We start from the raw sequence: 115343 nt of genomic DNA, 5'->3' as shown, positions 1-115343 counted from the left end.
GCGGTGAATCGGGTGCTGGACAACTTCGACTCACCTTGAAATCTACGGAGATGATCGTTCCCACGCTCCTGCGTGGGAATGCCTCAATGGACGCTCTGCGTCCGCTTCGGCAGGGACGCGGAGCGTCCCGGGCTGCATTCCCACGCTTTTGGCATTCACTGACACGCCCCCGATACCCAAGAGCAGACCGTGACCTGAAATCACTGGGGCCGTTTGACCACCCATTTTTTTATAGTCGGGTCTATTGGCTGCTCGGACTCAATCTCTGCTTGGGTTTGACTAAACTCCATGCCATTTCCGCAAAACGCAGTGAACTGCCCGCCGTTGAGACTGTAGAAGTCGACACTCGTAACTGTTTCACAGGTATTACTTGCCACAATTTTTCGAGCGAGTTTCGCTCGAGATGACTGATAAGTGTCGTACCAGTCTTTGTAATGTTCCTTGGATTTAGCCGCTGATGCGCCTGGTCTCAGGACATCGCTGACAACTCGGGTATCAAGCGAACTCGTTATGAAATGCGTATAGGGTTGGATGTCTTCGGAATTAACAGAAAATAGATAGGCTTCCCCGTTTCGCATATTGAATTTAATCACCTTCAACTGCGTTTCTTCTGGATAAACCTTGTAGACGACACTCAAATGCCCGAGGAACATGCTAGGGCTTTTTTCACTCGTGTAAATAAACTTCTCGTCCTTATTAAGTTTGAAGCGTTGGACTACCGAATCGATTCGGTCGAGCCGCTTTCGCTTCTCCAAGTCGCTCTCCGCAACCTCGATGGGCTTCAGGGGTTGCAACTGCTCGGGTATCGGCATTACCAGGACTTGAACATCCGCCTGCGCACCACAAACGGCTGCAGCCAAGATCAAGGGAATGATGGATTTCAACATGCTTACTGCTCCTTGTAGGGAAATCTTCCGGTTTTGCTGTGTTCTGCGTCGAATGGCCTGCAGGGAAGCGTGAGCTATCTGAATAGCCGGTGAGCTGAGATAAAGGGTCGTTGTGGCGAAGGCATTTGTTCCCGCTTGAACGCGCAACGCTCAAAGCATTGGCCGTGAGAGCCCGGGGTCGTGACCGTAGCGCGAAGCTAAGATTCTGGCTGTGGGACGTTTCCGAAATTGGGTACTCTGCTTTACTGTGTTTCAGTTTTGCCCAATGAATCAGCCTTCTTTGAACCCCGGCAATCCCTGAGCAGCACGCCATTCCTTGATAGTTCTAGTTATCCCTTGTGCAGAATCGTCAGCATCTTCTTCCGGATAGAAGATCAAGTCGGAACCAGTAGGGTGTTCGCATATGGTGTTAAAGTGATGCACAAGCTTGTTTTCTTCTTCTTCGCTTTCATTGCTCTCTATGATACGCGTCAGCAACCTGACGAATTCTTCTTCTGTGTAATCTGAAATGCAGCTTTTCAGGGTCATTGTCTATCATCTCTATGGATTTCTACGTGCCGTTTTGGTGTAACTATTGATAGGTTGTCCACATCATAAACCGCACCGCCATTACGGATGGGAATAACGTGATGTATTTCGTAGCGAGCGTTTTCCCCGTTGTGTTCCGCTCGCTGAGCAAAAGGGGCTCTACCGTTCAAGAGTTTAATTTTGTTGGTCGACTTGAACTCATTAAGTAGCTCATGATCATTTCCCACAGCAGTCCAAAATGCAGCTCTGAAAGCTTTGAAGTCTCTAAAAGTTTGCCCTCTTAGCTGGTCAGCTATCCGCGTTGGAATAGGAGCCCCTAACCCAGTACTCGCCCCAGCAAGCCAAACCCCAGAACCATCCTCCCCAACACCTGTAACGACGCCGGATTCATGCCGGGCACTGAGCGCGATATAAATCGGCGCAAGCCCCGGATTCTCCGGAAACCAGATAATCGCGTCCTGATATTCAGGCGGATGCTCTGGGTTTTTCAGTATTTTGTTGGCTTGCTCAGTGGGCGGATACACCCACACGGTCGGCAACGAAGGAGCACCTTTCAGGGCGGGAATGCCCAAGACCTCATCAGGATTCGCCGCAGGTGTCCAGGTCAGGCCAATTCCATTGCCAATGTCGGCAACACACTTTTCGCCTTTCTTTTTGGCTGCGATGACCCGGACAAACTCCCACTCTTTTTTCCCGCCGGTGTAGAAGCCGTAAGCGCTGACTGAACCATCAGGCAGTGTTTTCGTATTGATGCGGACTCGGGTTCGCCCCGCTTTCAACTCGGCGTATTGCTCGTTTTTGTAGAAGGCGCTGTCCGGCGAAAGGCTGGTGTTCGGCATCAGTAGTGCAACGGTTCCGACCGCTGCGCCCGCTGCCACGGCGGCTGAGCCTTCCAGCAAAGAGAGCGCAAGAGAACCGCCGAGGCGTTGGGCGATTGCGCTGCCCGTTGCAGAGCCTGCGACCCATTTGAGCGGCAGACCTTCTGCGGTAATCGCCCCGTCGGTGCCCAGTACAGCCCACGATCCGTAGTTGGCGAGCTTTTCGAGCGGGACGAAACCGGCGGGATTGTTGTGGTTGATGACGCCGTCAGGGAGATTGCAGCTTTTGGCGAACACGCAGCCGTTGATAGCGGTTTTTTTGCGTTTTTCGGATTGCCGGAAAAAGCGGTCTTCATACGCCTGTTGTCTGGCGAGCATTGCCTCGTAGGATTTTTGTCTGGCGTCACGTTCGGCCAGTTCGGTCGAGGTCATGTCTCGCAGGTAGCGAATTCCGATTCCGCTGCCACCGCCACCCGTTCCACTTTCCCAGACTTGGGGGATGTCCTTGTCGCGCGCCATTGATGCTTTTCTGTATGAATCTGAGGAGACTCGAACCTACTCGGCAGGATCAGATGTTGGCGTTAGGACGTTTCCCAAATGAGGCGCTGAAATTTCCTATTTCATATTGTTGCCGGAGGGGGCGCAGGGCAGGGGACGCAGAGCGTCCCGGCTGCATTCCCACGCGGAGCGTGGGAACGATCAATTGTGGCGAGGGAGCTTGCTCCCGCTTGAGTGCGTAGCACTCACAAAATCTTCAGTGAATGTCAGAGTTTGGGGCCGCTGCGCAGCCCAGCGCGAGCAAGCTCTCTCGCCACAGGATTGCCTCAATGGGCAGCAAGGTCCTTACTGAACCTTCGCCAAATCTCCTTTCAACGCAACACCCGCCATGATCGCCCCGGCGTGGCACTCATAGTTCTTGGCATCCTTGCGCTCGTTGCTTTTGTAGAAGCTGACAATGTTGGTCACCGCATTCGCCCCGGCGCTCTTGGCGGCCTGGAACAAGCTGATGATGGCCGATTGCGCGACCCATTCGCAGGCGACTTCGTCGGACTTGTTGAAGGCGTTGGTTTTTTTGTTGGTCACGGCACCGGCGCTGAGGACGGTGATGTTGCCGGCCGGGTTGTTGCCCGCCAGGTAGAACTTCACGCTGCCATCGATTTTGCCGGTGCGGGTGGCTTCGGCGACGGCTTTGTCGAAGGGCAGGTACACCGGGGTGTCTCGGGCCTGGCTGACGGCCGGGAGGGCGCAGATCAGCAGGGTGGCGGCGGCAGCGATTTTCTTGATGTGCATGGAGGTCTCCTTGACCCTGATTAATGCGGTTACGACCAGCGGCGGAAGATCAGCGAGGTGTTGACGCCGCCGAAGGCGAAGTTGTTGTTCATGACGTATTGGTTGCTCATCTGCCGGAATTCGCCGCGCAGGTAGTCGAGTTTGCCGCAGTGCGGGTCGATCTCGTCGAGGTTGAACGTGTGCGCGTACAGGTCGCGGTTCATCATTTCGATGCTGAACCAGGACTCCAGTGCACCGCAGGCACCTAACGTGTGACCGAGGAAGCTTTTCTGCGAGCTGATCGGCATGTGCTCGCCGAACAATGCACTGGTCGCCAGGGTTTCGGCGATATCGCCCTGTTCTGTCGCCGTGCCGTGACCGTTGACGTAGCCGATGTCCGACGGTTGCAGCCCGGCGTCTTCCAGGGCCAGTTCCATCGCCCGGCGCATGGTGGCCTGCTCGGGGCGGGTGGTGTGCTGGCCGTCGGCATTGCTGCCGAAGCCGACGAGTTCGGCGTGGATGTGTGCACCGCGCGCCAAGGCGTGTTCGAGTTCTTCGAGCACCAGCATGCCGCCACCCTCACCGATCACCAGACCGTCGCGGCCCTTGTCGTACGGGCGGGGGCTGGTTTGCGGGGCGTCGTTTTTCAGGCTGGTGGCGTAGAGCGCGTCGAAGACCATGGCTTCGGTCGGGCACAACTCTTCGGCGCCGCCGGCGAGCATCAGCGGCAAGCGGCCGAACTTGATCGATTCGTAGGCGTAGCCGATGCCCTGACTGCCGCTGGTGCAGGCACTGGACGTCGGAATCAGCCGGCCGGTGAGGCCGAAGAAGATGCTGATGTTCGCGGCGGTGGTGTGCGGCATCATTCGTACGTAGGAGTTGGCGTTCAGGCCTTCTGCCACCGAGTTGAGCAGCATGTTGCCGAACGCTTTGATCTCATCGGTGCTGCCGGTGGACGAACCGCAGGCGACGCCCATGCGTCCGTCCTTGATCGATTCGTCACCCAGCAGCCCGGCGTCGGCCAGCGCTTGCTCAGCAGCACCAACAGCCAGGCGCGAGACGCGGCCCATGCTGCGCAGTTGCTTGCGGGTCCAGTGGCTCGGGACTTTGAAGTCATCGATGGGGCCGGCCAGACGGGTGTTGAGCTCGGTGAACCGATCCCACTCGTCCATGCGGCGGATGCCGCTGCGGTTGGCCGCGAAGTTGGCGGCGATGGTGTCCCAATCGCTGCCCAGTGAAGTGATGCCGGCCATGCCGGTGACGACGACGCGCTTCATCAGCACAGGCCTCCATTGACGGCCAGAACCTGCCGGGTGATGTACGAGGCTTCCGCCGACATCAGGAAATTCACCGCGCCGGCCACCTCTTCAGGGGTGCCCATGCGTTGTGCGGGGATCATTTTCATCAGTTCTTCCACCGGCACGTTTTCGTCGAGCATGGCGGTGTCGATCAGGCCGGGCGCGACACAGTTGACGGTAATCTTGCGCTTGCCCAGTTCGATCGCCAATGCTTTTGCCGCGCCGATCAACCCGGCCTTGGAGGCGCTGTAGTTGACCTGCCCGCGATTGCCGATCAACCCGGACACCGAGGTAATGCACACAATCCGCCCGGCGGCGCGACGACGAATCATCGGCATCATCACCGGGTGCAGCACGTTGTAGAAACCGTCGAGGTTGGTGCGCATCACCACATCCCAATCATCCTCGCTCAGCGCCGGAAAAGCACCGTCGCGGGTCAGCCCGGCATTGAGCACAACGCCGTAATAGGCGCCATGGGCTTCGACGTCGGCTTCGAGAATGGCTTTGCAACTCGCGCGGTCGGAGACGTCGAATTGCAGCACGCGGGCATTGCGGCCCAGTGCTTCAACTTCGGCCTTCACGGCTTCAGCCTCGGCCACACCACTGCGGCAATGCAGCACGATGTCATGCCCGGCCTGGGTTAGGCGCAACGCGATGGCGCGGCCGATACCACGGCTGGAACCGGTGACCAGTACGGATTCAGTCATCACTCGACTCCTTGGATTTCTTGAAGGTATTGCGCGGCCTGGGGCGGACGGTACACGTTCAGGCGCGCGGTGGCGTGGATGCCGGGGGCGTTGATGTGGCATTCGAACACGCCCATGCCGCTGTCGTCTTCCAGGGAGCGCAACCCGTGGATGGTCAGCTCGGTGCCGGCGGGGAAGTGTTCGACGTTGCATTCGAATTTACGGGTGCCGAGCAGGAAACCCAGCTCCACCGCATCACCACGGGCGCGGGCGTGACAACCGGCGTAGGCGGCGACGCTTTGCGCCATCAGCTCGATGCCGACCCAGGCCGGCAGGCTGCCGTCGGGCCGGTTGAACAGGCCACCGGGCTTGACGGTGAGGCGGGTGTGAATCTGCTCGTCATCGAACGACAGGATCTGCTCGATGAGGATCATGTCGCCAGCGTGAGGCAGCAGTTCGGCGAGCGGCCAGTCAATCATGGGGCGTCTCCGATAATCAGGCTGACGTTATTGCCACCGAAGGCAAACGAATTGCTCATCAGGTAGCGGGGTGCAATGGACGCCAGGCGATGGGCCGGGGTCACCCAATGCAATGGCGGCAGGTCGGGGTCAGGCTGGCCGTCCCAGATGTGCGGCGGCAACGCGTGTTCGGGGTTGTCCGCGCTCAGGCTCAACCAGCAGAACGCCGCTTCCAGGGCACCGGCGGCGCCGAGGGTGTGGCCGGTCATCGGCTTGGTCGACGAGCAGGGCACGCCGTCCGGGAACAGTGCCGAGACGGCCAGGCTCTCCATGGCGTCGTTGTGTTGGGTGGCGGTGCCGTGCAGGTTCAGGTAACCGATTTGCGCCGGTTGCAGATGGGCGCGGCTCAAGGCTTTGTGCATTGCTTGCTGGGCGCCACGACCGGTCGGTTCCGGCGCGGAAATATGGTGCGCGTCGGAACTGGCGCCGCTGCCGAGCAGGGAAATCGATGGACCGTCGCCGGCACTTTTGCTCATCAGAAACAGCACCGCCGCTTCACCGATGTTGATGCCGTTGCGATTGGCCGAGAACGGATTGCAGCGCTGTTGCGATACCGCTTCCAGGGCCGAGAAACCGTTGAGCGTCAGCTTGCACAAACTGTCGACGCCGCCGCACAACACCGCGTCGCACATCCCCAGGTCCAACAAGCGTTGGGCGCTCATCAAGGCCCGGGCGCTGGAGGTGCACGCCGTGGAAATCACATAGGCCGGGCCGCTCAATTGCAGCCAGTCGGCGAGGAAATTCGCCGGGGCGCCGAGTTCCTGTTGCTGATAGTCGTAGTCCTCAGGGAATGCATGCTCGCGCACGTAATGGGCCAGGCCGCGACTGGCTTCGTCGATGCCCGAAGTGCTAGTGCCCAGCACGACGCCGACGCGGCCAGGGCCGAAAGTCTGGATCGCGCGATCAATGTCCGGGCGAATTTGCAGTGCCGCTTCCAGCAACAGTTGATTGTTGCGGCTGCGTTGTTCGGTCATCTGCGGTGGGATTGACGCCAGCTCACCGCGCACGGCGGCCACCGGCAGCGAGCGCTCAACCACCCAACCTGCCTCGCTGCGCATGCCGGAGCAATCGCCGGAAAACAGATTGCGGGCGACTTCCTGCTTGTCGCGTCCCAGGGCGCAGATCAGCCCCAAGGCGTTCAAATAGGCGGTCATGGCGTGTCCCCGCTCAGCGGCGTGACTTGGTATTTCGGGCCTTTGGGCAGGTTCAATTCAAAGCTCAACGGTCGTGAATAACGGACGTCCCAACGCTCTGGCAAGGAGCGTTGCCCGCCATGCTGCCACGCGGTGGGATAGTTGCTCTGCAACTCGCCTTCCGGGGTCAGGGCAAACAACAGCGCGGCGAACAATTCCCGCGCTTCCGGATTCGGTGGCAGCAGACCGTCGGCTTGCCAGTCGCTACCGATCAACTTCTGCCTGGCCTGGGGAATGCCGAGCAAATCCATCATCGACCAACGCAGGGCCGGGCCTTCCTGTTGGATCACCAAAACCCAGTCCTGGCGCTCGTTGGCCATCAGGCGCTGGATGTGCAGTTGCAGTGGCAGTGCGAGGCTTGGAGTGTGTTCGGGCAACGGTGCGCGGCTGGCGCAAGCGCTCAACAGCAAAGCAAAAGCCACCAACACAAATCGCAACACCACCTCAAACCCTGTGGGAGCGGGCTTGCTCGCGAAGGCGTCGGCACACCCGACACTGTTGTCGACTGACCCACCGCTTTCGCGAGCAAGCCCGCTCCCACAGGGGATTCCACAGGTTTGTTGAATTGCGCTAGACATCAAACAACACCTTCAAGCGGCTTGCGCGCCACCACATTGACCAGCGTCTCTTCCCGCTGCCCAAACGGCTTGGCCTTACGCAAACCAAAGCGTTCCAGCAAACCGAAATCCGTGGCACGGCTCCACCACAAGTACGGGTAAGACACGTTCTGCGGCCCAAACTCAAAACCCTGCTGGCGAATCATCTCCAGATACCCGGCCGCACTCTTTTGCACATGCATCGGATGGCGGAACAACCAGCGAATCACCCACGTATCAATGTAAGCCTCGGTGGACTCGGCGAACAGCAGATAGCCGCCGGGTTTGAGCACGCGATAGAACTCGGCGAGGGCCTGATCCTGTTCCACCAGATGATGGAACGTCTGATGACAGAACAGCAGATCAACACTGGCATCCGGCACATTGAGCGTCGCGCAATCACTGCCGATCAACTCAACCGGCATGCCCTGACGCGCCGCTTCTTCGCCGCTGAGATTCAGGCTGTGCGGATCCGCATCGACACCGATCAAACGCTGGGGCGCAAAGGTCTGGCGCAGATACTGGAACGACTTGCCCTGGCCGCAACCGGCATCCAGCAACACCGGGTTATTCGGCGGCGACTCACTGAACAAGCCGCGCAGATCATTGATTGCCACCCGCAACACATGGTGCTGCCAGGTGTGGCTGCGCAGGAACCAGAAACCGAATCGGGTTTCTTCGACGTAGTTGTCGCTCAAGTAACTCATGTGGCATCCCTTGCACAAAATTCCGAAATCACCTTCAACCGGCGCTTCGCTTCGCTGACAAACGGGTTGCGTTCATCCCAGGCGTAACCGGCGAGGATCGAGGCGATCATGCGGCGGATTTCCCGTGAGCTGCCGTCATGGAAAATCACGTCCTGGAAGGTCCCGGTGTACCAGCCTTCGACGTAGCAACGGAAGGTATCGACGCCGCGCTTGAGCGGGTCGGCGAACTCGGTTTGCCAGTCGACGCTTTCACCCTGCAATTGGCGGTGCAGTACGCCGGCGGCCATGCTCGCCGAGCGCATGGCGATGGTCACGCCGGAGGAGAACACCGGGTCGAGGAATTCCGCCGCGTTGCCCAGCAGCGCAAAGCCTGGGCCATGCAACGCTTTGACGTTGGCCGAGTAGCCGCCGATGGTGCGCGCCGGGGTGTCCCACACCGCGTTGTTCAGCACGCCGGCGAGGCTTGGGGTTTCGGCGATGAAGCCGCGCAGGCATTCGTCCAGATTGTCGGTGCGGCCAGCGAAATGTTCAGCGGCGGCCACCACGCCCACCGAGCAACGTCCGTTGCTGAACGGGATGGTCCAGAACCAGATGTCGCGGTGAGTCGGGTGGGTGGTGACAAGGATCTTGGTGCGGTCGAACGCCGGGTTTTCGATGTGGTCTTCGACGTGGGTGAACACCGCTTGGCGCACCGGGAAATTCGACGGTGCCTCCAGGTCGAGCAAGCGCGGCAGAACTCGACCATAGCCGCTGGCGTCAAGCACGAAATCGGCTTCGACGCGGTACTCGCTGCCATCCTCGCGCGATACGTTCAGTTGCGGTTTCGCCAGGCTGAAATCGGCGCTGACGATGGCTTCGCCGTAGCGCAATTCCACGCCTTGCAGCGCCGCTTGATCGGCCAGCAGTTTGTCGAAATCGGCGCGCTGCACCTGAAAGGTCGTCGGCTTGCCGTTGCTGAAGGTGTCACCGAAATCGAAGGCGCTGTATTCATCGCCCCAGGCGAACGCGGCGCCGGTTTTAACCTGGAACCCGGCGGCGTTCACCGCGTCCAGCATGCCGGCCTCTTCGACGAAATCCAGGCAATGGGATAACAGGCTTTCGCCGATGGAGAACCGTGGGAAGTGTTGGCGCTCGATCACCAAGACATCGTGACCCTTGCGCTTGAGCAGCGCGGCGGCGATGGCGCCCGAAGGACCGGCTCCGATGACGACGACCTGACGATGTTCCATTTCAACGGTTGGCACGGGGGCTCCTTGCCGGGGCGGCGATATTCAGCGGAATTCGGTGCATGCCGGCCAGTGCCGGCAGCAGTGTGGCGATCAGTCCCATCAGCATCAGCGCGAAATACAGCGGCGGGCTGATGAGCTGTTGTTGCAGCAGCAGATTGAGAAAGACGATCTCGCTCAAGCCACGAATATTCAGTAATACGCTTTCGCGCCAGCGGCTGGCGCCATCAGACGAAACACCGGCCCAGCCTAGGCCCAGCCAGTTGCCCAGCAGTTTGCTGAGGATCGGGAACAACAGCAGCGCCGCCAGTTGCACCCAGCCGAGGCTGGCCATGGCGCTGTGCACATTGATCTGCACGATGCCGAACGTGAGGATCAGCGGGATCGCAATCCAGGTCTGCAAGCGATGCATCCAGATCGCCGGCAACGGCAACACCAACGGTATTTTCAGCGCGGCCATGCACAGCAAATAACCGATGCCGAAAATCAGTGCATTGAGTTTGAAGTGTTCGGCCACCACCAGCAGCGCAAAGAAGCCGCCGCTGTATAACAACGGCTGGCGCAAACCGAGCAACCGCAGCAGCACCGGTAAACACGCACCAGCCAATGGCAACAAAAGACTGCTCAGGTGCAGGCTGCCCTGGGCGAAGCCGAACAGCGTCCAGCACGTGAGGTCAATGAGGATCGCGGTTTGCACCAGGCGCCGGGTGGCGTCAGGCGGATAGTTGATGTGCCGCAGGTACAGGTACAACACCGGAATCGCAGTAATGGCGAACACCAGACCGACCGCCAACGAGCTGAGCCACGATTGCACCGGCAACAGCCAGACCGCCGTGGCCAAACCGCAGGCGAAGGGCAGGCAGAAACTCGGCAGGGCGATTTTCAGGCTCTGGCGATCCAGTTGCAGATCAATCACGTCGCTGAGGATGTGCCCCAGCAGCAAAGCGAAGCTCAGGCTGTATAGGTTTTTCAGCCACACCGGCGAGATCAGGTCCGCACCGCTGAGCTGCCAGCCCGGCTCGATCCAGAAGTACATCAGCAACGGCAGGCCGAAGGTCGCAAGCAGCAATTGGCTGACAATCGGGATCAGGCCGAAATGCCGGCCGACGCGGGTCGCGACGGCGAACATTCCCAGGGCCATCGCCCAAAACAGCGCGATCATCATGCTGTCTGCTCCGCGACCGGGAGGGCGTGGACTTGGCGTCCGGCCCACGGCGCCAGGATGAAACTGAACGCCAAACCAAGGCTCACCGACAAACCGAAGTTGCTCACCGCCGGCGTACTGGACACCGCCAGCAACCCGAACGACAGCCAAGTGGTCAGCGCCGCCAGCAAGGTGCCCAGCAGGCTGACAGCGGCGCCGCCGACCTGTTCGCGCATGAGGATCGCGTAATCGACGCTGATGGCCGTCACCAGCAGCAGGCCGAACAGGCTGAACAGCGTCAGCGGCTGGCCGAGCCAACCGAGGCAGGCCAGGCTGCACAGTGCGGCGAGCAGCGGCAGGGCGACGATCCGCAGCGCACCGCCGAGGCCGAACGGCAGAATCAGAACCAGCACGATCAGCACGCAAGAAGCGAGTTTCAATTCAGCGGCGCTGATCTGGGTTTCGGCGAACACCTTGTTCAGCTCGCCGAGACGATCCACCAATTCAACGCCCGGCAAGTCCAGTGCCTGGACCCGCAGCAGCAACGGGTTGTTCAAGCCTTGCAGGCTGACCATGGCCGCCACGCCTCCGTCGTCGGTCGGCCCCAGCCACAGCGTGCGATACGGTTCGGCCAACGGCCCGACCAGCGCCGCGTCGATGTCTTCGGTGGGCAGCGCCTGCAACTTCGTCAACTCGGCTTGCAGCGCCTCGACCGGCACGCCGACATCGAGCAGCGGTTGCCAGAACTGCGGCAGTTTGTTCAGCGCGTCGCGTACTTGCTTCTGTTCGCTCGGCTGGCTGACCAGTTGGTTGAGGGACAGAAAGCCTTGGAGTTTGTCGAGGTTGACCAGTTGCTCCAGCCGATCATTCAGGGCGCTCTGGCGCTCAAGCAATTCTTGCTGGTTAGCGGCTCTGATCAAAAAGAACTGACTGGTCGGTTGGAAGCCCGTGATGCGCGCGATGGTCTGCGCTTCATCGGTCAAATGCTGTGGCATGCCGACCCACTGGCGAATGTCGTTCTTGGTGCTGAGCTGCAACAAACCACCGACACAGAAGGCGATCAGCAGCGCCAGCAACACCGGCGTGCGGGCGCGCTGGAGCAGCGCTTCACGCAGGTTCACCAAACACTCGGCAACCCGCAGCGGCCATTGCGCCGGACGCAGGTCCGCACCCTTGAGCAGTGCCGGCAACAGGCACACCGCCGACAGGTAAGCACCGAGCAGCCCAGCGGCGGAGAACACGGCGATTTGTGTCAGCGCCAGGAACGGGGTCCAGGCCAGGGCGAGGTAGCCGATGCAACTGGTGATCAGGCTCAGCGTCAGCCCCGGCAGGGTCAGGCGCAGGGCCGGCCAACTGTTCCAGGGTTTCAGGCTCCAGCTCTTCGACAGGTAATGCAGTGGATAATCCACGGCAACGCCTATCAGGCTGGAACCGAGCACCAACGTCATCACATGCATATGGCCGAACAGCGCCACGCACGCCACGCCGCCAAACAGCATGCCCACCAGCACCGGGACAAACGCGAGCAACACGCGCAAACGCCGGAACGCCAGCAACAGCAATAACAGGATGCCCAACGTCGCGCCGCCGCCAACCCAGGTCATTTCCCGGGTGGCTTGTTGCTGACCGTTGGCGGCATAGAGCAAGCCACTGGCGGCGAGCAGTTGCACGTCGCCCTGGGCCGCTTCTTCGCGACTGTGTTTGAGCAAGTCGGCGACTTGCAGCGGCAGGTTCATGTCGAACGCATTGCCGGTGGTGCGCGCCCGCAGCAGCACCCAACTCTTGCCGTCGGCATCGGCGATCAACGCGCCGCTGCCGATGTCCAGTTGCACCGCGCCGTGTTGCGGCTGGCTGTTCTGGATGCGCCCGGTCAGGCCCAGCCAGTCGTCCTGACTCGGCACCAGGCTGAAACCGGTGAAGGGGTCGAACAGCGCTTGTACCCGCTGCTGGATAAACGCGTCGGGATGCTCGATCAGTTGTTGCCGATCCGCGTCCGAGAGCATCGCCAATCGACCTTGCAGCAATTGAGTACGCAGCGCGGGCAAGTCGGCTTGCAGAGTCCACTGGACCTTTTCGAACAAGCCGCTGGCCTGCCATTGCTCGCCAAGTTTCTGCGCCATGGCCACCGCTTGCTGGCGATCGGTGTGACCGACCAGCACCAGCATTTCGCGGTTCAGCGGTTCTTGCATGCGTTGTTCGGCGCGCAGTTCCAGCGCATCCGGCGCCGTGCCGGGCACCAGTTCCATCAGGTTCGCCGACAGCGGTGCGCCGTCACGCCATTGCCAAGCGGCGAGCGCGAGCACCGCCAGCAGCAGGATCAGGAACAGCCGTGGGAGCATCCGTTCACTCGGCAAAGTCATGTTGCTCCGCATCGGTCAACGGTTGGGCGCTGGTGCTGTCCTGCATGCGCATGAGGGTGCTGTCGCCTTGGGTTTCCAGCAGTTCGATGCTGTTTACCAACTGGCCGCCATCGATGTTGATCTGGTTGAACACTTGCTTGAGCAGCATCGAGCGCGGGGTCAGGGTCAGTTTCCATTTCTGTGCATCACCACTCAGCGCCAGCTCGAAATCCCGCTGCAAGCCGCTACTGTCGCCTTGCAACACGGCAAGGAACAAGCGGTTCTGCTCGGCACCGGCGCTCTTGCCCGGCAGCAGTTGCCAGCCATTGGCATCACGCCGGGCGATGCCCTTGGCATTGATGCGGTAATCCTGTTGCAGCGGAGTTTTCAGCAGCCAAAGTAGGCCGTGATTTTTCGCCAGGACGAAGGTGCCTTTGCTGACCAGCGGCTGGGGCAGGGCGCGCAGGTGTTTTTCCTGGATGAAATTGCCATGGATCACATCAGGCTTGGCCAGTTGATCGCTGAGTTGTTGCAAATCAAACGCCTGTGCAAGCGAAGTAAAACCCACCATCAACAGGCCCAACACGATCCCGTAGCAGCTGCCGAGCTTGCGAGGCTGCGTTCGGCGGCGAAGCCGTCGTAAAACCTGTGTCTGCGGTGTGTCAGGAAAAACGCGGGGCGACTGCTTCGCAGCCGAACGCAGGCTTCGCCAGCTGCTACAGAGTTGTCGCAAGTCGATTGCATGGGCGAGCGAAGTAAAACCCACCATCAACAGGCCCAACACGATCCCGTAGCAGCTGCCGAGCTTGCGAGGCTGCGTTCGGCGGCGAAGCCGTCGTAAAACCTGTGTCTGCGGTGTGTCAGGAAAAACGCGGGGCGACTGCTTCGCCGCCGAACGCAGGCTTCGCCAGCTGCTACAGAGTTGTCGCAAGTCGATTGCATGGGCAAGCGAAGTAAAACCCACCATCAACAGGCCCAGCACGATCCCGTAGCAGCTGCCGAGCTTGCGAGGCTGCGTTCGGCGGCGAAGCCGTCGTAAAATCTGTGTCTGCGGTGTGTCAGGAAAAACGCGGGGCGACTGCTTCGCAGCCGAACGCAGGCTTCGCCAGCTGCTACAGAGGTTTCGCAAGGTCATGGCAGCATCCTTTCAACAGCATCGGTGAACACTTTCGGCGAGGCCAATTGCATCTCGCGGCTGGTCATGTCGACCGCGACCTGCACCGAGCTGGCGCGGGTCAGGCGTTCCCCGGTGTGCAGGTCGCTGATCAGGTAGTTGATCTTCAACCGGTTCTCCCACTCCACCAGACTCGCGCGGACATTGAGTTTCTGACCGAACACCGCGCCGCGCACGTAGCGCAATTGCAGGTCGATCACCGGCCAGGCAAAACCCGACTCGACCATGGCCGTGTAGTTGTGGCCGAGCTTGTCCAATAGCGCACAGCGGGCGACTTCCAGGTATTTGACGTAATGGCCGTGCCACACCACGTTCATGGTGTCGACGTCAAAGAACGGCACGAGGATTTCCGTATCGGCGTGAAGCACTCCCTTGCTACGCATGCAGCCTCCAGTGTTGCTCGGCGATGCGTTTCAGGCACAGGCGCAATTCGCCTTCCAGGGCACGGTCTTCGATGACCGGGGGGAAGTCTTTGGCCAGCTCTTCGTGCATCGCGGCGAGTGATGGCGGCAACGGGCGGGCATCCTCGGCCTGACTACGCAGCCAGACACCTTGGTTGGCGGCCAGCAGGGTGGCGGCAGCGACTTGTTCGGTCAACTCCAGCACGCGGACCGCATCACGGGCGGCGATGGTGCCCATGCTGACTTTGTCCTGGTTATGGCATTCGGTGGAACGTGAGAATACGCTGGCCGGCATCGTATTTTTCAGCGCTTCGGCGGTCCAGGCGCTGGTGCCGATCTGCACGGCTTTGAAGCCGTGATTGAGCATCGCCCGATCAGCGCTGGCGCCGGACAGGTTGCTCGGCAAGCCGTGGTTGTAACGCTCGTCCACCAGCAGCGCGAGTTGCCGATCGAGCAAGTCGGCGACGTTGGCGACGAGGGTTTTCAGGCTGTCCATGGCGAACGCGATGTGGCCACCGTAGAAGTGCCCGCCGTGCAGCACGCGTTCGGCTTCGGCGTCGATGATCGGGTTGTCGTTGGCGCTGTTGAGCTCGATCTCGATAAACGAACGCAGCCAGTTCAGGCTGTCGGCCAACACGCCGAGCACATGCGGTGCGCAACGCAGGGAATAGCGGTCTTGCAAGCGATGCAGCGGCGCGGTGGGCGCGTCGATCGCCAGATCCTTGCGCAGCCACGCGGCGACTTGCATCTGCCCCGGATGCGGCTTGGTGGCGAACAGACGCTCGTCGAAATGCTCCGGGTTGCCTTGCAGCGCGACTACGTTCAGCGCGGTGATGCGGGTGGCCAGTTGCAGCAGGTAATCGGCGCGGGCGAAGGCTAGGCAGGCGATGCCGGTCATTACGGCGGTGCCGTTCATCAGCGCCAGGGCTTCCTTGGGGCGCAGCACCAGCGGCGTCCAGCCGAGTTCGCGATGCACATCGGCGGCCTCGCGGCGCTCGCCACGGAACATCACTTCGCGCTCGCCGGACAAGGTCGCGGCGACGTAGGACAGCGGGGTCAAATCACCGCTGGCGCCGACAGAACCCTCTTCCGGGATCAGCGGCAGGATGTCGTGTTCGAGAAAGGCTTGCAGGCGTTCCAGCAGTTCCACGCGCACCCCGGACACGCCGTGGCACAGCGACTGCAAACGTGCCGCCAACACCGCCCGCGTTGCCTGGGCGTCGAGCAATTTGCCCAGGCCGCAGCCGTGAAAAGTGTACAAATGACGCGGCAACGCTTCGACGTGATGCAGCGGCACCGCGACCACGCAGGAATCGCCGTAACCGGTGGTCACGCCGTAGATCACGCCTTCCTTGTCCAGCAGGGAATCGAGGAAGCGCGCACCCTTGGCGATGCGCTCGCGGTATTCAGGGTCGTCCTGCAACCGGGTCGGCGCCTGACGGTTGGCCAGGGCCAGCACGTCTTCGATGCGCAAAGGGAGTTCGCCGAAGGTTACCGGCTCAAGCGTTGGCGTCGTCATCGGTCTTCCAGAAAGGGTAAAAGTTGAACCATTGTTGAGGCGCTTCAAGGCAATAGTGACCCAAGCGTTCGGCGTAGCGGGAAGCCCACTGATGAATGACCTGTTCGCGGTCGCTGCGCTTCCACACCACGGCTTCGGTGAACGGTTCGAGGGTCAGTCGATACTCACCGGTGGGTTTCTTCAGGCACAGCAGCAGATTGACTTTGCACTTGAGCAAACCGGCCAGCAGCCACGGCCCCTGGGGGAACGCCGCCGAATGCCCGAGGAAGTCCACGGTCACGCTGCGCCCGCCATGCAGCGGTACGCGGTCGCCGGCAATCGCCAGCCACTCGCCGCGCTCCAGGCGTTCGTGCAGTTGCAGCATGATTACCGGGTCCAGTTCGCTGACCTGGACCAGGCGCAGATTGGTCGCCCCGGCCTCACCCAGCAAACGGTTGAACTGCTCGGCGTGTTTGGTGTGCACCAGCACGTTCATGGTGACCTTCTCACCGATCTCTGCCAGTGCGCGACAGACTTCCAAATTGCCCAGGTGTGCGCCCACCAGCATCTGGCCACGGGCACCGCGCAGTTGGGTGCGCAACAGCGCCGGGTCGATGATTTCGATCTGCTCCAGGCGCAGTTTGCCGTTCCACACATCGAGCTTGTCGAGCATCGAGTCGGCGAAGGCCATGAACTGGCCGAAGACGCGCCAATGGGTTGGACGCAATTCGCTGTTGTCGCTCCAGTCGGCAAGGCGTTGCTGATATTGCCAGGCGCTTTTGCGTGCGCTGCGGCCGAACAGGAAAAAGTACAAAACGATGCCGTACAGCAACGGGCTCAACAACCGCCGACCCAGCACTTTGGCGCAGAGTGCGGTGAATTTCATCAGCCAGAAACTGCCACGCTCTTCGCGGTCGGCCCAATGTTTTTTGTCTGTCTCAATGCTCATGCGCGCCACCGCCGCCAGAGGATCACCGGAGCGCGCAGCAACATGCCGAAGAACAGCCGGGTGTGCATGCTCGAAATTAAAACGTTGTCGTGGAACAGGCGAAAGTGCGAAACGCCGTCCAGCGGGTAATGCACCTTGGTTTGCAGCCACTGCATCGGCAGATTGCGCCAGGCCAGCCGCACCAGGATGTCCGAGTCGAAATCCATACGTTTGCCGATCTTCGCCGAACTGATCAGCGCCAGGGTCGGGGGCAATGGATACACGCGAAAACCGCACATCGAATCGCGGATCTGCAACGACAAAGTGTTGATCCACACCATCACGTGGGTCAGGTAACGCGCATATAAACGACCCTTGGGCACGCTGGCGTCGTAGAGCGGATAGCCGCAGATCACCGCTTCGGGATGGACGCGGGATTGTTCGATGAAGGTCGCGACGTCGGCGAGGTCATGCTGGCCGTCGGCATCCACCTGCAACGCATGGCTGAAACCCAGGCGCGCGGCTTCGCGCAGACCGGTCATCACTGCGCCGCCCTTGCCTTGATTGACGGTGAGGCGGATCAGGTAGGTGTTGTCCCGATGCGCCAGTTGATCGAGCACTTTGGCGCAGGCCGGGGCGCTGGCGTCGTCCACCAGAATGCAGGGCAAACCTTGGGCGAGCAGGGCCTCGACCACTGTGGTGATGGCGGTTTCGTGGTTGTAGACCGGGATGATGGCGCAGGGGTTATGCATGTGAGTACCCACCCCGTCCTTGTAGCAGCTGGCGAAGCCTGCGTCCGGCCGCGAAGCGGTCGCAAACCAGATCAACGAGATCCTTCAGAATCACCACGGCGGTCTGATTGCGAGCGCTTCGCACTCGGACGCAGCCTGCGGCAGCTGCTACAGGGGGACGCAAATTATCCACAAACCGCCTCCAACACAATCCGCCCACTGGAGCAGGTCGCCGTGTCGTTGCGAAAGGTGAAATACAACTTGCTGCGCACCGGGTCGAACCGCAGGTGCAGCTGGATTTCGTCCCCCGGACGCACCAATTGCTGGAATTTCAGCACTTCCATGCCGGCGAACGTAGTTGGCAGATCCATCAGTTGCTGGCCAAGACTCAACGCCCAGTCCACCTGCACCACACCGGGCAATACCGGCGCTTGGGGGAAGTGTCCGCTGAAGTAGGCCAAATCTGGCGGGATGGCCAGTTGCAGGCTCCACTCGCCATCGGTTTCGACCTGTTCCAGCACGTCCGGCGCTTTGGGGCGCGGGGCCAGCAGCAGGGCTTCGACGTCGGCCTGGGGCAGTTTGCCCTGGGCGTTCAGCGGCAGTTGGCGCAGCAAACGCCAGCGCCGTGGCAAGGCCAGGGCTTCGCAATGCTGGCTCAGGTGCTGACGCAGTTCTTGGGTGAGGGTGCGTCGACCTTGATTGCGCAAGGCATGCAGGCCTTGTTGGCTGAGCACCAGCAGCGCGCCCAGCGAGGCGCGGTTTTCCTGAACCACCCCGAGGCGCGCTTCGGCGACCCAGTCGTGGGCCATCAGTGCCTGTTCCAGCATCGGTAGCGAGATACGTTTTTCTTCCAGTTTGACGATGCGGTCCAGCCGTCCCAGCAGTTCGAAACGGCCGTCAGGGGCGATTCGCGCAGCGTCGGCGGTGTGTTCGATGTGGCCGGCCGGCAAGTATGGCGAGGCGATGAGCAGGGCGCCGTCGCTGTCTTGGCTCAGCATGACGTCGGCGAACGGCTGCCAGAGGTCTTGCCCTTGGCGCCAGGCGATGCCGCCGGTTTCCGAGCTGCCGAGGATTTCCGTCGGCCATTGCTGCAAGCGTTCGAACAGGCTTCGGGCCGCCTCGGCGGGCAGGGCGCCGCCGGAGGAAAACACCCGGCGCACCGCGCTCAAGGCCGGCCAGTCGAGGTTGTCGCCCATGCGCTTGAGCAGCGCCGGGCTGGCGACCCAGGCAAACGCCGGGTGTTCGCGGCTGGCGCGCTGCAAGTCTTCCGGGAACGCCAGTTGCTTGCGCACGAACGTCCGCCCGGCGCACAACGGCCAGAGCACGCGGAACAGCAAACCGTAAATGTGTTGGGTGCCGACGCTGCCGATGATGCAAGCCTGGCCCAAGTCGGCGCCCCACAGCTGTTCGAGGGCTTCGACTTCATTGGCCAGTTGCCGCAGGGTTTTGTCGATGCGCTTGGGTTCGCCGCTGGAGCCGGAGGTGCACAGGCTCAACTGACAGCGATCCAGGTCCAGCGCGGCGGCAGACAGGGGCGAGTGCTGATAATCGGCCAGGTGCGCGTCGTCAGCCTGATCGGTCAACCACAGATCGACTTCCGTCGACCAGCGCTGGCGCGTCTGGGGCTGCAAATCGGCGGGCAGCAACACGCTGACCCCGGCGCGCCAGGCGCCCAGCAGCGCAATCGCCAGCTCGGCGGCGTCTTCCAGGTGCACGGCAATGCGCCGCACGCCCTGGGCTTGCAGGCCGGCGGCGAGGCTCAGGGCCTGTTCGCACAATTGCGCGTGATTCAACGCCGGTTCGGCCGTCAGGGCACGCTCCGGCTGAGCCTTGAGCAGCAATTGCTCAAGTGTTATCCAAGTCATGGGTGGCCTCGTACCCGTTGTCGTATCAGCCATTCAATGGCAAACATCAGGCCGATCAACCCGTAGGAGATCAGGCCGGTGTACAACATCCACCAACTCAGCGGCGCCCAAAGGGTCAGCGCGGCGGCGCACAATCCGTTGCAGAAAAAAAACACACTCCAGGCCACCGTGACCTGGCGCGTATAAACAATCGCCTTGGCCGGCAGTTGCGGTTCACGCAGACGGGCCAAACGTTCGGCCATCGGCGGGCCGTATTTCAGGCTCAGGCCGAACAGCGCCAGCATGAAACTGCTGATCAGCACCGGATACCAACGCAACAGCGCCGGGCTATCGAACACGGCCAGCAGCAGGCAAAACACGATGGCGACGATGGCCATCCACAAGCTCCCCGGCCGCCGCACGCCGGTCAGCACCCGCGCCAGCCACAGGCTGCCCAGCAGCAAGCCGAACTGCCACGGCGCGAAGTGCTCCATGCCGAAATACACCGCAAAGGGGTACAGCAGGCCCGCCAGCAGCAGGCCGAGGCCGATCACTCGGCTCATGCGGCCGGTTGAACCAGACGGTAGACCGCCTCGACCACGTCGCTGACGGTACGCACCGATTTGAATTCTTCGGCGGCGATTTTCTTGCCGGTCTGGCGCTTGATGTGATCGATCAGGTCGACGGCGTCGATGCTGTCGATTTCCAGGTCCTGATACAGGTTGGATTCCAGGCTCACGCGCTCGGGGTCCAGCTCGAAGAGTTCGACCAGGGCATCGCGCAGGGTGTTGAAGATATCGTCACGAGTTTGCATGGTCCGGTCTCAAGCTGCCTGTTTTGCAGTGACGAACGCCGCAAGGCTCGCCACGTTGCTGAAGTGATTACGGGTGTCCTTGGCGTCAGCATCGATTTTGATGCCGTACTTTTTCTGGATGGCCAGGCCGAGTTCCAGGGCGTCGACCGAGTCCAGGCCCAGGCCTTCGCCGAACAAGGTCTGGTCGTCGCCGATGTCGTCGACGCTGATGTCTTCGAGGCCCAGGGCGTCGATGATCAGCAGTTTGATATCACGGTGTAGATCGCTCATCTTCGGCGAGCTCCTTAATAAAGTAGTGATGCAGGTAATCGTTGAGCTTGCGCGAAGCCTGAGGCGCTGGGCCCAGCGCAGCGAAGGCCTGTGGGTCTATATCGGCCCCCACACGGAAACTGAAGTGCACGCGGCGTCTCGGGATCCGATACCAGGGCTCGGCCTTGGTCAAAGTGGTCGGGTTGACCTTGATAATCACCGGGGTGAGGATTTTCGCACCGCGCAGGGCAATGGCCGCGCCACCCCGATGAAAGGCCGGCGATTGACCCGGCTGGGTGCGGGTGCCTTCGGGAAAAATGATCAAGGTCTGGCCGCTTTTCAGTGCATCGGCCGCGGCGTCGAGCATGTCCATGCTGCCGTCGTTGCTGATGTAGTCGGTGCGGCGTAACGGGCCACGGGTGAAAGGATTGTCCCAGAGGCTTTTTTTGACCACGCAGTTGCTATGGCGCACCAGGCCGATCAGAAACACCACGTCGATCAGCGACGGGTGATTGGCAATGATCATCTGCCCCGGACGTCCGAGTTTTTCCGCGCCCTGAATGTCGTAGGTCAGCACGCCGGTGCGGGCCATGAACCGGACAAAGAACCAGAAACAGCGACTGACGATTTTCCGCGCCCGCAGTCGATGGGCCTGGGCATCGCCGGGCAGGCAGCCGAGCAGCGGGAAAACCAGCAGCCGCAGGCACAGCCCGCCCAGCCCGAACAGGGTAAAGCTCGCAGCGGTGGCCAGCAGGCGCCAGTAGTAGGCGTCGCGGTTTTTATCGATTACGGGTTGCGTTGCCAGGTCCATACACGATTTTTCCAGGCATGTTGGCAGGTTGACTGCTGGCCGAGCAGGGTACGCAATAGATTCAGGGCATGGGGCCAGTGAGCGTTGGACAGCTCATCCGGATGGCTGTTCAGGGACAGCTGCCAGTCGTTGCCGGGGGTCAGCAGCAGACCGACCGCGTAAGGGAACGGCACATCGTCGATCCAGGCCGAGTAGGCCTCGGGCGGTTGTTCTTCGGTGACCACTACCAGCACGGCGGGCGCGCCTTCGCCAAGCAGCGCCGCAGCCTCAAGCATGCCGTGTTCAAGGCCGTCGCCAGCGGCGGCGAGGGCCGTCATTTCGCTGGTTTCGCCGCGCATGATCGACCACAGGCCGATGATCGCGTTGTGCACCGACAGGCTGAACTGGGTCGGCGACAGCGGCTGATCGGCAGCCAGATCGCTGAGAATATCGAAGGTGCGCGGGGTTTCGCCGTGGCGGGAAATAAAGACCAACGGTAGGTCCTGCCGACCATCGGCTAATGGCCAGCCGACACTGAAGGCCATCCGCGCCAGACGGCTGAGTCGTCGACGCTGCATCGCCGGCAGAAACGACACGTCGGGGGCGGCATCGCTGGATGGGAGCGCGACCGGTTGTCGGCTCCAGGCCCGCCAATCGTCCACGCTTTCGAGCCCAGGGGCCCATGCGCGCCATTGGGCGATGTTGAAGTTGATCACAAAGATTCATCCCGCCCCTGCGGGCTTTCCTTGACGCAGCCAGTCGCACAATCGGCGGCCAACCTAACGGGCGCTTAGCGCCGAGTGGCGCGCATTATCCCGGTGCGGCGGGCCTGTAGCAAATGCTGGTTACATTTTGCGCAATCAAATGTACCGGTTGGTTCGTGAAAAAACTGTCGTATGGCCATTATTCAGATTACGCAGGCGCAGGTCTGTCGGCTCTGTCTGCGATCAACGGACGAGTTCGCGGTATTTTCATCAAGAGATTGCGCCTGACTGTGTAGTCCTTATGCCCGCGAGGTAGCTAAGCGACGCTGTGGACTACTACACTCGGTCATTCTTTGATACACGGAGGTTTTGACATGCGGCGCGTGGTGTTCAATCAGAAAGGTGGTGTGGGTAAATCCAGCATCGCCTGCAATCTGGCGGCGGTCAGTGCCAGCGAGGGTTATCGCACCCTGTTGGTGGATCTTGATGCCCAGGCCAACTCCACTCAGTACCTGACCGGTCTCACCGGCAATGACATCCCCATGGGCATCGCCGATTTCTTCAAGCAGACCCTGTCTTCCGGGCCGTTCTCGAAGAAAAACCAGGTCGATATCTACGAAACCCCGTTTGAAAACCTCCACGTCATCACCGCGACCGCCGAGCTGGCCGACTTGCAGCCCAAGCTTGAGGCCAAACACAAGATCAACAAGCTGCGCAAACTGCTCGATGAGTTGAGTGAAGACTACGACCGGATCTACCTCGATACCCCGCCTGCGCTGAATTTCTACGCGGTGTCAGCGCTGATTGCCGCTGATCGGGTACTGATCCCGTTCGACTGCGACAGCTTCTCGCGTCAGGCGCTGTATGGCCTGCTGGCGGAAATCGAAGAGTTGAAGGAAGACCACAACGAAGGCCTGGAAGTCGAAGGCATCGTGGTCAATCAGTTCCAGGCCCGGGCAAGTTTGCCCCAGCAAATTCTCGACGAGTTGATTGCTGAAGGTTTGCCGGTGTTGCCGGTGTACCTGGGCAGTTCGGTGCGTATGCGTGAGTCGCACCAGGCGAATACGCCGCTGATTCACCTCGATCCAAGGCACAAACTGACGCAGCAGTTTGTTGAGTTGCATAACTTGCTCGAAAACGCCTGATTCCCACTGATGACATAGAACCCAAGTGGGAGCGGGCTTGCTCGCGAAGGCGTTGGATCAGTCAAAGTTAATGTCGACTGACACGACGCCTTCGCGAGCAAGCCCGCTCCCACAGTTGTTTTGTGGTGGCTTTAGATCCCCTGGCTTCGCAACCAACTCATCAATTGCGGTAACGGGAACGCCCCGCTCTGGCGCGCCACTTCCCGGCCGTTCTTGAACAGAATCAAACTCGGAATCGAGCGAATCCCCAACTGCGCGGACAACTGCTGATTCGCCTCGCTGTCCAGTTTTGCCAACCGACATTTGCCCGCCAACTGCCCCGCCGCCTGTTCGAACACTGGCGCAAACGACTTGCATGGCCCACACCACTGCGCCCACACGTCCACCAGCAACGGCAAATCGCCCTTGATCTGACTGGCGTAATCGCCTTGTTTCAATTCAAAGGGTTTGCTCAGCAGGACCTCGGCCTTGCAGCGACCGCATTTCGGGTGGTCAGCGAGGCGCTCGGCGGGGATGCGGTTGAGGCCGTTGCAGTGGGGGCAGGGGATGAGCAGTGGGTCAGTCATGGCAGGCTCCAAAAGAGTGGGCAATCAATACAACTGATTTGGAGTTGCGGTTCGTCTTTATCAAGACTGTAGGGCCGAGGCTAGAAGGCGACATGTCGCAAATGCTCACATTTTCCTGACTGTTGGCGGGCAATCCATGGCTACGCTGGAAGCAACTCCAACCTTCATCGGTCTTGATTTGAGGAATTCGCGTTGCTTTCATCTGCGTGCTACTTTTGTTGCACTTGTCGTGTCATCGACATCCCACACCTTTCGGATTGGAGTGATCTCATGTCCGTGACGTCCAAAATACGCCGCCAGGGCGGCGCCGCCGTGATTACGCTCCCCCCTACCTTGCTGAAATTGCTGCATCTCGAGGTCGGCGCTCAGTTGGAGCTCAATGTGGTGGATGGCGAGTTGATTGCTCGCCCGGTTGTACAAGCATCCCGCAAGCGTTTCAGTCTTGATGAGTTGCTTCAGGGGTCAGAAGAGTTGGCTGAGTTGAACGAGCAGACAGCCTGGGCTCGTGAAGGCGATCCTGTTGGTCGGGAGTTGGGTTAATGGTTCGTCGGCAGGCCCCGCAACGGGGCGATGTCTTTTGGATTGACCCGAATCCGGTGGCAGGGCGAGAAATGACGAATCGCCATCGATTTGTTGTGATTACACCGAGGGAAATCAATGCGCTGGGCGTGAGCATGACCGTGCCCGTGACCAGTGGGGGGAGTTTCAGTCGAAACTCCGGTTTGGCGGTGGTCGTTACGGGTCACGAAACAAACGGTGTCGCGGTGTGCAACCAAGTGCGCAGTTTCGACATTGAGCAGCGTGTTCGAGAGGGGTCAGCCAAGTTTATTGAACGCCTTGATGACGTGACGATGGCAGACATCATTGCCCGCGTGGTCAGTGCCATTGATCCTCTGGATTGATGGGCTTTACGACGAACAACTGATCTCGAGATGCTTACCCCACTCCGGCGGCCGCTCGGCGTAGCTCTCCATTCCCGGCTGCTCTTCGAACGGATTGCTCAACACTGCATGCAAACGGCGAACCTCCGCATAGTCGCCGCTCTCCGCCGCATCGATAGACTTCTGCGCCAGATAGTTACGCAGGATGTACAGCGGATTCACCGCATGCATCCGCACGCGACGCTGTTCCTGATCAACCGCACCTTCACGATCAACCCGGGCGACATAAAGCTCGCCCCAGGCATCAAAGCCCTTGATGTCGACAAAGTCGTCGCGCAACCGGGCGACGGCCAGTTCCGGTGATTCATCCCCGAGGCGGCGGAAGAACAACGTGTAATCCACACCACTGTTCTGCATCAGTTGCAGCAGGCGTTCCAGCAGTTTCTGGTCTTCGTCTTCGGCGGTGGTCAGGCCGAGGCGGCGGCGCATCAGGTCCAGGTAATGGGCCTGATACAGCGGCAGGTACAGGCCGAGGGTTTCGCGCAGGGCCTCGACGCTGATGAATGGCGTCAGGGCTTGGGCGAGGGCGCTGAGGTTCCACTGGCCGATCGGCACCTGGTTGCTGAACGAGTAGCGACCCTGGTCATCGGAATGGTTGCAGATGAAGTTGGCGTCGAAGTCGTCGAGGAAGGCAAACGGGCCGAAGTCGAAGGTGATGCCCAGGATCGACATGTTGTCGGTGTTCATCACGCCGTGGCAGAAACCATAGGCCTGCCACTTGGCGATCAGTTCGGCGTTGCGCTCGACGATTTCGCGGAACATCGCCAGGTACGGTTCCGGCTGCTCCAGGCATTCAGGGAAGTGCATGGCCAGCACGTGTTCGCCGAGTTCTTTTTGCAGCTCGGGGCGCTTGGTGTAGTAGAAATATTCGAAATGCCCGAAGCGTACATGGCTTGGCGACAGGCGCAGGACCATGGCCGCGCGTTCCTGTTTCTCACGCCACACCGGCGTGTCGGAGCCGATCACGCACAGGGCGCGGGTGGTGGGGATGTTCAGGGCGTTCAGTGCCTCGGAGGCGAGAAACTCGCGGATCGAGGAGCGCAGTACCGCGCGTCCGTCGCCCATCCGTGAGTACGGCGTCTGGCCGGCGCCCTTGAGGTGCAAGTCCCAATGCTCGCCGGCTTCGTTGTAGACCTCGCCGAGCAACAAGCCGCGACCGTCGCCCAGTTGCGGGTTGTAGGAACCGAATTGATGCCCGGAATAGACCATCGCCCGTGGCTCGGCTTCGGCCCAGAGCTTGTGGCCGCCGAACAGTTCGGCGAACACCGGCGTCTCGGCCACGGCCGGGTCCAGGTCCAGCAGCGCCATGGCCGCAGGGCTGGCGACCACCAGTCGCGGATTCGCAATGGGTTCGGGCAGCACGTGGGTTGAGAACGTGTCGCCGAGGCGGGCGAAGCGATTATCGAAGGTCAGTTCGTCGAGGGCTTTCAACGGCCATCTCCAGCAGAATGTCCGAGCATTCTGCTAGGGATAAGGCAGTTAGTCGAGTTTGGTCGGAGGCGGCTCCTGCTCCGGGACGTCAGCAGAGACATCGGCCGGGGCTTCCCGGGAGATGATGGTTTTCTTCTCTTCCTCGACCGGCACCAACTTGTATTCCTGGCCGTGCAGGTTCTTCAGGTACACCTCCATCTGCCGGAACGAGATGTTGATGTGCTGCTTCTTGAACTCGTGGTTGATGAAGCGGTTGACCTCATCGAGCACCGGGTTACGGTCGCCGAGGTCGCGCACATGCATGCGCAACTCGTGGTCGAGGGTGCTTTCGCCGAAGTTCAGGAAGTACACGTGGGGCTCGGGTTCCTTGAGCACTCGCGGGTTATCCCGTGCGGCTTGCAGCAGCAGGGATTTGACCAGGTCCAGGTCCGAGCCGTAGTCGACGCCGAGCTTGAGGGTCACCCGGGTGATGGTGTCGGTCAGGGACCAGTTGATCAATTGCCCGGTGATGAACGTCTTGTTCGGGACGATGATGTCCTTGCGGTCGAAGTCGGTAATGGTCGTGGCGCGGATGCGGATCTTGCTCACCGTGCCCGACAGGTTGCCGATGGTGATGGTGTCGCCGATCCGTACCGGGCGTTCGAACAGGATCATGATGCCGGAGATGAAGTTGGCGAAGATTTCCTGCATCCCGAAGCCCAACCCCACCGATAGCGCCGCCACCAGCCATTGCAACTTGTCCCAGCTCACACCGAGGGTGGACAGGGTCGAGACGAAACCGATACCGGCGATCACGTAGGACAGCAGCGTCGTCGTGGCGTAGGCGCTGCCCTGGGCCAGATTCAGCTTCGACAGCACCAACACTTCCAGCAGGCCCGGCAAGTTGCGCGCGAGGGCGAAGGTGATGCCGATGATGATCAATGCGCCGAGCATGTCGCCGATGCTGATCGGCACCATGCTCATGTTGGCGCCGGTGCCGCTGGTGTATTCGTAGAGGGTGACGTTGTCCAGGTACGAGAACACCGAAATCAGGTCCGACCAGACCCAGTACAGCGCCGCGATGAAACCGCCGAGCAGTGCCAGGCGGATCAGGCGCAGGGACTGTTCGTTGACCTTCTCGATGTCCAGCGTCGGCTCTTCGATCACCGCTTCGCCATCGCCGGCCTCTTTCGCCGCTTGGCGTTTGGCCAGGGCCCGTTGATAGGCCAGGCGCCGTGCCGCAACGCTGAGACCGCGCACGAACGTGGCTTCGATCACCAGCCAGAACATCAGCAGGTACAACGTGTTGATCAACCGGTCACTGAGTTTCAGTGCGGTGTAGTAGTAGCCGAAGCACACCGCCACGAACAGCGCGACGGGCAGGACCGTGAACATGATCCCCACGGCTTTGCGGAACAGCGAAGCGCTCTCGTGGGTCGGGCTGCTGATCAGCAAGCGACTGAGCAGCCAGGCCATCAAGGCATAGCAGGTCAGCACCACCGGCATGCCCAGCACATCATCGGCCAGTGCCGCCGGTTGCAATTCAGCCACGGCCACCACGGCCACCAATGCCATCACGACCAATCCGAGACGACGGACCCAGCCTTGCAGGAACTCGACCTGAGGCTTTTCCCAACGGAAATGCAGTTCGGCCACGCCGCCCGGCGCGAGAATCCGGTAAGCGGTGTAGAACACCAGCCAGGCCTGGCCCATCTGGATCAGTGCCGCGCCCATATTGGCGTTCTGCCCGCGGGCGTCGATCTGCAAGGCCAGGCCACACAAGGCCAGACCCAGCGCCACCGGCATCGCCAGCAGAATGTTGATCAGAATCGCCTGGGGTGTGTGCCACTGGCTGTCACGCTTGAAGTGACCGATGTCCTGGTGAACCTTGTTCAGGCGGGCATACAGACTCTTGCGCCGCCACAGCAGGGCGCCGATCAGCAGCACCAGGGGCAGGAACAGCAGCGGCCGCTGGACCAGGCCATCGCTCAATTCGCTCAGGCTTGAAGTCCACGGCAGCGTGGTGACCTGGCGTTGCAGGCGCTCCGGCACGCCGCGCATCCATTCCGGATCCAACGGCTTGTTGCTCGGGATCCAGAACATCTGTTCGTCAAGGGTCGCCCGCAGACTTTGTGCGGTGCTGAGCAATTGCTTCTGGTTGAGCTGCAGGGTGATGGATTCGTTGAGCACCGCGCTCAGTTCGCGGTTCAGTCGCTCCAGCAGGTCGGCGCGGGTGTTGGCCAGTTCCAGCAGGTTTTTGCGCAATTGCGGGGTGACTTGTTCTGGCGGTTGGGTTGCCAGCAGGTTATCGACGTACGTGGCCGGGTTGCTGAGCAGTTCCCGTTGCTGGCTGACTTCAAACTGATACAGGCGAATGTCGGCAATCTGGTCCGCCAGGTCGCGATCAAGTTTGAGGCGCGGCAGGGCCTGTTTCTGTTTATAGAGAATCTTCGATAGCAGCAGGCTGCCCTTGAGCACGTTGATTTGCTCGTCCAGGGCCGAGTCGCTCTGGGTCACGCTGTCCAGTTGCTGTTTGGTCTGCAGGTTCTGCTGGGTGACTTCATTGAGGCGGTCGGTGCTTTTGAGCAGGTAGTCCGAGAGTTTCAGGTTGGCCGCGCTTTCGGTGGCCAGCAAGCTGCTGCTGCCGGACTTCTGCGCTTCGATGGACTGTTGGGTCACCGTCTCTTGGGACTGGGCCAGGCGCTTCTGGTTGATCAGAGTTTGCAGTTCCTGGATTTCCTGATCCTGGCGCGCGACTTTTTCCGATAGCAAATCGTGCTGGCTGTTACCCAGATCCTGCAACTGGCTGTTGCCGGCCAATTCCTGGCGGCGCAGCGGGATCAGCGCGTTCAGCGCCGCGAGTTCGGCATTGAGCTGGTCACGCTGCTCGATGCTCAAGGTCTTGCCGGCGTCTTTGCCGGCCTTGAGGATGTTGTTGATCTGCTGGATGCGCGTCTGGCTGCTGGCGATCTCGGCCTGGGCGCGCTCGGGGCGGGTCTGGGCGGTGATGATCAGGCTGTTGGCCTCGGCCAGGGCTTTTTGCAGCTCGCCTTGCTGGGTGGAGCGCTCGGTCAGCATCTGTTCGAGTTGCTGGATCGACGAATTAGCGTAGCGCTGCTCGATCGGCACCACTTTGCTGGCCTTGAGCCGGGCCAGTTCACGCTGATTCTCGATGTTCTGCTTGGGCGCGGTGGCCAACTGCTGTTTCAGATCGATCAGTTTCTGATCGTAATCGCTCTTGCTGGAGAGCTGGGTCAGCGTGTTCTGCAGGATCGATTGCAGGGCTTTCTGGTCGGCTTCCGGCAGTTTGCGCTCGGCGATCCTGTCCAGGCTTCCCTGCACAGCTTCGCTGGACGGCGGTTCGCCGGCTTGCAGCGTACCAATAGAGAGACTCAGGCCCAGCAGGGCAATGGCAAACAAAGAGCGCAGGGTTGGCATAGAGACCGATCGAACTAGGTGAAAAGAATGGCAGTTTAGAGGAAGAGTCCCGGACCCGGGCGACTTCCTTCGGGGAATCTGACGCCCACTTTGCCAATCTTGTTCCCTTCCATGACCGCAACCGTCCAAATGGTGTTGTTCCACTCCACCTGGTCGCCCACGACTGGCGCACCGCCAACTTTCTGGGCAATGAAGTGGGCCAGGGACATGTCCGGATCGATGCCTTCGACTTTCAACCCGTACAGCGCAGCAACCGCGGCCAGCTGGGCGTCTCCTTCGAGTACGAAGTCGCCGAAGAAACGCAGATCGAGGCCGCGTTGTGGCGCCTGGCTGAAGAGTTTTCCGAGGGCCGTCAGGTTGTGTTCATGGCCGATCACACAGAGCAAATCGTCGACTTCGAGCACCGTACTACCCGACGGATGGAGCAGTTGCTGGCCACGAAACAGGGCCGCGATGCGGGTACCTTCAGGCATTTTGAGCTCGCGAAGCGGGGAACCGATGCACCATTTCTCGGCACCGAGGCGGTAAACGAACAGCTCCCACTCGCTGGTGACGTGGACTTCCAGGGCCGAACGGGAGATCGGCGCGGGCTCCGGCGGAACAGTGACTTTCAACAGCTTGGCGACCCACGGCAGGCTCGTGCCCTGCACCAGCAGCGACACCAGCACGATAAAGAACGCGAGGTTGAAATAGAGCTGGGCGTGCGGCAGGCCGGCCATCAACGGGAACACCGCCAGGATGATCGGTACCGCACCGCGCAGGCCGACCCAGGCAATAAAGGCTTTCTCGCGACCGTGGAACGCCTTGAACGGCAGCAGGCCGACCATCACCGACAGCGGCCGGGCAAACAGAATCATCCACAGCGCCAGACCCAGGGCGGGCAGGGCGATGGGCAGCAAGTCGTGAGGTGTGACCAGCAAGCCCAGCACAAGGAACATGCCGATCTGCGCCAGCCAGGCCATGCCATCGAGCATGTGCAGAATGCCGTGACGGCTGCGCACTGGGCGGTTGCCGATCACCAAGCCACACAGGTAGACGGCGAGGAAGCCACTGCCGTGCAAGGCGTTGGTCAGTGCGAAAATCAGCAGGCCGCCGGCAATCACCAGGATCGGATACAGACCGTTGGCCAGGTTAATGCGGTTGACCAGTTGCAACATGACCCAGCCGCCACCGAGGCCGACGACGCCACCGATACCGAATTCACGCACCAAGTGCCCGAGCAGGCTCCAGTGCAACCCGGTCTGGCCGCTGGCGAGCATGTCGATCAGGGTCACGGTGAGGAACACCGCCATCGGGTCGTTGCTGCCGGATTCGATTTCGAGGCTGGCGGTCACCCGCTCGTTCAGGCCTTTGCCGCCCAGCAGCGAGAACACTGCCGCGGCATCGGTGGAGCCGACGATGGCGCCGATCAGCAGGCCCTGGATGATGTTCAGGTTGAACAGCCACGCCGCTGCCATGCCGGTCAGCCCGGTGGTGATCAACACCCCGACCGTCGCCAGCGACAGCGCCGGCCACAACGCCACGCGAAAACTCGCAACCCGCGTGCGCAAGCCACCGTCGAGCAGGATTACCGCCAACGCGAGGTTGCCGACCAGATAGGCCGTTGGGTAGTTATCGAAAATAATGCCGCCGCCGTCGACGCCGGCCGCCATGCCCACGGCCAGGATAATCACCAGAATCGGGATACCGAGGCGGGACGAAAGGGAACTCACCAGAATGCTCGCACCTACCAGCAACGCGCCGATCAAGAACAGGCTGTTGATGGTCGTCGCATTCAAAGGCAGTACTCCAGAAAGCTGAAAGGCGGGCACAAACTGACCATGCAGTCTGCGTGCCAGCGATTCTAACCTGTTGAAATGTGATGCTGTCAAAAAGGTTTAGAGGGTGGGGGCAGGTTTTGCGTTCGGCATGGGATCGACCCCTCACCCTAACCCTCTCCCCAGAGGGGCGAGGGGACTGACCGAGGTGTTTATTCGAATGATATCGACCTGAAAGATCACATTGAACTCAGGATCGATTTGCGACTTCAAGCCGAGCTCAGATTATGAAAACCATGAATATCTGCTCCCTTCCCCCTCTCCCCAGAGGGGCGAGGGGACTGACCGAGGTGTTTATTCGAATGGCATCGACCTGAAAGATCACATTGAACTCAGGATCGATTGGCGACTTCAAGCCGAACTCAGATTATGAAAACCATGAAGATCTGCTCCCTTTCCCCCTCTCCCCAGAGGGGCGAGGGGACTGACCGAGGTGTTTATTCGAATGATATCGACCTGAAAGATCACATTGAACTCAGGATCGATTGGCGACTTCAAGCCGAACTCAGATTATGAAAACCATGAATATCTGCTCCCTTCCCCCTCTCCCCAGAGGGGCGAGGGGACTGACCGAGGTGCTTATTCGAATGACATCGACCTGAAAGATCACATTGAACTCAGGATCGATTTGCGACTTCAAGCCGAGCTCAGATTATGAAAACCATGAATATCTGCTCCCTTCCCCCGTCTCCCCAGAGGGGCGAGGGGACTGACCGAGGTGTTTATTCGAATGACATCGACCTGAAAGATCACCTTGAACTCAGGATCGATTTGCGACTTCAAGCCGAACTCAGATTATGAAAACCATGAATATCTGCTCCCTTTCCCCCTTTCCCCCTCTCCCCAGAGGGGCGAGGGGACTGACCGAGGTGTGTTTATTCGAATGATATCGACCTGAAAGATCACATTGAACTCAGGATCGATTTGCGACTTCAAGCCGAACTCAGATTATGAAAACCATGAAGATCTGCTCCCTTTCCCCCTCTCCCCCATGGGGAGAGGGCTGGGGTGAGGGGTGGCTCTTGAAGGCTCCCACTCATTTCAGATCAAAGGCTAAACCGCCCAACCATCGTGTTCAGGTCCACCGCCAACCGCGACAGCTCGCTGCTGGCCGCGCTGGTCTGGTTGGCGCCGGTCGCCGATTGCACCGACAGATCCCGGATGTTCACCAGGTTGCGGTCCACTTCGCGAGCCACTTGGGCCTGTTCTTCCGCCGCGCTGGCGATCACCAGGTTGCGTTGGTTGATTTCGACAATCGCACTGTTGATCGTGTCCAGCGACATCCCGGCGCCACGGGCGATGTTCAGCGTCGATTCGGCGCGCTCGGTGCTGTTGCGCATCGAATCCACCGCATGTTCGGTGCCGCTCTGGATGCTGCCGATCATGCGTTCGATTTCGCTAGTGGATTGCTGGGTACGGTGCGCCAAGGCCCGAACCTCATCCGCGACCACCGCAAAACCACGCCCGGCTTCACCGGCACGGGCTGCTTCGATCGCCGCGTTCAGGGCCAGCAGGTTGGTCTGGTCGGCCAGGCCGCGAATCACATCCAGCACCTTGCCGATGTCGCGGGATTCGTTAGCCAGGTCGCCGATCAGCGTCGCGGTGCTCTGCACGTCGGCGCTCATGCGCTCGATGGCGCTGACGGTTTCCTGCACCAAATCGCGGCCGTCACCGGCAGACGTGGTGGCATTCTTCGACGCTTCGGACGTGCTCACCGCGTTGCGCGCGACTTCTTCCACGGCGCTGGTCATTTCGTTGACCGCGGTGGCGGCCTGTTCGATTTCGTTGTTCTGCTGGGTCAGGCCCCGGGCGCTTTCGTCGGTGACGCTGTTCAGCTCTTCAGCGGCGGACGCCAGTTGCGTGGCCGAGCCGGAAATCCGTTGCAGGGTGTCACGCAGTTTATCCTGCATCTTCGACATCGCCAGTAACAGGCGACCGGCTTCATCCTGGCCGTCGACGGTAATCGGACGGGTCAAGTTGCCTTCGGCGATTTCTTCGGCGGCACCCAATGCATTGGCGATGGGCTTGGTGATGCTGTTGGTCAGCAGCCAGGCGAACAGCAGCGTCAGGCCCGTGGCGACGAGCAGCAAGGTGACCACCAGATTGAAGGCCGAGGAATACTGATCCGATGCCTGTTGGTTGGTGTCGAGGGTTTGCTGGGTATTGATGTCCAGCAGACGGTTGAGGATGGTATTCACCGCGTCGGAGTTGGTGACCAGTTCGGTGTTGATCAGTGTGCGCAATTCGTCGATCTGATTGTTGCGCGACAGGGTTTTCATCCGGTCTTCGATCTGACGGTATTGAGCCAGCAACTGCACATACTGGTCATAGGCCGAACGTTCCTGCGGGCTGGCGATCAGTTTCTCGTAGACGGCCTGGGCAGTGCGGATCTGCTGGTTGCGCGACTCCATCAGTTCCGTGGTTTTCTGCTGTGCATCGGCTTCGCGATTCACCAGCAGTCGATAGGACAGCACCCGCAGGCGCAGGGTCAGTTGCGTGAACTCATCGAGGCTCTTGATGCTCGGGACGCTGTTGGAGGTGATCTCCTCGGCGGCGCCGCGAATCTTGCTCATCTGATTCAGCGCGAACACGCCCAGAATCAGCATCATCGCGCCAATCAACGCAAAACCGAGGAAGGCCCGCGGTGCGATATTCATATTTCGAAGGGACATGGTATGTACCGAAAAGACGCATCCATGCGGGGCTGAGACTGCTGTATGCATGACTTATCGGTCATACGACTAAAGTCTTGAGTCCCTGCGCGATTTTGTCGCAGGCAGGCCCCGGCGACGAAGTGCAGGAACCAGATCCGCCAATCACAGTCTTTAAAACTCGCGAGGAACGTCGCCCGTCAGGAAAATCAAGGCCTTGCGTCCCAATAACCCTGGCATCCGTGGTGACTTTTCTTTATCGTACGCGCCCTTTGAAAAAGCCTGGAAAATCAAAATGTTGGAAGCATCCCTGAGTCAATTGGAACAACTGGTCAGCGACCTGGTGCAACAGAACCAGAGCCTGCTCGGCACCAACCAGACCCTGAGCGCCGAACTGGCCCAGGCCAAGGATGAAAACGAAAGCCTGCAATTGAGCCTGATGGAACAGGAAGAGAAACAAGGCGCCACCGCCGCCCGCATCCAGGCCTTGGTTGAGCGCGTCAGCGCCGGCCCTGTCAGCGCATGAATCAGGGCGCCGCAGGGGTAAAAGTCGTCTCGATCCTGGGGGAGGACTATTCGATCAAGGCGCCGGAAGGGGAAGAGCAGACCCTGCTGGACGCCGCATTGATGTTGAAGGCAGCCCTGGCCGACACCAAACGCAAATACCCGACGCTGATCGGCGACCGCTTGTTGGTACTGGCGGCGATGAATCTGTGCTCCCAGCAGATCGAAATGAAAAAGCAGCACCAGCAGGAACTCGACCGTTACCAAGAGCAAGTCAGCGCCACGGTTGAAGTGATTTCCAAGACGATCAATCAGGCCTGATCGGCTTTGTGCACAACCAAAGAATAAATTGTCGTTTTAGTTGTATACAATCGGCACGGCTGTTGCAGTGTTTCAGCCACTTATTCTTTGGGGGTGTTCCATGCAGTTCTGGCGACGCAGTATTCAATGGCAGTTGATCCTGAGTATGGGCACCGCCCTGCTGGTCAGTATTCTGATCGTGGTTGGCGTTTATACCCTGGTGGTCAACCGCCTCGCCCAGAGCTATCTGGTCGAACAAGCGCTGCCGTCGAGCATCGAAGCGATGCGCAACGACATCGAACGCATCCTCGTCCAGCCCCTCACCGCCGCCAAGGACATCGCCAGCAACAGCATGGTGCGCGACTGGTTGGCCGGAGGCGAAAACAGTGCCCAGACCGACACCTTCGTGAAGTACCTGGAAGGCATCCGCGCCGAGCACAAGGCCTTTACCGCGCTGATTGTCGGCACCGCGTCCAACCACTACCTCACGGAAAAAGGCCTGGACCGGACGCTCAGCCGTTCCAATCCCAAGGACGCCTGGTTCTATGCCTTTCTCGACAGCAACCAGCCCCGAACCCTCAATATCGACAATGACACCGCGACCGGAGAATTGGCGCTGTTCATCGACCTCAAGGTCGAGCAGGCCGGTAAAGTCGTGGGCGTTGCCGGGCTCGGCTTGAGCATGAAAGAGCTGTCGGAGCTGATCCACAACTTCAACTTCGGTGAGCGCGGCAAAGTCTATCTCGTGCGCTCCGACGGTTTGATCCAGGTTCACCCCGAGGCGCAATTCAGCGGCAAACGTACGCTTGCTGAGCAGATTGGCGCCCCGGCGGCTCAGGCTGTCATGGGTCAAAAAGTCGCCACCAACAGTGGTTTCGTGCGTGACGGCGAAGATTTCCTGGCCTTGAGCCTGCCGCTGCGCGATTTGGGCTGGACCCTGGTGGCCGAAGTGCCACAGTCGCAGATCTACGCCGAAGCCCGCCGCGCGATGTGGATGAGCAGCGGCATCGGCCTCGCGGTAGCGCTGGTGTGCCTGTTGCTGGTGGTGCTGCTGGCCCGTGGAATGGTTCGACCGATCCGTCAGGTAACAGCCGCACTGGTAGCCATCGGTAGCGGTGGTGGAGATTTGACCCACCGGTTAGATTCCAGCCGCGCCGACGAACTCGGTGACTTGGCGCGGGGCTTTAATCGGTTCCTCGAAAGTCAGCGCGACATGATCGGTGAAGTGCTGACCACCAGCGAGCGTCTGCGCACCGCCGTCGGCCAAGTGGCGAAGGTGGTGGAGAACACCGCCGAACGCTCCGGGCGTCAGCAGGAAATGACCGACATGGTCGCCACCGCCGTTCACGAAATGGGCCTGACCGTGCAGGAAATTGCCCAGAACGCTGGCAACGCCGCCGTCGCCTCGCAAACTGCTCGCGATGAAGCGCTGCAGGCCCGGGAAGTGGTTGGCGGGTCGATCCGGCATATAGAAAGCATGTCCGATGAAATCGGCGTCGCTGCCACGGCGGTGGGGGAGTTGGCCCATCAAGTGGCGTCCATCGATCAAGTGCTGGCGGTGATTCGCGGGATTTCCGAACAGACCAATTTGCTGGCGCTGAATGCCGCGATTGAAGCGGCGCGAGCCGGGGATATGGGGCGTGGCTTTGCGGTGGTGGCGGACGAAGTACGGACTTTGGCGCGGCGCACGCAATCGTCCACTGACGAGATTCAACAAATGATCGGCAGCCTCAAGCAGGGGGCGGAGAATGCCGTGTCCTCGATGCATTCCGGGCAAGCGGCGACCGGCACTGGCGTTGAGTCAAGCCAGCGCACCGGGACGTCGTTGACGGCGATTACCGGGCAGATCGAGCGCATCAGCGACATGAACCATCAGGTGGCAACGGCGACGGAAGAGCAGTCGGCGGTGACCGAAGAGATCAACCGCAATGTGCAGGGGATTTCCGATCTGGCCCGGGCGACGGCGGGAGAAGTCAGGGCTTGTCGTGAGGATTGCCAGATGTTGCAGCGCTTGGCGGATGACTTGGCGCGGCAGATGGGTGGGTTCAAGCTCAGCTGAAAGATCAAAAGATCGCAGTCTCGTTTCACTCGGCAGCTCCTACAAAGGATTCGCGTAAACCTGTAGGAGCTGTCGAGTGAAACGAGGCTGCGATCTTTTTGTGGCCATTACCCCAATCTACGATCGATCAAAACCACTCATCCCGCATTCCAAGGCACACATCATCCCGAGCCTCAAGAATCGCCAGCTCATGGTGGCAACCCGGCACTTCCCACGTCAGGAAATACCGCGCCGCCTGGAGCTTGCCTTTATAGAAGGCAATATCCGCCGCATTCCCTTTGGCCAATCCTTCCTCGGCCCGAATCGCTTGTTCCAGCCAGCGCCAGCCAATCACCGTGTGCCCGAACACTTTAAGGTACAGCGCCGAGTTCGCCAGGCTGCTGTTGACCTTGCCCTGGCCCAGATCCGTCAGCAGGCCAATGGTCACCGTTTGCAGGCGCGCCACCAGTTTCTCCAATGGCTCACGCAGCAGGGTCAGCGAGTCGTAAGCTTGGGCGCGCTCGGCGGTGTTGGCGATCAGCCGAATCAGTTGCTTGAGCCCTGCGCCGCCGTTCTGCGCCAGTTTGCGGCCGAGCAAGTCCAGCGACTGGATGCCGTGGGTGCCTTCGTGGATCGGGTTCAAACGGTTGTCGCGGTAATACTGCTCCACCGGATACTCGCGGGTGTAGCCGTGGCCGCCGAGAATCTGGATCGCCAGTTCGTTGGCCTTCAGGCAGAACTCAGATGGCCAGGATTTGACGATTGGCGTGAGCAAATCCAGCAACTCATGGGCCTGCTTGCGCGCGTCTTCGGTCTCAAGGGTCGTGGTGTCGTCGAACAACCGCGCCGCGTACAGCCCGAGATCGAACGAACCTTCGACGTAGGCCTTTTGCGTCAACAGCATGCGCTTGACGTCCGCGTGCTGAATGATCGCCACCGGCGCGGTATTCGGGTCCTTGCTGTCCGGCACGCGACCCTGCGGCCGCTCGCGGGCGTACTCCAGGGAGTACAGATACCCGGCGTAACCGAGCATCACCGCACCCATGCCGACGCCAATCCGCGCCTCGTTCATCATCTGGAACATGTAGCTCAAACCGTGGTGCGGCTTGCCCACCAGATAGCCGACACACTCGCCGTTATCGCCGAAATTCAGCGCGGTGGAAGTGGTGCCACGCCAGCCCATCTTGTGGAACAACCCCGCCAGCAGCACGTCGTTGCGCTGGCCAAGACTGCCGTCATCGTTGACCAGGAACTTGGGCACGATAAACAGCGAAATACCCTTCACCCCGGCCGGTGCGTCCGGCAACTTGGCCAGCACCATGTGCACGATGTTTTCCGACAGCGGATGGTCGCCACCGGAGATGAAAATCTTGTTGCCCTTGAGTCGATACGTGCCGTCAGACGCCGGCTCGGCGCGTGTACGAATATCCGACAGCGACGACCCGGCATGGGGTTCGGTCAGCGCCATGGTGCCGAAGAAGCGGCCATCGATCATCGGTTGCAGGAAGCGTTGCTTCTGCTCTTCGGTGCCGAAGCTTTCGATCAGGTTGGCCGCGCCCATGGTCAGGAACGGATACGAGGTCGACGCTGCGTTGGCCGATTGGAAATGCGCGAAACAGGCTTGGGACAACAATGTAGGCAGTTGCATGCCGCCGGCGTCGAAACTTCGCGCGGCGTTGAGGAAACCGGCTTCGAGGAACGCATCCACCGCCGGTTTTACCTCAGGTATCAGAATCGCCTGACCGTTCTCATAACGCGGCTCGTTCTCGTCGCCCTTGCGGTTGTGCGGCGCAAAGAATTTCTCGGCAATGTTACGGGCGGTACCGATGGCAGCGTCGAACGTCTCGCGATTGTGCTCGGCGAACCGCTCACGCTGGGTCAGGCCCTCGGCATCAAGGACTTCGTACAGCTCGAAAGCCAGATTGCGGGAACTGAGCAACGTCTCGGACATGTCGGCCTACCTTTTTTTGGAATGGACCGAGTCTAGGCGTGGGAATAAAGGCTGAACAGGATGATTGATGAGCGTGATGGTGTGGTGCGGGCACCGCTAATCAAATGTGGGAGCGGGCTTGCTCGCGAATGCGGTGTGTCAGTCAATGTTGATGTCGACTGACACGACGCCTTCGCGAGCAAGCCCGCTCCCACAAGGGGTATTGCATCCTGGCGTCCATTGCGGACGCCTGGATTTGACGCGGTTTAGCCGATGGTCATCAGACTGGCATTACCACCCGCCGCAGCGGTGTTAACACTCAACGCCCGTTCAATCACCAGGCGCTCCAGCGCAATGTTGGTCTCGCCCTGGGACAACCCATGAACCCCGACAATCGCCCCGGCCCGCTTGGCCACTTGCTGGCAAACGGCACGCAACTGATCGGAATGGCCATGATGCAGGACCGCATCAAACATCACTTCGTCCTTGTTCCAGTCGGAAACCAGTTTGATCTTCGCCTGAATGTCCTTCGGCAAGCGTGCGAACAATGCCTTGGTCACGTCAGCTTCCGGCCATACCGCCGATCCACCCACGGCCAATACGGCTGCCAGTTGCGTCAGCAAATCGCCTTCGACTTCCGCCAGGCACAACACGTGTTCGCGCGGCAGGATCGCATAGCTATTACGCTCGCCGGTCGGGCCGGCCAGCACGCGGGTAATCCCGCTTTGCGATTGCGCGGCGAACTGTACGCACAGGGCGCTCAGGTCAGCCAACTTGTTGCTGTCAGCCCAGGCTTGCAGCGCGGTCAGCGGCTTGCTCATGGCATCGCGCAAACGCACATCCGGCGCAGCGATCGCATCACCGCGAGCGAAGGATTGTTCGATTGCATCCGTAGGACGCGTCGACAGCAAACGGTACAGGTACAACGGACCACCGGCCTTCGGACCCGTGCCCGACAGACCTTCGCCACCGAACGGCTGCACGCCAACCACAGCGCCAACAATGTTGCGGTTCACGTAGACGTTACCGGCATTGACGTTGTCGATCACCTTGGCGATGGTCTCGTCGATGCGGGTGTGCACGCCCAGGGTCAGGCCATAGCCGGACGCGTTGATCTGGCCGATCAGTTGGTCGATGTCTTTGCGCTTGTAGCGAACCACGTGCAGCACCGGGCCGAAGATCTCCCGTTGCAGTTCATCGAAGCTTTCCAGTTCGATCAGGGTTGGCATCACGAAGGTGCCGCGTTTGACTTCTTCCGCGTCGGCGATGGCCACCTGGTACACGTTGCGACCTTTGTCGCGCATGGCCTGGATGTGTTTCTCGATGCCAGTCTTGGCCTCGGCGTCGATCACCGGGCCGATGTCCACGGACAGGCGTTCCGGGTTGCCGAGACGGCATTCCGCCATGGCACCCTTGAGCATTTCGATGACACGGTCGGCGGAATCTTCCTGCAAGCACAGCACGCGCAGTGCCGAGCAACGCTGACCGGCGCTGTCGAAAGCCGAGGAAACTACATCGATCACAACTTGTTCGGTCAATGCCGAGGAGTCGACGATCATCGCGTTCTGGCCGCCGGTCTCGGCGATCAGCGGAATCGGACGACCTTGCGCATCCAGGCGACCTGCGACATTGCGTTGCAGCAAACGCGCAACTTCGGTCGAACCGGTGAACATCACGCCTTTGACCCGATCGTCACCGACCAGACGGGCGCCAACGGTTTCGCCACGGCCCGGCAGCAGTTGCAGCACGCCTTCCGGAATCCCGGCTTCGAGCAGCAAACGCACGGCTTGAGCGGCCACCAGCGGGGTTTGTTCCGCAGGCTTGGCCAGCACCGGGTTACCAGCGGCCAGTGCCGCAGCGACTTGGCCACTGAAGATCGCCAGCGGGAAGTTCCAAGGGCTGATGCACACCACCGGGCCCAATGGGCGGTGGGCGTCGTTGGTGAAATCGTTGCGCGCCTGCACTGCGTAATAACGCAGGAAATCCACGGCTTCACGGACTTCGGCGATGGCGTTGGCGAAAGTCTTGCCGGCTTCGCGAGCCAGCAGGCCCATCAGCGGCTGGATTTCGCCTTCCATCAAATCGGCGGCACGTTCCAGGATCGCGGCGCGCTCGGCGGGCGGGGTGGCCTGCCAGATTGGCCCGGCGTTCAGGGCGCACTGGATTGCGTTGTCGACGTCTTCGACGGTCGCTTCCTGGACATGACCGACCACGTCACGCAGATCGGACGGGTTCAGCACCGGCGCCGGGGTTTCAGTGCTGGAAGCGCAACCGAGCATCGGCGCGGCTTTCCAGTGGTTGTGAGCGGTGGCCAGCAAGGCGCAGGACAGCGACGCCAGACGATGTTCGTTGGCCATGTCGATGCCGCTGGAGTTGGCGCGCTCGGCACCATAAAGATCGCGAGGCAGCGGGATACGCGGGTGCGGCAGGCCGAAACCGCCTTCCGTCGTCGCCATGCGCTCGATGCTGGCCACCGGATCGGCCACCAGCGCCTGGATCGAGATCGACTGATCGGCAATCTGGTTAACGAACGAAGTGTTCGCACCGTTTTCCAGCAGACGACGCACCAGGTATGCCAACAGTGTTTCGTGAGTCCCGACCGGTGCGTACACGCGGCACGGACGATTCAATTTGCCATCGGAAACTTTGCCTACAACCTGTTCGTACAGCGGTTCACCCATGCCGTGGAGGCACTGGAACTCGTACTGACCGGGGTAATAGTTCTGACCGGCGATGTGGTAAATGGCCGACAGGGTGTGGGCGTTGTGCGTCGCGAATTGCGGGTAGATAACTTCCGGCACCGACAGCAGTTTTCTAGCACACGCGATGTAGGAAACGTCGGTGTACACCTTGCGGGTGTAGACCGGATAGCCTTCCAGACCTTCGACCTGGGCGCGTTTGATTTCGCTGTCCCAGTACGCGCCTTTCACCAGGCGGATCATCAGGCGATGACGGCTGCGGCGCGCCAGGTCGATCACGTAGTCGATCACGTACGGGCAACGCTTTTGATAAGCCTGGATCACGAAACCGATGCCGTTCCAGCCGGTCAGTTGCGGCTCGAAGCACAAGCGTTCGAGCAGATCCAGCGACAGCTCGAGGCGGTCGGCTTCTTCGGCGTCGATGTTCAGGCCGATGTCGTACTGCTTGGCCAGCAAGGTCAGCGACAACAGGCGCGGGTACAACTCGTCCATCACACGCTCGTACTGCGCGCGGCTGTAACGCGGGTGCAGTGCCGAGAGCTTGATGGAAATGCCCGGGCCTTCATAAATCCCACGACCGTGGGAGGCTTTGCCGATCGAGTGGATGGCTTGCTCGTACGAGGCCAGGTACTTCTGTGCATCGTGCTCAGTGAGTGCCGCTTCACCGAGCATGTCGTAGGAATAACGGAAGCCCTTGGATTCGAACTTGCTCGCATTGGCCAAGGCTTCGGCGATGGTTTCGCCGGTGACGAACTGCTCGCCCATCAGGCGCATGGCCATGTCGACGCCCTTGCGGATCATCGGCTCGCCGCTCTTGCCGATGATGCGGCTCAGGGACGACGTCAGGCCGGTTTCGTTGTGGGTCGCGACCAGTTTGCCGGTCAGCAACAAGCCCCAGGTTGCGGCGTTGACGAACAGTGATGGGCTGTTGCCCAAGTGCGGATGCCAGTTGCCGGTGCTGATCTTGTCGCGGATCAGCGCGTCACGGGTGCCTTTGTCCGGGATGCGCAACAGCGCTTCGGCCAGGCACATCAGGGCTACGCCTTCCTGGGACGACAGGGAAAACTCCTGCAACAGGCCCTGAACAATCCCGGCACGGCCACCGGCGCTTTTCTGATTACGCAGTTTGTCGGCAATCGACGACGCGAGCTTGTTGGTGGCTTCGGCCATCGCCGCAGGCAAGCGCGCCTGTTCGATCAGCATCGGCACCACTTCCGGCTCAGGCCGACGGTAAGCCGAGGTGATCGAGGCGCGCAGGACCGATTGCGGCAGGATGCTTTCGGCGAACTCCAGGAAGCACTGGTGTGCAGGGTCGGCATGGACCTCGCCAGCGTCGTCGGCGTCTTTGCCGGTCAAACCGCTCAGCTCGGTCAGGGTTGCACCACCCTCGAGTTTTTCCAGGTAATTGAAAATTGCCTGCTTGATCAGCCAGTGCGGCGTGCGATCAATCGAGGTTGCGGCGGCCTTGAGGCGCTCGCGGGTCGGGTCGTCAAGTTTGACCCCAAGGGTGGTGGTAGCCATATTTTTATCCTCATGTTTGCCACGACCGCGTGGCATCAGCTGGCCGCAAGATTAGCTGTGCGCTGACGGAGGTGCAACCGGGTGCAACCCTTTTTTTGTCGGAATAATAAGCAGCTCGTCAGGAATTAAATTCCGGTACGAACGTACCGCTCTTGCTTGGTGCTTTTACTTCTAGCAAACGGCCCGGACTGCCCTAAAAGGAAGCAAAAACACGGCTTTTTTACGATTATCCGACTAGGTGCAACTAATTCTCAAGAAATGGGTTGCACCTTATTTGGATTGTTGAATAGGATTCGCGCCCAAGGTGCAACCGGTCAAAAAAGACAGGTGTGCCGGCTGATGGCTTTCCTGGGGAAACATCAGTCATAAATGCGCGGGGCTGGAAATCGTCTGAACAAATGTTGTCGTTTGTCGGCGTTTCACACTTTGCCGCTACATAAAAACAAAGCCAGGGCATCACTCGAATGAGCGTAAGTAATCCAACCCTGATCACGTTCGTGATCTACATCGCAGCAATGGTGCTGATCGGCTTCATGGCCTATCGCTCCACCAACAACCTTTCCGATTACATCCTCGGCGGTCGCAGCCTGGGTAGCGTGGTGACGGCATTGTCCGCCGGCGCTTCCGACATGAGCGGCTGGTTGTTGATGGGCTTGCCTGGCGCGATCTACATGTCCGGCCTTTCCGAAAGCTGGATCGCCATTGGCCTGATCATCGGTGCCTACCTGAACTGGCTGTTCGTGGCCGGCCGCCTGCGTGTACAAACCGAGCACAACGGCGATGCGTTGACCCTGCCGGACTACTTCTCCAGCCGTTTCGAAGACAAAAGCGGTCTGCTGCGGATCATCTCTGCGGTCGTGATTCTGGTGTTCTTCACCATTTACTGCGCTTCCGGCATCGTGGCCGGTGCCCGTCTGTTCGAAAGCACCTTCGGCATGTCGTACGAAACGGCGCTGTGGGCCGGCGCTGCGGCGACGATTGCCTACACCTTCGTCGGTGGTTTCCTGGCGGTGAGCTGGACTGACACCGTACAAGCAACCCTGATGATCTTCGCCCTGCTGCTGACGCCGATCATCGTGCTATTGGCCACCGGTGGCATCGACACCACGTTCCTGGCCATCGAAGCGCAAGATCCAAGCAACTTCGACATGCTGAAAAACACCACCTTCATCGGCATCATCTCGCTGATGGGCTGGGGCCTGGGTTACTTCGGTCAGCCGCACATCCTGGCGCGTTTCATGGCGGCGGATTCGGTCAAGTCGATTGCCAACGCCCGTCGCATCTCCATGACCTGGATGATCCTGTGCCTGGGCGGCACCGTCGCTGTAGGCTTTTTCGGTATCGCCTACTTCTCGGCCAACCCTGACCTGGCCGCGCCTGTGACCGAAAACCACGAGCGCGTGTTTATCGAACTGGCGAAAATCCTCTTCAATCCATGGATTGCCGGTGTGTTGCTGTCGGCGATTCTGGCGGCGGTGATGAGCACCCTGAGCTGTCAACTGCTGGTGTGTTCCAGCGCCCTGACCGAAGACTTCTATAAAACCTTCCTGCGTAAAAGCGCTTCCCAGGTCGAGCTGGTCTGGGTTGGCCGCGCCATGGTGTTGCTGGTGGCCCTGATCGCCATCGCGTTGGCCGCTAACCCGGAAAACCGTGTATTGGGCCTGGTCAGCTACGCCTGGGCTGGTTTCGGTGCAGCGTTCGGTCCAGTTGTGCTGATCTCGGTGATCTGGAAAGACATGACCCGTAACGGCGCACTGGCCGGCATCCTGGTGGGGGCAATCACCGTGATCGTGTGGAAGCACTTCGAGCTGCTGGGTCTGTACGAAATTATCCCGGGCTTCATCTTCGCCAGCCTGGCGATCTACATCGTCAGCAAACTGGGTACGCCGACCAAAGGCATGCTGGTGCGCTTTGCTGCGGCCGAAGCGGATTTCCGTTTGAACAAGTGATGGGGAAGAGCTGAGCTCTGATACTTCGCTGACATGAAAACGGCCCGTCTCCTGTAGGAGGCGGGCCGTTTTTTTGGCTTGCTGCAGGCCCGAGGTGTTGAAGATCCCTTGTGGGAGCGGGCTTGCTCGCGAAGGTGTCGGGTCAACTTGCATCCATGTTGAATGTTAATCCGCGTTCGCGAGCACGCCCGCTCCCACAAAGGGTTGGTGTTGGTTTTGAAGGAGATGTCTGTAGCCAAACACACTGATTCTTGAAGGACAAATCTCTAAAAATGTAGGGAAAATCTGATTTTCCTGACCTCCGTTCAACCCCCCTTGTCGCTCATGCAGAATCGCCCGCCTTCATTCTGCAGAGACACATCGGATGTTCGCGCCTGCCAATCAACCGCGTTTCACGTTGACCCTCGACGGCGTCCAGAATGAGCTCAAGGTCCTTGAGTTCACGGGCAAAGAAGCCATCAGCCAACCCTTCCGTTTCGACCTGGAACTGGTCAGCGAACGGCCCGACCTCGACCTTGAAAACCTCCTGCACCGTCAGGCGTTTCTGAGTTTCGATGGGCAAGGTTCCGGCATTCACGGTCAGATTTATCGCGTTGGCCAAGGGGATTCCGGTAAACGTCTGACACGCTATCAAGTCAGCCTGGTCCCGCGTCTGGCGTACCTCCGTCAGCGCATCAATCAGCGGATTTTCCAGCATCAAAGCGTGCCGGCGATCATTGCGCAGGTCCTCAAGGATCACGGCATCCATCGCGATGCCTTCGAGTTTCAACTCGGCAGCGACTACGCGCCTCGCGAGTACTGCGTGCAATACGCGGAAAGCGATCTGGCGTTCATTCAACGTCTGTGCGCCGAGATCGGCATTCACTTCCATTTCCAGCACAGCCCCGATGGGCATCTATTGGTGTTCGGCGACGACCAGACGGTTTTTCCGCGTCTGCCCGAGCCCACGCTGTATTTGCCGGGCAGCGGCATGGCCGCGAGTGCTCCGGCGATCAAGCGTTTCAACGTGCGTCTGGAAACCCGGACTACAGCGGTTACACGCCGGGACTACGACTTTCACAAACCCCGCCTGCAACTCGAAAGTCGTCTGGATAACGAACAACGACCGGTGCTGGAGGATTACCACTTTCCCGGTCAATTCACTGACCGCGAGGCCGGCAAGCAGCTGACCCAGCGAACGCTTGAGCGTCACGGCGCGGATTACCGTCAGGCGGAAGGGCGTAGCGATCAATCCGTCTTGGTCAGCGGACATTTCCTGCAACTGGCCGAGCATCCGCGCCACGCATGGAATGACCTGTGGCTGATCACCGCGATCGAACACCATGGACGTCAGCCGCAAGTGCTGGAAGAGTCCGTGACCGACGACGGTGAATTCCAGGGCTACCGCAATACCTTTCTCGCCACGCCGTGGGACGTTTCGTTTCGTCCGCCCTTGGGCCCGGACAAGCCGCGCATGCTCGGCTACCAACCTGCCGTGGTCACCGGCCCGACCGACAGCGAAATCCATTGCGATGAATTTGGCCGGGTCAAAGTCCAGCTCGCCTGGGATCGCGACGGCCAACTCAACGAGCATTCCAGTTGCTGGCTGCGCGTTGCCACCGGTTGGGCGCACGATCATTACGGCAGCGTATTGATTCCGCGAGTCGGCATGGAAGTGCTGGTGGGTTTCATCGACGCCGATGCCGACAAACCGCTGGTGATGGGCTGCCTGCCGAACGCCGCGACCCCTGTGCCGCTGGATCTGCCCGCCGACAAGACCCGCAGCATTTTCCGCAGCCAGAGCAGTCCCGGCGGCGGTGGTTACAACGAATTGCGCATCGAGGATCGCAAGGGTGCCGAGGAAATTTACCTGCGGGCCCAGCGAAACTGGACCCAGCACGTACTGAATGATCAACAAGTGCAGGTGGATAACGCCCGCAGCATCGTCGTCACCGGTACCGCACGGCATGAGTTGAAGGCCGACGAGCAACGCATCACCCACGGCCAGCGGCAGACCGAAATCAGGCAGGACGATCACCTGCTGGTGACCGGCGACCGGCACATTCGTGTGACCAGTCAGGCCCTGAGCGCCAGCCAGCAATTCCATGTCAGCGCTGGCCAGCAAGTGGTCATTGATGGTGGCGCCAGCGCGACCATTCAGGCCGGCGGGCAGTGGATCAATATTGGTCCGGGCGGGATTTTCAGCAGTGTGCCGATTGTGGTCGGTGGTGCGCCGATGGCCGCGATGGCCGCCGTGGCGAGTTCGCCGGATGTGCCGTTGAAACTCGCAGCGGCCCCGGCGGCACTGCTGAGTGCAGCGCAGATTCTGAGTCTCAAAGGTGATGCGCCATTCTGCGAAGAGTGTGAGCGCTGCAAGGACGGTGTCTGTGCAGCCTGATCACTTGCCGCCCCACGTTTGGTTGGAACAGCTACCGCTGAAACCGTCGGAACAACTGTTCGCGATCTTCAGCAATGCCAGCGCGGCGGAGCCGTTCAAGGCCTGGCAACGTTCGATCACTGCTCAAGCACCGACCCCGATTTGGGCCGACACCGCCTACGCCGAGTGGGAAGCGGTCATGCCTTTTGTGGGAATCGTCGGCGCGGACGGTGAGTTTCTGGAGTGGGTCGCCACCACCGAGTCTCGCGACTGGGGTTGGCTGGCGATTTCGTCGGCAAGTCTCGAAGCAGTGGTCGATCACTTACGCAGCCTCACACAAGCCGTGCTGCCCAATGACAACAAGGTGTTTTTCCGCTTCTGGGACGGGCGTTATCTGCTGCCGATGCTGCAATCCACCGCGGTCGATACCATGCAACTGCTCCCGGTCATCGGGCGCTGCCTGATCAATGGCCAGGCGCTCGAAATCGGTGGTCGTGCGCTGAAAAGTTCACAGGTTTTCCCGTGGTGGAACGTCCCCGAGACATTGCTGGAAGAACTCGCCGCGCAGTCCGCCGTCACCCGAATCAACAACCTGTTGAAGTGGCTGAGCGAGGACCGTCCGGACCTGTTCGAGGCTTTTCCCGACAACGTTTTGCGACGCAAGGTCGCGAGTTTTCTTGAAGCGCAGGACTTGCCCCAGGCACCGAAACAGGCCTTGGCGGATTACCTGATGGCGGAGCTGAACTGATGGATCAGATTGTGCGCATCGAGCAGGAGCTCGACAGTTTTCCGGACACCCTTTCTCTCTACCGTGAACAGTTGAAGCACTGGTTGAGCCGTACGGCAGACAAGGCCAGTCACGCCGCTGATCTGCCTTCGTTGATGGGAATGGAGCGGGTCATTCGGTTCGGAAATTCCAGCACCGTCGTGAGCACTGGCGATGACGATTTTTCCTCCACCGTCGTGCAGTGCCCGAAGGGTGGGCTGCTGGAGATCGAGAGCAAGTTTGAATCGGTTTATGACATCCCCGTGGGGAATATTCAGGTCGATGTGATTGCGGCTAAGAGTGGGGAGATAACGCAAGTCACGCTTGATGAAAATGGCAAAGGGACGTTCAGGGGCGAGGAGGGCAAGTTCTACCGTATTCATGTTCATAACGAAGTGACAGCGCAGCAAGTTGATGACCTTTTCTCTTCCTACGACGGTTTGACGAAGGAGCTTGAGAAATGGCTGCGCGATGAGTGGCAGACGTTTAAACCGAAGTGGTCGGAATCTTCTTCGGCCGCTGTAGGCAATGGAATGCTCGCGGGCAGTTGGGCGGCCATTGAGGGCGTGTGGGACGGCATCAGCCTGCTTTCGGACATTCTCAAGGACCCCGGGCAGTTCACGGAGAGGCTGGGCGAGAGCGCCGCAGCGCTGCAAGATCTCGCGACAACCGCCCCGGACATCATGGAAAAAGCCCAGCTACTGGCCAGTGATGAAGCTGCTCTGTGCCTGCTGTTGCGCAGTGCCAGCCTCTGGTTGGACATGCTGCCACCGGGTGAAATTGCCGGCAAAACCGCCGAAGCCGTCTCGATGGTCGTGGTGCAGCTGTTGATCGACATCCTGATTGGTGTCGTCCTGACCTTCGCCGCCGCTGGGGCCGGTATTGCTTATCTGACGATGCGTCTGGCCGATCGGGGCGCGCAGTTACTCAACGCCGTGCTGCGTCTGGCCAAGGCAATTTTCACGATCATCAACACCTTCATCAGCTACGTCGACCGCTACAAAAAAGTCGCCGCCCGAGGCATCGCGGCGGGCATGAAAAAAGGTCGCATGCAACTGAACTGGAGTGCACGTCGCAACACTTCGCTGAAGAAAGATGAACACCCGGACGACGCCCCCGACCAAGCGAAAAACCCCAACGGCGACAGCGCCGATTGTGTCCCGCTGACGTGCACCAACAACTGCCCGGTCTCGATGGTCACCGGCGAAGAACTGCTGACCCTCACCGATGGTTCCCTCGACGGAATTCTGCCGTTCGACTTCACCCGGCTCTACCGCACCAGCGCCGCCGAAATCGACAGTGGCCTTGGTTTCGGCTGGAGTCACACCTTCGCCCATCGCCTGGAAATCGATGGCGAAAGCGTCATCTGGATCGACCACGAAAACCGTCGCACCACGTTCCCATTACCGAACACCGAACGTCCGGCGGTCCACAACAGCCTCTCGCGCGCAGCGATTTACCTCGGCAACGAACCCGAAGAACTGATCCTCGCCCAGGCCGGCGAAGAAACCCGTTTCTTCCACTTCCATAACGGTTTTCTGACAGCGATCAGCGACGGATACGACAACCGTCTGCGCATTACCCGCGACCGCCAGGACCGGATCAAACGCGTCGACAATGGCGCCGGTCGCGCCTTGATGTTGCGCTATGCCCGCAGCCATTTGATTGCCGTCGATTACCAGGTTTTCCGTCCGGCCCAGACCCTCGATGAGGCTTGGTACACCGAGCAAACACTGGTCAGTTACGACTATGACGAGCGCGGTCAATTGATCGCCGCCATCAACGCTGCCGGTGAAAGCGAGCGCTACGACTACGACGATCAACACGTGATCCTGCAGCGGCAACTCACCGGTGGGGCGAGTTTCTTCTGGGAGTGGGAAAGATCCGGCAAAGCTGCACGATGTGTCCGACATTGGGCGTCGTTTTCACAGATGGACACGCGTTACGTCTGGGATGACGAAGGCAGCGTCACCGTTAAAAACACCGACGGCAGCGAAGAGGTTTATGTCCACGACGACCGGGCGCGGTTGGTGCGCAAAGTCGAGCTGGACGGCGGCGAACACCTCAAGTCATACGACAAACAAGGACGTTTGATTGCCGAGCAGGATCCGCTCGGCGCGGTGACCGAATACCGCTACGACGAGGTCGGACGCCTAGTGGCGCTGATTCCGCCGGAAGACGAGCCAACGTCCTACGAGTATCGCAACGGATTCCTGCACGCGCGCTCTCGCGGCGACGCGGTGTGGACGTATCGGCGTAACGCCGAAGGTGATGTCACCGAGGCGGTCGACCCGGACGGACAGGTCACCCATTACTACTACGACGCCAAAGGGCAGTTACTGACGATCCGCTACCCGGACACCAGTCGGCACCTGTTCGTCTGGAACGGTTTGGGGCAACTGGTTGAAGAGACCTTGCCGGACGGTGGGAAACGTCGTTTTTCCTGCGACGTCATGGGGCGGCGGATTACCCGTCAGGACGAACACGGTGCTGTCACTCGCTACCAGTGGGACGACATTGGCCGACTGATCCAGACGACGCTTCCTACAGGTGCCACTCGCGCTTTCAGCTACAACGCCTACAGCCAGATCACCGCCGAACAGGACGAGCTCGGCCACGTTACCCGTTACGAATACGCCGACGACCTGCACCTGGTCAGCCGTCGAATCAACCCCGATGGCACCCAGCTCAAGTATCGCTACGACAACGCGCAGCTACTTCTCACGGAAATCGAAAACGAGTCCGGCGAAAAATATCAGCTGGACTACACGCCGAACGGATTGATCCGACAGGAAACCGGATTCGACGGCCAGCGCACGGCGTATGCCTACGACCTCAACGGTCAGTTACTGCAGAAAACCGAGTTCGGCGATGACGGCTCGACACTTGTCACCGGTTATGAGCGGAATCCTGCCGGGCGCCTGTTGATCAAAACCCTGCCCGACGGCATCAAAGTCGAGTATCGCTACGACAGCCTCGGCCGATTGGTCGGCGTCGATGATGGCAGCGACCATCCACTGGAATTTGCGTACGACAAACAAGACCGCCTCATCACCGAACACCAGGGCTGGGGCACCTTGCGCTACGGCTACGACGCCTGCGGCCAACTCAAACATCTGCGCCTGCCTGACAACAGCAAACTCGATTACCACTACGCCAAGGGCGGCGCACTCAGCGCCATCGATCTCAATGGCGCGCAACTTACCACCCACCAGTTCCACTTCGGTCGTGAGCAACAGCGCCAACAAGGCCTGCTTCTCTGTGAATATGCCTACGACGATCAAGGACGTCTGAAGGCCCATGCTGTCAGCCAACAACGCCAACCGCTGTATCGCCGCGATTATGCCTACAGCGCCAACGGCAATCTCGACAGCATCGCCGATACCCGCCACGGCCAGCGCAGTTATGTTTACGACGCCCTCAACCGCCTGATCCGCGTCCGCCACACCCGCGACGACCCACCTGAAAGCTTCGCCCACGACCCGGCGGGCAACCTGCTGATGCAGGACCGTCCCGGTTTGGCCAGCGTCAAAGGCAATCGTCTGCTGATGCAGGGCGACCGGCATTACGACTACGACGCCTTCGGCAACCTCATCCGCGAACGGCGCGGCACCGCGCAAAAACTCGTTACCGAATACCGCTACGACTGCCAACACCGCTTGGTTGCCGTCACGTTGCCGAATGGACGTTGTGCGAATTATCGCTACGACGCCTTCGGCCGCCGCATCGCCAAAACCATCGAAGGTCGGACAACCGAGTTCTTCTGGCAGGGCGATCAGGTTGTTGCCGAAAGCAGCCGCGAACATTACCGCAGCTATGTTTATGAGCCCGGCACCTTCCGCCCGTTGGCCATGCTCGACGGCAAAGGCCCGCGTAAGGCTTGCCCGTTCTACTACCAACTCGATCACCTCGGCACACCGCTGGAGTTGACGGATTTCGGCGGCGAGGTTGTTTGGGCTGCGAAGTACAACGCATATGGGAAGGTTGTTGGCCTAACGCACGGCGCGGGTGAACAACTTGAGCAGCCGTTGCGGTTTCAGGGGCAGTACTTTGATGCTGAGAGCGGCCTGCATTACAACCGGCATCGGTACTATGATCCGGATGTAGGTCGGTACCTGACGCCGGACCCGATCAAGTTGGCGGGTGGGGTCAACCAGTATCAATACACGCCGAATCCGACGGGGTGGGTTGATCCGTTGGGGTTGAGCGGTAACTGCCCGGGGGCGAATAAGTCGGGTTGCTCTTCGACGGACGATGTTGTTGCCCCTAGAGTTGATGACGGCGAACCGCCGCTGCCGAAAATGACGGCTGAGCAGCGTCGAGCAAGAATTGATGAGTTATCAGAGTCGGTTTTTTATAAGCGCTTGAAGGACATGGAAGAATCGATTAAGGGTGCCCATTTTCAGCAGAAACATGGAGCACAAACAACCCTACAATCCCAGCTTGATCGGGTGAAGGAAGGCAAAAATCCTACGACAGGCGAAATAGAAAGGTACAAGGAAGGAAAGAAAAAAGGCGAGCCCATCATCCCTTCGGCCGCGACGCGCTTTCTTAGTCATCGTGATCAATTTAATGCAATACAACGCGCGAAGTTAATTTTTAGGCAGCGTGGTATAGATGCTTCACGACAACCTATTGAAATGGGTAAAAAAATAGGTGAAGGATTTAAAAGGGACGGGTTGCAGTATGGTGAGCAGACTAGAGCGGTTGTTATATTGGATAAAAATGGTAACGCTAAAACTTCATATACGGAATTTGACTGATGAATAGGCCCTACACGCTGTGGAGTATACGAGGTTTGCTTTTTGTTTTTGATATTGAAAATACGCACGATTTGGGACGGGAAAAGATTATCGTTTCGAAGAATGTAAATGATGACAAAGAACTCGCCGAACTTTTCGACGCGTTGCTACGCCCGGAGTTTTTTATCTATAGTGAGCAAGAGCGTATTTTATTAATCGAAACCTTGTCTTATTTTTTAGAAATGGAAAATAGTTTTGATGAGGTATTTTCAAAAATGGACACGTATTTTGATGATGATGTTAAAGATCAAAGGCAGTTCATGACGGTTCTCATTAATTGTTTGAATCGGTATCAAAGCCAAGGAAATAGCAACAAATAAATCTGTCGCCTTTTGCTCAGTACTTAAAATGACAGAATTTCCAGTTTCAGACGGCACCATTGAAAAAATAACGTGTGAGCGGGAGCGAATTTTTATAGAGTTTCTGGATTGGCAGGAAGAGCGTTGGATAATCACCTTCGAAAATGTTCTAGGTTTTAAGTCTGTTGGGGCAGTGGGGGTGGAGATATCAGAGATGTTTGTGAAAGATGTAACTCCTTTGTCGCAGGAGCTTGCCTTGATCGACCCGTCGGAAGTCGGATTTAACTATTGCTTCGTTTGTGCTCGTGAGTGGAATGTTGTTTTGACGATAGTAGCTAGTGGGTATGCCGCTGAAAAAAAGCTGGAGGTGTGAGAGTAATAGATCCATCCCGTTTCTCAGTTGTCATGAAGGTAATCAACATAGGGGGGCGAATTTATTTTTGCTAGCGGTTTCGAAGATGTTGTTTGCACTGTTAATAGCGACAAATAAATCTGCCACCTTTTTGCTTTGATTTTTTAGTATTTTATTGTGTTTCGTTATTATCGGTTTTTTAAGAATGACGTTATTAATCGCTATAAAAAAATGGATTGCTGTAGTGCGAGCTGCGTATAGGAGTCGGACAGAAAGCTCGGGTTCTGCTGTTCAGCAACAAACAACTAGCTGCGAATCTGATGGCGAAAGTAAGAGATGGCGAGCCGTTCCAAGCTCTAAGTTTCTAAGCTATAGAGCGCAGTTGAATTCTTATAATGAAGCGATGACACGGGAGACTAGAAAAATGTCTCGTTTTACTGGGGAGGATAGTAAAGGAAATTTGGTCGTAAGAATGGAGGCTGAAAATATAGGTCAGGGATATGAGCCCAATCCTTTAGATCCACAAAATCCCCGTTTCATTCCTCAGATGAATGCCTTTGAGATGAAATTCGACTTTGAGACGTTGCAGCCTATAACGCTTTATCCGATAGAGAAAATTTAATGCTGATGCATCCATTTCTTGATGTTCCATATAATCCAAGTCTAGGGCACTTTCTTGGCGGGTTTGATATTTATGATCGCGAGGAGAGCCTTGGTGTTGAATTGTCGGCATACGATCCTGACTGCTCTTTGGATAGAGAATTTTTAATATCTCGATTTATTGTCAAACGTTTCGCTAGGCTGAGTTATCGGCATAAGTTCGTCTTATTTTATGTGCTGTGTGAGGCTCTAGATGGTGGCGCGAGTGTTTTCTCTGAAATTTTCGATCATGATCCGAAGGCTCATTCTTTGCTTCCTGTTGGATGGAGTGAAATGAAAGATCCAAAGGCTTTTTTTGAAGATGTACATATCAAGCTGTCCGAAGCGTGGCATGACGATCTGTATAAAGCCAGTCAAGAGGATGTTACAAGCTGGTAATTACTGCTGTCTCGCCTTGAGCATAAATAATCTGTCCTGTTCTTATACGTTTCTTAGAGGGGCGAGTGACAAATAAATATGCTGTGATTGTTCTGGCAGTAGGTCCTTTCGTTGAGGAGGAAGTTATATTGCTTGTAAGCGGTGTGGAAGTTGCGTGCTTTGCGAGCTACTGCCCTGAAAAAATCGAGGTTGGGGAGTCCTATAAAGTTGAGTTCGAGATAGTCTTTTCCGATAATAACTTTATTGCGGTTGCAGAGAAACGAGCAGGCTCACTGATTGAAGTGATTGACGACGGCTTTTCATGCTTTCTATATGGTTATTTGGATGGCAGTGTTTTCCGATCCTTCGTCGATTTTACGGATCTTGACATCCATTACGGCTATCCAGCGCTTAATGAGCAATTCGTCAAGGTCAGGGTGGACAGAATCGATGTCGCGTTCTGATTGAGGAGCGAAATTTCCGGACAGGGTCGTCGGAAGTTTCCTTCAAGTTGTAGCGGCTTCCGTGAACTAGTGCTGTGGCCGTCTCATCGATAGTCTCTTGTCTGTCACTGCAAATTCAGTGACAGGGCGTGGAAGCCCTTCTATCGTTAGGCGCGTCTAGCGTCACCAGTTCGGCGTTTTTTATCGTCTGTGTTTTATGGTGGCTGTGCGCGGGGCGCTTTCGAGTGCGCCGGGTGCCTAACGTCCCGGTCTTCCACACCTGCGTACAGCCGCCACCTATTTGCGTGGAAGTGATTGTTGGCGGCTTCAATCCATACGTTAGGACTCAAATTGATGAAGACGCTTACGCCAGATCCACCCTACGAAAAACCAATCCCCCACCCCGATAACCGCTACATGGCACTCACCAGCAACTGCTGCGAAATGCCCACCTTATTCGTCGACACCCACGCCCCGCTCGATGTTTTGTATGACGCTGCCAACTACCGAATCCGTGCCGTTACTCAGGTGCTGGAAAACCTGTCCATGCGCGGCTCAATCGAATGTGAATCTTTCATCCTCAGTGACTTTGCCTTGCTCTGCGCCATTCCGTTGCGCGATGGGTGTGATGTGTTGGATGTGATTGGGCGGCGGTTGCGGGCTCGGTCGCCGGAATAGGAGGAGGGCTTTATATCCACCCCTCACCCTAACCCTCTCCCCAAAGGGGCGAGGGGACTGATTGTGGTGATCTTCCGGCTGCCGTCGACCTGAACGATCAAGGTGAACTCAGGCTTGGCCAAGCCAAGAGCGCCGCGCAGTCGCAGGTCGCCGTAGATCACCCATACAACTCGGTCAGTCCCCTCGCCCCTTTGGGGAGAGGGTTAGGGAGAGGGGTGGATGGTTCAGTTGCCGCAAATGCCAAGCAAGATCAAAAGATCGCAGCCTTCGGCAGCTCCTACGGGGGCGTGTGGTTGCCTGACATAGCCGCTCAGCCACCAACCCCTGACGTCCAGCCCCGTACAAGGTAAACTTCCCGGCCTTCGCAGGAGCAATCATGAATTATCGTCACGCCTTCCATGCCGGCAATCACGCCGATGTGTTCAAACACCTGACTTTGACCCGCCTCATCGCCCTGATGTCGCGCAAGGAGCAGCCGTTTGCCTATCTCGACACTCACGCCGGTATTGGTCTGTATGACCTGCAGGGTGATCAGGCGAGCCGTACCGGTGAGTACCTGGAAGGGATCGCGCGGTTGTGGGATCAGCCGGATTTGCCGGCGTTGACCGCCGATTACATGAAGGTGTTGCACGACATGAACCCGGATGGCCAGTTGCGCTATTACCCGGGGTCGCCGGAGTTGGCGCGGCGTCTGACGCGGCCGCAGGATCGGGTGATGCTCAACGAAAAGCATCCCGAGGACGGCTTGCTGCTCAAGGACAACATGGCCGGTGATCGTCGGGTGAAGGTTCATCTGGGCGAGGGCTGGCATGTGCCGCGGGCGATGTTGCCGGTGCAGGAGAAGCGCGCGGTGATGTTGATTGATCCGCCGTTCGAGCAGCTCGATGAGATGCAGCGCTGCGCGGCGTCGCTGAAAGAGGCCATTGGCCGGATGCGTCAGACGGTGGCGGCGATCTGGTATCCGGTGAAGGACCAGCGAATGCTGCGTCGTTTTTATCAGGATCTGGCCGGCTCTGGCGCGCCGAAGTTGTTGCGCGTGGAGTTGTTGGTGCATCCGCTGGATACGCCGAACAGCCTGAACGGCTCGGGGTTGGCGATTGCGAATCCGCCGTGGGGGCTGGAAGAGGAATTGCGTGAGTTGCTGCCGTGGTTGTCCAAGAAGCTTGGGCAGACCCAGGGTGGGTGGCAGATGGATTGGTTGATTGCCGAATAAGGTCAATCGATAGGCAAGATCAAAAGATCGCAGCCTCGTTTCACTCGACAGCTCCTACAAGGGGATACGTAAACCTGTAGGAGCTGTCGAGTGAAACGAGGCTGCGATCTTTTGCTTTATGGCATCAGATCGGGCAAACCACGCCCGTACCGCCAATCCCGCAATACCCTTCAGGGTTTTTCGCCAGGTATTGCTGGTGATAGGCCTCGGCGAAGTAAACCGTTGGGGCTTCGTCGATTTCGGTGGTGATGGTGCCTTTGCCAGCCTTGGTCAACTCGGCCTGGAACACTTGCTCGCTGTGTTTGGCGGCAGCCAGTTGAGTCGGGTTGGTGGCGTAGATCACCGAGCGGTATTGGGTGCCGATGTCGTTGCCCTGGCGCATGCCCTGGGTTGGGTTGTGCAGTTCCCAGAACATCTTCAGCAGCTCGTCGTAGCTGACTTTGGCTGGTTCGTAGACCACCAGTACCACTTCGCTGTGGCCCGTCAGGCCGGAGCAGACTTCTTCGTACGTCGGGTTCGGCGTAAAGCCGCCAGCGTAACCCACTACCGTGCTGACCACGCCTTCGCGCTGCCAGAACTTGCGTTCCGCACCCCAGAAGCAGCCCAGGCCGAAGATCGCGAAATCCACGTCCATGGCGAACGGGCCCAGCAGCGGCGCGTCGTGGACGAAGTGTTTTTCCGGCAGGTTCATCGGCGTTTCACGGCCGGGCAGGGCTTGTTCTTTAGTTGGGAGCACGTTTTTGTTCACCAGAATTTCCGAGCGCAAGACCATCATCAGTCCCCTCAGTCAGGTTGAATGTAAATTGTCAGACACGCAGTTTGCCCAATGCCGGCCAGTTACGCACTACCCATGTGGGAGCGGGCTTGCTCGCGAAGGCGGTGTGTCATTCGACATTGATGTTGGATGTGACGGCCTATTCGCGAGCAAGCCCGCTCCCACAGGGTTTTGTGGATTAACTGAAAAGTGCTGTCAGGCAATCGGGCCGCGCGGGTAGCGTTTGAGCTTTTCGATCAGCTCGGAGCCGGGGATAGGGCGGTCGAACAGGTAGCCCTGGCCGACGTCGCAACGATGGCGGCGCAGAAACGCCAACTGTTCAGCCGTCTCGATGCCTTCCGCCACGACCTTGAGTTTCAGGTTATGGGCCATGGCGATCACGGCGGAGGTGATTTCCATGTCGTCCTGGTTATCCGGGATTTCGTGGATGAAGCTGCGGTCGATCTTGATGATGTCGATCGGGAATTTTTTCAAATAACTCAGCGACGAGTAGCCGGTGCCGAAGTCGTCCATGGCCAGGGTCAGGCCCAGGCGTTTGAGCTGGTCGAGCTGCAAGTGCGTGTCTTCGGTGGCTTCCAGCAGCAGGCCTTCGGTCAGCTCCAGCTCCAGCAGGTTCGACGGCAGCGCTTCTTCCTTGAGAATGCTGGCGATGGACGCCACCAGGTCCGGGTCGGAAAACTGCTTGGGCGACAGGTTGATCGCCACTTGCAGGTTGCCCAAGCCGGCGGCGGTCAGTTCCTTGCTCTTGCGACAGGCCTGACGCGCGATCCATTTGCCGATCGGAATGATCAGGCCGGTTTCTTCGGCGACGCTGATGAACTGATCCGGGCGGATCATGCCTTTTTCTGGATGATTCCAGCGCAGCAACGCTTCCATCCCCAGCAGGCGACCGCTGCGCAGGCACAGCTTGGGCTGGTAGAACACGTCCAGTTCGTTCTGGGTCAGGGCGCGGCGCAGGTTGTTCTCGACGAACAGTTTGTAGCTGGCTTCAGCGTTAAGCGCTTCGGTGAACACCTGAACCTGATGCTTGCCGTTGGCCTTGGCCTTGTGCAGCGCCAGACCGGCGTTGCGCATCAGCGTCTGCGGATCGCGGCCATGCAGCGGCGCGCAGGCCAGACCCACAGAGCCGGTGACGCTGATCAACTGGTTGTCGACGAACATCGGCTTGTCGAGGGTCGCCAGCAATTGGTTGGCGACTTGCTGCCCGGCCGAAAGGTCGGTGTTGTCCAGCAGCACGGCGAATTCGTTACTGGCGAAACGTGCCAGGCTGCCGCTAGGGCTCAGGCTGTTGCGCAGGCGCCGGGCCAGGCTGATCAGCAGTTTGTCGCCGGTCTGGTGACCGAGGCTGTCGTTGATCCGCTTGAAGTTATCGATGTCCACCAGCAACAGGCTGATCGGCGTATCGGTGTCCCGGGCAAAGCGTTCGTCCAGGTTGCGGATAAACGCCGGGCGGTTGCCGAGGTTGGTCAGGTTGTCGGTGTAGGCCAGGCGCTCGATGCGCTGTTGCGCGAGTTTGGTCTGGGTGATGTCTTCGTAAATGCCGATGTAATGCGTCAGCTCGCGGTTGTCGCCGTAAACCTTGGAGATCGACAACTGGCCCCAGTAGGGTTCAAGGTTTTTGCGGCGGCTCTTGAATTCGCCCTGCCAACTGTTGCTCTTGGCCAGCGCCGAGGGCGCGTCGAACAGCAGTTCGCTGAGGTTTTCCAGCGCCGGCAGTTCCGACAGCCGCTGGCCGTGGACTTCTTCGGTGCTGTATTGGGTGATCGCGGTGAAGCTCGGGTTGACGTATTCGACCACACCGTCGCAATTGACCAGCAGAAAGGCGTTGGCGCTTTGCTCCACTGCACGCTGGAACAGGTGCAGGGCGCTGGTGGCGGTGCGGCGGTTATGGTTGTTGATGACTTGGGCAAACTGGTCCGCCAGCTCACCGGCGAAAGCGATTTCGTCCGATTGCCAGGCGCGGGTCGCCCCGGTCTGTTCCAGGCACAACACGCCGACTACTTGGCCGTCGACGCGAATACTCGCGTCGAGCATGGCGTTGACGTCACGCGGGCGCAGGCTCTCGGCCATGTCCCGGGTACGCGGGTCGCGGATGGCGTTGTGCGCGTCAATGGCGCGGCTGGTGTGCAACGCGTCCAGGTAATCGGGAAAACTGCTGGCGTCGATCGGCTCCGGCATCAGGTATTCCTGAGTGGCGCGGTGATACGCCGAGATCGGCACCAGGGTTGAGCCTTCGAGGTTCCACAGGCTGGCGCAGTCGATTTGGTAGATATCGCAGGCGCAGCGGGTGATCAGTTCGGCGGCTTCTTGCAGGGAGTTGCCGGTGCTGTAGCGCTGGCGGGTCAGCAGCAGAATCAAATCCTGCTGGGCGCGCACCCGGTCCAGGTGCTGCAATTGTTCCTGCTGGGCTCGCTGATTGAGTTCCAGGGCGATTTGCAGGCGCGAGTTCTGGGTTTCCAGGTCGAGGGCCGGCAGCAGCGGTTCACCGTCGAACAGGCCGTCGACCACCAGCAGGTAGCCGCGCAGCAGGTGTCGATTGTGTTGTTTGTAGGCTTCGCCCAGTTCCAGCAGGCTCAAGGTGCCGGCGGCGGTGTGCAGGGTGTAGCGGATCAGGTAATGCGGACTTGCGGCGAGTTGCAGTTGGATCGCGTCATGCAGTTGATAGCGCGCTTCGGGCTCCATCAGGCTGGCGTAAGGCGAGCCGACCAGGGCACAGAGTTCCACCGCCGGCAGGCCGAACTGTCGTTCGCAATTGGGATCGAGAAACAATAGCGCCCAGCTCGCTTCATTCAGCCGTTCGAAACGCAGCATGCCGAGCCGCGAGGGCACAGGCAACTGCGTCACTACCTCGGCCACCATACGGCTGGCGGCATCGGGTTGGCTTTTCATGGAGGGAAACTCGCTTCGAATATGCTGATCGCGCCGGGCTCTCGCCCTCTTAACTGTTGCCTGCGGCAAGGTTGCATCATTGCGGCACCGACTGACAAGAGACATGAAGGCCAAGTGCTATAAGAATATGTCGGCAGGAAGAAGGATTTCTCCAGCGCATGGCCGAAAAGTAATGCATTGGAGCGAAAAGATCGCAGCCTTCGGCAGCGCCCACAGGCGCGTAGGAGCTGCCGAAGGCTGCGATCTTTTGATTTTTAACGTAACGGAATGTTGATCGACTGCAAAAGTTGGCCATCCCGGTCGTGGTAGTTGACGCGGATCTGCTGCGCCTCAACCACCAGATGCGCAAAATTATCCTGGCTCACCACCTTGCTCGTCAGCTCATGCCGATACTCGCCAGCCGCCGTTCGCGCCAGTGGCTGGTCGAGGATGAAGGTCGATTCGCTGGCATATGGCAGCAGCTTGCTGTTGCACAGCGGCGATGACACGACGGTATGCACCTCGAAGTCCGAATCCTCGCTGTGGGTCAGACGACTGGTCAGGGAGCCATGCACATCGCCGGAAACGAAGACGACATTGCGGATGCGTTGTGTACGAATCGTCTCCAGCAGCCGCAGGCGTTGTTCCGGGAACGCCTTCCAGGCATCGTCGCCGAGTTTTTTGCGGTCGGGGTAGATCATCACGCTGGTGACCACGAATTTGACCCGCGCCGGGCTATGGATCAGCCATTTGAGCAACGCTTGCTCCTGTTCGTCGTCGAGGATGCGTCGATCATTGGCAGACAGATTACGGCGGGTTCGACTATCAGTGACAAACCATGCGATATCGCCCTCGGCAAACTGATACCAATACTGTTGCGCCTGGCGACTTATTTTTCCGTCGGCCAGTCGTTCATGCGCCGGACTGTGGCTGGCTTGATAGAGCTCATACGCAGCGATGGCATTTTTATACAAGTAATCGTCGTTCTTACTTTTATTGGCCGGCCAGTTATCTTCGATCTCATGGTCGTCGAGGATCATGTAAGTCGGCGTTCCAGACATCAACTCGCTGATATTGGGCTGCGAAAAAGCTGCGCGATACTTACTGAGAATCTCCTTATATTCCCGGTCGGGCGCAATGAGGTTCAAATCATCGACATAGATCTGGTCGCCGGTCATCAGCGTGGCGCTGATCGGTGGGTTGGCCTGTTTCGCCAGCTGTGTGATCGAAGCGAAAATCCGGTCGCCGAGATGCGGGGCCGACGCGATGCCTGCGGTCATGCGCAAATAACGGCACGACCCGACAATGTAGGCACGGGGTCGCGTGGCTTTGCTGGAATGGGTGCGAAAACGATAAATCTCCCGCGGCCATTGCAGCGGCAGTTCCTGCACCGTTTCCACGGTGTGCACCGGGCTCATGGGGCTGAACCAACCCGCCTGGTATTCGTACTCGGTATCTTCATTCAGGTGATTTAGCGCAATGACATCGGTCATATCCCGCAAGATCGACAGTTTGGCAAACACGCCTTTAGTCCAGCGTTCTTCACCCGATCGGCGATAACGGATGCCGGCAAATACCAAGGCGTCATCTTGAATGTTGCCACGCAAGAAAACGCGCGCGTGATTAGTTGTGGTGTGGCCAATAATCGGGCCGACAGTCGGTTTGAACATATTCGAATCCGTTCGAAGTAGTGCTAACTAAGCTATTTAAGGTGTCAAAGTTCATGTTGAACTTTATGGAACTAAGCCTAGTTATTGGCTCGCAAAAAATATCGAGCCGAAGTGGACTCAAGTTGTGGGCGAAGTCAGCCGTGACTGTAGGAAGGTGCCAGGCACTTTTTTCAAGGCAAAAAAAGCCCCGCCAAATTGGCGGGGTTGAGGTACGAGCGTGGCGCTCGGAAATCGTGGAGCGCGACAGGCCCTCCGGTGAAGGAGGACCGTCGGTGTTTGTTACAGCAGGATGGTGCGGATGTCCGCCAGCAGATCGCTCAGACGCTTGGTGAAGCGTGCAGCAGCGGCACCGTTGATCACACGGTGATCGTAGGACAGCGACAGAGGCAGCATCAGTTTCGGCTGGAAGGCTTTGCCGTCCCAGACTGGCTGGATGGTGGCTTTGGAAACACCGAGGATCGCCACTTCCGGCGCGTTGACGATCGGCGTGAAGCCGGTGCCGCCAATGTGGCCGAGGCTGGAAATGGTGAAGCAGGCGCCTTGCATGTCGTCAGCGGTGAGCTTCTTGTCGCGGGCCTTGGCGGCCAGCACAGCGGCTTCGGCTGCCAGTTGCAACAGGCTTTTCTGGTCGACGTTCTTGATGACCGGTACCAGCAGGCCATCCGGAGTGTCGACCGCGAAGCCGATGTTCACGTACTTCTTGCGGATGATCGCTTTGCCGCTTGGTGCCAGCGAACTGTTGAAGTCCGGCAGTTCCTTGAGCAGGTGCGCGCACGACTTGAGCAGCAGCGGCAGGATGGTCAGCTTGACGCCAGCCTTCTCTGCAACGGCTTTCTGCGCGATACGGAACGCTTCCAGGTCGGTGATATCAGCCGAATCGAACTGAGTCACGTGCGGGATGTTCAACCAGCTGCGATGCAGGCTCGACGCGCCGATTTGCATCAGGCGAGTCATCGGCACTTCTTCGGTTTCACCGAAGCGGCTGAAGTCCACGACCGGAATCGGCGGGATGCCCGAGCCGCCGGTTGCGCCGCCAGCAGCGGCCGGTGCTTCCTTGGCCTTCTGCATCATGGCTTTGACGTAAACCTGCACGTCTTCTTTGAGGATGCGACCGTGAGGGCCACTTGCGCCGACCGCGCTCAGTTCGACGCCGAATTCACGGGCCAGTTGGCGAACAGCCGGGCCGGCGTGAACCTTGGCGCCTGGCTTGGCTGGAGCAGCGGCAGGCGCTGCCGGAGCCGGTGCGGCAGCCGGTGCAGCAGCGGCTGGAGCTGCCGGAGCCGGTGCGGCAGCCGGTGCAGCAGCGGCTGGAGCTGGAGCGCTTGGGGTTGCGGCGGCAGGTGCTGGAGCAGCGGCCGGGGCAACGCCTTTGACTTTCAGCTTCAGAATCAGGTCGCCGGTACCGACTTCGTCATCCAGCTTGATGGAAACGCTTTCCACCACGCCAGCGGCAGGCGATGGAATTTCCATGCTCGCCTTGTCGGACTCCAGGGTGATCAGCGACTGGTCGGCGGTGACGGTGTCGCCAGCCTTGACCAGTACTTCGATGATCTTGGCCTTGCCCGACGAGCCGATGTCCGGGACGTGAATGTCCTGAACAGTGTCGGCAACTGGTGCAGCCGGAGCCGCAGCGGCTGGCGCTGGAGCAGCGGCGGCGGCCGGAGCAGCCGCCTGAGCCGGCGCGGCAGCAGCAGGGGCCGCAGCACCCGCCACTTTCAACGCCAGGATCAGGTCGCCGGTGCCGACTTCGTCGTTCAACTTGACGCTGATGCTTTCGACCACGCCAGCGGCAGGCGATGGGATTTCCATGCTTGCCTTGTCGGATTCGAGGGTGATCAAAGATTGATCAGCTTCGACGGTGTCGCCGACCTTGACCTGGATCTCGATGATCTGGGCTTTGCCCGACGAACCGATGTCCGGCACGTGAACTTGCTGGGTTGTTGCAGCAGCCGGCGCGGCGGCTGGAGCAGGTGCAGCGGCGGCAGGTGCTGCCGCTGGTGCCGCTTCAGCTTTGGCGGCCGGTGCAGCGGCTGGCGCAGGGGCCGCAGCAGCGGCACCTTCGACTTCCAGCTCCAGCAGTTCGTCGCCTTCTTTCAGGCGATCGCCTATTTTCACTTTCAGGCTTTTGACGACGCCGGCCTTGGGAGCAGGAATCTCCATGCTCGCCTTGTCCGACTCAAGCGTCAGGATGCTCTGGTCGGCTTCGATACGGTCGCCGACCTTCACAAAAAGTTCGATTACTTCACCTTCACCGCTGCCGATGTCAGGTACTCGAATGAGTTCGCTCACAGATTGTCTCCTCAGCAGTCCAGTGGGTTGAGTTTTTCCGGGTTGATCCCGAACTTGACGATAGCCTCGGCCACCACCTTAGGTTCGATATCACCACGGTCAGCCAAGGCTTCCAGGGCTGCCAACACCACGAAATGACGGTCGACTTCGAAGAAGTGACGCAGCTTTTTACGGCTGTCACTGCGACCGAAACCGTCGGTGCCCAGGACTTTGAATTCCTTGGACGGGACCCACTGACGAATTTGTTCGGCGAACAGCTTCATGTAGTCGGTGGAGGCGATGACCGGACCTTTACGGCCGTTCAGGCACTCTTCGACGTAGCTCAGCTTAGGCTTCTGGCCAGGGTGCAGACGGTTGGTGCGCTCTACGGCCAGGCCGTCGCGACGCAGTTCGTTGAAGCTGGTAACGCTCCACACGTCAGCGCCGATGTTGAACTGTTCACGCAGGATTTTCGCCGCTTCGCGGACTTCACGCAGGATGGTGCCGGAGCCCATCAGCTGAACGTGGTGCGCCGCTTCGCGGGTGTCTTCCTCGAGCAGGTACATGCCCTTGATGATGCCTTCCTCGACACCGGCCGGCATGGCTGGCTGCTGGTAGGACTCGTTCATCACGGTGATGTAGTAGAAAACGTCCTGCTGCTCTTCGGTCATCTTCTTCATGCCGTCCTGGATGATCACCGCCAGCTCATAGCCGTAGGTTGGATCAAAGGTGCGGCAGTTCGGGATGGTGCCGGCCAGGATGTGGCTGTGACCATCTTCGTGTTGCAGGCCTTCGCCGTTCAGCGTGGTCCGGCCGGCGGTGCCGCCGATCAGGAAGCCACGGGTACGGCTGTCGCCAGCGGCCCAGGCGAGGTCGCCGATACGCTGGAAGCCGAACATCGAGTAGAAGATGTAGAACGGCAGCATTGGCTGGTTGTGGCTGGAGTACGAAGTACCGGCAGCGATGAAGGAGCTCATGGCGCCCGCTTCGTTGATGCCTTCCTCGAGGATCTGGCCCTTCTTGTCTTCGCGGTAGAACATCACCTGGTCTTTATCGACTGGCTCGTAGAGCTGGCCGACGGACGAGTAGATGCCCAACTGACGGAACATGCCTTCCATACCGAAGGTACGGGCTTCGTCCGGGATGATCGGCACGATGCGCGGACCGATTTCCTTGTCCTTGACCAGTTGCGCGAGGATCCGCACGAACGCCATGGTGGTGGAAATTTCACGGTCGCCCGAGCCGTCAAGGATCGCCTTGAGGGTGTCGAGGGACGGGGTCGGCACGCTGATGCTCTTCGCGCGGCGCTGAGGTACGAAACCGCCCAGTGCAGTGCGGCGCTCGCTCAGGTAGCGGGCTTCGGCGCTGTTTGGCTCAGGCTTGAAGAACGGCAGGTTCTCCAACTCTTCGTCTTTGACCGGGATGTCGAAACGATCGCGGAACAGCTTCAGGCTTTCAACATCAACCTTCTTGGTGTTGTGCGCGGTGTTCTTCGCTTCGCCGGCGCCGGTGCCATAACCCTTGATGGTCTTGGCCAGGATGACGGTGGGTTGTTCTTTGTGGTTGACCGCTTCGTGGTACGCCGCGTAGACCTTGTACGGGTCGTGGCCGCCACGGTTGAGTTTCCAGATCTCGTCGTCGGACAGATCAGCAACCATCGCCTTGAGTTCTGGCGAGTTGAAGAAGTGTTCACGCACGAACGCGCCGTCTTTGGCTTTGTAGTTCTGGTACTCGCCGTCGATGACTTCGTCCATGCGACGTTGCAGGATACCGTCGACGTCTTTGGCCAGCAGTGGGTCCCAGAAACGGCCCCAGATGACTTTGGTCACGTTCCACTGAGCACCGCGGAACACGCCTTCGAGTTCCTGGATGATCTTGCCGTTGCCGCGAACCGGGCCGTCGAGGCGCTGCAGGTTGCAGTTGATGACGAAGATCAGGTTGTCGAGCTTCTCGCGGCCGGCCAGGGAGATGGCGCCCAGGGATTCCGGCTCGTCACACTCGCCGTCGCCCAGGAAGCACCAGACTTTCTGCTTGCCTTCAGGGATGAAACCACGGGCTTCCAGGTACTTCATGAAGCGTGCCTGGTAGATCGCCTGGATCGGGCCCAGACCCATGGATACGGTCGGGAACTGCCAGAAATCAGGCATCAGCCACGGGTGCGGATAGGACGACAGGCCTTGACCATCGACTTCCTGGCGGAAGTTGTTCATCTGGTCTTCGGTGATGCGACCTTCCATGAACGCACGGGCGTAAACGCCTGGCGAAGTGTGGCCCTGGAAGTAGATCAGGTCGCCGCCGTGTTCGTCGGTCGGGGCCTGGAAGAAGTAGTTGAAGCCGATGTCATACAGGGTGGCGCTGGAGGCGAAGCTGGAGATGTGACCGCCCAGGTCCGAATCTTTCAGGTTCGTACGCATCACCATGGCCATCGCGTTCCAGCGTACCAACGAGCGAATGCGGCGTTCCATGAACAGGTCGCCAGGCATGCGTGCTTCGTGGGTAACAGGAATGGTGTTGCGGTATGGCGTGGTGATGGCGTAAGGCAATTGCGAACCGCTGCGGGTCGCCAATTCGCCCATACGGGTCATCAGATAATGAGCGCGGTCTTCGCCTTCTTTGTCGAGAACCGATTCCAGGGCGTCCAGCCATTCCTGGGTTTCGACGGGATCGAGGTCTTGCATGGCTTGCTCCAGGGCGGAAAGGCTTCCAGAATCGGTTGCCTGAGTTTGCGACTGGCCTTGTGGGCAGACGATATAAATTCTTGGATTGCCGAGAGGTTGTTCCGGCGGCGTGTAGTTTTACTACAAATCAACGGGCATTTCAGCCTTTCGAATGTATAGACGAGTAGTAAAACTACAGATGAATGGCTTGTGGCCTCCGGCTGCGTTGTGAGAATAATCGTTAAGGTTGGTCTTTTGCCAACCAGAAAAGGTGAAAGCTTGATGTTGGCTGCCAAAATAAAAGAAATTTCAGCTATTTCTAACCTTTGTTCGACAGTCGGTCACGTAGCGTGTTTTCAAAATTCACTACATGCAGCCCTTCACACGCCGATCAAGGATAGACCATGACCCTGCCTTCGCTTGCCGAACTGCCCGCCATTCTCCAGCCGTTGGTCACTCGTGCCGAGCAGTCGTTCCGTGCGGCCGTCGCCGCTCTGGAAGACGACCATGGCCTGGCCACGTGGACGCCGGAACGCTGGGCGCAATTCGCCCGGGTCAGCGCCGCCAGCGACTTCGTGATTGAACAGAGCGTTCGTGACCCTTTGATGTTGCTGGGGCTGGCGCAGTCCGGCGAACTGGATCGCGGCTTTGCTCCCGGCGAGCTGTGCGCGCAGATCGCCGCAGCGGTGACCGCAGCAGAAAGCGAAGACGAACTCGGCCGCGCCCTGCGCCGCCAACGCACCCGCCATCAAGTGCGGATCATCTGGCGTGACCTGACCCGTCAGGCCGATCTGGTCCAGACCTGCCGCGACCTCTCGGACATGGCCGATGCCAGCATCGATCAGGCCTATCAGTGGTTGTACGCGCGGCATTGCCAGCAATTCGGCGTGCCCACCGGCCGGCGCAGCGGCGAGCCGCAACAAATGGTCATCCTCGGCATGGGCAAGCTCGGCGCGGTGGAGTTGAACCTGTCGTCGGACATCGACCTGATCTTCGCCTACCCCGAGGGCGGCGAAACCGTCGGTGTGAAGCGTTCGCTGGATAACCAGGAATTTTTCATCCGCCTCGGCCAGCGCCTGATCAAGGCTCTGGACCCGATGACCGTCGACGGCTTTGTATTCCGCGTCGACATGCGCCTGCGTCCTTACGGTTCGGCCGGTGCGCTGGTCTTGAGCTTCAACGCGCTGGAACAGTATTACCAGGACCAGGGCCGCGACTGGGAACGCTACGCGATGATCAAGTCGCGGGTGGTGGCCGGCGATCAAGTGGCTGGTGCGCAACTGCAAGAAATGCTGCGGCCGTTCGTTTACCGGCGTTATCTGGACTTTTCCGCCATCGAAGCGCTGCGCACCATGAAGCAGCTGATCCAGCAGGAAGTCCGGCGCAAAGGCATGGCCGACAACATCAAGCTTGGCTCCGGTGGCATTCGTGAGGTCGAGTTCATCGCCCAGGCGTTCCAGTTGATCCACGGCGGTCGCGATCTGAGCCTGCAACAACGTCCGCTATTAAAAGTACTGAGCACCCTGGAAGGTCAGGGTTATCTGCCGGCACCAGTGATCAGCGAGTTGCGCGACGGCTACGAATTCCTGCGTTACACCGAGCACGCGATCCAGGCGATCGCCGACCGCCAGACCCAGATGCTGCCGGACGGCGCACAGGATCAGGCGCGGATTGCGTTCATGCTCGGCTTTGCCGATTGGGACGCGTTCCATGAGCGGCTGATGTATTGGCGCGGCCGCGTGGCCTGGCACTTTGCGCAAGTGATTGCCGACCCCGATGAAGAGGAAGGCACCGAGGCCGAAGTGGTGGTCGGCGGTGAATGGCTGCCGTTGTGGGAAGAGTCGCAGAACGAAGAGGCCGCGTGCCGGCAGTTGGAGGAGGGCGGCTTCGTCGATGCCAGCAAGGCCCTGAAAGCCTTGGCCGGCCTGCGCAGCAGTCCGCAATTGCGCGCCATGCAGCGCCTGGGGCGCGAGCGCCTCGATGCGTTTATTCCACGGTTGTTGGCCCAGGCTGTGGAACATGCCAATCCGGATCTGGTGTTGGAGCGAGTGCTGCCGCTGGTGGAAGCCGTGGCCCGGCGTTCGGCTTATTTAGTGCTGCTGACGGAAAACCCCGGCGCCTTGCGTCGCTTGCTGACCTTGTGCGCCGCGAGCCCGTGGATTGCCGAGCAGATCACCCGTTTCCCGCTGCTGCTCGATGAATTGCTCAACGAAGGCCGACTGTTCAAGCCGCCGCTGGCGCCGGAACTGGCTGCCGAGTTGCGCGAGCGCCTGACGCGGATTCCCGAGGATGACCTCGAACAGCAGATGGAAGCCCTGCGCCATTTCAAACTGGCGCACCGCTTGCGGGTGGCGGCGTCGGAAATCTCCGGCAGCCTGCCGTTGATGAAAGTCAGCGATTACCTGACCTGGCTCGCCGAAGCGATCCTTGAACAAGTGCTGGCCCTGGCCTGGCGTCAAACCGTGGCCAAATACGGCACGCCGCTGCGTACCGACGGAACCTTGTGCGATCCCGGCTTCGTGATCGTCGGTTATGGAAAGGTCGGCGGCCTGGAATTGGGGCATGGTTCCGACCTGGATTTGGTGTTTGTCCACGATGGCGACCCGCAGGCGGAAACCGACGGGGCGAAACCTATCGATGGGGCGCAATTCTTTACCCGGTTGGGGCAGCGGATCATTCACTTGCTCACGGCGCAGACCAACTCCGGCCAGCTGTATGAAGTGGACATGCGTCTGCGACCATCCGGTGCGTCCGGCTTGCTGGTGAGTTCCCTGGGGGCGTTTGCCCGTTATCAGGAAAACGAAGCCTGGACCTGGGAGCATCAGGCATTGGTGCGGGCGCGGGTGCTGGTGGGCAGTCAGGATGTCGGCCAGGCGTTCGAGAAGGTGCGTGCGGCGATTCTGGGCAAGGCCCGGGATTTGCCGACCTTGCGCCAGGAGGTCAGCGAGATGCGCGCCAAGATGCGCGATAACCTCGGCAGCAAGAGCACCGCCGCCGGCACCGGGGCAAATGCCTTCGAGGCCACGGCGCCGTTTGATCTCAAGCAGGACGCCGGAGGTATCGTCGATATTGAATTTATGGTGCAATACGCGGCCCTGGCGTGGTCCGAACAGCACCCGTCATTGCTGCGCTGGACCGACAACATCCGCATTCTGGAAGAGTTGGAAAAGGCAGGGTTGATGCCCGTCGAAGACGCGAACCTGTTGCGCGAGGCCTATAAAGCCTACCGCTCCGCCGCGCACCGGCAGGCTTTGCAGAAGGATCCCGGGGTGATCCCGGGCGACCAGTTCGTAGACGAACGGCGCCAGGTGTTGCGGATCTGGAAAGAGATGGGGTTAAGCTGAAACCGGATAATTGAAACCCCCGATACCCCTTGTGGGAGCGGGCTTGCTCGCGAAGGCGGAGTGTCAGTCAACATCAATGTTGAATGTTATGGCCCCTTCGCGAGCAAGCCCGCTCCCACAGTAGATCTGCAGTGTTTGCTGGATTGAGGCATCCACATCCCAAGTAAATCTACAGTGTTTGGTAGATTGGATTAGCTAAGCTACACCGCACTGGATGTGCACCAATACCCAATGTGGGAGCGAGCTTGCTCGCGATAGCGGAGTGACAGTCGACAGCGATGTTGAAGGTGATGACCCATCGCAAGCAGCCCTTGCTCTCGCAGTGATTCTCGAGGCGGGGAGGCGTATGCCTCCCCGGTTCGTTTTTGGAAACCACATGAAAATTCTGATCGTTGGGCCCAGTTGGGTCGGTGACATGGTGATGGCGCAGACACTGTTTCAGTGTCTCAAGCAACGCCACCCGCAATGCGAAATCGACGTGCTGGCCCCCGAGTGGAGCCGGCCGATTCTTGAGCGCATGCCCGAAGTGCGTCAGGCCTTGAGCTTCCCGCTCGGCCACGGCGCCCTCGAATTGGCGACCCGTCGGCGCATCGGCAAATCCCTGGCCGGTCAATACGACCAGGCGATCCTGCTGCCCAATTCCCTGAAGTCGGCGCTGGTGCCGTTTTTCGCCGGCATCCCTAGACGCACTGGCTGGCGTGGCGAGTTCCGCTACGGTCTGCTCAATGACGTGCGCACCCTGGATAAAGAACGTTACCCGCTGATGATCGAACGCTTCATGGCCTTGGCCTATGAACCGGGCGCTGATCTGCCGCAACCTTATCCACGCCCGAGCCTGCAAATCGACCCGGTGACCCGCGAAGCCGCGCTGGCCAAGTTCGGCCTGGCCCTGGATCGCCCGGTGTTGGCCCTGTGCCCCGGCGCCGAGTTCGGCGAGTCCAAGCGCTGGCCGTCCGAGCATTACGCCAAGGTCGCCGAAGCGAAGATTCGCGAAGGCTGGCAGGTCTGGTTGTTCGGTTCGAAAAACGATCATGCGGTCGGCGAAGATATCCGCGCGCGGCTGATTCCCGGTTTGCGTGAAGAGTCGGTGAACCTCAGTGGCGGCACGTCCCTGGCCGAGGCGATCGACCTGATGTCCTGCGCCGATGCGGTGGTGTCCAACGACTCCGGCCTGATGCACGTTGCCGCTGCGTTGAACCGTCCGCTGGTCGCCGTCTACGGCTCGACCTCGCCGGGCTTCACGCCGCCGCTGGCCGAGCACGTCGAGATTGTGCGCCTGGGCCTCGAATGCAGCCCCTGCTTCGATCGCACCTGCCGCTTCGGTCATTACAACTGCCTGCGCCAGTTGACGCCGCAACCGGTGAATGAAGCCTTGCAGCGGTTGCAGGGCACTGTGGTCGAGGTCAATTAGTTTGCGGGTATTGTTGATCAAGACTTCTTCGCTGGGTGATGTGATTCACGCGTTGCCAGCGTTGACCGACGCCGCGCGAGCGATCCCCGGCATCACGTTCGACTGGGTGGTGGAAGAAGGCTTTGCCGAGATTCCGACCTGGCACCCGGCCGTGGGCAAGGTGATTCCGGTAGCGATCCGGCGCTGGCGCAAGAACATCTGGCAGACCATCAAAAGCGGCGAGTGGAAGCGCTTCAAACAAAGCGTTCGCGCCACCAAATATGATTTGGTGATCGACGCCCAAGGCCTGCTGAAAAGCGCCTGGCTGACCCGCTACATCAAGGCCCCGGTGGCCGGGCTGGACAAGGATTCGGCCCGCGAACCGATGGCCGCCCGTTTCTACTCGCGACGCCTCGCTGTTGGTCGCGGTCAACACGCCGTCGAGCGCGTGCGCCAATTGTTCGCGTTGGCCTTGGGCTACGATTTGCCCAAAGGCTTGGGTGATTACGGCTTGAGCGTCGAGCGTCTGGTAGAACTGCCGCGCAAGAATCCGTACGTGCTGTTCCTGCACGGCACCACCTGGGACACCAAGCACTGGCCCGAAGCCTACTGGCGCGAACTGGCCGAGCGCGTCGGTCACCTCGGCGTGGCGGTGAAACTGCCGTGGGGCAACCCGATTGAAAAAGCCCGCGCCGAGCGCATCGCCGCCGGTTTCCGGCATGTTGAAGTGCTGCCCAAATTGAATCTGGCCGGCGTCGGCAAGGTCTTGGCCGGCGCCCAGGCTTGCGTCGCGGTGGATACCGGCCTCGGTCACCTGGCCGCCGCGCTGGACGTGCCGACGCTGTCGCTGTTCGGCCCGACCAATCCGGGCCTGACCGGCGCCTATGGCAAGGCGCAGATCCATATCGCCAGCGACTTCCCCTGCGCGCCGTGCCTGCAAAAGAAATGCACCTATCAACCGACGGCCGAAGACGCCCGTCAGTTCGACCTGAAACGCGAGTGGCCCCTGTGCTTCACGCGTCTGAATCCCCAGCGTGTCGCCAGCCGACTGAGCACGTTGTTACTGGCTGAGGAGCTGCGCTGATGCAATTGGCTTTTGTCCTTTATAAATACTTCCCGTTTGGCGGTTTGCAGCGTGACTTCATGCGCATCGCCCTGGAGTGTCAGCAGCGCGGTCACAAGATCCGCGTCTACACGCTGATCTGGGAAGGCGACGTGCCGCCGGGTTTCGAAGTGCTGGTGGCGCCGGTCAAGGCGTTCTTCAATCATCGACGCAACGAAAAGCTCAGCGAATGGATGGAGGCCGACCTGGCCAAGCGTCCGGTGGATCGCTTGATCGGCTTCAACAAAATGCCCGGCCTGGACGTCTACTACGCCGCCGACGGCTGCTTTGAAGACAAGGCGCAGAATTTGCGCAACTCGCTGTACCGGCGTTGGGGTCGCTACCGGCACTTCGCCGAATACGAGCGCGCGGTGTTCGCCAAGGACGCCAAGACTGAAGTGTTGATGATTTCCGAAGTCCAGCAGCCGCTGTTCATCAAGCATTACGACACGCCGCTGGAACGCTTCCATTTGCTGCCGCCGGGTATCTCTCAGGACCGTCGCGCACCCGCGAATGCGGCCGAGATTCGTGCCGAGTTCCGGCGGGAATTCAACCTCAAGGATGACGATTTGTTGCTGGTGCAGATCGGCTCGGGGTTCAAGACCAAAGGCGTGGATCGCAGCCTCAAGGCGTTGGCCGCGTTGCCGTCTGAACTGAAAAAACGCACCCGGCTGTTTGTAATTGGCCAAGACGACCCCAAATTGTTCCAGGTGCAGAGCGCCACACTGGGGCTCGGCGACAACGTGACGTTCCTCAAGGGTCGCAGCGATATCCCGCGTTTCCTGTTGGGCGCCGACCTGTTGATCCACCCGGCATACAACGAAAACACCGGCACGGTGCTGCTTGAAGCGCTGGTGGCCGGGTTGCCGGTACTGGTGAGCGCGGTGTGTGGTTATGCGCATTACATCGCCGAGGCCGACGCCGGCCTGGTGCTGGACGAACCTTTCGATCAGGCGCAGCTCACGCAGTACCTGACCGGCATGTTGAATGATCCTCAAGCACGGGCGGCCTGGAGCCGCAACGGTTTGGCCTTCGCCGAGACGGCCGACCTCTACAGCATGCCGCAGCACGCGGCCGATGTGATTCTGGCGGAGCACGCTTAATGAAGTTGATGCTGGCTGAACCGTTCAAAAGCCTCTGGGCCGGACGCGACCCGTTCGCAGAAGTCGAGGGTTTGCAGGGCGAGGTGTACCGCGAGCTTGAAGCACGCCGGACCCTGCGTACCGAAGTGAACGGAAACGGATTTTTCGTGAAAATCCACCGTGGCATCGGCTGGGGCGAAATCTTCAAGAACCTGCTCACCGCCAAGCTGCCGGTACTCGGCGCGGGCCAGGAGTGGAAGGCCATTCAGCGCCTGCAGGAAGTCGGCGTGCCGACCATGACCGCTGTCGCTTACGGCGAGAAGGGCAGCAACCCGGCGGATCAGCACTCGTTTATCGTCACCGAAGAGCTGGCGCCGACTGTCAGCCTCGAAGATTTCAGCATCGATTGGGTCAAGAATCCACCCGAGCCGAAACTCAAGCGCGCATTGATCGCCGAAGTCGCGCGCATGACCGGCATGATGCACCGCGCCGGGGTCAATCATCGCGACTGCTACATCTGCCACTTTCTGCTGCACACCGATAAACCGGTGACGGCTGAAGACTTCAAACTCTCAGTCATTGACCTGCACCGCGCCCAGACCCGCCCGGCGATTACCCAGCGCTGGCGCAACAAGGATCTGGCGGCGCTGTACTTTTCGGCTTTGGACATCGGCTTGACCCAGCGCGACAAATTGCGTTTCCTCAAGGGCTACTTCCAGCAGCCGTTGCGCCAGATTCTGGCCGAGGAAGCGGCGCTGCTCGCCTGGCTCGAAGGCAAGGCCAACAAACTCTACGATCGTAAACAGCGATACGGGGACGCGCTCTGATGCCGGGTTGGAAGCTGGAACCTGCCTACAGCGATCTGGCCGAAGACTTCGGCAGTCTGGACGCCGTATTTGCCCTCCAGGGCGAACGCCTGACCCGCGATCCGTTGTCCGAAGTCATCCGCGTCGAGCGCAATGGCGTCAACTACTACGTCAAGCGCTACGTCGGTGCCGGCAAAGGCCTGCGCCGCTACCTGGGCAAGCCACGGGTGAAAGCCGAATGGCAAAACCTCAAGCGCTTCGCCAAGTGGGGCATCCCGACCGCCGAGGTGGTGGCCTGGGGCCTGGAGCGTCGCGGCGCGGCGTACGACCGTGGGGCGATGATCACCCGCGAGTTGCCGAACACCGAAGACCTGTCGGCCCTGGCCGAGCGGCATGACCCGAAACTGGCGGACCGCGCCTGGGTCGATCGCGTCAGTCGGCAGTTGGCGGGTTACACCCGGACCATGCACGACAATCGCTTCACCCATAACGATTTGAAGTGGCGCAACCTGCTGATCGACGATGACGCCCGGCTGTTCCTGATCGATTGCCCCAATGGCGATTTCTGGCGCGGATTCTGGCTCAAATACCGCATCACCAAGGATCTGGCCTGTCTCGACAAGGTGGCCAAATATCAGCTGTCGGCCACCCAGCGCTTGCGCTTCTACCTGCAATATCGCCAACGGACTCGGCTCAACGCGGCCGATAAAAAACGGATCCGTCACGTGGTGAGATTTTTCGAGGGACGCGAATGACTGATTTCCTGGCCTCTGAAGACCGTGCGCTGCTTGAGCGCCATGGCCTCGGCACTTTCGACGCGCTCTGGGCCAAGCAGCTCGAGGCAGTGGATGAACCCAACACCGCCCGAGGGGGCTGGAGCAGTGTATTCAGGCTGGATCTTGAGGGCCAAGGCTACTACCTCAAGCGCCAGAGCAATTACCTGACCCGCACCTTGCACGCACCGTTTGGCGAGCCCAGTTTTGCCCGCGAATTTCGCAATGTCTCCCGTTATCGTGCCTTGGGAATCCCGGCGCTGGACGCCGTGTTCTTTGGCCAGCGCAAGGTCGACGGTGAAGTTCGGGCGATCCTGCTGACCCGTGCGCTGGATGGCTGGGATGACCTGGATTCGTTGTTGCAGCGCTGGTCCCATTTGAGTTCGGCGCAGCATTCGGCGATTTTGCGAAGCTGTGGGCAACTGGCGCGGCAGCTGCACAGCGTGCGGCAGGTGCACGGTTGCTTCTATCCCAAGCACATTTTCCTGCGGGCCACCGGCGACGGTTACCAGGCTCAGCTGATTGACCTGGAAAAGACCCGGCCGCTGCTGTTCGGTCGACGAGACCGGGTCCGGGACCTGGAGCCATTGGTGCGTCGAGCGCCGGAGTGGAACGAAGGTCAGCTGCGTGAGTTGTTGGCGGCGTATGTGGATGAGCCGCAAAGCAGTTCGCTGGTCGATAGCTGGGTCTCGCGCCTGACTGCGCGGCGCAGTCACAAGGAGTCGCGCTGATGCGTTTATCTGAACTCAAAGGCGCCGGCCGTCAGCCAAGTCTGCCACTGACTGTGTCGCTGGCCGACGCCGCCGGGCCTGCCGAGTTGCAGCTGTTGAGCCTGTTGCGCGTATTGCCTGGCCAGCGCTATGTCGGTGCCGGTGTCTGGCGTGGCCGACCGGTGCTGGCCAAATTGTTGGTTGGCAGCAAGGCGGCGCGGCACTTTCAGCGTGAACGCGATGGCGTGCGTCTGCTCGCCGATCAGGGCCTGACCACGCCGCAACTGTTGGCGGATGGTTTGAAAGAAGGCGAGGGCGGTTGGCTGCTGTTCGATTTTATCGAAGGCGCCGAGAGCCTTGGCGACACCTGGAAGCAGGTCGAACACTTGCCGGTGCTGGCGGATATGCAAGGGGCCGTGCTGGCCGAGGCGTTGGGCGCTATCGGCCAAATGCATCGCAAGGGCCTGTGGCAGGAAGACCTGCACCTGGACAACCTGCTGCGCCAACGTGGCCGCTTGTACCTGATCGATGGCGGTGGCGTTTGCGCCGAAACGCCTGGCCAACCGTTGTCGCGACAGAAAGTCCTGGAAAACCTCGGGGTGTTTTTCGCCCAGTTGCCCAAGTCGCTGGAACCGTTTACTGAAGAATTGCTGGTGTATTACCTGTTGAGTAACGGCGAGCATGCCTTGCCGATGGAGGCGTTGCAGAAGCAGATCAACAAGGTGCGCCGTTGGCGCTTGAAGGACTTCCTGATCAAGTGCGGCCGTGAATGCACGCTGTTCAGCGTCCAGCGCGGGGCGTTCGGCTTGCGAGCGATCCGTCGCGAGGAAGAAGCGGCCATGTTGCCGGTGCTGGAACAGGCTGATGCGTTGCTCGATCAGGGCCACTTGTACAAGACCGGTGGCGCGGCGAGCGTCGGCAAGGTCGAGGCGGGCGGGCGGGCGCTGGTGATCAAGCGCTACAACATCAAAGGGTTTGCTCACTGGTTGAAGCGCTTCTGGCGCCCGAGCCGTGCCTGGCACTCCTGGCGTGAAGGCAACCGGCTGGCATTCCTGGGCATCGCCACGCCCAAACCGTTGGCGTTGCTGGAAAAGCGCTTTCTGTGGTTGCGCAGTCGGGCTTATCTGGTGACCGAGTATCTGCCGGGGCCGGACATCATCGAGCGTTTCGCGCCTTACGTTGATAGCGGCGAGGCGCCGGAGGCGGAATTGCTGGCGCTCGATCATCTGTTCGCCGAATTGATTCGGGAGCGGATCAGCCATGGCGATTTCAAGGGCCACAACCTGTTCTGGCAGCAGGATCGCTGGGCACTGATCGATCTGGATTCGATGTGTCAGCACAGTTCTCCCGCCAGTTTTGCCCCGGCGTATGCGCGAGACCGGGCGCGCTTCATGCGGAACTGGCCCGTGAGCAGCGCGTTGTATCAAGTCATTGATCTGCGTTTGCCCAAAGACATCTCCAGCGCGGCCTGAATCGGACCTTCGACCCTATCGCAACCAAGCTCGTCCCCACATTGGCTTTTGATTGCACCCAACTTCGGTGTGCGACACAGATCTAAAGTGGGAGCTTGCTCGCGCAGAGGCCCTTACCTTCACCGGAAATCCCTCTGTAGGTCATGGGAGCACAAGTTTTTGCGAACGGTCCTACACCATCCACAGACTCCATGAACTGTGCCCTGAATAACCCCGATGCTAGTTTGCCTGACGATCACAAACGGCAGGTTCAGATGAAAAAAATGGCGGTTTTATTGGGTGTATGTTCACTGAACTTATCCGGTTGCGGCACCGCCGTCACCGTGCTGCAAGACGACGCCGACGCCGCCCGCGGCCTCAGAAAACAAAAAACCTACTGCCAGTCCATCCCTCGCGTCTACAGCGGCCTGGCCTACGGCTTCTGCGTATTGAACGCGCCCCCTGATCCCTCTGGCGTCCTCGTACCGTTGGTTTTGCTGGATTTGAGCCTGTCAGGTGTCCTGGATACGGTGGTCTTGCCGTACACGATCTATCGGCAAAGTGCCGATGGCAATATCGCGATTTATTGGCGGACGGGGCGTGGCTAAGCACTGGCAGCAGCCTTTGGCCAAATGCTTGCTCTGCACCTGATAACCGCAGGGTCATTCCTGTCATGTTTACGCTATAATCCCGCCCTTTAGCTGTCTCTCGCCCCTCGCGAGGGCACATTAATTTTTGAGGCGCTTGTCGCCTGAATGCAGACTAAAGAGGCTAGACCCCTGTGGCATTGACGATTCTTGGCCTGTCCGGCGCCCTTAGCCATGATCCTTCCGCAGCTTTGTACATCGACGGCAAGCTGGTCGCGGCAGCAGAGGAAGAGCGCTTCGTACGCGATAAACATGCAAAGAACCGCATGCCCTACGAATCGGCGAAGTTCTGCCTCGAACAGGCAGGCATCAAGCCCTCCGACGTTGACGTGGTAGCGATCCCGTTCGCCCCGATCAGCCTGTTCGGCAAGGCGCGCTGGCACTACGCCAAGCGTTACTGGTACGCCCCGGACCGCGCGCTCGACGCGATCCTGATGGGCAACCGTCGCTACAAGCGCTATCGCAACAAGATCGTGTTCTGCCTTGAACAACTGGGCTTCGACCCGAAGAAAATCAAGATCGAGCCGGTCGAACATCACCTGGCTCACGCCTCCAGCGCCTACCACTGCTCCGGTTTCAAAGAGAAAACCGCGATCCTCGGGATCGACGGCAAGGGTGAGTACGCCACGACCTTCTTTGGTTACGGCGAAAACGGCAAGATCCACAAGATCAAGGAATTCTTCGATCCGGACTCCCTCGGCGGCCTGTATGGCGCGATTACCGAGTTCCTCGGTTTCGAAATGCTCGACGGCGAGTTCAAGGTCATGGGCATGGCGCCTTATGGCGACGCCAGCAAATACGACTTCTCGCGCCTGGCTTCGTTTGAAAACGGCGAGTTGGTGATCAATACCGACTACGCTAACGTCATCGGTCTGCGTCGCTATAAAGAGAAGGGCAAAGGTTTCTACTTCTCGCCGAAGCTGATCGAGTGGCTGGGGCCGAAGCGCGAAGGCGACATCGCCGACGAGCCGTACATCCACTACGCCGCCAGCATGCAAGCGCTGTTCGAAAAGATTTCACTGCAGATGATCGATCACTACTTGGGCGATGTGCTCAAGGAAACCGGCAAGCTGGCCTTCGCGGGTGGCTGTGCATTGAACGTCAAACTGAACCAGAAAATCATCGCTCGTGACGACGTCACCGAGCTGTTCGTGCAACCGGCGTCCGGTGATGCCGGTACGGCGGTGGGCGCTGCGGCCTACGTGTCCCACGCCCGTGGTGTACCGGTCGAGAAGATGGAGCATGTCTACCTCGGCCCGTCCTACAGCAACGAAGACGTGATCGCCGCCTGCGCCCGCCACCCGAGCAAACCGGCATGGCGCAAGATCGATAACATGCCGGAAAACATTGCCAGGATCATGGTCGATGGCAACCCGGTGGCCTGGTTCCAGGGGCGCATGGAGTTCGGTCCGCGTGCCTTGGGCGGTCGTTCGATCATCGGTTGCCCGAGCGCCACGGGCGTGGCTGACCGCATCAACCACCAGATCAAGTTTCGCGAGCGCTGGAGACCTTTCTGCCCTTCGATGCTCGACACCGTGGCCCCGCAAATGATCAAGGTCGATCACCCTGCGCCGTTCATGACCTTCACTTTTGAAGTGGCTGAAGAGTGGAAAACCCGCGTGCCGGAAGTCGTCCACGAAGATGGCACGTCCCGGGCCCAGGTGCTCAAGCGCGAATACAACCCGCGTTACTACGACATGATGAAGGCGCTGGAAGTGCTGACCGGCAATGGCGTATCGCTGAACACCTCCCTCAACCGCCGCGGCGAGCCGATGATCTGCTCGCCGACGGACGCCCTGAACATGTTTTTCGGTTCTGATCTGCAATACTTGATCATGGAAGACATCCTGGTGGTGAAAGAGGGCGCGGAAGGGTACGGTTTTGACTGAAACACTGATCAGCGTCGTTATTCCGGCCTACAACTATTCCCAGACCTTGCCACGAGCAGTGGAGTCGGTCCTGGCGCAGTTGATCGACGGTCGGACGGAGCTGTTGGTCATTGATGACGGATCTACCGACACGACGCCTGATGTGATCGAAACGCTTTTGGCGAAACACGTCGGGCGTTTTCGTGCCTTGCGCAAAACCAATGGCGGGCTTTCTTCCGTTCGCAATCTCGGGATCGAAGAGACGAGCGGACGTTACCTCGTCTTTCTCGACGCCGATGACGAGATGGCTCCGGGGGCGTTGGCTGCGATGATTCAACACATTGCGAGCAACCCTGAAAGCCGCTTGGTCATCGGCGGGCACTGGTCGGTGTTTGTTGATGGCAAGCGCAGTTTGCAGACCGTAAAGCCGTTGCCTGCCACCGCTCGGCAGCGTGTGCGTGGGTACTTGCTGGACAAGACCGTGTCGATTTCCAACGGTGCTTGTGCGATGCATCGTGATGTCTTCGCACCAGGCAACTATCCTGAACACTTGCGCAACGTCGAAGATATTCCCGTATTCGCTCAAGTGCTGGCGCGTTTCCCCTGCAGTGTTCTCGATCAGCCCCTGGCGCTTATCTACAAGCATGCCGACAGCATGCGACATGATTTGACCCAAAGCCTTGCAGCGGGAACGGGAATGGTTTGCGAGGTTTTTTCTTACGCGCGAATGCCCGAAGAATTGCATGACTTGCGTCAGGCGTTTTTTGTGCAGCGGTGCCTGTCGTTGTTTCGCGATTGTTACGTCGGCGGCGAGTATGTACTGGCCAGGAAGTTCTATCTTCAGGCGTTGCGCGCAGACTGGCGCACGCTCACACGCTGGTCCTACACACGCAAGGCGGCTCGTCTGCTGTTCCGGTAAGCTGTCGAGACCGTGATGACACCCCATCGTGCTGTCTTCGAGCCTGTCGTTCAGCGTTAATGGCTGATAAGGCTTGAACTTGATCGGGCAGACGCTGCCTGAGGTTGTTGCAGGTTATTCGTTGCACTGTTTGCGCCAAGCGTCGTGTGAGTTATTGAGGGGTGTGGATGTTAGATACTGGCAGTAAAGCGGGGGCTCTGGTCTCGCGGATTACCGGTGAGTATCCGGTGAGATTGGCGTTCTGGGGTAGCTTGCTGCTCTCCTTGATTGCCGTGCTGGGAACAGCGACTGTCGGGCGCGATGCTGCGTTTTACATCGATATTGCTCAGCAAGTCATGGATCACGGGCCGAAAGTGGCCTGGCAGACCTTCGATTGGCCCTGGTTCTCCTATCTGCTGGCCGGTACGCATATCGTCCTGCATGTGCCATTGGAGTTGAGTGCCTATCTATGGTGTGGCGTTTTCCTCGCCGGCACCTGCGCGTTGATGGTCGATTGTGTCCGCCAGCGCTCCCCGGAAAACGCTCGCTGGGCCTGCCTGGTGGTGCTGGCAATGCCCGCCGTCAATGCGTTTCGTAACGACATCATTCGCGAGTACGGTTTCTGGTTTTTCTGCACCCTGGCGCTCTGGCTGGCGCTGCGCTGGCAGAAGCGCGGTGGCTGGCTTCACGCGGCGTTCATTCATTTGGCCATCGTGGCCGCCGCGTTGTTTCGTCTTGAGGCACTGTTAATGTTGCCCGCGTTGGCGCTCTGGCAGCTGTCGAATTTCCGCTCGCCCGCGCAGCGCAAGCAGGTCCTGCAGTTTGTTCTGCTGCCGGTGCTGGGGCTGATTGTGGCTTTGGCTTCGGGGGCTTTTTCGGCGGCGCGTGTTTCGCTCTACCTGGATATGCTCAGTCCGCACAGTGTGTTTGCGTCATTTAATCTGCTGTCAGAGCAATTCTCCAGATCGCTGATCAATAAATACTCGCAGGACGAGGCCGGGCGGATCATTTTCTTCGGCATCGTGGCCTCCATGTTGATCAGTTTCGTGAAGCTGATGGGGCCTTTCGCTGTTCCGTTTGTACTGCGAAGCAACTGGAGTGTCCTGCGCATTTACTGGCGCGACTTTCGCCCGTTTGCCTGGACAGCGTTGCTGTATGCAATCGTACTTGTGCTGTTCTATTTGAAGCAGCAGTTCATGAATACTCGCTACTTGAGCTTCCTGAACCTGCTGTTCGTCCCTGTGCTGGCGACGGCGTTGGCGGTTTTTGTCGGTCGGTTCCCGCGCTGGGGCAAGGCGCTGGTGGTGCTGGCGGTGTTGGTGATGCTGTCCAACGTAATTTCCATCAGCCCGGGGAAGACCCATTACGTCCAGGCGGGCCACTGGGTGGCCGAGCATATCGAACCGGGCGCACCGGCTTACTTCGAAGATGGGCGCATCAGCTATTACGCCGGTCGTGGCTACGCGCTCAATAACCTGACCCGGGAAGACGCAATGTCCCCGGCGCACGGGGGCGAGTTTCGCTATTTCCTGATCGATGCCCGTGGCGACGAGCCCTGGTTGGCTGCATGGCTGACGGAGCACAAGCAGCGCATTCTCGCGCGTTTCGCCAACCGCAAAGGCGCCACCGTATTGGTCATCGGTCAGTAACGAGCTGGCGCAGTCGCTCGATCATTGGCGTTTGCCGATTAGCGGGCAGGCCCTGGCGATAGCCTTCAAGAAAGGTGTCGCCAGCATCCGCGCCCAGCAACCACTGGCGATCTTCTTTGTAGCGCAACAAATGGGCAAAGTTGCGCAGCCGTTTGCTGTCGCTCAAGGCGCGCGTTTGACAGCGCAAGTCCGCGATGTCGATCAACCCCAGAGTGTTTTCGGGCGTCAGCACCACGTTGCCAAAATGCAGCGATCGAAAGTACACCCCTTTCTCGTGCAAGCGGGCAATGAAACCGCCCAGCTGGAATCTCAAGGCGTTGGCTTCTTCGGCGGTGGTTTGCAGCTGGCGTACGGTCTTGCCTTCAAGGGGGCTGTAGTAAACGCCATCGCGGTGAATGCTGGGGATGCGATACACCGCGATAATTTTCGGGCAGGGGATGGCGCGCAGTTCCAGGGCCCGGGTGTTGTTGGCGAAGCGTTGAGCGTAGGGATAAAACAGCGCGGAGCTGAGCAGGCGTTTGCGGCGAAACAGCTTGAGCATGCGTCCATCGGCCAATCTGAGCACCTTGTCACCGGAGCCGTCGGCTTCCAGTACGTGTGCGCCTTCGCGCAATGCCTCGTAGGTGCTGTGATCAATCGATTGCATGCCTGACTCCCCCATCATAAGCCGGCTATCTTAACCGACTTGGCCAGAGGCTGGCCCGCCGTCATGTTCATTGGGGAAAAAGGGGCGTGTGATATCATCCGCTCCTCACTGATTTGCGCGGATTCTTATGAGCAGTCCTGAACCGAAACCCCAGTCTACGCTGGCGATCTATTTCCGCCTTTTGGCTTACGTAAAGCCTTACGTGGGCCTGTTCCTGCTGAGCATCGTCGGGTTTTTGATCTTCGCATCGACCCAACCGATGCTCGCTTATATCCTCAAGTATTTCGTCGACGGCCTGGCCAATCCTGAGGCCAGTCTGTTTCCCGGGAACCCTTATCTGGGCAAGTTGCAGTTGCTTGAAACCGTACCCTTGATGATCGTCGTGATCGCGATCTGGCAGGGGGTAGGGTCTTATTTGGGTAACTTCTTCCTGGCGCGGGTTTCCCTGGGCCTGGTCCACGATTTGCGCGTGGTGCTGTTCAACAAGTTGCTGGAGCTGCCGAACCGCTTCTTCGACAAGAACAACTCCGGTCACCTGATTTCTCGTATCACCTTTAACGTCACCATGGTCACCGGTGCTGCTACCGATGCGATCAAAGTGGTGATCCGTGAAGGCATGACCGTGATTTTCCTGTTCTGCACGCTGTTGTGGATGAACTGGAAACTGACGCTGGTGATGCTGGCCATCCTGCCGTTGATTGGCATGATGGTGAACAGCACCAGCCGTAAATTTCGCAAGCAAAGCAAAAAGATTCAGGTTTCGATGGGCAACGTCACCCACGTTGCATCCGAGACCATCCACGGCTATCGCGTGGTGCGTAGCTTCGGCGGCGAAACCTATGAAAAGGTTCGCTTCAAGGACGCCAGCCAGAGCAATACCGACAAGCAACTGGCGATGACCAAGACCGGCGCCGTGTACACGCCAATGCTGCAGTTGGTGACTTACAGCGCCATGGCCGTGGTCATGTTCTTGGTGTTGTACCTGCGTGGCGACGCATCGCCCGGCGACCTGGTGGCCTACATCACTATGGCGGGCCTGCTGCCCAAGCCGATTCGTCAGCTCTCTGAAGTCAGCTCCACCATCCAGAAGGGTGTGGCGGGTGCCGAGAGTATTTTCGAGCAGCTGGATGAGCCGGCGGAAGTCGATCAGGGCACGGTCGACTACGATCGCCTTGAAGGTCGTCTGGAAGTACGCAACCTCAGCTTCCAGTACCCGGAAAGCGACAAGCGGGTGCTCAATGACATTAGCTTTATCGTCGAGCCGGGGCAGATGGTCGCACTGGTCGGGCGCTCCGGCAGTGGCAAGTCCACCCTGGCCAGCCTGATCCCGCGCTTCTACCAGCATGAACAAGGGCAGATCCTGCTCGATGGCATGCGGGTCCAGGAATTCACGTTGCGCAGCCTTCGTCGGCAGATTGCCCTGGTCACTCAGCAGGTCACGCTGTTCAACGACACCGTGACCAACAACATCGCCTACGGCGACCTCGCTGGCGCGCCGGTCGAGGAAGTGCGTCGGGCCGCCTTGGAGGCCTATGCCGATGAGTTCATCGTCAAGATGCCCCAGGGTTATGAAACCATGGTCGGTGAAAACGGCGTGCTGCTGTCCGGCGGCCAGCGCCAACGCATCGCCATTGCTCGGGCCTTGCTCAAGAATGCGCCGGTGCTGATTCTCGACGAGGCGACCTCCGCCCTCGACACCGAGTCCGAGCGGCATATTCAGGCCGCCCTGGACCAAGTGGTGAAAAACCGCACGACCCTGGTGATTGCCCACCGTTTGACCACCATCGAGAAAGCCGACCTGATCCTGGTCATGGATGAAGGACAGATTGTCGAGCGCGGCACCCACGTGGAGCTGTTGGCGCTTAATGGCTATTACTCGCGCCTGCACGCCAAAGAGTTCAAAGAGGGTGACGAGGTGCAAGCGCCGCACGTGATTGGCGCATGTTGAGCCTGCTCCGCACGTGGCGTGAGCGTGGCTGGACCGAGATCGACCGTAGTGCCTACGAGCAGGCGTGGCAGCGGTTTGGCGGCAGCGTCGCCACTCACCCTGAGGTGGTGGAGCGCTTGTCGAGGTTCGTCGGCATCGAGTTGCGTTACCTGGGCTGGATCGTCGACGGTGCTGTCGTAGCCGCCGTTCCTTGCTGGGGTCGCCATGTTGCCTTGTCCAAGGACGTGCTCAAGCGCGAAGGCAAGCGCGGGCTGCTGGACATGGGCAATGCGGAGATCATTCTGCCCATTGCTGCGGACGTTGAAGTACCGGTGCGTCAGCGCATGGCGTATGTGTCCGAGCTCAATGCCCGACAGATCAGCACCTTGCGCGACCTCCCCCAAGGGCTGGCCCTGGCACGGGCACCTGAAGACTATTCAAAGAAGTTTCGCTACAACCAGCGGCGTGAACAGCGTCTGCTGGAAGAGGCGGGTGGCACGCTGATTCCGATGTCTGACCTGTCACCGCAGGAGCAGGCCGCCGCATACGGGGATCTGTTCCAGCGTCGCTGGGGGTTTGACGTTCCCGGGAAGGCGGGGTTGGCGGAGGTGTTCACCTTGCTGCGTGAGTTCATGACCGGCTCGGTGGTGATGTTGGATTCGGTGCCCATCGCGACCCAGATTCTGTACCGCGTCGATGCGCCGCAATGGGTTTCCCTGGAATACATCAACGGCGGTGTCGACCCTCAAAGCCGCGAATTCAGCCCGGGTAGCGTGCTCAGCTTCGTCAACACCCAGCAGGCCTGGGAAGAGGCGCGCGCGTTGGGCAAGGTTCTGCGTTATTCATTCGGTCGTGCCGACCGCGAATATAAGGATCGCTGGTGCCATAAGGTGCCGGTCTACCGGGTCTAATTCATGAGTGCTCGCAAACAACGGCTTCTCAAGGCTCATCGGCGCAACAAGCGAGTATTTCTCGTCGCTTTTCTGCTGGTGCTGGCGCTGCTCGGTTTCTGGCTGGGTTGGTGGATGGTGCCGCTTTTGTTGGTGCTGGCCTGGATCGCTCATGAGGCGTGGTTTGCCGATCACCTGTTTTACCGGGCCGCTGACGACTATCAGTACCGTTTTCCCAGCGGCACCCCGCATCAGACGGTGAATCTTGAGGCGGGCTCGGTGCGTCTGAGCGAACCGCTCGCCGAAGGCGAAACCCTCATACTCGAACTTGAAGTGAAAACCACGTGGCTGGGGCGCTGGCTGGACCCGTTTGTCCAGGTGGGCGACGACCGTCAGGAGTTCGAGCGTGGCGTCAAAGGACGGCGCTTCCTTAATCTCTCCGGGCAGGGCGCGATGCTTGCCCAAAGCTCGCTGGCGATACGTGGACGTTATTGCACCCTGGCTGCCGCAGGCACGCTGTGGGTCATGGCCAATCCCGATTATGCGCAGCGGCGCGTGATGATTCTGGCGCCCCACGCCGATGATGCCGAACTGGCCGCGTTCGGTCTTTACAGTCGCAGTGAAGAGGTCAGCATCGTTACCCTGACTCAGGGTGAAATCGAGGCCGAGCATTTTCAGCGTCTGGGGCTGAGCGAGTCTCAGGCGGCGCGCCTGAAAGGGCGCCTGCGCAGTTGGGACAGCCTGGCCATTCCGCTGTGGGGTGGCGTGCCCGTCAACCGCTGCGTGCAATTGGGTTACTACTGCCTTCAATTGCCGTTGATGGCCGAAGAGCCTGCCAAGTCGTTTGGCTCGCGGGAATCTGCAGACACTGATATTCGCCCTGTGCGCCGGCAAAACCCGTTGAGTTTGCCCGCCGATATCGATGGGGCGCCGACCTGGCAAAACCTGATCGCCGACCTGGTCGCCCTGTTGGAGCATTTTCGCCCCGAAGTGGTGGTGACGCCCCATCCCGAACTGGACCCGCACAGCGATCACGTCGCTTCAACCCGTGCGGTGCTTGAGGCCATCGCTGCCAGCGCCTGGAAACCCGCGACCTTGCTGATGTACGCCAATCATCTGCATGACAACGACCGCTGGCCCATGGGGCTTGCCGGTGCCGGTATCGCTTTGCCGCCGGCCATCGAACCGTTGCCTGCCGACAAACTGTGGAGTCCACTGCTGTCCCGGGACGTGCAACTGGACAAGGCCATGGCACTGGCGATGGAGCACGACTTGCAAGAGGCTCCGGTTTTCAAGCGTCAGTTGCGACGTCTGATTCAGCAGGTATTGGCCGGTCGGCGCTGGCCGGCCACGGGCAGCAACGAGTTTTTCCGCAAGGCCGTGCGACGCCATGAATTGTTCTGGGTGCGCGACCTTTCAGATTGAGGCGGACGGCGCTTTTCCCTGTGTTAGTATCGCGCCCCTGTTAATTTTGTATGCGGGTTGCTCCATGAAGTTGTCCATGCCGCGATTCGATCAAGCCCCTGTCTTGGTGGTCGGCGATGTCATGCTCGACCGTTACTGGCATGGTGGTACCTCTCGGATTTCTCCTGAGGCACCTGTTCCGGTCGTCAAGGTCGAGCAAATCGAGGACCGCCCGGGCGGTGCCGCGAACGTTGCGCTGAACATTGCCGCCCTCGGTGCGCCGGCTTCGCTGGTCGGCGTGACCGGCGACGATGAAGCCGCCGACAGCTTGGTCAATAGCCTCAAGGGTGCCGGCGTTCGGGCGTTGTTCCAACGCATTGCGCACCAGCCGACCATCGTCAAGCTGCGGGTCATGAGCCGTCACCAGCAATTGCTGCGTATCGATTTCGAAGAACCGTTCGCCACCGACGCTCTGGCGTTGACGGGGCAGGTCGAAGAATTGCTTGAAGGCGTCAAGGTACTGGTCCTGTCCGATTACGGCAAAGGCGCGTTGAAAAACCACCAGGTGCTGATTCAGGCCGCCCGTGCCCGTGGTATTCCGGTGCTGGCCGACCCCAAGGGCAAGGATTTTTCGATCTACCGTGGCGCGAGTCTGATTACCCCGAACCTCAGTGAATTCGAGACGATCGTCGGCGGCTGCGCCGATGAGCACGAGTTGGTGAGCAAGGGTGCACAGTTGATGCACGACCTGGACCTCGGCGCCTTGCTGGTGACCCGTGGCGAGCACGGCATGACCCTGCTGCGCCCGGATCATCCGGCGCTGCACCTGCCTGCCCGGGCCCGTGAAGTATTTGACGTAACCGGTGCCGGCGACACGGTGATTTCCACGCTGGCGGCCGCGATTGCTGCCGGCGAAGAACTGCCGCACGCGGTGGCATTGGCCAATCTGGCGGCAGGCATCGTGGTCGGCAAACTCGGTACGGCGGCCATCAGTGCCCCTGAGTTGCGTCGCGCGATCCAGCGGGAAGAAGGGTCCGAGCGCGGTGTGTTGGGTCTTGAGCAGTTGTTGCTGGCAGTCGACGATGCGCGTGCGCATAAAGAGAAGATCGTCTTCACCAATGGCTGCTTCGACATTCTGCATGCTGGTCACGTGACCTACCTCGAGCAGGCACGCGCCCAAGGCGATCGTTTGATCGTTGCAGTCAACGATGACGCGTCGGTGAGTCGTCTGAAAGGGCCGGGGCGCCCGATCAACAGTGTCGACCGTCGCATGGCGGTGCTGGCAGGTCTGGGGGCGGTGGATTGGGTGATCAGTTTCCCTGAAGGCACCCCGGAAAACCTGTTGCGTGAAGTCAAGCCGGACGTTCTGGTCAAGGGGGGGGACTACGGGATCAATCAGGTCGTTGGCGCTGACATCGTGACCGCTTACGGTGGGACGGTGAAAGTGCTGGGGTTGGTGGAAAACAGCTCGACGACGGCGATTGTCGAGAAAATCCGCAGCCGTTGACGGGATGAACACTTCCTTCATGCATGACACAGGAACGGGCCTGGCTGTACGCCAGCGTCCGTGCCTGCTGGCCGGTACATGCCCCGTGCGCTTACCTGTTTTTCTCTTGGTACATTAATTTATGAAAGTCATGCTCCTGGTGATGGATGAGCAGCGCGTCATATTGGATCGCCTGTATGAAATCGTGCAGCAGAACTGCACTGATTGCGTGATCTATCGCCTAAGCAAACTGCAACAGATGAATCTCGGTCCCTTCCTCGCTTCGGTCAATTATCAGAACTTTGACCGGGTTGTGATTTTCTCGAGGGTCAAGCGCCTCTCCCCACAACTCAGTGTGCTGAAGTGTATTTCCGGGCTGATCTTTCTTGAGCATGACGCCTATCAAAACTACATGCCTGGCAGTAAGTACCAGCATGTCTATTCGCGCCTGTACAGTCGTCTCCCCAGTGCTCGAGTGCTGGTGTCGGGTGCTGTTGTCGCGCGTCGGATGCAGGCTGAAAACATCGATGCGGTGTTCGTCTCCAAGGGATATGACGAACAGATGCTGCGCAATCTCGACGGTCCTCGCGACATTCCGATCGGTTTTCTGGGCAGCCTGAAAAGTACCGAGTACGCGCAGCGCAAAGCGGTTCTTGAATCCCTGTCTCGGCGTACCGGCATGCTGGTGACCCGGACCAAATCCGGTGCCGAGTATCTGGAAACGCTCAATCGCATCAGGGTTTTTGTCAGTGCCGATATCGGCATGGGCGAATTCATGATCAAGAACTTCGAAGCCATGGCTTGCGGTTGTGTGCTGCTGGCCTGGAGCCAGGGTGAGGAAGACGGGCTGTTGGGTTTTCAGGATATGCACAACACCGTGTTCTATCGCTCCGAAGACGAAGCGGTGGAAAAACTCAAACTGCTTGAGAGTGACCCCGAGTTAGCGTCTCGTATCGCCCGTAACGGGCAGGCGTTTGCCGAGAGTCAGTATTCCTTCGCGCGTGTGGGGCGTGCCCTTGCCGCTGAAATCGAGCGTGAAATGCGTCCCTGGAAACCGCCTTCAGCGTTCACTCGCCTGTGGGTCAAGCTACGCCACGGGATGAAGGTTTCAGGGTAAATGACCGATTCTCAACTGCCACATGCCAGCGAGAAAATGGCGCTGGATGCGATGCCCGGCGGCCATCAATCCGTCATCGACGGATTACCGCCCGAGCTGAAAGCGTGCTTGCGTAATGCCGCCCGGGTGGTGCTTGTGGCCAACAACCCGGCGATCACCGCGACCGATTTCCAGGCGCTGAATATCGGCGCCGATGACGTGGTTGTCAGTTTCAATACCTGTGCAAAATCAGAACTGCTTTGCCCGCAGAGCGTCAATGTGTTCGTGCATGGGTTCAATGCGCCGGACGCTTATTTTTTCGGCCTTCCCTATGGGCCGCAGGTGCAGCAACTGTTCAAAAACCCTGACGCGCGTTGTTTCACGATGCTGGTCGGCAGCACGGCGGCAATGTGTGCCTTGGCGCAAGTGGCGCTGTTCTGGGAGCGTATCCCGCTGCCGCCGCTGTGGAATTACCCGGTCGACCGGCCGGGGGGCAAGCGCTACGTCGGACCTTCCACGGGCTTCAATGCACTGGTGCTATTTGACTGGCTGCGCAGCCATGTCGGTTATACCTACCAGCTAATGACGTTGGGTTTTTCCAACGAGGCGGGGAAGTTCTGGGGCGGGCATGCCTGGGACTACGAGCGCGACTGGTTGCTCAAGTCAGATGTCATCGTCGTACCCTTGCAGCGTCGGCGCTGGTGGCAATTCATGTTTCGTCGCAAGTGAAGGGGCAGGTGCGACGTGGTTGCCAGCAAGGCGCCGTGAAGAGGTCGATTATTTTTCCAGGGAGCAGTTGAGTGTTAAATATCGCGGTGGCGTTTTTTGGTATTCCAAGAAACTCGGAAATCTGCTTTCCGTCCATTCAAGAAAACGTGCTTGCGCAGCTCCCGGCGGACAGCAACGTAAAGTGCTTTTACCACCTCTATAAAATCGAAGAGATCCAGAACCAGCGTTCAGGTGAAAAGGGCGAGTTGAGCGCGGACAACTACGAAGTTTTCCAGTCGATGACCGGTGTCCTCGACTCAACGGACGGTGTGCTGGAACGCTGGGACTTCGAACGGGTGAAAGCGCTCGGTGATACCTGGGCGGATGAACACGCGTCCCTGCGCAACCTGATCTATCAGCTCAATTCACTGCACACCGTCACGACCATGATGGAGTCGTTCAATCCTGATTTCGTCGTCTTCGTGCGTCCTGACAATTTCTATCACTCACCGCTTCCGGGGTATGTGTTCAATCACGCCGAGGCCCGGCGGTTGAATGTCTACGTTCCGGATTGGCAGTGGTGGGGCGGCTTGAACGATCGTTTTGCCATTTGTGGGCGTGATACCTACAAGGCCTATGGCAAGCGGATTGAGCGCATCTTCGATTTTTGCAAGGCGACGGGAAGAAAGCTGCACTCCGAGCGGCTGCTCAAATACGTGCTGCAGCAGGCCGGGGCCAAAGTCTGCACCCTCGACACCACGGCTTCGCGTGTGCGCATCACCGGCGCGTTCGCGGACGAGTCGTTCTCGCCCAAGCGAGGGATGGGCAAGCGAGAGAATCGCTACTTCCACCTGTTCGCGCGGTTACGCACGATGATGGACAAGCGCCGGTCGAACTGAACGTCCTCTAGCGTCTGCGAACCAGACGCACCAGTTGCAAGGCTTTGGCGCCGAGTTTGACCAACCCTTGTCGCTTGTCTTTCGGCACCGCCAGGCCTTGTTGTACGACCCAGTCCTTCCAGCGAATCCGTTCTTCACGAACCACCCAGCCTTCCTGGGTGGCAAAGCTTTCCGCCAGATACAGCCCGCGAGTGCTGGCCGGCAATAGCTGGTCGCGCTTGAGGGTGTACAGCTCGGGAAGTGGCACGCCATCCTTGAGCGGCATCAAGTACAAGTCCGGACGCTTGCGATCCAGTCGTGCCACCAGTTGATCGCCCTCCAGACGCTCGTCGACATGGAACAGGCTCAGTGACTTGGCTTCCTTGGGCACGTCCAGGCGCAGATCGTAGATCAATTGCAAGGACGCGGTTGGCAAGTGCACGTAGGCCCGCGGCCGCTCGATCAATTGCATGCTGGCGCAACGCACCGGTCGCGCCGCGCCGGATAACGGGGTCAGGCGAAACGGCAGGGCTTCGCGATAATGCAGGGCGGACGAGTAGGGCGCTGGCAGCCAGGTGTCGTTGAAACGCCCGCTGAGCCAGCCTTCCGGGGTTTCCAGCAGGCACTCTTCGGCAATCTCCTGGATCGCCGTGTGCAGCGGCAGGTTCAACTCATGGGCCGGCACGTAGCCGGAAATCAGCTTGAGCACCACGTCGCCACGGTCCTGCCGACGCTGACGCACCAACACCCAGTAATCGCGATTTTGCCAATGCAGGGTCAGGCGCACCGACACACCGAGATTGGCCAGTTCCAGAGCAAAGCGCTCGGTATCGGCCACGGCCACCGGGCGACGACGTTGCAAAGTCTGAGAGAAATTGAGCGGCATCCCGACGCTTTGATAGCTCAGGCCTTCGGGCGTCGCTTCGACGAATAACGGCAGGGTCTTGAAGTTGCTCGGGTTCTTTCTAATGAGCGTACGCGGCATGTCGGCTCCTGCTTAAGGCCGCGTGGGCGGCATCAGTTTCTACGTAGGACCTGGGCAACGGTCGCGACGTTGTGGGCGAGGTGCAGCGGATTGATGGTCCCGACAATAGCACTGGCAACGCCCGGATGTTCAAACAACAACTCGAAGCTGGCGCGCACCGGGTCCACGCCGGGGCTGAGGCAGACGTGACCGCTGGCGAGGGCTTTTTTCACCAGGATCGCTTTGCCGTGGGAAGCAGCATAGTCAATGACGGCTTTCTCGTTCTGTTCGTTGAGATTGTAGGTGACCATGGCGCAATCACCTTGTTCCAGAGCCTTCAAGCCACCTTCAACGGTTTTGCCGGAAAAGCCGAAACCGCGAATCTTGCCTTCGGCCTTGAGCTCGGCGAGGGTTGCGTAGACTTCGCAGTCGTTGAGGATCGCAAGGTCGTTGCCGTCGGAGTGCACCAGCACCAGGTCGATAAAATCCGTTTCCAGACGTTGCAGGCTGCGTTCCACCGAGAGCCGGGTGTGAGCGGCGCTGAAATCGTGGCTCGACTGGCCGTCGGCAAATTCTTCGCCGGCCTTGCTGACGATCACCCACTCTTGACGCTGACCGCGCAGCAACGGGCCGAGGCGCTCTTCGCTGCGGCCGTAGGCCGGGGCGGTGTCGATCAGGTTGATGCCCATATCGCGGGCGAGTTTGAGCAGCCTCCGCGCTTCGTCATCGCCGGGGATCTGGAAGCCGTTGGGGTATTTCACGCCCTGGTCGCGGCCCAGTTTTACCGTGCCCAGGCCCAGGGGCGAAACCAGCAGGCCGGTGCTGCCCAGTGGGCGATGCAGGTCGTGCAGGGTCTTTACGCTCATGGCAGCAGTTGCTCCCAGGCTGGAATGCCCATCGGTGGTTTTGGCAGATCGGGCAGAGGCGCCGCCGGGCCGGGTTGAATGCCGTCGCGGGTCAGGCTGGCGATGACGCGATCAGCGAAGTCCGGCGCCAGCGCCAGTTTGGTCGGCCAGCCGACAAGCAACCGCCCCTGCTCGGCCAGGAACGCGTTGTCCGGGCGGGTCAGGCCTGTTTGCAATGGCTCGGCGCGGTCCACGCGCAAGGTCGCCCATTGCACGGTGCTCAGGTCAATCCAGGGCAGCAACTGACCGAGTTCTTTTTGCGCCGTGGCGATTTGCTCGGCGGGTTCGCGGGCCACGCCTTCGGCTTCGGCAATATCGCCGCCCAGGTACCAGACCCATTGGCCATCGGCGGCCGGGTGAGTGGTCACGGTGATGCGCGGTTTGGTGCCGCCACCCAGGCAGTGGGCGTACAGCGGTTTGAGGCTCGGGCCTTTGGCGATGATCATGTGCAACGGCCGGCGCTGCATGGCGGGCTGGCTCAGCCCCAGTGCTTCGAGCAGCGCGGCCGTACCGGCACCGGCGCTGAGGACGATGCGCTGGGCGCGAATCTCACGACCGTCGACGGTCAGGCCCACCAGAATGCCACCTTCCAGCAACGGTTCGATGGTTTGCCCGGCGAGCAAGCCGTCACCGGCCAGATCGGCCAGACGCTGGATCAGGCTTGGCACGTCGATCACCAGTTCCGCCAAGCGATACACCTTGCCCTTGAAACGCTTGTCTTGCAGCGCTGGCGGCAGTTGATCGCCCTTGACCTGATCGACCCGCCCGCGCACGGCTTTGCTGGCGAAGAAACTGGTGAGGTTGCCGGCGATCGTGCCCGGGGACCAGAGGTAATGGGCTTCGGACAACAGGCGCACGCCGCTCAGGTCCAGCTCACCGTCACCGGCCAGCGCTTCACGCCAGCGGCGCGGCATGTCGGCGATGGCTTCCGAGGCGCCGGTCAGGGCGCCGTGCAACGCGTACTTGGCGCCGCCGTGGATGATGCCCTGGGACTTCACGCTCTGCCCGCCGCCGAGGCTGGCACTTTCCACCAGCACGGTCGAAAAACCCTGGCGACGCAAGCGCGCATTGAGCCAGAGGCCGGCGACACCAGCGCCGACAATCAGAACGTCGGTGGAAATAACGGATGGCATGCAGCGACCTCAGTGTTCAAGACGAGGGCGCAGTATACAGACTCGAAGAAGAGGGGATTTGTCGGTGATCAATCGGGTGGATGCAAAACCCCTGTGGGAGCGGGCTTGCTCGCGAAAGCGGTGTATCAGTCGACATTGAAGTTATCTGACACACCGCTTTCGCGAGCAAGCCCGCTCCCACAATGGATTGCACTTCGGATCTTAATGGCCGGCGGTTTTGGAGAAGAGTTGAATCACCACAACACCGAGCACGATGAGCGCCATCCCCAACATCGCCGGCACATCCAGCTTCTGTCCATAAATAAACAGCGCCGCCACACTGACCATCACAATTCCCATCCCGGCCCACACCGCGTACGCCACACCCACCGGCACGCTGCGCACGACAAGGGTCAGCATCCAGAAGGCGATGCCGTAGCCAACAATGACCAGGATCAGCGGCAGGGGCGTGCTGAAGCCTTTGACCGCTTTCATCGAAACAGTGGCAATCACTTCGGCGCAGATGGCGATGGCCAGGTAGTAGTAAGCGGTCATGGTGTAATCCTCGTATGAAGTGTTGCTCTCTGAGCTCGGCATTCTAGAGACTCTTCAGATGCGGTAAAGTCATTACCTATCTGTATTGAAGATGGGTTGAGCCATGAATACGCAATGGAATCTGGAACAGCTGCGCTTGTTTGTCAGCGTAGCGGAGCAACGGTCGTTTTCGGCGGTGGCGCGGGATCAGCGCAAGGCGCAGTCGGCGGTCAGCAGTTCGATTGCGTTGCTGGAGGAGGACTTGGGCGTGAGCCTGTTCGACCGCAGCAGTGGCCGCCAACCGAAGCTGACCGAGGCCGGCGGTGCCCTGCTCGAAGAGGCGCGGGAGGTGCTTCGTCAGTGCGAACGCCTGAACGGCCGGGCGCTGGCGATGATGCGTGGGCAAGAAGCGCGTATCCGCCTGGCCCAGGATGAAGCGATGCCGTTTCAGCCGATCGTCGATAGCCTCAGCGCGCTCGCGGTGCAGTTCCCCAGCCTGGAAGTGCAATTGTCCAACGGCACCCAGGGCGATGTAGCGCGAAAACTGTTGGAGCGGCGTGCCGACCTCGGTTTGCTGTTCTACCACGACCAGATTCCTGAAGCGCTGGAGCGCCGGGTGCTGGGCAGTATTGAAATGGTCACGGTGTGTGGCGTCGGTCATCCGCTGGCGGTGCTGGATGAGGTCAACTGCCAGCAACTGGCCCAACATCGGCAATTGCTGATGGCCGCGCAATCCAGCGTCTATCCCGGTAGCGAGCCGGCCAGTCCGCAGGTCTGGCGCGCGGACAGCTTCTATGTCATCGCCGAATTGCTGATGCGTGGCCTCGGCTGGGCCTGGTTGCCGCGCAACGTTGTGCAGTACTCCGGGTATCAACGGCAGATGGTCGAACTGGTCAGCGAATGGACCCCGCCGGCGCTGGTGGTGGAGTTGGTCTGGCGTCGCGACGAACCGCTCGGGCCGGCGGCGCGTTGGTTGGCCGAACGTTTTGCGGTGCACTTGCAGGCGATCGGCTGAAAAACCGATAAACTCCGCCGCCATGAATAGAACTCTCTACACCGCGCTGTTTTACCTGGGGCTGCCATTGGTAGCGATTCGGCTTTGGCTGCGTTCGCGCAAGGCGCCGGCGTATGCCAAGCGCATTGGCGAGCGCTTCTCCTACGGGTTGCCGACGATGCAGCCGGGCGGCATTTGGGTGCACGCCGTGTCCGTGGGCGAAAGCATTGCTGCGGCGCCGATGATTCGCGCCTTGTTGCAACGTTATCCGACGCTGCCGATCACCGTGACCTGCATGACCCCGACCGGCTCGGAGCGCATCCACGCCTTGTTCGCCAATGAACCGCGCATCCAGCACTGCTATTTGCCCTACGACTTGCCGTGCGCAGCGGCACGCTTCCTGGATCGGGTCCAGCCGAAACTGGCGGTGATCATGGAAACCGAACTGTGGCCCAACCACATTCATCAGTGCGCCAAGCGCGGCATCCCGGTGGCGCTGGCCAATGCGCGATTGTCCGAGCGTTCGGCCAAGGGCTATGGCCGCTTCCATAAACTGACCGGGCCGATGCTGGCCGAGATGAGCCTGTTCGCGGTGCAGACCGAGGCCGAGGCCGAGCGCTTCCGCTCACTCGGCGCGCGGCCGGAAACCGTCGAAGTCACGGGCTCGATCAAATTCGACCTGACCATCGACCCGCAACTGCTCCAGCGCGCCGTCGAGTTGCGCGGGCAGTGGCAGGCAATGGAACGTCCGGTGTGGATCGCCGCGAGCACCCACGAAGGGGAAGACGAAGTGGTGCTGGCCGCCCATCGTCAATTGCTGGCCAGCCATCCCGATACCTTGCTGATTCTGGTGCCGCGTCACCCGGAGCGTTTCAATTCAGTGTTCGAGTTGTGCAAGCAGCAGGGTTTCGCCACGGTGCGGCGATCCACGGGTGAACCGGTGACTGCCGATACTTCGGTGTTGCTGGGCGACACCATGGGCGAATTGCTGTTTCTCTATGCCTTGGCTGACAGCGCGTTTGTCGGCGGCAGCCTGGTGCCGAATGGTGGGCATAACCTGCTGGAACCGGCGGCGCTGGCCAAACCTGTTTTGAGCGGACCGCACTTGTTCAACTTCCTCGAAATCGCCGCGCAATTGCGCAGTGCCGGGGCGTTGGCTGAAGTCGATGACGCCGAAGGATTGGCGGTGGCGGTGCAGCGCTTGTTCGAATTGCCGCGCGATGCGCAGCGGATGGCGGAGGCGGGGTTGAAGGTGATGCGCACCAATCAGGGCGCGTTGCAGCGGTTGTTGGATGGGTTGGGGCGGTTGATCGATCGCTAACCCGGGGCGACGGAAACAAAAAGATCGCAGCCTTCGGCAGCTCCTACAGGGAAACGCATTCCAATGTAGGAGCTGCCGAAGGCTGCGATCTTTTGCTTTTAAGGCCGGGCCTTGAGTTGCTCAGCCGCAGCCTTGGCCAGGTCCGGTGGCAGGAAGTCTTTATCCGGGTTGTAGTCAGCCTTGAGGTAGCGCGACAAATCCTGCAAATCCCCCGGGTTCAATGTGCCCGCCGCTTGCTTCAGGCGCAGATTGTCGAGGATGTAGTCGTAGCGGGTGTTGTTGTAGTTGCGCACCGAGGTGTAGAGCTGGCGCTGGGCATCGAGCACGTCGACGATGTTGCGCGTCCCCACCTGATAACCGATTTCCGTCGCTTCCACCGCGCTTTGGTTGGAGATGATCGACTGCTTGCGCGCCTGGACCTGTTCGACATCGGTGTTCACCGCGCGGTGCAGGTTGCGGGTGTTTTCCACCACTTGCCGGCGCAGTTGCTCGCGCTGCTGCTCGGTCTGGTCAAGGCGTGAATAGGACTCGCGGACCTGGGAGTTGATCAGGCCGCCGCTGTAGATCGGGATGTTCACTTGCAAGCCGACGGTGGTCTGCTCGACGTTGCCGCCGTAAGGCTGGCCGAAGGCGCTCGGGTTGCTGAAGCCCAGCGCGTCGTTGTCACCCTTTTCGTATTTCGCCACCGCATCGAGGGTCGGCGCGTGGCCGGCCTTGCGTTGCTTGAGGGTTTCTTCGGCCGCGCTGACCGCGTAGTTGCTGGCCAGCAGATTCAGGTTCTGCTTGGCGGCGGTGTCGACCCAGGCCTTGGCGTCGTTCGGCGCTGGCGGCAGGATCGGCAACGTATGGACGATGCCCTGGATCGAGTTGTACTGACGGTTGGTCAGGGTGATCAGCGCTTCAAACGCGTCATCCACCTGGCGCTGGGCGAGGATTCGGTTGGCCCGGGCGGTGTCGTAACTGGCCTGGGATTGCAGCACGTCGGTCTTGTCCGACAGGCCCACATCGAAGCGCTCGTTGGACTGGTCGAGCTGGCGCTTGAACGCCGCTTCTTCCGCCTTGGTCGAGGCCAGGTTGTCCTGGCTGCGCAGCACGTTGAAATAGCTTTCCGCCGATTGCAGGATCAGGTTCTGCTCGGTGGCCGACAGTTGCAGCGAGGCTTGCTCGTTGACGTCTTTGGCGGCCTGGAACTGGAACCAGCGATCGGCGCGGAACAGCGGCTGGGCCAGCGTCGCCTGATACGAATGCGCATCGCGGTTGGCGGTGCCTGACGGCTGATCGAGCTGGGTGCGCACCGAACTCAGGTTGGCCCCGCCCGACAGGTTGGGCAACAGGCCGGCACGGGCCTGGGGCACGACTTCTTTTTGCGCGCCGTATTGGGCGCGGGCGGCTGCCAGGTCGGCGTTGTTGTCCACCGCTTCCTGATAGACGCTGACCAGGTCGGTTTTGGTGGATAAGGGCGCTTCTGCTGCCCAGGCCATTCCATTGGACGCACAAGACACGGCAAGGGCCAGTGAGAGTTTGCGCAGCATGAGGCCATCCCTAAAAAATTACGCCGATAATTTGAGCGCCAAAGGTAAGGCGCGGCCCGCACAGCGTCAAGGCGCAGCACGGCGAAGGGAGTGTAGTTGCACGGGCGTACCGCAACAATCTGGTAATTGCGCCATTCATCATGGTGTTTACCGCGGTGTTGGCGTTCTTTGCCAGTTGTGTCTAGACTGGCCGGGTTCTTGTCGGGGTGCCTTGCTATGAGGCTGAGATCGAATAATTTCGGATCCCGTTGAACCTGATCAGGTTAGCGCCTGCGTAGGGAACAAGATTTCTCGTCACCCGGCGAGTCCTCTTGTGCTTCGTCCGGGATGTTGTTCGACAATCGACAGTCGACAGCCCTCGAGCACTGAGCACAGCACCAACAGCTTTGTTTTCGCTGATTGGTCGCGTCCATTCGTTACAGGTTCACTCCGACAAAATTCCACTGCCTGGATGCTGTCTGGAGAGCCCGTGATGACGATAAAACTAAAAAATACGACGAACCTGAGTGATTCGGCCCAAGTCGATCAACAGTCGGTTCAACCGTTTACCCGCTCGCAAAAAATCTATGTCCAGGGCTCCCGCCCGGACATCCTCGTGCCGATGCGCGAAATCAGCCTCGACGTGACCCCGACCGACTTCGGCGGTGAGATCAACGCGCCGGTTGTCGTGTACGACACCTCGGGCCCGTACACCGACCCCAACGTCATCATCGACGTGCGCAAAGGCCTGGGCGATATTCGCTCGCCGTGGATCGAATCCCGTGGCGACACCGAGCGCTTGCCCGGCCTGAGCTCCAACTTCGGCCAGGAACGCCTCGCCGATGCCGAGCTGACCAAGCTGCGTTTCGCCCACGTGAATAACCCGCGCCGCGCCAAGGCCGGGGCCAACGTCAGCCAGATGCACTACGCGCGCAAAGGCATCATCACCGCCGAGATGGAATACGTCGCCATCCGCGAAAACATGAAGCTCGAAGTGGCCCGTGCCGCCGGGCTGCTGGACCAGCAACACGCCGGTCACAGCTTCGGCGCCAGCGTGCCGAAAATCATCACCCCGGAATTTGTCCGTGACGAAATCGCCCGTGGCCGCGCGATCATTCCGGCCAACATCAACCACACCGAACTGGAACCGATGATCATCGGCCGTAACTTCCTGGTGAAGATCAACGGCAACATCGGCAACAGCGCCCTGGGTTCGTCCATCGAAGAGGAAGTGGCGAAACTGACCTGGGGCATTCGCTGGGGTTCGGACACGGTCATGGACCTGTCCACCGGCAAACACATTCACGAAACCCGCGAGTGGATCATCCGCAACTCGCCGGTGCCGATCGGTACGGTGCCGATTTATCAGGCGCTGGAAAAAGTCGGCGGCGCCGCCGAAGACCTGACCTGGGAGCTGTTCCGCGACACGCTGATCGAACAGGCCGAGCAGGGCGTCGACTACTTCACCATCCACGCCGGTGTGTTGCTGCGCTACGTGCCACTGACCGCCAAACGCGTGACCGGCATCGTGTCCCGTGGCGGTTCGATCATGGCCAAGTGGTGCCTGGCGCATCACAAAGAGAACTTCCTTTACACCCATTTCGAAGATATCTGCGAAATCATGAAGGCCTATGACGTCAGCTTCTCGCTGGGCGATGGCCTGCGTCCGGGCTCGATTGCCGACGCCAACGACGCGGCGCAATTCGGTGAGCTGGAAACCCTTGGCGAGCTGACCAAGATTGCCTGGAAGCATGACGTGCAGTGCATGATCGAAGGCCCGGGCCACGTGCCGATGCAGTTGATCAAAGAGAACATGGACAAGCAGCTCGAGTGCTGCGACGAGGCGCCGTTCTACACCCTCGGCCCGCTGACCACCGACATCGCGCCGGGCTACGACCACATCACCTCCGGCATCGGTGCGGCGATGATCGGCTGGTTCGGTTGCGCCATGCTCTGCTACGTCACGCCGAAGGAACACTTGGGCCTGCCGAACAAGGATGACGTGAAGACCGGGATCATCACCTACAAGATCGCCGCGCATGCCGCCGATCTGGCGAAGGGGCATCCGGGCGCACAGATTCGCGACAATGCCTTGAGCAAGGCGCGGTTCGAGTTCCGTTGGGAAGACCAGTTCAACCTGGGCCTCGATCCGGATACCGCCCGTTCGTATCACGATGAAACCCTGCCGAAGGATTCGGCCAAGGTCGCGCACTTCTGCTCCATGTGCGGGCCGAAATTCTGCTCGATGAAAATCACCCAGGAAGTCCGCGAATACGCGGCCAACCAGCGGATCGAAACCGTCGATGCCGAAGTCGCCCAGGGATTGGCGGACCAGGCAGAGCGGTTCAAGCAGGAAGGCAGTCAGCTGTACAAGAAAGTTTAAGCGGCAAGTTGCAAGCGGCAAGCGGCAAGTTAGAAGCAAAGGCTGGATCTGCTTTTTCTTGAGGCTTGCCGCTTGACGCTCGTAACCCATGTTTTCCTTGAGATATCTGACGTGAACACCTATTCCCCTGACACTGCCGTACCCGCCGATAGGCGCGTCTTCGGCGGTCGCGATCTGTTTTCCCTGTGGTTCTCCCTCGGCATCGGCCTGATGGTCTTGCAGACCGGCGCGTTGCTCGCGCCGGGCCTGGGCTTGTCCGGCTCGCTGCTGGCGATTTTCCTCGGCACGCTGGTCGGCGTTTTGCTGCTGGCGGCAGTCGGCGTGATCGGCAGCGACACCGGCCTGTCGTCGATGGCCGCGCTCAAGCTCAGCCTCGGCAAACGCGGCGCGAGCCTGCCGGCGGTGCTCAACCTGCTGCAACTGATCGGTTGGGGCTCGTTCGAAATCATCGTCATGCGCGACGCCGCCAGTTTGCTCGGCGCCCGGGCGTTCAGCGAAGGCAGCCTGCTGTCGAATCCACTGCTGTGGACGTTGGTATTCGGCGCCTTGGCGACCTTGCTCGCGGTCAGCGGCCCACTGACTTTCGTGCGGCAGATCTTGCGCAAGTGGGGCATCTGGCTGTTGCTGGCGGCGTGCATCTGGCTGACCTGGAACTTGTTCGCCAAAGCCGATCTGGCCGCGTTGTGGGCCCAGGCCGGTGATGGTTCGATGCCGTTCGCCGTGGGCTTCGACATTGCGATTGCGATGCCGCTGTCCTGGCTGCCGCTGATTGCCGACTACTCGCGGTTCGGCAAGCGTGCGAAAAACGTGTTCGGCGGCACGGCGTTGGGTTTCTTTATCGGTAACTTCTGGCTGATGAGCCTGGGCGTCGCGTACACCCTGGCGTTCGCGCCGAGCGGTGAAGTGAATGCCTTGCTGCTGGCGCTGGCCGGTGCCGGCCTGGGGATTCCGCTGCTGCTGATTCTACTGGACGAGTCGGAAAACGCCTTTGCCGATATTCACTCGGCGGCGGTGTCGAGCGGGATTCTGTTGCGCTTGAAGGTCGAGCATCTGGCATTGGCGATTGGCGTGATTTGCACATTGATCGCGTGCCTGGCGCCGTTGGCCCAGTACCAGAATTTCCTGCTGTTGATCGGTTCGGTGTTTGCGCCGCTGTTTGGCGTGGTGCTGGTGGATCACTTCATCCTGCGCAAACGCAGTGCCCAGGTCGCGTCAGCCGCCTTGCGCTGGCCGGCGTTGCTCGCCTGGCTGGGCGGGGTGAGCACCTATCATTTGCTGGCCAATCTGTATCCGGATGTCGGCGCAACCCTGCCGTCTCTGGTACTGGCAGGGCTGCTGCAACTCGTGCTCGGTCGAGCCTTCAGTTACGGCCGGGAAACAGCTCGGGCTTGAGAATGCCGTTGAGGCGCGGGTAGGGGATCTTCAGTTCGATGTGGCCCAGCGCGTAAGGCGCGATGGTGCTCACTTCGTACTTGAGGATCACTCCGCCATAGGTCAGCGCCACGTTCTGGGTTTTCTGGAAATGCCAGGTCTTCAGGAAATCTGCTTCCTGATCGAGCTTGGTGCTGATCAGCCAACTGTTGTGCGCCACTTGCGCGGCTTTCCAGAACGCTTCTTCCTGACCCGGCAGCAACATATCCGACAGCGTCAGCACTTTATGCTGCTGGCGCGAATAGTTGATAAAGCTGCGGCCCGGCGTGCCATGGGCGCCGCCCGTGTCCAGGTAACTGGAAAACTCAACGATCACCAAGCCGTCATGCTGCTCCCGTACCTTGGCTTGCAAATAGCTGCTGGAGCGTGGCGCGGCGGTGCGCAAAAACTGATCGCGGTAAGCGGCCAGGGTCGGCGCAGCCGGGGCGTCCGGGGTGCGGGTCAATTGCAGCAGGTTTTTTTCGACGATGCCGTCCAGCTGTGGCTCGGCCGGGAAACGCAGGGTGTCGATGTTCACCAGCGGGCAGTCAGGCGTGGTGCAACCCGGCTTCAGGATTTCCGAGGCATCGCGGGTGGTTTCCAGCGGCGTTCGGTAGTTGGGTTGGAACAGACTCTGGCAAGCGCCCAAGGTCAGGGCGATGGCGGCCACGGAGGCGATTTTAAAAAGCGACATGGGCGTCCTTCATAAAACAGGGAAAGGCGAAAAGTTACCGCTTCGACTATCAACGGAGCAGTCAGTTCGCCACTAAGCTAATTAGAGTTGGTTTCGCCCTCACCGTCTATCCCGCTGAAGGTAAAGGGGCTGCATCAAAGGTCGCGGGCGCGTTAGGATGGCGCGAAGTCGAGGTTGCCAGTAACAAAAAGCAACCTCGTAACGGATAGCAGTAAACGAGGATTGTCATGACTGATTTTGCCAACGCCATTCCGACCACCGTTGAGATCGTTCGACGCGAACAGTGCTACGCGGGCTTCTACAAGCTCGATCGCCTGCATTTGCGTCATGAATTATTCGCTGGCGGCATGAGTCGCGAGATCAATCGTGAAGTGTTCGTGCGCCACGATGCGGTGTGCGTGCTGCCTTACGATCCGCAACGCGACGAAGTGGTGTTGATCGAGCAGTTTCGCGTCGGCGCCATGGGCAAGACGAGCAACCCGTGGCTGATCGAATTGGTCGCCGGTCTGATCGATAAAGATGAAGAGCCGGAAGAAGTTGCTCACCGCGAAGCGCAGGAGGAAGCTGGGCTTGTGTTCGGGGCGCTGTGGCCGATGACCAAGTATTTCCCATCGCCCGGCGGCAGCAACGAATTCGTGCATTTGTACCTGGGGCGTTGCGACAGCACGGGAGTAGGCGGGCTGCATGGACTGGCAGAAGAAGCGGAAGATATCCGCGTCACGGTCTGGGCCTTCGAAGATGCCCTGCAGGCCGTACGCGACGGACGAATTGCCAACGCGGCCAGCATCATTGCTTTGCAATGGCTTGCTTTGAACCGCGCTGAAGTGAGGGGGTTATGGTCGTAAACAAGCTGCGCGATCGCTATCGGGTGGACCTCGTGGGGCTGCAAGCCTCCTGCGAGGCGAACTACGCGCGTTTGATGCGACTGCTGCCGGACATGCGCAGCGAACCCGAGGCGCGGCGCATTGCCGTGACCCAGGGCGACCAGATGCTCGGTGTCCTGGCCCTGGAAGTGCTGCAAGTCAATCCATACACCACCACCCTGCAAGTGCGCCAGGAACACAGCCTGCCGTGGCTGCCGGTGCCGCAACTGGAAGTTCAGGTCTACCACGACGCCTGCATGGCCGAGGTCGTCAGCGCCGAACATGCAAGACGCTTCCGGGGCATCTATCCTTACCCGAATGCCGCGATGCATCAGCCAGATGAAAAGGCTCAGCTCAATCTGTTCCTGGGGGAATGGCTGAGTCACTGTCTGGCGTGTGGGCACGAGTACGCAGTCGTTCGATAGATGTGAACTGCGTCCGGTTCACACGTTTCCTCTTTTGACCTTCCCCCAGCATAATTGCGGCCACTATCCACCTCCGTGATTCAGCCCTGGGAGAACGCCTTGCCGAGCGTATCCACATTGACCACCGTCGATTCGGCGTTGCTGGTGCAAATCTCCGACAGTCATTTGTTCGCCGAGGCGGACGGCACGTTGCTGGGCATGAATACGCGCGAGAGCCTGCAGAAGGTCATTGATCTGGTCCGGCAGCAGCAGCCGCAGATCGATCTGATCATTGCCAGTGGCGATATTTCCCAGGATGGCACGTTGGAGTCTTATCAGCAGTTTCGCGACTTGACGCGGCAGCTCGATGCGCCGGCGCGCTGGATTCCCGGCAATCACGATGAACCGATGATCATGGCTGAGGCGGCGGTGCAGAGTGCGCTGCTGGAGCCGGTGGTGGATGTGGGTAACTGGCGCGTCACGCTGCTGGACTCGGCGGTGCCGGGGTCGGTGCCGGGGTATTTGCAGGATGAGCAGTTGCAGTTGCTGGCGCGTTCGTTGAGTGAGGCGCCGGAGCGGCATCATTTGGTGTGCTTTCATCATCATCCGGTGTCGATTGGTTGTGCCTGGATGGAGCCGATCGGGTTGCGTAATCCGGAGGCGTTGTTTGCGGTGCTGGATCGGTTTCCGCAGGTTCGGGCTGTGCTTTGGGGGCATGTGCATCAGGAGATTGATCGGGATCGCGATGGGGTGCGGTTGATGGCTTCGCCTTCGACGTGCATTCAGTTTGAGCCGGGGAGTGAGGATTTCAGGGTGGGGGAGCAGGCGCCGGGGTATCGGTGGTTGCGGCTTTTGCCTGATGGCCGCTTGGAAACCGGTGTGGAGCGGGTTATCGGGTTTGACTTCACGGTTGATTACGGTTCTGACGGGTACTGAGACTTGGCGGCCTTTGGGCCGACCATGTTCTTTGGTGGACTGAGTACATATCCGTTTCTGCGGTAACGGCGGCTTAGGGTTTCGCCCTTACGGCGAGTCCCTTTTGGCAAACGCCCCAAAAGGAACCAAAAGGTCTTGCCCCGGCGTCCGGCCCCTCGCTTTGGCTCGGTGTTCCCTCGCTCCGGTCCTGCTCCGTGGGCCCGCCGCCATCGGCCATCCATGGCCGGGGGCGGCTAGCCCGGCATCCATGCCGGGCTGCCCACTACGCAGAACCTCCACTCGGCCTCCCGAAGGGGCGGTAGAGCAAGATCAAGAGCTGCAGGCGAGCTAACGCTCGGCCTGATGAGTGGTGTAGAGCGGGGCGGTGTGCGCCGCTCTGCTTTTGCTTTTGCTTTTGTAGGAGCAAGGCTTGCCCGCGATGGCGGCCTGACAGCCGACCAATCTCTCCCGGATGTACTCATTCAAACTGTAGGAGCAAGGCTTGCCCGCGAAGGCGTCCTGACAGACGACCAATCTCTCCCGGATAGACTCGATCAAACTGTGGGAGCTGGCTTGCCCGCGAAGGCGTCCTGACAGACGACCAATCTCTCCCGGATACACTCGATCAAACTGTGGGAGCTGGCTTGCCTGCGAAGGCGTCCTGACAGCCGACCAATCTCTCCCGAATGCAACCCAATCAAACTGTGGGAGCGGGCTTGCTCGCGAAGGCGTCCCAACAGGCGACTAATTTCTTTCTGATGCACCGGCCCTTTGTAGGAGCTGCCGAAGGCTGCGATCTTTTGACGTTGATCTTCAACATCAAGATCAAAAGTTCGCAGCCTTCGGCAGCTCCTACGCGGATGTTTATTGGTCAGTAAAAGTTTCAGAAGCTTCCCACAAGGTTTTCAGGTTGCCCGTCGGACGCGGCTTCTCTAGCCTTTTGCCTGTCGCTGACACATTCAGCGATCGGACTTCGCGGTCCGTTTTCTCAGGCATAATCGCCCCCGCCTAACGACAGCGCTTTCGGCTGTCTGTCGTTTCGTGTCATGGCGGCTGTGCGCGGGATACCTTCGGGTATGCCGAGTTGCCAGAGGATCGGTCCGCGAACCTGCGTACAGCTGCCACCCAAATTGCTTCGCGGTAATTTGTCAGTGGCTCCATTCTTCCTCTGGAGTATCACCATGTTCAAACCAACCCCAAATCCCCCCACCCGCAAACCCAGCACGATGTACACGATCGTCCCCGATAAAGACTCGGAAAGCCTATTAGCCCATGCCTGTGACGCCCTGGCGTCGGCGAGTGTGTTGTCCAGTGACTTCGCGGCGCGCCTGGAATGGCCGGACCGGCAGACGGCGATGGCGATTCAGCAGTTGGTCATGCTGGCCGATCTGGCGGTAAATCGGGCGTTGGATAACGTTGATCCGGCGTAATTTCTCCAGACAGACCGCGTCATCGTTCTTCGCGAGCAAGCCCGCTCCCACAGGTGACCGAGGTTCCGTGTGGGAGCGAGCCTGCTCGCGAAGGCGTCCGCACAGTCACCTCAAATCCCGAGGATGTCCCCGATCCCTGCGACTCCCTGTAAACTGCGCCTCTTTACCCGACGCTCAGGGAGTTCTAATGTCCGGTTCGATCCTTTATATCCACGGTTTCAACAGCGCGCCTTCGTCAAAAAAGGCGACTCAGTTGATGGAAGTGATGGAGCGTCTGGGCTTGGGCGACCGGTTGCGGGTGCCGGCGTTGCATCACCACCCGCGTGAGGCCATCGGTCAGTTGAACCGGGCGATTGAGGAGCTGGGGCGGCCGCTGCTGGTCGGCAGCTCACTCGGCGGCTACTATGCGACTCACCTGGCCGAGCACCATGGCCTCAAGGCCCTGTTGGTCAACCCTGCCGTCAGTCCGCACCGGATGTTTGACGGGTATCTGGGGACGCAGAAAAACCTGTATACCGATGAAGCCTGGGAATTGACCCACGACCACGTGACGGCCCTGGCCGAGCTGGAAGTGCCGGCGCCCCAAGACCCGCAGCGGTATCAGGTGTGGTTGCAGACCGGCGACGAAACGCTGGACTATCGCCTCGCCCAGCAGTATTACCGGGCCTGTGCCTTGCGCATCCAGGCGGGCGGCGACCACAGTTATCAGGGTTTTGCCGAACAATTGCCGGCAATGCTGAGTTTTGCCGGCATCGGCGCAGATTTGTATCAGGCAATCGATTTCACAGCACTGTGATCCCTTGCCTCTTATTCACAGAACATTGACGACGAGACCCCATGGCCACTCCCAGCGCTAGCTCTTATAACGCAGACGCCATCGAAGTCCTCTCGGGCCTCGACCCGGTGCGCAAACGCCCCGGCATGTACACCGACACCAGTCGGCCGAACCACCTTGCCCAGGAAGTCATCGACAACAGCGTCGACGAAGCCTTGGCCGGGCATGCGACCTCGGTGCAGGTCATCCTGCACGCCGATCACTCCCTGGAAGTCAGCGATGACGGCCGTGGCATGCCGGTGGACATTCACCCGGAAGAGGGTGTTTCCGGGGTCGAACTGATCCTCACCAAGCTTCACGCGGGCGGCAAGTTTTCCAACAAGAACTACCAGTTCTCCGGCGGTTTGCACGGGGTGGGTATTTCCGTGGTCAACGCCTTGTCGAACGAAGTCCGGGTGCGCGTGAAGCGTGACGGCAACGAATACCAGATGACGTTCGCCGACGGTTACAAGAAAACCGAGCTGGAAGTCATTGGCACCGTCGGCAAGCGCAACACTGGCACCAGCGTGTTCTTCGCGCCGGACCCGAAATACTTCGATTCACCGAAATTCTCCATCAGCCGTCTCAAGCACGTGCTCAAGGCCAAGGCTGTGCTGTGCCCGGGGCTGTTGGTCAGTTTTGAAGACAAGGCCACCGGCGAAAAAGTCGAATGGCATTACGAAGACGGCCTGCGCTCCTATCTGGTCGACGCGGTCAACGGCTTCGAACGCCTGCCGGACGAGCCGTTCTGCGGCAGCCTGGCCGGTAATAAAGAAGCGGTGGATTGGGCGCTGCTGTGGTTGCCGGAAGGTGGCGACAGCGTGCAGGAAAGCTACGTCAACCTGATCCCGACGGCCCAGGGCGGTACTCACGTCAACGGTTTGCGTCAGGGCTTGCTCGATGCGATGCGCGAGTTCTGCGAATTCCGCAGCCTGTTGCCGCGCGGCGTGAAGCTGGCGCCGGAGGACGTCTGGGAACGCATTGCCTTCGTGCTGTCGATGAAAATGCAGGAGCCGCAATTCTCCGGCCAGACCAAGGAGCGCCTGTCGTCCCGTGAAGCGGCGGCGTTCGTTTCGGGTGTGGTCAAGGATGCGTTCAGCCTGTGGCTTAACGCCAACCCGGAAACCGGCATGCTGCTGGCGGAACTGGCGATCAACAACGCCGGCCGTCGTCTGAAGGCCAGTAAAAAGGTTGAACGCAAGCGCATCACCGCAGGTCCGGCATTGCCGGGCAAACTCGCTGACTGCGCTGGGCAGGACCCGATGCGTTCCGAGCTGTTCCTGGTGGAAGGTGATTCCGCCGGCGGTTCGGCCAAGCAGGCGCGGGACAAAGAGTTTCAAGCGATTCTGCCGTTGCGCGGCAAGATTCTGAACACTTGGGAAGTCGACGGCAGTGAAGTGCTGGCCAGCCAGGAAGTGCACAACATCGCCGTGGCCATCGGTGTCGATCCGGGCTCGGCGGACATCGCCCAGCTGCGCTACGGCAAGATCTGCATCCTCGCCGACGCCGACTCCGACGGTCTGCACATCGCCACGTTGTTGTGCGCGCTGTTCGTCCAGCATTTCCGCCCGTTGGTGGATGCCGGTCACGTTTACGTCGCGATGCCGCCGCTGTACCGCATCGACCTCGGCAAGGAGATTTACTACGCCCTCGACGAAGCCGAGCGCGATGGCATTCTCGATCGACTGGTGGCCGAGAAAAAACGCGGCAAGCCGCAGGTCACCCGATTCAAAGGTCTGGGTGAAATGAACCCGCCCCAGCTGCGCGAAACCACCATGGATCCGAACACCCGGCGCCTGGTGCAACTGACGCTGGACGATTTCGAAGCGACCTCGGAAATGATGGACATGTTGCTGGCGAAGAAACGCGCTGGCGATCGCAAGTCGTGGCTGGAGTCCAAGGGCAACCTGGCCGAGGTTCTGGGCTGATGCGCTTTGGCTTTGCCCTGGCGTGTGCGTTGCTGCTGACCTCGTTGACGGTGTCTGCCGAACCGGCGCCAGAGCTGCGCGTGCTGTCCGAACATGCCGTCGAGGGCATGCGCGGCGGCAACCTGTCGGGGCTGGCGCAATGTGGCAAGGACTTGTGGACGGTTTCTGATCGCGACGATGATCAAATCTATCGTCTCGATACCAGCGCCAGCACCTGGCAAGCCGAAGCCGTGCGCATCGACGTGCCTCCCGTGCCGGACACCGGTTTGCCTTGGGGCTTGCGTTCGCGCACGTGGGCGGCCTCTTTCGTGCGCGGCGGGGATCTGGATTTCGAAGGCATCACCTGTGACAGCGCCGGCAATCGTTACATCGTCAGCGAAGGCCATGCGGCCGTGTTGCAAGTGCCGCTGACGGGCCCGGCAAACTGGCTGAAAGTCTCGCCCATGATGGTTCGCGAAGCGCGGGCCAGAGGCATGCTGCTGCAATTCAATGCAATATTCGAAGGCCTGGCGATCAATCCGGCAGGCGATCAGATATGGCTCGCCGCGGAGCGCCAAAGCCGCGGTTTGCTGCTGATCAAACGCAAACAGACGGTCTGGGATTGCGACGGTCGCTGTGTGCTGTTGAGCGAAGCCGGCAAGGAAATGCAGCCGCCACAATTCCCCAACGCCAAAGCGGTCAACCGGGATTTTTCCGACCTGTCATTGTTCGAGGGCAAGCTGTTTACCCTTGAACGCAACGCCTTTCAGATCTGTCGTCGCGATCCGCAGACCGCCAAGGTCGAGCGCTGCTGGTCGTATGCCGCCGAGCTGTTGCAGGCAAACCGGCGTTATTCACAGAACTATGGTTTGGAAGAGGCATTGATCATCGACGCCGACGGTGCGTGGATTGGGGTCGACAACAACTTCGGTCCCCGCGCCGATGGCGAGGTCCGTCCGATTGTCTGGCGCTTCGCCGCACCGGAAGGTGGCTGGAGCGCCAAGCCATGAGCCAGCAACCGCCGGGCAAACGCGCCGGTAGGGTGTTCATGATCCTGGCCTGGTGCGCCGCCTTGTTTCTGGCAACGCGGTTTTTCGGGCAGTTGGAAGAGCGTCAGCAAAATCCCAACGTGGTGGTCACGTCGGAGCAGGGCGAAGGTTTTATCGAAGTGAAACTGGTGGGCAACACCCAGGGGCATTTCGTCGCCAGCGGTCAGATCAACGGCCAGCCGGTGAGTTTTATGCTCGACACCGGGGCGACCGACGTGGCGATCCCGGCAGAAATGGCCGAACGGCTGAAACTTGAACAAGGCTTCGGGGTGACCCTGAGCACGGCAAATGGTCGCACCGAGGGTTATCGAACCCGCGTCGACCGGCTGCAACTGGGCGACATTGTGCTGCGTGATGTGCGCGCCATCGTCGTGCCAGGCCTGGATGGCAAGCAGGTGCTGCTCGGTATGAGCGCACTGAACAAACTTGAATTTACCCAGCGCGGTGGCACCATGCTGCTGCGCCAGACAACGAAATGATGAGGCCCGCATGAGCGACTCCCTTGATCTCAGCCTGGACGGTGTAGAGCGCCGGTCACTGGCTGACTTCACCGAAAATGCCTACCTCAACTACTCCATGTACGTGATCATGGACCGCGCCTTGCCGCATATCGGCGACGGCCTGAAACCCGTACAGCGGCGCATCATCTATGCGATGAGCGAGTTGGGGCTGGACGCCGATTCCAAGCACAAGAAATCGGCGCGTACCGTCGGTGACGTGCTCGGTAAATTTCACCCGCACGGCGATTCGGCCTGCTACGAAGCCATGGTCCTGATGGCCCAGCCGTTCAGCTACCGCTACACGCTGGTGGACGGTCAGGGTAACTGGGGTGCGCCGGATGATCCCAAGTCCTTCGCCGCCATGCGTTACACCGAGGCGCGTTTGTCCCGTTACTCCGAAGTGCTGCTCAGCGAGCTGGGCCAGGGCACCGCGGACTGGGGCCCGAACTTCGACGGCACCCTCGACGAGCCACTGGTGTTGCCGGCACGTTTGCCGAACATCCTGCTCAACGGCACCACTGGCATCGCCGTGGGCATGGCCACCGACGTGCCGCCGCACAACCTGCGGGAAGTCGCGACGGCGTGCGTGCGTTTGCTCGATGAGCCGAAAGCCACGGTCGAGCAGCTCTGTGAACACATCCAGGGCCCGGATTACCCGACCGAAGCGGAAATCATCACGCCGCGCGCCGACCTGCTGAAAATGTACGAAACCGGCAAGGGCTCGGTGCGCATGCGTGCCGTGTACCACATCGAAGACGGCGACATCATCGTCACCGCGTTGCCACACCAGGTGTCCGGCGCCAAGGTGCTGGAACAGATCGCAGCGATGATGCAGGCCAAGCCGTCCAAGGCCCCGCAGATCGCCGACTTGCGCGATGAGTCCGACCACGAAAACCCGTGCCGGATCGTGATCATTCCCGGCGCGCGGAAAAACTTCGACCACGATGCATTGATGACCCACCTGTTCGCCAGCACCGAGCTGGAGTCGAGCTACCGGGTCAACATCAACATCATCGGCCTCGACGGCAAGCCGCAGCTGAAAAACCTGCGGGCATTGCTGGTCGAGTGGCTGGAATTCCGGGTGCAGACCGTGCGTCGTCGCCTGCAATTCCGCCTCGACAAGGTCGAGCGTCGTCTGCACCTGTTGGACGGTTTGTTGATCGCCTACCTCAACCTGGATGAAGTGATTCATATCATCCGCACCGAGGAACACCCGAAAGCCGCACTGATCGCGCGTTTCGCCCTGAGCGAAATCCAGGCCGACTACATTCTCGACACCCGTTTGCGTCAATTGGCGCGACTGGAAGAAATGAAGCTGCGTGCCGAGCAGGACGAACTGCTCAAGGAACAAGCCAAGCTGCAAGCTCTGTTGGGCAGCGAAGCCAAGTTGAAAAAATTGGTGCGCACCGAGCTGATCAAAGACGCCGAAACCTATGGCGACGACCGCCGCTCGCCAATCGTCGAGCGCGCCGAAGCCAAGGCCCTGACCGAACACGACTTGCTGCCGAACGAGAAGGTAACCGTCGTGCTGTCGGAAAAAGGCTGGGTTCGCTCGGCCAAGGGCCACGAAATCGACGCCACCGGGCTGTCTTATAAGGCCGGGGACGGTTTCAAGGCCCTGGCGCCGGGACGTTCCAACCAGTTTGCGGTGTTTATCGACTCTACCGGTCGCAGTTATTCGGTGGCTTCTCACACGCTGCCATCGGCCCGTGGCCAGGGCGAGCCGTTGACCGGCCGTCTGACGCCGCCGCCAGGCGCGACGTTTGAATGCGTGCTGATGCCGGAAGACGATTCGTTGTACGTGATCGCCTCCGACGCCGGTTACGGTTTCGTGGTGAAAGGAGAAGACTTCCAGGCCAAGAACAAGGCCGGTAAAGCGCTGCTGAGCTTGCCAAACAATTCGAAAGTCATTCTTCCGCGCCCGGTACCCGACCGCGAGAACAATTGGCTGGCCTCGGTCACGACCGAAGGTCGCCTGCTGATCTTCAAAATCAGCGATCTGCCACAATTAGGTAAGGGTAAAGGCAATAAGATCATCGGTATTTCCGGTGAGCGCGTTGCCAGTCGCGAAGAATATGTCACAGACATCGCCGTTCTGCCGGAAGGCGCCACGTTGGTGCTACAGGCCGGAAAACGTACCTTGTCACTGAAAGCGGACGACCTCGAACACTACAAAGGTGAGCGTGGACGTCGTGGTAACAAACTGCCACGTGGCTTCCAGAGGGTAGATGCGCTGCTCGTCGAAAACCTCAATTAGGCGTGCTAGAGGCGCGGATCTACGATTTAACGCGTAGATCGGCGCTTTCGCGCTGGAGTCGGAACGCATATTCACGGATGATATGGCCTTTCAAGCGCCGGCGTGGCCGAGCGTTCTTCATATTTATTGAGTATTTTCACTGTGGTTAGCCTTGTGGCAACCACCTGGATGGGACGATGACTGCTCTGCGCCTTCCTTTTATTTTGATGCTCGCTGGCGTTCTTGGCCTGGCGGGTTGCAGCGTTCACCAACCGGTGTCGCTGTATCAACTGGACAGCGGAAGTCCGGTTCAGCCTGCGCAAAGCGCTGGCATGGCCGTATTGTTGGGTCCGGTAACGATTGCCGACTACCTGCAACGTGAAACTTTGCTGCAACGCCAACCGGATGGCAGCCTTCAGGCTTCGGCCGATGGTCGTTGGGCGGGTAGTTTGTCGTCGGACATCGATCAATTGCTGTTGCGTCAGGTGGCCGGTCATCTGGACAGCCAACGCGTCGTGCTGGCGCCCGCGACATTGGGTTTTACCCCGGATGTCCAAGTGCTGCTGACGATTACTCGCCTGGACTCGGGTGAGTCGCAGCCGGCGATCCTCGATGCCCAATGGCGTTTGATCGACCGTCGTGGCCAGGTTCGCGACAACCGCATCATTCACCTGCAAGAGCAACACGCAGGCGGGACAGCGGCTCAGGTCCAGGCTCAGGGCGTGTTGTTGCAGCGTCTGGCGGAGCAATTGTCTGTAGCGCTTAAGCCGCTGGCCAACCAGCCGCCGATTGCCGAAGCACCGCGTAAACCGGCGCCCAAGCCTGTAGCGCCAGCGGCGGAGCAGGACAAGCAGCCGAAGATTCCGATGGCTTCGCCGATTCGCACCGATATGGAAGTGTTCAGGTTCTAAGCCTGGATTGATCCGACACAAAGCCCGCAGAGATGTGGGCTTTGTTGTTTCTGCGGGTTGACTGGTGGGTGCCTTGAACAGGCGTCCGGCTTGAGGACCACCCCTCTCCCCAAGGGGGCGAGGGGAAAGGGAGCAGATCTTCATGCTGTTCAACACTTGAGTTCGGCTCGATATCTCAGGTCGATGTAACTCGAAAGAACAACTCGGTCAGTCCCCTCGCCCCTCTGGGGAGAGGGGAAAGGGAGCAGACCTTCATGCTGTTCAACACTTGAGTTCGACTCGATATCTCAGGTCGATGTAACTCGAGATAACAACT

The 115343-nt window shown here is 59.7% G+C and carries 94 protein-coding genes, 1 pseudogene and 1 riboswitch (1 of these 96 running past the window's edge); of the genes and pseudogenes, 51 read left to right on the top strand and 44 right to left on the bottom strand.

What is annotated here, in order from left to right; translation table 11 throughout:
- Nucleotides 1-39, top strand: partial view of a DUF6124 family protein gene (locus HB680_RS19165; RefSeq protein ID WP_213940118.1) — the 3' end only. Its footprint begins 291 nt before the window's first position; 39 of the gene's 330 nt are visible here — the last part of the coding sequence; the start codon falls outside the window, past its left edge; the stop codon is at nucleotides 37-39.
- Nucleotides 40-200: 161 nt separating this feature from the next.
- Here the strand turns inward: HB680_RS19165 and HB680_RS19160 are convergent, their stop codons facing one another.
- The 24 genes from HB680_RS19160 to HB680_RS19045 all read right to left on the bottom strand — a co-directional run bounded on the left by HB680_RS19160 (nucleotide 201) and on the right by HB680_RS19045 (nucleotide 22360).
- Nucleotides 201-887 (bottom strand): hypothetical protein, encoded by a 687-nt coding sequence (locus tag HB680_RS19160; protein ID WP_213940117.1) that lies wholly within the window; start codon nucleotides 885-887, stop codon nucleotides 201-203.
- A 270-nt stretch (nucleotides 888-1157) separates the two neighbouring features.
- Entirely contained in the window at nucleotides 1158-1415 is a 258-nt protein-coding gene (locus HB680_RS19155) for a bacteriocin immunity protein (protein ID WP_213940116.1), read from the bottom strand.
- Nucleotides 1412-2752 carry an S-type pyocin domain-containing protein gene (locus HB680_RS19150; protein WP_213940115.1) on the bottom strand — a complete coding sequence of 447 codons (1341 nt, stop codon included), beginning with the start codon at nucleotides 2750-2752 and terminating at the stop codon, nucleotides 1412-1414. The genes HB680_RS19155 and HB680_RS19150 overlap by 4 nt, the downstream gene beginning before the upstream one ends.
- A gap of 324 nt (nucleotides 2753-3076) precedes the next feature.
- Nucleotides 3077-3523: an excinuclease gene (locus tag HB680_RS19145; RefSeq protein ID WP_213940114.1), complete on the bottom strand. Its 447-nt coding sequence runs from the start codon at nucleotides 3521-3523 to the stop codon at nucleotides 3077-3079.
- A 29-nt stretch (nucleotides 3524-3552) separates the two neighbouring features.
- On the bottom strand, nucleotides 3553-4779 hold the full coding sequence (locus HB680_RS19140) for a beta-ketoacyl-ACP synthase (protein ID WP_213940113.1): 1227 nt from the start codon (nucleotides 4777-4779) through the stop codon (nucleotides 3553-3555).
- Entirely contained in the window at nucleotides 4779-5507 is a 729-nt protein-coding gene (gene fabG / locus HB680_RS19135) for a 3-oxoacyl-ACP reductase FabG (RefSeq protein WP_213940112.1), read from the bottom strand. The genes HB680_RS19140 and fabG overlap by 1 nt, the downstream gene beginning before the upstream one ends.
- Nucleotides 5507-5965: a hotdog family protein gene (locus HB680_RS19130; protein ID WP_054053151.1), complete on the bottom strand. Its 459-nt coding sequence runs from the start codon at nucleotides 5963-5965 to the stop codon at nucleotides 5507-5509. The genes fabG and HB680_RS19130 overlap by 1 nt, the downstream gene beginning before the upstream one ends.
- Entirely contained in the window at nucleotides 5962-7158 is a 1197-nt protein-coding gene (locus HB680_RS19125; protein WP_213940111.1) for a beta-ketoacyl-[acyl-carrier-protein] synthase family protein, read from the bottom strand. Before HB680_RS19125 ends, HB680_RS19130 begins: the two co-directional genes overlap by 4 nt.
- Nucleotides 7155-7775, bottom strand: a complete 621-nt coding sequence (locus HB680_RS19120; protein WP_213940110.1) for a hypothetical protein — start codon at nucleotides 7773-7775, stop codon at nucleotides 7155-7157. The genes HB680_RS19125 and HB680_RS19120 overlap by 4 nt, the downstream gene beginning before the upstream one ends.
- On the bottom strand, nucleotides 7775-8500 hold the full coding sequence (locus tag HB680_RS19115; RefSeq protein ID WP_213940109.1) for a class I SAM-dependent methyltransferase: 726 nt from the start codon (nucleotides 8498-8500) through the stop codon (nucleotides 7775-7777). Before HB680_RS19115 ends, HB680_RS19120 begins: the two co-directional genes overlap by 1 nt.
- A complete protein-coding gene (locus HB680_RS19110) occupies nucleotides 8497-9744 on the bottom strand; it encodes a tryptophan 7-halogenase (RefSeq protein ID WP_213940108.1) in 1248 nt (415 codons plus the stop codon). The genes HB680_RS19115 and HB680_RS19110 overlap by 4 nt, the downstream gene beginning before the upstream one ends.
- Nucleotides 9731-10891, bottom strand: coding sequence for a sodium:proton antiporter (locus tag HB680_RS19105; RefSeq protein ID WP_213940107.1), 1161 nt, complete (start codon nucleotides 10889-10891; stop codon nucleotides 9731-9733). Before HB680_RS19105 ends, HB680_RS19110 begins: the two co-directional genes overlap by 14 nt.
- Nucleotides 10888-13230: an MMPL family transporter gene (locus HB680_RS19100; RefSeq protein WP_213940106.1), complete on the bottom strand. Its 2343-nt coding sequence runs from the start codon at nucleotides 13228-13230 to the stop codon at nucleotides 10888-10890. The genes HB680_RS19105 and HB680_RS19100 overlap by 4 nt, the downstream gene beginning before the upstream one ends.
- Complete coding sequence (locus tag HB680_RS19095; RefSeq protein WP_213940185.1) at nucleotides 13214-13780, bottom strand: outer membrane lipoprotein carrier protein LolA; 567 nt, start codon at nucleotides 13778-13780, stop codon at nucleotides 13214-13216. The genes HB680_RS19100 and HB680_RS19095 overlap by 17 nt, the downstream gene beginning before the upstream one ends.
- 560 nt (nucleotides 13781-14340) lie before the next feature.
- The gene (locus HB680_RS19090) at nucleotides 14341-14766 is read right to left on the bottom strand and encodes an acyl-CoA thioesterase (RefSeq protein ID WP_213940105.1); all 426 of its coding nucleotides are present in this window, start codon (nucleotides 14764-14766) and stop codon (nucleotides 14341-14343) included.
- Nucleotides 14759-16303, bottom strand: coding sequence for an aromatic amino acid ammonia-lyase (locus HB680_RS19085; RefSeq protein ID WP_213940104.1), 1545 nt, complete (start codon nucleotides 16301-16303; stop codon nucleotides 14759-14761). Before HB680_RS19085 ends, HB680_RS19090 begins: the two co-directional genes overlap by 8 nt.
- Nucleotides 16284-17231 (bottom strand): glycosyl transferase, encoded by a 948-nt coding sequence (locus HB680_RS19080; RefSeq protein WP_213940103.1) that lies wholly within the window; start codon nucleotides 17229-17231, stop codon nucleotides 16284-16286. The genes HB680_RS19085 and HB680_RS19080 overlap by 20 nt, the downstream gene beginning before the upstream one ends.
- A complete protein-coding gene (locus HB680_RS19075; RefSeq protein WP_213940102.1) occupies nucleotides 17228-17962 on the bottom strand; it encodes a glycosyltransferase family 2 protein in 735 nt (244 codons plus the stop codon). Before HB680_RS19075 ends, HB680_RS19080 begins: the two co-directional genes overlap by 4 nt.
- A 164-nt stretch (nucleotides 17963-18126) precedes the next feature.
- Nucleotides 18127-19806, bottom strand: coding sequence for an AMP-binding protein (locus HB680_RS19070; protein ID WP_213940101.1), 1680 nt, complete (start codon nucleotides 19804-19806; stop codon nucleotides 18127-18129).
- Nucleotides 19803-20348, bottom strand: coding sequence for a hypothetical protein (locus HB680_RS19065; RefSeq protein WP_213940100.1), 546 nt, complete (start codon nucleotides 20346-20348; stop codon nucleotides 19803-19805). Before HB680_RS19065 ends, HB680_RS19070 begins: the two co-directional genes overlap by 4 nt.
- The gene (locus tag HB680_RS19060) at nucleotides 20345-20599 is read right to left on the bottom strand and encodes an acyl carrier protein (RefSeq protein ID WP_007992314.1); all 255 of its coding nucleotides are present in this window, start codon (nucleotides 20597-20599) and stop codon (nucleotides 20345-20347) included. The genes HB680_RS19065 and HB680_RS19060 overlap by 4 nt, the downstream gene beginning before the upstream one ends.
- Before the next feature lie 9 nt (nucleotides 20600-20608).
- Nucleotides 20609-20869: a phosphopantetheine-binding protein gene (locus HB680_RS19055; protein WP_123510983.1), complete on the bottom strand. Its 261-nt coding sequence runs from the start codon at nucleotides 20867-20869 to the stop codon at nucleotides 20609-20611.
- Nucleotides 20850-21659: a lysophospholipid acyltransferase family protein gene (locus HB680_RS19050; protein ID WP_213940099.1), complete on the bottom strand. Its 810-nt coding sequence runs from the start codon at nucleotides 21657-21659 to the stop codon at nucleotides 20850-20852. Before HB680_RS19050 ends, HB680_RS19055 begins: the two co-directional genes overlap by 20 nt.
- Nucleotides 21635-22360, bottom strand: a complete 726-nt coding sequence (locus HB680_RS19045) for a beta-ketoacyl synthase chain length factor (protein WP_213940184.1) — start codon at nucleotides 22358-22360, stop codon at nucleotides 21635-21637. Before HB680_RS19045 ends, HB680_RS19050 begins: the two co-directional genes overlap by 25 nt.
- A gap of 356 nt (nucleotides 22361-22716) precedes the next feature.
- On the opposite strand from HB680_RS19045, the gene HB680_RS19040 reads away from it, so the two are divergent.
- Entirely contained in the window at nucleotides 22717-23487 is a 771-nt protein-coding gene (locus tag HB680_RS19040) for a ParA family protein (protein ID WP_213940098.1), read from the top strand.
- Between the two features lie 131 nt (nucleotides 23488-23618).
- Here the strand turns inward: HB680_RS19040 and trxC are convergent, their stop codons facing one another.
- Entirely contained in the window at nucleotides 23619-24053 is a 435-nt protein-coding gene (gene trxC / locus HB680_RS19035; RefSeq protein ID WP_213940097.1) for a thioredoxin TrxC, read from the bottom strand.
- 270 nt (nucleotides 24054-24323) lie between these two features.
- Between trxC and HB680_RS19030 the strand changes: the two genes are divergently transcribed.
- Together HB680_RS19030 and HB680_RS19025 are read left to right on the top strand one after the other, a co-directional pair.
- The gene (locus HB680_RS19030) at nucleotides 24324-24593 is read left to right on the top strand and encodes a PbsX family transcriptional regulator (RefSeq protein ID WP_213940096.1); all 270 of its coding nucleotides are present in this window, start codon (nucleotides 24324-24326) and stop codon (nucleotides 24591-24593) included.
- Nucleotides 24593-24955, top strand: coding sequence for a type II toxin-antitoxin system PemK/MazF family toxin (locus HB680_RS19025; protein WP_213940095.1), 363 nt, complete (start codon nucleotides 24593-24595; stop codon nucleotides 24953-24955). The genes HB680_RS19030 and HB680_RS19025 overlap by 1 nt, the downstream gene beginning before the upstream one ends.
- A 6-nt stretch (nucleotides 24956-24961) precedes the next feature.
- Here HB680_RS19025 and HB680_RS19020 read toward each other — a convergent pair whose 3' ends face one another.
- From HB680_RS19020 to HB680_RS19005, 4 genes are all read right to left on the bottom strand, one after another.
- On the bottom strand, nucleotides 24962-26425 hold the full coding sequence (locus HB680_RS19020; RefSeq protein ID WP_213940094.1) for a protein adenylyltransferase SelO: 1464 nt from the start codon (nucleotides 26423-26425) through the stop codon (nucleotides 24962-24964).
- Nucleotides 26426-26473: 48 nt separating this feature from the next.
- Nucleotides 26474-29842: a mechanosensitive channel MscK gene (gene mscK / locus HB680_RS19015; RefSeq protein WP_213940093.1), complete on the bottom strand. Its 3369-nt coding sequence runs from the start codon at nucleotides 29840-29842 to the stop codon at nucleotides 26474-26476.
- A 35-nt stretch (nucleotides 29843-29877) separates the two neighbouring features.
- Complete coding sequence (locus HB680_RS19010) at nucleotides 29878-31620, bottom strand: potassium/proton antiporter (RefSeq protein ID WP_213940092.1); 1743 nt, start codon at nucleotides 31618-31620, stop codon at nucleotides 29878-29880.
- 1085 nt (nucleotides 31621-32705) lie between these two features.
- Nucleotides 32706-34331, bottom strand: a complete 1626-nt coding sequence (locus tag HB680_RS19005; protein ID WP_213940091.1) for a methyl-accepting chemotaxis protein — start codon at nucleotides 34329-34331, stop codon at nucleotides 32706-32708.
- 274 nt (nucleotides 34332-34605) lie between these two features.
- Between HB680_RS19005 and HB680_RS19000 the strand changes: the two genes are divergently transcribed.
- From HB680_RS19000 to HB680_RS18990, 3 genes are all read left to right on the top strand, one after another.
- The gene (locus tag HB680_RS19000; RefSeq protein WP_054053207.1) at nucleotides 34606-34836 is read left to right on the top strand and encodes a hypothetical protein; all 231 of its coding nucleotides are present in this window, start codon (nucleotides 34606-34608) and stop codon (nucleotides 34834-34836) included.
- Nucleotides 34833-35135 carry a cell division protein ZapA gene (locus HB680_RS18995; protein ID WP_213940090.1) on the top strand — a complete coding sequence of 101 codons (303 nt, stop codon included), beginning with the start codon at nucleotides 34833-34835 and terminating at the stop codon, nucleotides 35133-35135. The genes HB680_RS19000 and HB680_RS18995 overlap by 4 nt, the downstream gene beginning before the upstream one ends.
- Before the next feature lie 100 nt (nucleotides 35136-35235).
- The gene (locus HB680_RS18990; protein ID WP_213940089.1) at nucleotides 35236-37173 is read left to right on the top strand and encodes a methyl-accepting chemotaxis protein; all 1938 of its coding nucleotides are present in this window, start codon (nucleotides 35236-35238) and stop codon (nucleotides 37171-37173) included.
- A gap of 127 nt (nucleotides 37174-37300) precedes the next feature.
- On the opposite strand, the gene HB680_RS18985 is transcribed toward HB680_RS18990, so the two are convergent.
- The 3 genes and pseudogenes from HB680_RS18985 to putA form a co-directional block, all read right to left on the bottom strand.
- Nucleotides 37301-39103: an acyl-CoA dehydrogenase gene (locus HB680_RS18985; protein ID WP_213940088.1), complete on the bottom strand. Its 1803-nt coding sequence runs from the start codon at nucleotides 39101-39103 to the stop codon at nucleotides 37301-37303.
- A 107-nt stretch (nucleotides 39104-39210) separates the two neighbouring features.
- Nucleotides 39211-39306, bottom strand: a pseudogene (locus HB680_RS33105) (metal ABC transporter ATP-binding protein); the annotation flags it as partial.
- A gap of 42 nt (nucleotides 39307-39348) precedes the next feature.
- The gene (gene putA, locus HB680_RS18980) at nucleotides 39349-43302 is read right to left on the bottom strand and encodes a trifunctional transcriptional regulator/proline dehydrogenase/L-glutamate gamma-semialdehyde dehydrogenase (protein WP_213940087.1); all 3954 of its coding nucleotides are present in this window, start codon (nucleotides 43300-43302) and stop codon (nucleotides 39349-39351) included.
- Nucleotides 43303-43766: 464 nt separating this feature from the next.
- On the opposite strand from putA, the gene putP reads away from it, so the two are divergent.
- The 11 genes from putP (at nucleotide 43767) to rlmJ (ending at nucleotide 57177) form a co-directional block, all read left to right on the top strand.
- The gene (gene putP / locus HB680_RS18975; RefSeq protein WP_213940086.1) at nucleotides 43767-45251 is read left to right on the top strand and encodes a sodium/proline symporter PutP; all 1485 of its coding nucleotides are present in this window, start codon (nucleotides 43767-43769) and stop codon (nucleotides 45249-45251) included.
- Between the two features lie 364 nt (nucleotides 45252-45615).
- Nucleotides 45616-47628, top strand: a complete 2013-nt coding sequence (locus HB680_RS18970) for a type VI secretion system tip protein VgrG (RefSeq protein WP_213940085.1) — start codon at nucleotides 45616-45618, stop codon at nucleotides 47626-47628.
- Entirely contained in the window at nucleotides 47618-48355 is a 738-nt protein-coding gene (locus HB680_RS18965) for a DUF4123 domain-containing protein (protein WP_213940084.1), read from the top strand. The genes HB680_RS18970 and HB680_RS18965 overlap by 11 nt, the downstream gene beginning before the upstream one ends.
- Entirely contained in the window at nucleotides 48355-53136 is a 4782-nt protein-coding gene (locus HB680_RS18960; RefSeq protein ID WP_213940083.1) for an RHS repeat-associated core domain-containing protein, read from the top strand. Before HB680_RS18965 ends, HB680_RS18960 begins: the two co-directional genes overlap by 1 nt.
- The gene (locus HB680_RS18955) at nucleotides 53136-53495 is read left to right on the top strand and encodes a hypothetical protein (RefSeq protein WP_213940082.1); all 360 of its coding nucleotides are present in this window, start codon (nucleotides 53136-53138) and stop codon (nucleotides 53493-53495) included. The genes HB680_RS18960 and HB680_RS18955 overlap by 1 nt, the downstream gene beginning before the upstream one ends.
- A 28-nt stretch (nucleotides 53496-53523) precedes the next feature.
- Complete coding sequence (locus HB680_RS18950; protein ID WP_213940081.1) at nucleotides 53524-53847, top strand: hypothetical protein; 324 nt, start codon at nucleotides 53524-53526, stop codon at nucleotides 53845-53847.
- Between the two features lie 184 nt (nucleotides 53848-54031).
- Nucleotides 54032-54448, top strand: coding sequence for a hypothetical protein (locus HB680_RS32875; RefSeq protein WP_256735584.1), 417 nt, complete (start codon nucleotides 54032-54034; stop codon nucleotides 54446-54448).
- The gene (locus HB680_RS18940; protein WP_213940080.1) at nucleotides 54448-54864 is read left to right on the top strand and encodes a hypothetical protein; all 417 of its coding nucleotides are present in this window, start codon (nucleotides 54448-54450) and stop codon (nucleotides 54862-54864) included. The genes HB680_RS32875 and HB680_RS18940 overlap by 1 nt, the downstream gene beginning before the upstream one ends.
- A gap of 65 nt (nucleotides 54865-54929) precedes the next feature.
- On the top strand, nucleotides 54930-55307 hold the full coding sequence (locus HB680_RS18935; RefSeq protein ID WP_213940079.1) for a hypothetical protein: 378 nt from the start codon (nucleotides 54930-54932) through the stop codon (nucleotides 55305-55307).
- A gap of 333 nt (nucleotides 55308-55640) precedes the next feature.
- Complete coding sequence (locus HB680_RS18930; protein ID WP_213940078.1) at nucleotides 55641-55964, top strand: hypothetical protein; 324 nt, start codon at nucleotides 55641-55643, stop codon at nucleotides 55962-55964.
- A 376-nt stretch (nucleotides 55965-56340) separates the two neighbouring features.
- Nucleotides 56341-57177, top strand: a complete 837-nt coding sequence (rlmJ, locus tag HB680_RS18925; protein WP_213940077.1) for a 23S rRNA (adenine(2030)-N(6))-methyltransferase RlmJ — start codon at nucleotides 56341-56343, stop codon at nucleotides 57175-57177.
- Nucleotides 57178-57301: 124 nt separating this feature from the next.
- Here the strand turns inward: rlmJ and msrA are convergent, their stop codons facing one another.
- The 5 genes from msrA to aceE all read right to left on the bottom strand — a co-directional run bounded on the left by msrA (nucleotide 57302) and on the right by aceE (nucleotide 67436).
- Nucleotides 57302-57949: a peptide-methionine (S)-S-oxide reductase MsrA gene (msrA, locus tag HB680_RS18920; RefSeq protein ID WP_213940182.1), complete on the bottom strand. Its 648-nt coding sequence runs from the start codon at nucleotides 57947-57949 to the stop codon at nucleotides 57302-57304.
- A 198-nt stretch (nucleotides 57950-58147) separates the two neighbouring features.
- Entirely contained in the window at nucleotides 58148-60841 is a 2694-nt protein-coding gene (locus HB680_RS18915) for a GGDEF and EAL domain-containing protein (RefSeq protein ID WP_213940076.1), read from the bottom strand.
- 254 nt (nucleotides 60842-61095) lie between these two features.
- On the bottom strand, nucleotides 61096-62490 hold the full coding sequence (locus HB680_RS18910) for an alkaline phosphatase D family protein (RefSeq protein WP_213940075.1): 1395 nt from the start codon (nucleotides 62488-62490) through the stop codon (nucleotides 61096-61098).
- A 279-nt stretch (nucleotides 62491-62769) separates the two neighbouring features.
- Nucleotides 62770-64779: a dihydrolipoyllysine-residue acetyltransferase gene (aceF, locus tag HB680_RS18905; protein WP_213940074.1), complete on the bottom strand. Its 2010-nt coding sequence runs from the start codon at nucleotides 64777-64779 to the stop codon at nucleotides 62770-62772.
- Between the two features lie 11 nt (nucleotides 64780-64790).
- Nucleotides 64791-67436, bottom strand: a complete 2646-nt coding sequence (gene aceE / locus HB680_RS18900) for a pyruvate dehydrogenase (acetyl-transferring), homodimeric type (protein ID WP_213940073.1) — start codon at nucleotides 67434-67436, stop codon at nucleotides 64791-64793.
- Between the two features lie 383 nt (nucleotides 67437-67819).
- Here aceE and glnE point away from each other — a divergent pair, with 383 nt between their 5' ends.
- The 12 genes from glnE to HB680_RS18840 all read left to right on the top strand — a co-directional run bounded on the left by glnE (nucleotide 67820) and on the right by HB680_RS18840 (nucleotide 83135).
- A complete protein-coding gene (glnE, locus tag HB680_RS18895) occupies nucleotides 67820-70759 on the top strand; it encodes a bifunctional [glutamate--ammonia ligase]-adenylyl-L-tyrosine phosphorylase/[glutamate--ammonia-ligase] adenylyltransferase (RefSeq protein ID WP_213940072.1) in 2940 nt (979 codons plus the stop codon).
- Nucleotides 70760-71135: 376 nt separating this feature from the next.
- Nucleotides 71136-72170, top strand: coding sequence for a lipopolysaccharide heptosyltransferase II (gene waaF, locus HB680_RS18890; RefSeq protein ID WP_213940071.1), 1035 nt, complete (start codon nucleotides 71136-71138; stop codon nucleotides 72168-72170).
- A gap of 1 nt (nucleotide 72171) precedes the next feature.
- Complete coding sequence (gene waaC, locus HB680_RS18885; RefSeq protein ID WP_213940070.1) at nucleotides 72172-73233, top strand: lipopolysaccharide heptosyltransferase I; 1062 nt, start codon at nucleotides 72172-72174, stop codon at nucleotides 73231-73233.
- The gene (locus HB680_RS18880) at nucleotides 73233-74354 is read left to right on the top strand and encodes a glycosyltransferase family 4 protein (RefSeq protein ID WP_213940069.1); all 1122 of its coding nucleotides are present in this window, start codon (nucleotides 73233-73235) and stop codon (nucleotides 74352-74354) included. Before waaC ends, HB680_RS18880 begins: the two co-directional genes overlap by 1 nt.
- The gene (rfaP, locus tag HB680_RS18875; RefSeq protein WP_213940068.1) at nucleotides 74354-75160 is read left to right on the top strand and encodes a lipopolysaccharide core heptose(I) kinase RfaP; all 807 of its coding nucleotides are present in this window, start codon (nucleotides 74354-74356) and stop codon (nucleotides 75158-75160) included. The genes HB680_RS18880 and rfaP overlap by 1 nt, the downstream gene beginning before the upstream one ends.
- The gene (locus HB680_RS18870; RefSeq protein ID WP_213940067.1) at nucleotides 75160-75894 is read left to right on the top strand and encodes a lipopolysaccharide kinase InaA family protein; all 735 of its coding nucleotides are present in this window, start codon (nucleotides 75160-75162) and stop codon (nucleotides 75892-75894) included. The genes rfaP and HB680_RS18870 overlap by 1 nt, the downstream gene beginning before the upstream one ends.
- Nucleotides 75891-76643 carry a lipopolysaccharide kinase InaA family protein gene (locus HB680_RS18865; RefSeq protein WP_213940066.1) on the top strand — a complete coding sequence of 251 codons (753 nt, stop codon included), beginning with the start codon at nucleotides 75891-75893 and terminating at the stop codon, nucleotides 76641-76643. Before HB680_RS18870 ends, HB680_RS18865 begins: the two co-directional genes overlap by 4 nt.
- Nucleotides 76643-78094: a lipopolysaccharide kinase InaA family protein gene (locus HB680_RS18860; protein WP_213940065.1), complete on the top strand. Its 1452-nt coding sequence runs from the start codon at nucleotides 76643-76645 to the stop codon at nucleotides 78092-78094. The genes HB680_RS18865 and HB680_RS18860 overlap by 1 nt, the downstream gene beginning before the upstream one ends.
- Before the next feature lie 254 nt (nucleotides 78095-78348).
- A complete protein-coding gene (locus HB680_RS18855) occupies nucleotides 78349-78681 on the top strand; it encodes a YceK/YidQ family lipoprotein (protein WP_213940181.1) in 333 nt (110 codons plus the stop codon).
- Nucleotides 78682-78854: 173 nt separating this feature from the next.
- Complete coding sequence (locus tag HB680_RS18850; RefSeq protein WP_213940064.1) at nucleotides 78855-80609, top strand: carbamoyltransferase; 1755 nt, start codon at nucleotides 78855-78857, stop codon at nucleotides 80607-80609.
- Nucleotides 80602-81507, top strand: coding sequence for a glycosyltransferase family A protein (locus HB680_RS18845; protein WP_213940063.1), 906 nt, complete (start codon nucleotides 80602-80604; stop codon nucleotides 81505-81507). The genes HB680_RS18850 and HB680_RS18845 overlap by 8 nt, the downstream gene beginning before the upstream one ends.
- A 167-nt stretch (nucleotides 81508-81674) precedes the next feature.
- A complete protein-coding gene (locus HB680_RS18840; protein ID WP_213940062.1) occupies nucleotides 81675-83135 on the top strand; it encodes a glycosyltransferase family 39 protein in 1461 nt (486 codons plus the stop codon).
- On the opposite strand, the gene HB680_RS18835 is transcribed toward HB680_RS18840, so the two are convergent.
- Nucleotides 83122-83781: a lipopolysaccharide kinase InaA family protein gene (locus HB680_RS18835; protein WP_213940061.1), complete on the bottom strand. Its 660-nt coding sequence runs from the start codon at nucleotides 83779-83781 to the stop codon at nucleotides 83122-83124. The two genes, HB680_RS18840 and HB680_RS18835, sit on opposite strands and share 14 nt — an antisense overlap.
- 127 nt (nucleotides 83782-83908) lie before the next feature.
- Here HB680_RS18835 and msbA point away from each other — a divergent pair, with 127 nt between their 5' ends.
- From msbA to HB680_RS18800, 7 genes are all read left to right on the top strand, one after another.
- The gene (msbA, locus tag HB680_RS18830; RefSeq protein WP_213940060.1) at nucleotides 83909-85729 is read left to right on the top strand and encodes a lipid A export permease/ATP-binding protein MsbA; all 1821 of its coding nucleotides are present in this window, start codon (nucleotides 83909-83911) and stop codon (nucleotides 85727-85729) included.
- Nucleotides 85723-86619 carry a GNAT family N-acetyltransferase gene (locus tag HB680_RS18825; protein ID WP_213940059.1) on the top strand — a complete coding sequence of 299 codons (897 nt, stop codon included), beginning with the start codon at nucleotides 85723-85725 and terminating at the stop codon, nucleotides 86617-86619. The genes msbA and HB680_RS18825 overlap by 7 nt, the downstream gene beginning before the upstream one ends.
- A gap of 3 nt (nucleotides 86620-86622) precedes the next feature.
- Nucleotides 86623-88023: a PIG-L family deacetylase gene (locus HB680_RS18820; protein WP_213940058.1), complete on the top strand. Its 1401-nt coding sequence runs from the start codon at nucleotides 86623-86625 to the stop codon at nucleotides 88021-88023.
- Between the two features lie 64 nt (nucleotides 88024-88087).
- Nucleotides 88088-89509: a bifunctional D-glycero-beta-D-manno-heptose-7-phosphate kinase/D-glycero-beta-D-manno-heptose 1-phosphate adenylyltransferase HldE gene (gene hldE / locus HB680_RS18815; RefSeq protein ID WP_213940057.1), complete on the top strand. Its 1422-nt coding sequence runs from the start codon at nucleotides 88088-88090 to the stop codon at nucleotides 89507-89509.
- A 121-nt stretch (nucleotides 89510-89630) separates the two neighbouring features.
- Nucleotides 89631-90605 (top strand): glycosyltransferase, encoded by a 975-nt coding sequence (locus HB680_RS18810; protein WP_213940056.1) that lies wholly within the window; start codon nucleotides 89631-89633, stop codon nucleotides 90603-90605.
- A complete protein-coding gene (locus HB680_RS18805) occupies nucleotides 90606-91313 on the top strand; it encodes a hypothetical protein (protein WP_213940055.1) in 708 nt (235 codons plus the stop codon).
- Between the two features lie 71 nt (nucleotides 91314-91384).
- The gene (locus tag HB680_RS18800) at nucleotides 91385-92191 is read left to right on the top strand and encodes a hypothetical protein (protein WP_213940054.1); all 807 of its coding nucleotides are present in this window, start codon (nucleotides 91385-91387) and stop codon (nucleotides 92189-92191) included.
- Between the two features lie 7 nt (nucleotides 92192-92198).
- Here the strand turns inward: HB680_RS18800 and HB680_RS18795 are convergent, their stop codons facing one another.
- The 4 genes from HB680_RS18795 to HB680_RS18780 form a co-directional block, all read right to left on the bottom strand.
- Nucleotides 92199-93155, bottom strand: a complete 957-nt coding sequence (locus HB680_RS18795; protein WP_213940053.1) for a metal ABC transporter ATPase — start codon at nucleotides 93153-93155, stop codon at nucleotides 92199-92201.
- A 32-nt stretch (nucleotides 93156-93187) separates the two neighbouring features.
- A complete protein-coding gene (locus tag HB680_RS18790) occupies nucleotides 93188-94000 on the bottom strand; it encodes an aldo/keto reductase (protein ID WP_213940052.1) in 813 nt (270 codons plus the stop codon).
- Nucleotides 93997-95172, bottom strand: coding sequence for an FAD-dependent oxidoreductase (locus HB680_RS18785; protein WP_213940051.1), 1176 nt, complete (start codon nucleotides 95170-95172; stop codon nucleotides 93997-93999). The genes HB680_RS18790 and HB680_RS18785 overlap by 4 nt, the downstream gene beginning before the upstream one ends.
- Before the next feature lie 201 nt (nucleotides 95173-95373).
- Nucleotides 95374-95706: a multidrug efflux SMR transporter gene (locus HB680_RS18780; protein WP_008027887.1), complete on the bottom strand. Its 333-nt coding sequence runs from the start codon at nucleotides 95704-95706 to the stop codon at nucleotides 95374-95376.
- A gap of 103 nt (nucleotides 95707-95809) precedes the next feature.
- Between HB680_RS18780 and HB680_RS18775 the strand changes: the two genes are divergently transcribed.
- Together HB680_RS18775 and waaA are read left to right on the top strand one after the other, a co-directional pair.
- Entirely contained in the window at nucleotides 95810-96700 is an 891-nt protein-coding gene (locus HB680_RS18775; RefSeq protein WP_213940050.1) for a LysR family transcriptional regulator, read from the top strand.
- Between the two features lie 22 nt (nucleotides 96701-96722).
- Nucleotides 96723-98000, top strand: a complete 1278-nt coding sequence (gene waaA / locus HB680_RS18770) for a lipid IV(A) 3-deoxy-D-manno-octulosonic acid transferase (protein ID WP_213940049.1) — start codon at nucleotides 96723-96725, stop codon at nucleotides 97998-98000.
- A gap of 98 nt (nucleotides 98001-98098) precedes the next feature.
- On the opposite strand, the gene HB680_RS18765 is transcribed toward waaA, so the two are convergent.
- On the bottom strand, nucleotides 98099-99532 hold the full coding sequence (locus tag HB680_RS18765; protein WP_123402461.1) for a TolC family outer membrane protein: 1434 nt from the start codon (nucleotides 99530-99532) through the stop codon (nucleotides 98099-98101).
- 192 nt (nucleotides 99533-99724) lie between these two features.
- Nucleotides 99725-99830: riboswitch (TPP riboswitch) on the top strand.
- Nucleotides 99831-100004: 174 nt separating this feature from the next.
- Between HB680_RS18765 and thiC the strand changes: the two genes are divergently transcribed.
- Nucleotides 100005-101894: a phosphomethylpyrimidine synthase ThiC gene (gene thiC / locus HB680_RS18760; RefSeq protein WP_213940048.1), complete on the top strand. Its 1890-nt coding sequence runs from the start codon at nucleotides 100005-100007 to the stop codon at nucleotides 101892-101894.
- Nucleotides 101895-101996: 102 nt separating this feature from the next.
- Entirely contained in the window at nucleotides 101997-103286 is a 1290-nt protein-coding gene (gene cytX, locus HB680_RS18755; protein ID WP_346657411.1) for a putative hydroxymethylpyrimidine transporter CytX, read from the top strand.
- Here the strand turns inward: cytX and HB680_RS18750 are convergent.
- Nucleotides 103255-103998, bottom strand: a complete 744-nt coding sequence (locus HB680_RS18750) for an RsiV family protein (protein ID WP_213940046.1) — start codon at nucleotides 103996-103998, stop codon at nucleotides 103255-103257. The two genes, cytX and HB680_RS18750, sit on opposite strands and share 32 nt — an antisense overlap.
- Before the next feature lie 227 nt (nucleotides 103999-104225).
- Between HB680_RS18750 and HB680_RS18745 the strand changes: the two genes are divergently transcribed.
- The 10 genes from HB680_RS18745 to HB680_RS18700 all read left to right on the top strand — a co-directional run bounded on the left by HB680_RS18745 (nucleotide 104226) and on the right by HB680_RS18700 (nucleotide 115027).
- Nucleotides 104226-104843, top strand: coding sequence for an NUDIX domain-containing protein (locus HB680_RS18745; RefSeq protein WP_213940045.1), 618 nt, complete (start codon nucleotides 104226-104228; stop codon nucleotides 104841-104843).
- Nucleotides 104834-105286: a DUF1249 domain-containing protein gene (locus HB680_RS18740; protein WP_054053309.1), complete on the top strand. Its 453-nt coding sequence runs from the start codon at nucleotides 104834-104836 to the stop codon at nucleotides 105284-105286. Before HB680_RS18745 ends, HB680_RS18740 begins: the two co-directional genes overlap by 10 nt.
- Before the next feature lie 99 nt (nucleotides 105287-105385).
- Entirely contained in the window at nucleotides 105386-106201 is an 816-nt protein-coding gene (gene cpdA, locus HB680_RS18735) for a 3',5'-cyclic-AMP phosphodiesterase (protein WP_213940044.1), read from the top strand.
- A 1160-nt stretch (nucleotides 106202-107361) separates the two neighbouring features.
- Entirely contained in the window at nucleotides 107362-107610 is a 249-nt protein-coding gene (locus tag HB680_RS18730) for a DUF6124 family protein (protein WP_213940043.1), read from the top strand.
- 187 nt (nucleotides 107611-107797) lie between these two features.
- On the top strand, nucleotides 107798-108406 hold the full coding sequence (locus tag HB680_RS18725) for a YqiA/YcfP family alpha/beta fold hydrolase (protein WP_213940042.1): 609 nt from the start codon (nucleotides 107798-107800) through the stop codon (nucleotides 108404-108406).
- A 41-nt stretch (nucleotides 108407-108447) separates the two neighbouring features.
- On the top strand, nucleotides 108448-110352 hold the full coding sequence (parE, locus tag HB680_RS18720; protein ID WP_213940041.1) for a DNA topoisomerase IV subunit B: 1905 nt from the start codon (nucleotides 108448-108450) through the stop codon (nucleotides 110350-110352).
- On the top strand, nucleotides 110352-111341 hold the full coding sequence (locus HB680_RS18715; RefSeq protein ID WP_213940040.1) for an esterase-like activity of phytase family protein: 990 nt from the start codon (nucleotides 110352-110354) through the stop codon (nucleotides 111339-111341). Before parE ends, HB680_RS18715 begins: the two co-directional genes overlap by 1 nt.
- Nucleotides 111338-111859 carry a TIGR02281 family clan AA aspartic protease gene (locus HB680_RS18710; RefSeq protein ID WP_213940039.1) on the top strand — a complete coding sequence of 174 codons (522 nt, stop codon included), beginning with the start codon at nucleotides 111338-111340 and terminating at the stop codon, nucleotides 111857-111859. Before HB680_RS18715 ends, HB680_RS18710 begins: the two co-directional genes overlap by 4 nt.
- Nucleotides 111860-111869: 10 nt before the next feature.
- Nucleotides 111870-114137: a DNA topoisomerase IV subunit A gene (gene parC / locus HB680_RS18705; protein ID WP_213940038.1), complete on the top strand. Its 2268-nt coding sequence runs from the start codon at nucleotides 111870-111872 to the stop codon at nucleotides 114135-114137.
- Between the two features lie 176 nt (nucleotides 114138-114313).
- Nucleotides 114314-115027 (top strand): ABC-type transport auxiliary lipoprotein family protein, encoded by a 714-nt coding sequence (locus HB680_RS18700; protein WP_054053326.1) that lies wholly within the window; start codon nucleotides 114314-114316, stop codon nucleotides 115025-115027.
- Nucleotides 115028-115343: the final 316 nt, after the last annotated feature.

It is taken from the genome of Pseudomonas sp. dw_612, assembly GCF_018449725.1.
GTDB lineage: Bacteria > Pseudomonadota > Gammaproteobacteria > Pseudomonadales > Pseudomonadaceae > Aquipseudomonas.
Note: the sequence above shows the minus strand (reverse complement) of the source record. Positions and strands in the feature narration are given on the sequence as shown.

What these genes read in the sequence shown, in the direction of transcription:
- HB680_RS19090 (WP_213940105.1), bottom strand. Translation starts at nt 14,766, where the DNA reads ATGCGTAGCAAGGGAGTGCTTCACGCCGATACGGAAATCCTCGTGCCG.
- HB680_RS19150 (WP_213940115.1), bottom strand. Translation starts at nt 2,752, where the DNA reads ATGGCGCGCGACAAGGACATCCCCCAAGTCTGGGAAAGTGGAACGGGT.
- HB680_RS18995 (WP_213940090.1), top strand. Translation starts at nt 34,833, where the DNA reads ATGAATCAGGGCGCCGCAGGGGTAAAAGTCGTCTCGATCCTGGGGGAG.
- HB680_RS18840 (WP_213940062.1), top strand. Translation starts at nt 81,675, where the DNA reads ATGTTAGATACTGGCAGTAAAGCGGGGGCTCTGGTCTCGCGGATTACC.
- HB680_RS19155 (WP_213940116.1), bottom strand. Translation starts at nt 1,415, where the DNA reads ATGACCCTGAAAAGCTGCATTTCAGATTACACAGAAGAAGAATTCGTC.
- waaA (WP_213940049.1), top strand. Translation starts at nt 96,723, where the DNA reads ATGAATAGAACTCTCTACACCGCGCTGTTTTACCTGGGGCTGCCATTG.
- HB680_RS18785 (WP_213940051.1), bottom strand. Translation starts at nt 95,172, where the DNA reads ATGCCATCCGTTATTTCCACCGACGTTCTGATTGTCGGCGCTGGTGTC.
- HB680_RS19030 (WP_213940096.1), top strand. Translation starts at nt 24,324, where the DNA reads ATGTCCGTGACGTCCAAAATACGCCGCCAGGGCGGCGCCGCCGTGATT.
- HB680_RS18990 (WP_213940089.1), top strand. Translation starts at nt 35,236, where the DNA reads ATGCAGTTCTGGCGACGCAGTATTCAATGGCAGTTGATCCTGAGTATG.
- HB680_RS18710 (WP_213940039.1), top strand. Translation starts at nt 111,338, where the DNA reads ATGAGCCAGCAACCGCCGGGCAAACGCGCCGGTAGGGTGTTCATGATC.
- glnE (WP_213940072.1), top strand. Translation starts at nt 67,820, where the DNA reads ATGACCCTGCCTTCGCTTGCCGAACTGCCCGCCATTCTCCAGCCGTTG.
- HB680_RS19005 (WP_213940091.1), bottom strand. Translation starts at nt 34,331, where the DNA reads ATGTCCCTTCGAAATATGAATATCGCACCGCGGGCCTTCCTCGGTTTT.
- HB680_RS18700 (WP_054053326.1), top strand. Translation starts at nt 114,314, where the DNA reads ATGACTGCTCTGCGCCTTCCTTTTATTTTGATGCTCGCTGGCGTTCTT.
- HB680_RS19025 (WP_213940095.1), top strand. Translation starts at nt 24,593, where the DNA reads ATGGTTCGTCGGCAGGCCCCGCAACGGGGCGATGTCTTTTGGATTGAC.
- HB680_RS19115 (WP_213940109.1), bottom strand. Translation starts at nt 8,500, where the DNA reads ATGAGTTACTTGAGCGACAACTACGTCGAAGAAACCCGATTCGGTTTC.
- HB680_RS18715 (WP_213940040.1), top strand. Translation starts at nt 110,352, where the DNA reads ATGCGCTTTGGCTTTGCCCTGGCGTGTGCGTTGCTGCTGACCTCGTTG.
- HB680_RS19050 (WP_213940099.1), bottom strand. Translation starts at nt 21,659, where the DNA reads ATGGACCTGGCAACGCAACCCGTAATCGATAAAAACCGCGACGCCTAC.
- HB680_RS19100 (WP_213940106.1), bottom strand. Translation starts at nt 13,230, where the DNA reads ATGACTTTGCCGAGTGAACGGATGCTCCCACGGCTGTTCCTGATCCTG.
- HB680_RS18745 (WP_213940045.1), top strand. Translation starts at nt 104,226, where the DNA reads ATGACTGATTTTGCCAACGCCATTCCGACCACCGTTGAGATCGTTCGA.
- HB680_RS18955 (WP_213940082.1), top strand. Translation starts at nt 53,136, where the DNA reads ATGAATAGGCCCTACACGCTGTGGAGTATACGAGGTTTGCTTTTTGTT.
- aceE (WP_213940073.1), bottom strand. Translation starts at nt 67,436, where the DNA reads ATGCAAGACCTCGATCCCGTCGAAACCCAGGAATGGCTGGACGCCCTG.
- hldE (WP_213940057.1), top strand. Translation starts at nt 88,088, where the DNA reads ATGAAGTTGTCCATGCCGCGATTCGATCAAGCCCCTGTCTTGGTGGTC.
- HB680_RS18775 (WP_213940050.1), top strand. Translation starts at nt 95,810, where the DNA reads ATGAATACGCAATGGAATCTGGAACAGCTGCGCTTGTTTGTCAGCGTA.
- HB680_RS19105 (WP_213940107.1), bottom strand. Translation starts at nt 10,891, where the DNA reads ATGATGATCGCGCTGTTTTGGGCGATGGCCCTGGGAATGTTCGCCGTC.
- putP (WP_213940086.1), top strand. Translation starts at nt 43,767, where the DNA reads ATGAGCGTAAGTAATCCAACCCTGATCACGTTCGTGATCTACATCGCA.
- parC (WP_213940038.1), top strand. Translation starts at nt 111,870, where the DNA reads ATGAGCGACTCCCTTGATCTCAGCCTGGACGGTGTAGAGCGCCGGTCA.
- HB680_RS18820 (WP_213940058.1), top strand. Translation starts at nt 86,623, where the DNA reads ATGAGTGCTCGCAAACAACGGCTTCTCAAGGCTCATCGGCGCAACAAG.
- HB680_RS18725 (WP_213940042.1), top strand. Translation starts at nt 107,798, where the DNA reads ATGTCCGGTTCGATCCTTTATATCCACGGTTTCAACAGCGCGCCTTCG.
- HB680_RS19065 (WP_213940100.1), bottom strand. Translation starts at nt 20,348, where the DNA reads ATGAGCCGAGTGATCGGCCTCGGCCTGCTGCTGGCGGGCCTGCTGTAC.
- HB680_RS19145 (WP_213940114.1), bottom strand. Translation starts at nt 3,523, where the DNA reads ATGCACATCAAGAAAATCGCTGCCGCCGCCACCCTGCTGATCTGCGCC.
- HB680_RS18740 (WP_054053309.1), top strand. Translation starts at nt 104,834, where the DNA reads ATGGTCGTAAACAAGCTGCGCGATCGCTATCGGGTGGACCTCGTGGGG.
- HB680_RS18765 (WP_123402461.1), bottom strand. Translation starts at nt 99,532, where the DNA reads ATGCTGCGCAAACTCTCACTGGCCCTTGCCGTGTCTTGTGCGTCCAAT.
- HB680_RS19130 (WP_054053151.1), bottom strand. Translation starts at nt 5,965, where the DNA reads ATGATTGACTGGCCGCTCGCCGAACTGCTGCCTCACGCTGGCGACATG.
- HB680_RS19080 (WP_213940103.1), bottom strand. Translation starts at nt 17,231, where the DNA reads ATGAGCATTGAGACAGACAAAAAACATTGGGCCGACCGCGAAGAGCGT.
- HB680_RS19160 (WP_213940117.1), bottom strand. Translation starts at nt 887, where the DNA reads ATGTTGAAATCCATCATTCCCTTGATCTTGGCTGCAGCCGTTTGTGGT.
- HB680_RS18795 (WP_213940053.1), bottom strand. Translation starts at nt 93,155, where the DNA reads ATGCCGCGTACGCTCATTAGAAAGAACCCGAGCAACTTCAAGACCCTG.
- HB680_RS18915 (WP_213940076.1), bottom strand. Translation starts at nt 60,841, where the DNA reads ATGAAAAGCCAACCCGATGCCGCCAGCCGTATGGTGGCCGAGGTAGTG.
- HB680_RS18810 (WP_213940056.1), top strand. Translation starts at nt 89,631, where the DNA reads ATGAAAGTCATGCTCCTGGTGATGGATGAGCAGCGCGTCATATTGGAT.
- trxC (WP_213940097.1), bottom strand. Translation starts at nt 24,053, where the DNA reads ATGACTGACCCACTGCTCATCCCCTGCCCCCACTGCAACGGCCTCAAC.
- HB680_RS18835 (WP_213940061.1), bottom strand. Translation starts at nt 83,781, where the DNA reads ATGCAATCGATTGATCACAGCACCTACGAGGCATTGCGCGAAGGCGCA.
- rlmJ (WP_213940077.1), top strand. Translation starts at nt 56,341, where the DNA reads ATGAATTATCGTCACGCCTTCCATGCCGGCAATCACGCCGATGTGTTC.
- HB680_RS18950 (WP_213940081.1), top strand. Translation starts at nt 53,524, where the DNA reads ATGACAGAATTTCCAGTTTCAGACGGCACCATTGAAAAAATAACGTGT.
- HB680_RS19070 (WP_213940101.1), bottom strand. Translation starts at nt 19,806, where the DNA reads ATGACTTGGATAACACTTGAGCAATTGCTGCTCAAGGCTCAGCCGGAG.
- HB680_RS18970 (WP_213940085.1), top strand. Translation starts at nt 45,616, where the DNA reads ATGTTCGCGCCTGCCAATCAACCGCGTTTCACGTTGACCCTCGACGGC.
- HB680_RS18825 (WP_213940059.1), top strand. Translation starts at nt 85,723, where the DNA reads ATGTTGAGCCTGCTCCGCACGTGGCGTGAGCGTGGCTGGACCGAGATC.
- thiC (WP_213940048.1), top strand. Translation starts at nt 100,005, where the DNA reads ATGACGATAAAACTAAAAAATACGACGAACCTGAGTGATTCGGCCCAA.
- HB680_RS19060 (WP_007992314.1), bottom strand. Translation starts at nt 20,599, where the DNA reads ATGCAAACTCGTGACGATATCTTCAACACCCTGCGCGATGCCCTGGTC.
- fabG (WP_213940112.1), bottom strand. Translation starts at nt 5,507, where the DNA reads ATGACTGAATCCGTACTGGTCACCGGTTCCAGCCGTGGTATCGGCCGC.
- HB680_RS19075 (WP_213940102.1), bottom strand. Translation starts at nt 17,962, where the DNA reads ATGCATAACCCCTGCGCCATCATCCCGGTCTACAACCACGAAACCGCC.
- rfaP (WP_213940068.1), top strand. Translation starts at nt 74,354, where the DNA reads ATGAAGTTGATGCTGGCTGAACCGTTCAAAAGCCTCTGGGCCGGACGC.
- HB680_RS19140 (WP_213940113.1), bottom strand. Translation starts at nt 4,779, where the DNA reads ATGAAGCGCGTCGTCGTCACCGGCATGGCCGGCATCACTTCACTGGGC.
- HB680_RS18780 (WP_008027887.1), bottom strand. Translation starts at nt 95,706, where the DNA reads ATGACCGCTTACTACTACCTGGCCATCGCCATCTGCGCCGAAGTGATT.
- HB680_RS19055 (WP_123510983.1), bottom strand. Translation starts at nt 20,869, where the DNA reads ATGAGCGATCTACACCGTGATATCAAACTGCTGATCATCGACGCCCTG.
- HB680_RS18805 (WP_213940055.1), top strand. Translation starts at nt 90,606, where the DNA reads ATGACCGATTCTCAACTGCCACATGCCAGCGAGAAAATGGCGCTGGAT.
- HB680_RS19000 (WP_054053207.1), top strand. Translation starts at nt 34,606, where the DNA reads ATGTTGGAAGCATCCCTGAGTCAATTGGAACAACTGGTCAGCGACCTG.
- HB680_RS19120 (WP_213940110.1), bottom strand. Translation starts at nt 7,775, where the DNA reads ATGTCTAGCGCAATTCAACAAACCTGTGGAATCCCCTGTGGGAGCGGG.
- waaF (WP_213940071.1), top strand. Translation starts at nt 71,136, where the DNA reads ATGAAAATTCTGATCGTTGGGCCCAGTTGGGTCGGTGACATGGTGATG.
- HB680_RS18960 (WP_213940083.1), top strand. Translation starts at nt 48,355, where the DNA reads ATGGATCAGATTGTGCGCATCGAGCAGGAGCTCGACAGTTTTCCGGAC.
- HB680_RS18730 (WP_213940043.1), top strand. Translation starts at nt 107,362, where the DNA reads ATGTTCAAACCAACCCCAAATCCCCCCACCCGCAAACCCAGCACGATG.
- parE (WP_213940041.1), top strand. Translation starts at nt 108,448, where the DNA reads ATGGCCACTCCCAGCGCTAGCTCTTATAACGCAGACGCCATCGAAGTC.
- HB680_RS19095 (WP_213940185.1), bottom strand. Translation starts at nt 13,780, where the DNA reads ATGGTGGGTTTTACTTCGCTTGCACAGGCGTTTGATTTGCAACAACTC.
- HB680_RS18985 (WP_213940088.1), bottom strand. Translation starts at nt 39,103, where the DNA reads ATGTCCGAGACGTTGCTCAGTTCCCGCAATCTGGCTTTCGAGCTGTAC.
- HB680_RS18880 (WP_213940069.1), top strand. Translation starts at nt 73,233, where the DNA reads ATGCAATTGGCTTTTGTCCTTTATAAATACTTCCCGTTTGGCGGTTTG.
- HB680_RS19040 (WP_213940098.1), top strand. Translation starts at nt 22,717, where the DNA reads ATGCGGCGCGTGGTGTTCAATCAGAAAGGTGGTGTGGGTAAATCCAGC.
- HB680_RS18855 (WP_213940181.1), top strand. Translation starts at nt 78,349, where the DNA reads ATGAAAAAAATGGCGGTTTTATTGGGTGTATGTTCACTGAACTTATCC.
- HB680_RS18790 (WP_213940052.1), bottom strand. Translation starts at nt 94,000, where the DNA reads ATGAGCGTAAAGACCCTGCACGACCTGCATCGCCCACTGGGCAGCACC.
- HB680_RS18930 (WP_213940078.1), top strand. Translation starts at nt 55,641, where the DNA reads ATGAAGACGCTTACGCCAGATCCACCCTACGAAAAACCAATCCCCCAC.
- HB680_RS18870 (WP_213940067.1), top strand. Translation starts at nt 75,160, where the DNA reads ATGCCGGGTTGGAAGCTGGAACCTGCCTACAGCGATCTGGCCGAAGAC.
- msbA (WP_213940060.1), top strand. Translation starts at nt 83,909, where the DNA reads ATGAGCAGTCCTGAACCGAAACCCCAGTCTACGCTGGCGATCTATTTC.
- HB680_RS18860 (WP_213940065.1), top strand. Translation starts at nt 76,643, where the DNA reads ATGCGTTTATCTGAACTCAAAGGCGCCGGCCGTCAGCCAAGTCTGCCA.
- HB680_RS18940 (WP_213940080.1), top strand. Translation starts at nt 54,448, where the DNA reads ATGCTGATGCATCCATTTCTTGATGTTCCATATAATCCAAGTCTAGGG.
- msrA (WP_213940182.1), bottom strand. Translation starts at nt 57,949, where the DNA reads ATGGTCTTGCGCTCGGAAATTCTGGTGAACAAAAACGTGCTCCCAACT.
- HB680_RS18865 (WP_213940066.1), top strand. Translation starts at nt 75,891, where the DNA reads ATGACTGATTTCCTGGCCTCTGAAGACCGTGCGCTGCTTGAGCGCCAT.
- HB680_RS18910 (WP_213940075.1), bottom strand. Translation starts at nt 62,490, where the DNA reads ATGTTCAAACCGACTGTCGGCCCGATTATTGGCCACACCACAACTAAT.
- HB680_RS19085 (WP_213940104.1), bottom strand. Translation starts at nt 16,303, where the DNA reads ATGACGACGCCAACGCTTGAGCCGGTAACCTTCGGCGAACTCCCTTTG.
- HB680_RS32875 (WP_256735584.1), top strand. Translation starts at nt 54,032, where the DNA reads ATGACGTTATTAATCGCTATAAAAAAATGGATTGCTGTAGTGCGAGCT.
- HB680_RS19125 (WP_213940111.1), bottom strand. Translation starts at nt 7,158, where the DNA reads ATGACCGCCTATTTGAACGCCTTGGGGCTGATCTGCGCCCTGGGACGC.
- putA (WP_213940087.1), bottom strand. Translation starts at nt 43,302, where the DNA reads ATGGCTACCACCACCCTTGGGGTCAAACTTGACGACCCGACCCGCGAG.
- mscK (WP_213940093.1), bottom strand. Translation starts at nt 29,842, where the DNA reads ATGCCAACCCTGCGCTCTTTGTTTGCCATTGCCCTGCTGGGCCTGAGT.
- HB680_RS18750 (WP_213940046.1), bottom strand. Translation starts at nt 103,998, where the DNA reads ATGTCGCTTTTTAAAATCGCCTCCGTGGCCGCCATCGCCCTGACCTTG.